Source organism: Kitasatospora sp. NBC_01250, from assembly GCF_036226465.1.
Classification (GTDB): domain Bacteria; phylum Actinomycetota; class Actinomycetes; order Streptomycetales; family Streptomycetaceae; genus Kitasatospora.
This window is the reverse complement of the sequence record NZ_CP108476.1, coordinates 4173265-4286346: the sequence shown is the minus strand read 5'-3', so window position 1 is coordinate 4286346 and position 113082 is coordinate 4173265. Positions and strand designations below refer to the sequence as shown.

Here is a 113082-nt window from a genome sequence, read left to right as displayed (position 1 = left end):
ACCTCAACCAGGCGAAGCTGCGGTCCCTCGCTATTACGCTACCGCCGCTGTCCACCCAGGAGCGGATCGTCGAGGTCATTGTTGCGGTGGACGACCAGATCACCGCACTCGACGCCGAGGCCGAGGCGCTGCATGTGGTGCTGCGACGACTTCGCACCGGTCTGGTCAACGACCAGGGTGCTCCGGCAGTCCGTGCTGACGAGGCGTTCGAGATTACGATGGGGCGACAGCGGGCGCCGAAGTACGCCACGGGGCCGTACATGACACCGTACTTGCGTTCCGCCAACGTGGGGTATGGGACGCTCGACCTGACCGACGTGTTGGAGATGAACTTCGACCCGAAGGAACGCGAGGTGTTTGGCCTAGTGCCCGGCGATGTACTCGTGTCCGAAGGCAGCGCAAGCCAGTCCGCAGTTGGTATGCCGGCGATGTGGCGTGGAGAGCTACCAGAACCGATCTGCTTCCAAAAGACGCTCATGCGGTATCGAGCCGTCGAAGGTGTCAGCGTCCCGGCATTCGTGAACCACTGGTGCCTGTGGGCCTACGAGTCGGGCACGTTCCTCGACATTTCGGGCGGCACCAACATCAAACACATCACCGCCATGCGTGCAGTTCAGATGCCGGTGCGCCTTCCAGACGTCGCAGACCAAGAGCGGATCGCTGCAGAGCTCGACGCGATGAGCGAGGTCGTCTCCGGGACCCGGGCCGAGGCGCACCGTCTCCGTTCTGTGAGAGCAGGGCTACTGGCGGGGCTGTTGGACCGCACCATCGAGATTGAGTTCGCCGAGTTGGAGGTCTGAGCCGTGGCGAAGGGCATTCGAGAGCGCGAGTTCCAGAACCTGATGATCCAGTGGTCCCTCCCGATGGGCTGGGGCTTCACAGCGGGCAGGTCGCTGCCGCGTGAGACGACGCAGACGGTGGTCGCAGGCCAGCTGCGGGACGCCATCGTCCGGCTCAACCCCGGGGTTATCGATGGGTTCGACGTGGACGCGGTGGTCGAGGAGATCGTCGCCACGGTCAACGCTGTCGAAGGCGGGCTGGTGCGGGCCAACGAGCAGGTGTTACGCCTGCTGCGGGGGCGTAAGGAGTTCCGGGACGCCAACGGTGTGTGGCACGCCCTGAAGGTCATCGACTTCGAGCACCCGAGGGCCAACACGCTGGTCGTGTCTGACGAGGTGACCATCACGGTCCCCGGCAAGACCTCCCGCCGGTTTGACCTCGTGTACTGGGTCAACGGGCTGCCCCTGGTAGTGGTCGAGGTGAAGTCACCGACCGCGAAGTGCGGCTGGGTCGACGCCGCCCACGAGATTAACGACGTGTACGCCGCCGAGTACCCGTGGTTCTTCACCCCCAACGTCTTCGTCGTAGCCTCCGACGGGCTGAAGATGCGGTTCGGTGCTGCCGGCGCGCCCACGAACCTCTGGCAGCCGTTCCGGTCCACCGACGACGACGAGAACCTGTCCGGACAGGTCGACGTGAAACGCTCCGTCGAGCTGCTGCTCAACCCGGCCACGATCCTGGATATGCTCGCCAACTTCGTCCTCTTCGACACTGCCGGAGGCGGGGCGGACATCAAGTACCTGCCCCGGTACCCGCAGATGGAGGCCGCACACCTGATCCATGAGCGGGTCCTGGAGGGCGGGTCGAAGGGCCTGATCTGGCACCACCAGGGGTCTGGAAAGACGCTGCTGATGGTGTTCGCCGCATCGCTGCTACTGGCCGACACCCGCACTGAGTCACCCACGATCATCCTGCTCTCGGACCGGACACAGCTGGTTCGGCAGACCTCCGGCGTGTTCACATCCGCTATGGGGAGCGCCTACTTCCACAAGCCCGCCACCAGCCAGGCGTTGCGTTCCCTGCTGGCGGACGACGTGCGCGGTGTCATCTCCACCACTGTCCACAAGTTCGCTGATGCTGGCGCGAATCTGTCGACCCGCGGCAACATCATCGTGCTGGTCGACGAGGCACACCGCACCCAGTCCGACAAGGACAAGTCTCTGGCCGGGCAGATGCGCGCAGCGCTGCCGAACGCGAAGTTCTTCGGCATGACCGGCACGCCCATCAGGAACCTCGCCACCGACACCTTCGCCCTCTTCGGAGAGGAGAGCGACCAGGACAGGGTGCTGCACCGGTACTCGGTGTCCCGGTCCCTGGCGGACGAGGCGACCGTCCCAGTCATGCTGGAGCCCCACCCTGTCCTCTTTGAGATGGACGACCAGGCGTTGCAAGCCGAATTCGACGAGTTCGCCGACGAGTTCGAGCTCGACGACCCCGACCGTGAAACGCTCTCTCGCAAGTTCGGGCGCCTCACCTCAGTCTTCGCCAACCCCGACCGCGTCCACACGGTCTGCCAGCACATCGTGGACCACTACCTGACAAGTGCCTACCGCAACGGCCTCAAAGCCCAGGTCGTCGCCTACAACCGCGAGCTGGCCGTGGCCTACACGGAGAAGATCAACGAGCTGCTGGCCGGCTTCGAGACGTCGCAGGTGCTCGCCGAAGTGGGGAAGCACAACCGGATCACCGCCGAGGTGAACATCTCCGTCTCGGACGCCAAGGGCGAACTCGCTGCGATGCGGCCGTTCCAGCTCTCCGAGGCTGATGAGGAGGAGCAGAAGCGGCGGTTCCTCACCCCGGACGACCCACTTTGCTTCTTGGTGGTGACCGCGAAGCTGATGACGGGCTTCGACGCTCCCAATGAGGGCGTCCTCTACCTCGACAAGCCGTTGAAGGCTCACAACCTGTTCCAGACGATCACCCGCCCGAACCGAACCTGGGTGTCCCCGACCGGGTTTGTGAAGACCTCCGGCGTGATCGTGGACTACATCGGTCTCGCCGAAGAGGTCCAGCGGGCCGTCGTCGACCCCACCACGAAGGGGGCCGGCAGGGGTGGCGGGTTCGTCACAGACCTGTCGGAGCTGGTCGCTGAGTTCCGCAAGACGTACGACCGAATCGAAGACCGTCTCATTAACGTGGAAGGCCTGGACCTAACGGTCCACGGATACGAGGCCGTGCGGGCCATAAACGTCTTCCTCGACTCCAACCCTGACGAGGCCGAGGCATTCACCAAGAACTACCGGCTCCTGGCCCGCCTGTACCCGCTCATCAGCACGGACACTCGGATCACCAAGTATCGGCACGGCTTCGCGCTCTTCGGGTCCGCCTACACGACCCTGTTCAAGAAGTCCTCCGACGAGGAGAGGAAGGAACGTCTGGGCGAGTTGGGGCCGATGGTCCTTGAGATCATCAACGCCCACGTCCACTCCTTCTCCGTGGCCGCCTCCCAGGAGGAAGCCCTCGTCCTGGACGCCCAGGGCATCGCCATCCTCAAGGAACTGCTTGCCCTTGTTCACCCCAAGCCCGACAAGGGCGACGACGAGGGCAAGAGGCCGCCGTCCGCGGCGGAGATCCTGGACCACATCAAGGCTGCCCTCGACAAGGGCGTCGAACCGGGCTCCGCGAAGTACACCGCCCTCGCTGAGCGGATAAGGCAGCTACGAGACCGGATGATCCAGGGCGCCCAGGACGCCCTGGACTTCCTTGCCGAAGCACTTCGGATCGCCCGCGCCGTCGTGGACGCCGAGAAGCACCCCGACACCGCCGTCGTCGTGCTGGACGACGACCACGTTGGCGTCCTTTCGCGGATCATTCACGACCACGCACCGACCGGCCTCACGGTAACCGAGAGGAACCTGGCCGAGGAGATCGACCAGGTGGTCACCCGCACTCTCACCCGGGCGTGGGACAACGCGGACGCTCGCAACCGAGGCGCCCGACGCGCCACCGCGATGGTCTTCCGCCGCTACATGCTGAAGCCGGTGGGGGAGCCGTATGACTCCACCGTTGCCTATATCGAAGCCCACTACCTCGTCGACTGACGAACGGCGGAGGCCCGGACGCTCAGCGGCCCGGGTCTCCGCCGTTCCAGCTACCACTTTGGCTCTCCCCTGGACGGGCTGCCGCTTGCTGGCCGGCTGATCCAGCGCCTTGGTGCCGCTGTCAACTTGGGCCGGGTTTGTCGGTGGCGGGTGGTATGCCTGTTCTACGACCCGTTTGGGCCGCCCGGGTGGTGAAGGGTGGATGAGTATGGCAGGCGAGCGGTACGTCGATCACGGGGTCCTTAAGGCCTTCGCGCAGAGCAAGGTGAACGTGCCGAAGGAGGAGGCGAAGGAGCGCCGCCGGCAGGTCAACCACCTCCGGGAGCGCTTGGAGGGCTACATCAAGGACCATCCGGACTTCGACCTGGTGAAGCTCCGGGCGTCCGGCAGCACGGCCAAGCACACGGCGATCCGCCGCCGGAAGAGCGAGGGGTCCGACGCCGACGTCGCCGCCTACCTGCGCGTCGCCAACACCGACATCGACGTCTCGACCATGCTGACGTGGCTGCGGGATCGCTGCATCGAGGTCTACGGCAAGACGAAGAACGAGGACGACTTCAAGCCGTCGGACCACGCGGTCGGCATCACAATGCACAGCAGCGGACTGAAGATCGACGTGGTGCCGGTGCTGTACACCGGCGAGCCGGACGATCGGGGCTACCTGGTCACCAGCGACGGCCGCAAGGTGCTCACCTCGGTCACGCTGCACCTGCGCTTCATCGAGAAGCGCAAGGAGCAGGCCGGTGACGGTTACCGGGAGCTGATCCGGCTGCTGAAGGCGTGGATCCGCGAGAGCAAGGGGGCCGACACGCAGCTGCGCTGCAAGTCGTTCCTGATCGAACTCCTGGTCGCGCACCTGTGGGACAACGGCTGGAACGGCAAGCCGCTCGAGGTCGACGACTACCCGGCGGCGATCGAGCAGGTGCTCTCCTACATCGTCCGCACCGGCCTGCGGACGTCGATCGTCTTCACCGACTACTACGAGGCCGACGAGGTGGAGGCGACGACGGAGCCTATCCAGGTCTGGGACCCAGTTAACCCCGAGAACAACGTCGCACGTGGCTACAGCGAGCTCGACCGCCAGCGCCTGGTGAACCACGCTAAGACCACCCTCGACACCGTCACGATGGCCGCCTACGCCTCCTCGAACGACGAGGCGCTCGACGCATGGCGCGAGCTGTTCGGCCCCGCCTTCCCGGGAGCGTGACCATGACCGGCTCATACACCAGAACCGCGTCCGGCACGTTCACGATCACCGATGCCCGCTATGTCGGAGGGCGAGTCGGTGCCGACCTGCGCCAGCTGTACAACCTCTACGGCAAGCCCGGCCTCGACAGCATCGAGGACTACGCCGAGGAGGTCGCGATCCTCCTAAACCGCGGACTCCTCGACACTGTCGACTACGGCTTCCGCGACACGGCCAACAACACCTGGAAGATGCGCCTCCGATACAAGGCCACGGTGGGCGGCCAGCTCATCGACTCCCGACCGGGCAGTTTTCCGGACCCGGTCGACCTCACCGGCTACGCCTTCTACAGCTTCCTGACCTACAGCCCTGTCTTCTCACTCCTGACCAGCAGTGAGAAGACAGGGCTCAACCTGCCGTTCTCCCGGACGACCGGCACCGCCCCGAGCGCCCTCGCGGGCACCACCACCGCCGGGCACGGCTACGCCCGCAACGGAACCGGCGTCGCCCGCGACATCTACGTCGCCCGCTAGCTCAGCGCCACCAGCAGGAGGAACAAGAACGTGACCAGCCAGGACGACCTGTTCCACCCCGTCGTCGAACTGCCCGAGCCCACCCGCCGTGCCCGCTACGACCGCCTGGTTGGCCTGGATGACATGAAGCTGCGCCTGCGCAAGGAGGCCGCGCTCCTGGCCGACCCGCGTCGGCTGAGGTCCTGGGCCGCCGAGCACCACGGCGGCGACGTCGCCGCGCTGACCCTGTTCGCGGACCGGGCGCCGCTGTTCGTCTTCGCCGGCGATGTCGGCTCCGGCAAGTCCGCGCTCGCCGAGTCCTTCGGCTGCGACCTCGCCGACTGGCTCGACCTGCCGGTCTACCTCTACCGGCTCAAGCTCGCCACCCGCGGCAGCGGCCTGGTCGGCGAGATGACCTCGCTCATCGGCGACGCCTTCAGCCACATGCGCACGGCGGGCAAGCGCGTCTCGGGCCCCGAGGGGGCGCGCGCCGTGCAGATCCTCGTCGTCGACGAGGCCGACGCCTTGGTGCAATCCCGCGAGGCCCAACAGATGCACCACGAGGACCGGGCCGGCGTCGACGCGTTCCTGGCCGGCATCGACGGCCTTGCCGGCGCCGGTCTCCCGGTTGTTGTCGTGCTGTGCACCAACCGGGTCGGCGCCATCGACCCCGCCGTCATGCGCCGGGCTGCGGCCACCTTCACCTTCACTCGCCCCGGCGGGGAGCAGAGGCACGCAGTGCTCGCCCAGGCGCTCGACGGGCTCGACATTCGGCCGGAGACCATCCGCAAGGTCGCCGACCTCACCGGCCCCACCAAGGACCGGCCCGGCTACACCTTCTCCGACCTCACCCAGCGCCTGGTCCCGACCGCCATCTTCCGCGCCTTCCCTGACCGGCCCGTCACCGACGAGGACCTCCTCGCCCTCGCTGAGGAACTGGAGCCCACACCCGTCTTCACCGAGGAGCGCTGATGGCCCACCTCCCTGCCCCCGGCCCCACCAGCGTCCGCACCACCGGCGACTACTACCAGTGGCTCGTCGCCTGGGAGGCCTGCCTCACCCTCCTGCGCGAGAACGCCACCCGCTCGCGCAACCCCGTCCGCACGGTCGGCGTCGAACTCGATAACGTGGGCAACCTTGACGACGTCGTCCTGCTGCGCGACGTGCCCCCGAACACCTACAAGCAGGTCAAGTACACGGTCGACAGCACCACGCCGGTCAACGGGGAGTACCTGACCAAGCCCAGCACCAGCGACGGCCCGTCGATCCTCAAGAAGATTGCCAGGACGTGGAAGAAGCTGACCGCCGACGGAGCCAGCGCCGACCTGCGCCTGGTCACCAACCGGGCCGCCGACCCAGCCGACATCCTGGTAGCTGGCCGCGACGCTCGTACCGGCCTCGTGATGCCCAAGGCCGGCACAGACGGATCCAGGTCGAACCGCGGCAAGGCCCGAGCCTGGTGGGCGCAGGAAGCCGGCCTGACCGAAGCCGAGCTCCTCGACCTGCTGTCGGTGCTGCGCTTCGATCTGTCTCTGGACATGGCCTGGTACCAGGAGCACCTGCAGCTGCTGATGGCCCTTGCCGGTCTGCGCAGCGACCAGCGGGCACTGGAGGAAGGGGCCGGCTGGGTCGCCAAGATGGTCCGTGAAGGCCGGCGTGAGCTCACGCTGGCGATGGTCGAGAGCGCCGTCGCCGAGCTGGACCTGAAGGCGGGCCTCGCCCGGGCGGTCCTGTCGATCGCCACCCTCAAGCCGGACCCGATGGCTCCGGACGCCGACCACGCCATCGACTGGGTTGACCGCTTCGATGGCGACTCCGACTACACCAAGCGCCACCCCCTGGCGCCCCACACCTGGACCCAGCTGCAGGGCGACATCGAGGCCGCGCCCGGCCGGCTGCCCGCCGGAACCGTGGCCGTGTCCGTCACGGGCAGCATCCGGCTCGCGCCGGCGTTCCTGGTGGGCACCACCTTCCGCATGGTCACCGGCACCGACCTCGCCGCCGTGCAGCGCGGCCAGCTGTGGTCCACCAACGACCCGTTCGGTGCCGCCCTGGTTCCCGGAGCCGCAGAGCACGAGATCGGCCAGGGCAACGAGCTCGCCGTCGCCGTCGCCATCGCCATGGACCCCACCGCCGACGTCCTGCGCTACCTGCACGAGCAGAACCTGCCCGTGGCCAAGCTCATCGTCCTCACCCCGCCGAGCAGCACGGCGAAGGACGGCTCCGTCCCCGACAGTGCCGCCGCCAATGCCCTGGCCGTCGGCATCCGCGATCACCTCCGCAGCACCACCCGCCAGTTCCGGCGCATGCACCTCTTCCTCGCCTGCCCGATGGGGCTGGCCGTCCTCCTCGGCAACCGGTGGAACCGGCTGTGCGAGACCGTGATCTACGAGGACATCAAGATCGACGATGGCTACCAACCCGCCTTCATCATCCAGGCCTGACGGCGTCGCGGGGGCCGTAGGAGGTGGCCGTCCAGTCGGTCCGCCGGGCGCTTGCACCATGTACTAGACACTTCACCTCACTGGTAGGGAGCACCATGCTCGACTTTCACGAGTTGGCACAGGACGGCGAAGAACTGGAGCAACTGGTCCGCGAAGTCGCCCTAGCCCTCGGGTACCGGGCTAAGTGGTCCGGCCGGGGAGCAGATGGCGGGCGCGACCTCCTTCTGGAAGAGTCAGGCGACGCGCTCCTGGGGGCGAAGACGCGGAACTGGGTCGTCTCCTGTAAGCACATGGCCCACGCCAAGGACGGTGTCGGACGTTCGGTGAACGGCGAAGATGTCGGGAGCGTCGGTGGCATCGTGGACGCCGTCGCCCAGCATGACGCTGACGGCTTTCTCCTCGTCTGTTCCACCCAGCCCTCAAGCTCCCTGGTCTCCCGATTGGAGTCAATCGAGCGGAACAAAGGCGTGCCCACGCATGTCTGGGACGGCGTAGAACTGGAACGCATGCTCACCACTCCCCGTGGGTGGGCGGTGGCCCAAAGGTTCTTCCCTGTAAGTGCCGAGGCCAGCGGGTGGAAGATCTTCGCTACCAACGAGCCGAACCGGTTCATCGGCATCACCCAGGGCTTCTACATCCGCATCGCCAACCGGCATGGGAGAGCACTCGGGTTCCAGCTCGGCAGCATCACCGACCGCCTGGACAGGGTCGCCTCGATCGAGCTGCCGGTCGGGCACGAGATTCGCCCCCGCGGCGTCTTCTACGACGATAAGCACGGCGGATTTGTCTGGTACTTCGACTACTTGTACGGAGCCCGCGGCTGGCAGCGCGAGGAGATCGAACCGCCGATCGATGAGAACAGGCTGCTCCGGCACCTTGGCACTGGCGGGGTGACCTATGACGACGGTCAGTTTGACGACTTCGAGATCACTTTCAGGGAGGTCAACCGTGGCAGTGACGCCTATGACGCTGACCACTACAGGTACTACGAGGGCGTTCCCAACTACGTCTAGGAGAGACCGAGCTGTCGGCGGTCGGGTCTGCGTCGGTGCAGCACGACGGCCCAAGTTGGCCGCCGTGCTGGAGTCGAGCATGACCCGCGCTGCGTGAGCGCTGCGTGAGCGGACGGGGTAGCACGTGGCGGTTCGGGCGGGATCGTGGATCACGGTGCAACGTTCTGACCTGCTGGTTCGTCACCAAGTGACCGATGCTGGCAGCAGCCAGCGTGATCACTCTCGGGCTCGTAATGCGTAGGTCATGGGTTCGAATCCCATAGGCGGCTCAGTGCAGGAAGGGCCTGGTCAGGAATCTGACCAGGCCCTTTGTCATCCACGGCACGAGGACTTCCGCGGTCGTGGAGGGGGTCAGGTCCAGCTCGTTCGCGCCGCTCGTGGTGACCGGCGGGCCGGCGAAGAAATGCTGAGCGGTGCGTTGATGGAGTCACGTAGATTCGCCGGATGGCGCTTGATGCTTTGAACCTGGTCCCGGGCATGCTGACCACGCGCGACGCGGTCCGGGCTGCTTACGGTGGTCGGACGCAGCGCGGGATCTCTTCTTCGGGGACCACGCCGAACGTCTTCCTGTACTCGGATCACGGGTCCGCCGCGGAGCACGGCTATGACTTCGATGGCTGGGCCGAGGACGATGAGGTGTACCACTACACGGGCGAGGGGCCCAGTGGCGACCAGGAGTTGGTTGATGGGAACAAGGCGATCCTGGAGCATGCGAACCCGAAGAAGCCCCGTGCGTTGCACGTGTTCGTCGGCGAGGGCCGCAAGGGCTCCTCGGGGCCGGTGATCCAGCGCTACATCGGTGAGTTCACCCTCGACTTGGACGAGCCCTACCTGGAACGCTGGAACGTCGGTCAGGACGGGCGGGATCGCAAGGTCTTCGTCTTCCGCCTGCGTCCGGTCGCCGACGCCCGCTTCCATCGGGTCGTGAAGGACCGCACCCCCAAGGCGACGGAGAACACGCGGATCAAGCTGCCCGCGAAGGCCACGTCGGCGCGGCTGATCGCACCGGAGCAGAACAAGACGCCGGAGACCTCGTACGAGGCCCAGGGGGGAACGCGGAAGGTGACTCGCTGGGAGTCCGGCCTGTCCGATGCCTTCTTGGCACACCTCGAAGGACTCGGGCACGACGTCGGGCGCTACCAGCTCACGGTCAAGGGCTCGCGCGCCCCGCTGTACACGGACCTGTACGACGCGACCGATGACGTCCTGTACGAGGCCAAGAGCAAGCATGACCGCCCCTACGTGCGCATGGCGGTGGGTCAGATACTGGACTACCAGCGTCATATCGGAAGCGATTCGGTGCGGCTGGGCATCGTGCTGCCCGCGGAGCCGGAGGAGGACGTGCGCGCCTATACCGAGGGCCTGGGGATCCACCTGGTGATCCAGAACGGCGACAAGTTCGAGGGGTACCCGCTGTCGTAGGTGCGAGGCCCGCCCCGGCCCCGGGCGTTGATCGGCGGCACCTCGGATCCCTCGATCGCGTTGGGCAGGGGCTACTCGCCCTCGACGTTGAGGTGGGGGAGGAGGCGGTCGAGCCAGTGGGGGAGCCACCAGGCGTGGCGGCCGAGGAGGGTGAGGACGGCGGGGACGAGGAGGAGGCGGACGACGGTGGCGTCGACCAGGACGCTGACGGCCAGGCCCAGGCCGAGCATCTTGACGACGATGTTGTCGCTGAGGATGAAGGCGGCGAAGACGCTGACCATGATCAGGGCGGCGCAGCTGATGACGCGGGCGGTGATCTCCAGGCCGTGGGCGACGCTGCCGCGGCTGTCGCCGGTGTGGATCCAGGACTCGTGGACGCGGGAGAGCAGGAAGACCTCGTAGTCCATGCTCAGGCCGAAGACGATGGCGAACATCATCATCGGGACGTAGCTCTCGATCGGGACCTTGCCGGCCACGCCGAGGGCGGGGCCGCCCCAGCCCCACTGGAAGACGGCGACCACCACGCCGTAGGAGGCCGCGATCGAGAGCAGGTTGAGGACGGCGGCCTTGACGGCGACCAGGAGGCCGCGGAAGACCGCGAGGATGATCAGGAAGGCCAGGCCGACCACCACCGCGATGATCAACGGGAGGCGGGCGGAGACGAGTTCGAGGAAGTCGAGCTGGGCGGCGGTGGTGCCGGTCAGGTAGCTCTTCGCGGTGGTGCCGGCGGTGCCCTGGGGGAGGGCGTCGTGGAGCAGGTGGTTGAAGAGGTGGGTGGTGACGGCGTCCTGGGGGGCGCCGGTGGAGATGGCGGTGGCGATCAGCACGTCGCCGTCGGGGGTGGGCTGCAGGGGGGAGATGCTCGCCGCGCCGGGGACGCCGGTGAGGGCGTGCTGGAGGTCGCCGGCCAGGGTGGCGCGGTCGCCGGCGGGGACGGCGCTCTGGTCGACCACGATGGTCAGCGGGCCGTTGGCGCCGGGGCCGAAGCCCTGGGTGATCAGGTCGAAGGCGCGCCGGTCGGTGAAGCTGGTCGGGTCGGCGCCGTCGTCGATGTGGCCGAGCCGGATGGAGAAGAGCGGGATGGCCAGCACGGCGATCACCACCACCCCGCCGGCCAGGAACCACCAGGGGCGCCGCTCGACGCGCCGGGCGTAGTTGTGCCAGGCGCCGTGCGCCTGCTCGCCGGTCCCGTCGCCGGCGCTGCTGCCCTCGGCGACGGGGGTGCGCACCCGCCAGCGGTCGATCCGGCGGCCGAGCAGGCCGAGCAGGGCGGGGACGAGGGTGATCGCGCCGAGCACGGCGGTGGCCACGGTGACCATCGCGGCGACGCCGAGCTTGCCGATGAAGCTGACCCGGGAGACGGAGAGTCCGGCCAGCGCGATCGCCACGGTGCAGCCCGAGACGATCACCGCGCGTCCGCTGGTGGACACCGACTTGCCGGCGGCCTCCACCGGGTCCACGCCGTCCATCAGCAGCTGGCGGTGACGGGTGATCAGGAAGAGTGCGTAGTCGATGCCGACGCCGAGCCCGATCATGGTCGCCAGGGTGGGCGAGACGGTGGCGAAGGTGAAGGCGATCGCGAGCAGGCTCAGACAGCTCAGGCCGACGATCACCGCGATCAGCGCGGTGACCAGCGGCAGCCCGGCGGCGACCACGCTGCCGAAGCCGATCAGCAGCACCACCACGGCCACCGCGAAGCCGATCGCCTCGCTGGTCAGGTCCTTGGTGTGCGGGCGGGCCAGCTCGCCGAGCGGGCCGCCGTACTCGACCTGCACGCCGGCCGCCCGCAGCGGCGCGACCGCGTCGTCCACGCCGTGCAGGTAGTCGGTGCCGAAGGTGGTGGGGTTGCTGTCGAAGCGGACGGTCAGGTAGCCGATGGTGCCGTTGGAGGAGAGCGCGCCGGTGGGCGGGGCGCCGGGGGCGGGCAGCGGGTTCTGCACCGCGAGCACGTGCGGCAGGTGCTGCAGCGAGGTGACGCTCTGGCCGATCTGGCCCGAGACGCCGGTCAGCGGGCCGGTGGCGTCGTGCAGCACGATCTGCGCGTTGGTCCCGCCGGCGCTCGGGGCGTGTGCGGCGAGCACCTGCTGGCCGGTGTGCGACTGGACGCCGGGCAGTGAGAAGTCGTCGGAGTAGGTGCCGCCGACGGAGTTCTGCAGTCCGTGCAGGGCGCCGAGCAGGACGAGCCAGCCGATCAGCACCAGCACCCAGTGCCGGGCGCACCAGCGGCCGAGGCCGTGCAGGCCGCCGGCCCCGGCCGTCGTGGTCCGCGCACTGCTGCGGTTCTCGTCCGGCGTGGCCATGGGCGTGCTCCTGGGCAGTGGCGGGTGTCAGAAAGATGGTTTTCTGACGGTATGCCTCACTGCTCGACGGCCATCCGTGCGACATACGCCCGACCGGGTCATCGGACGGGGGCCCGGACAGGTCGGCCCGACAGCGTGGGGAGGTGCTCCAGGGCGAGCCCGTCCGGGCTCTCGGTGAGCAGGTGCCGCACTCCGGCCCGGCGCAGCAGGCGGTGCTGGCGCGCGGCCGGGTGCCGGGGGTCGAGCGGCAGGTAGCCGCACCCGTGCTTGCGCACTCCGAGGATGCCCACCACCGAGAGCCAGCCGTGTCCCAGCCGGAGGCCGACCAGGGTGCCGCGCGGCACCCGGCTGCGCCCGATTTCGACGGCCAGCCGGTCGCGGGCCGTGGCCAACTCCCGGTAGGTGAGCATGAATTCGCCGTCGTGCAGGGCCACCGCGTCCGGGGTGCGGCGGGCCCGGCGGTCGAAGTCGGCGGCGGGCCAGGGCAGGCGCTGGCGCATCAGGGGACCACCAGGGCGGTGGCCGGTGCGTGGGCGGCGGTGGCGGGGCTGGTGATGCTCTGCGGCAAGGGACTCCTCCTGGGGACCTGCCCGGCGGCGGGCTGCGCGAGGTCGCGCCCGTGCCGGGTGAGGCGGCGCGGGCGCGGGCATGCGGACGGAACGGCCGGTGGGCCAGACGGACCGGGGACGGCGGTGCGAGGGGCCCGGCCCGCTGCCGCCCGGGGCGCTGTCGCCCAAGGCCTGAGCCGGGTCCGGCGAGGGTGCCGGACCGGCATTCGCGACGGGGGATCAGAGACAAGGAGGCACCTCCCGTGATCACCGCACTCGATCACCTCCAGCTGACCGCTCCGCCGGGCAGCGAGCCGGCGCTGCGCGCCTTCTACGCGGGCGCGCTCGGCATGACCGAGATCCCCAAGCCGCCCGAGCTCGCCGGGCGGGGCGGTTGCTGGTTCACCGTCGACGGCGGCCGGATCCGCCTCTATCTCGGCGTTGAAGGCCACTTCCGCCCGACCACCAAGGCCCACCCCGGACTGCGGGTGGCCGATCTCGACGCCTGCGCCGAGCGGCTGGCCGCGCACGGCGCCCCGGTGGTCTGGGACAGCAGCCTGCCGCCGGACCGTCGGATCTACTGCCAGGACCCGGTGGGCAATCTGCTCGAGTTCGTGGGGCCCGGGGGGCCTGCGGGGGAGCCTGTGGTCCCAGGGGTCCGGGGCGTGGGTACAAAGGTCAAGGTTTAGTAAATACGGCAAGCGTAAGGTCTGACTGGGTCTAAGCTGGTCGAGGTTTAGAAAGGCACCTCGTTCGGTGAGGCGTCTTCACGGACACAGGCCACTGATCCCAACCGTCGAGAGACGCTCCGGATCAGGACAGATCTTCCCGACCTAAGGGTTGATCCCAAGTGGCTTCCGGCTCCGCAGCGAGCTGGATCACGCCGTGAAGTGCCAAAGCTCTGACGAGTTGGGGTGAGCCGGTCGTTCTCAGGATCGGCGAGCTCCTTGCCGTGTCGTTTTGCGTCGCGATCAGCGCGCACCGGCCGGAAGGAGGCGAGAGACATGGATTGCAGTAGTCCGGGCCACAGTTGCCCCTACCCCCGCTTGTCCTCGTACTTCTTCGGCTCGCGGTAACCACCTTCGCTACGCGCTCTTCGCGTTGACGTTCGACGTCTCCTGGCCCTGCCATGCCCGGAACCTGTTCGTAGCGAGGACGGCTGCCGCGTGCCCCGAACTCCCCCATGAATGCGGGGGGCTGAGGGAGGTTCATCATGACCATCACCACCCACGACACCAAGGTCCCGACGCCGCGCACGGCGGTCCTGGACGAGGCGCACCTGGGCGACATCAAGGGCGCGCTGGGCACGATCAAGCTGGACGACACGGCGCCGCGCACGGGCCTGTCGGCGAAGCTGAAGACCCTGCTGGCGATCGTCGGCCCCGGCCTGATCGTCATGGTCGGCGACAATGACGCCGGCGCGTTCTCCACCTACGGCAACGCGGGGCAGAACTACGGCACGAGCCTGCTGTGGACGCTGCTGCTGCTGGTTCCGGTGCTGTACGTGAACCAGGAGATGGTGCTGCGGCTGGGCGCGGTCACCGGCGTCGGCCACGCGCGGCTGATCCTGGAGCGGTTCGGCAAGTTCTGGGGCGCGTTCAGCGTGATCGACCTGTTCCTGCTGAACGCGTTGACGCTGGTCACCGAGTTCATCGGAATCACCCTGGCGGCAGGCTACTTGGGGCTGCCGAAGGAGGGGTCGGTGGTGCTGGCGGCGGCGATCATCATCGCCTCGGCGTTCACCGGCTCGTTCCAGCGCTTCGAGCGGATCGCGGTCGCGCTGTGCGCGGGTTCGCTGCTGCTGATCCCGATCTACTTCCTGGTGCACCCGAAGACCTCGCAGATGGCGCACGACTTCGTGGTGCCCAACATGCCGGGCGGCACAGGGCAGTTGGCGACGGTGATGCTGCTGATCATCTCGATCGTGGGCACGACGGTGGCGCCGTGGCAGCTGTTCTTCCAGCAGTCGTACGTGATCGACAAGCGGATCACGCCGCGGTTCATGAAGTACGAGAAGGTCGACCTGTGGATCGGCATCGTGATCGTGGTCGTGGGCGCGGCGGCGATGATGGGGTTCACCGCGGCGGCGTTCGCCGGCACCGACGGGTTCGGCAACTTCAGCGACGCGGGTGCGGTGGCCAAGGGGCTGGCGGACCACGGCGGCAAGCTGGTGGGCGTGCTCTTCGCGATCGCGCTGCTGGACGCCTCGATCATCGGCGCGTTCGCGGTCTCGCTGTCCACGGCGTACGCGATCGGTGACGTGTTCGGGATGAAGCACTCGCTGCACCGCGGGGTGGGCGGCGCGAAGGGCTTCTACGCCATCTACGCGGGCATCGTGGTGGCTGCCGCGGCGATCGTGCTGGTGGCCGACGACCACACGCTGGGTCTGCTGACCCAGGGCGTGCAGGTGCTCGCCGGGGTGCTGCTGCCCTCCGCCTCCGTCTTCCTGCTGCTGCTGTGCAACGACAAGCAGGTGCTGGGGCCGTGGGCGAACGGGCCGAAGACCAACGCGTTCACCTCCGCGGTGGTCGGTGTGCTGGTGACGCTGTCGATCATCCTGACCGCCTCGGTGCTGTTCCCCTCGATCTCCTCGCAGGCGATCCTGGACATCATGGCCGGCTGCGGTGTGGTCGGCGTGCTGGTCGCGGGCCTCTCCTTCACCCGGCGCCGCACCGCCACCAAGGAGGACCCCATCGACCGCACGGGGCGCGACGACTGGCGGATGCCGCCGCTGGAGACGCTGACCCGTCCGGTGATGTCCACCGGCCGCAAGATCGGCATGGGCGCGCTGCGCGGCTACCTCTTCATCGCGATGATCCTGGTGGTCATCAAGCTCGTCCAGACCGCCCTCGGCCACTGACGCCGAGCCCCCTTGGGGGCGGGAGGGGCGGCGGTACGGCTGCTCCTCCCGGCGCCGGGCGCCCCGGCACGTTTTCTCCGGGCAGCCCGGCAGGTCTTCTCCGGGCGCAGACACGCCCGACACACCTGACACATCAGACACACCAGACGCCCGCATCGAGTGCGAGCCGTCGGCTTCGCCATGCCCGCGTGCGCGTGACGTGCGCGCACGCCGTCCACGGAGGTGACCTCCCGTGTCCGTCTTCACGTTCAACACCGCCTCGCTTCCGGTGCCGCTGCCGCGGCCGACCGTGCTGCCGCGGCCGACCGTCCACGGCGGGACCGTCCGGGTCCGCGCCTTCCTGGCCCAGCTGCTCTGCCGCCTGGCCGACAGCCCGCTCGACAGCCCCGTGCTGCGCACCGTTCAGCCGGCCGCACCGCGCGCCACCACGCACCGCCAGCAGGTGCGGCTGAGCGCCGAGTGGCACACCGTCGTCGACGCCGCGGGTGGCCGCCGTCTCGAAGCGGCCTGGCACACCGAGAACTGAGCGCACACCGAGAACCGAGCGCACACCGAGAGCCGAGCGGCCGAACCCGCCAAGCCCGCCACGCCCGAGAGGGAGGGAACCTCATGCCTCTGCGCCACCCCCGACTCCAGCTGGTCTTCTCCGACAACCCGCCCGCCCCGGCCGCGCCCGCGGCCGGCCCCGTCGCCGTGCTGGAGGTACCCACCCGCCGCCTGACGGCCGTGGGCGTGGTGGTCGACATCGACCAGCGCACCGCGACCGTCGACGGACGCGAACTCGACCTCACGTTCCTGGAGTTCGAGCTGCTCGCGCACCTGATGGCGCAGCCGAGGCGGGTGATGTCCCGCAGCCAGCTGATGGAGGCCGTCTGGGGCCGCCCCAACCTGGGCGACACCCGCACGGTGAGCACGCACGTGGCCCGGATCCGCCGCAAGCTCGGCCCGGCCCACCGCGCCACCATCAGCACCGTCCGGCAGATCGGCTACAAGTTCGACCCGGCACTCGGGCCGCGCTGAGCCCGCTGCTTCTCCGTCCCGCTGTTCCCGAGGAGGTGCTGCCATGCACGCCCTGTCCACCTTCGACTTCCTGGTCCGGTTGGCCACCGGAGTCTTCTGCGGCGCCTTGATCGGGATGGAGCGCCAGTGGCGGGCCCGGATGGCGGGCCTGCGCACCAATGCGCTGGTCGCCACCGGGGCCACCCTGTTCGTGCTGTACAGCGAGGCGATGGGGGACGCCGGATCCCCCACCCGGGTGGCCTCCTACGTGGTCTCCGGGATCGGCTTCCTCGGCGGCGGGGTGATCCTGCGCGACGGCGCCAGCGTGCGGGGCCTCAACACGGCCGCCACCCTGTGGTGCTCGGCGGCCACCGGGGTGCTCGCCGCCTCCGGCAAGCTCGCCTTCGCGGTGCTGGGCGCGCTGACCGTACTCGCCGTCCACTTCGTGGGCCGGCCCGCCGGTCGGCTGCTCGACCAGGCCCCGGCGGCCGGCACCGACCCGGACGCGGTGGTGGAGGCCAATGTGCACCTGCGCTGCGACCGGGGCGCGGAGAGCCACATCCGGGCCCTGCTGCTGCAGTCGCTGACCGGCTCGGGTCTGACCCCGACCGGTCTGCGGGCCCGTCGTGAGACGCCGGAGACCAGCAGCCTGCGGGCCTCGCTCTCGGTCAGCGGTGATGTGGCCTGCGCCCTGGAGCAGGTGATCGCGCGGCTCTCGCTGGAGCCGGGGGTGCGGGATCTGCACTGGCACTTGGACGAGGAGGAGGACGTGCACCAGGCGATGGCCTGAGCCGGTCCCCTTCGGGGTGGAGGAGGGGGGAGGGTGATGATGTGTGGTTTTCCGCGTCCGCGGACCTGCGAGGGTGCAGCGGTGCTGGTGGAGGCGGCGGCGCGGGTACCGGGGTGAGGGGTCAGCACCTCGCGGGCGGTCTGTGTTCGTGGATGAGGGCGCGGACTTCCTCTGCCCGGCGATGGACGTCCGCGGCCGGGCGGGGCGGCTCGGTGTGGTGGGGGAGGTGCGTGGGGCGGCGGGGCGGGGGTGGCTCGGGGAGCGGTGGGAGGCGGTCGAGCAGGCGCTTGCGGGCGAAGGCACCCGGGCACTGGACGGAGGCGGGCAGGCCGTTGGTCAGCGCGAACCGGAACTGTTCGGGGGTGACGTCACGGGCGAACCACTCGGTGGCGAGGGATTCGAGGGCGGCGCACTCGTTGGCGGAGAGCATTATGCGCTTGTCCGCCGCGCCGAGGGAGGCGAGGGCGCGGTAGGCGATGGAGCGTGCAGGGGGCGCGGGTGCGGGGTCCGCGCTACCGCCGCCGGTGGTGGTGCGGCGGTCGGCGAGGAAGCGTTGCCACCAGGAGCGCGGGCGGGCGGTGCGGGAGAAGTAGGTGCGGGAGACCCAGCGGGTGAGGCCCTCGCCGGCGCGTTCGCGGATGCGCAGGAGGTGGCCGAGGTCGGCGAGTTTGCGCAGGGCGGAGCGGACGGCCTGTTGGCCGTAGCGGGGTTGCTCGCGGGCGAGGGTCTTGGTGTCGATCGCCGCGCCGTCGGGCAGACGGTCGATGTAGGCGGCGAGGTAGGCCTCACGTTCGGGCAGGTGGGAGAAGTCGTGCTGGGTGCTCGGACTTTGGGACGGCGCGGAACGCTTGCCGTAGCCGGGCGCGGCGGTAGGGTGGCAGGTAGCCACTGGATCGACCTCGCTTCGATCAATGTCGGTCAGACCCCCGTTCGGTGTTGGCGCACCGGCGGGGGTTGTTTCTTTGCGCGAACCGTACACCGCATGTGCGGGGCGTGGTCAACTCATGACGATAAGTCATATTCATTGGTACGCGGGGACATTGGTGGGTGGGTGGGAAGTAGCCACCCACCGTTCCTCAGAAGAGAGCGCTCGGGGCCCGAGGCCCGAAGCTCGGGTGTCAGCGCAGCGGTTGGGCGGTCGCGAACGTGAGGAATCCAGCCCAGGCGGCGGGGGTGAAGGCGAGCTGCGGTCCGGCCTTGTCCTTGGCGTCACGGACGTGGATGGCTCGATGCAAGCGCCTCAGAGTTGCCGTAGTTGGTCTTGAGTCAGCCTGGTTCAGCGGTCACAGTGCCTCTGATGCTTTCTGGATGAACCGGGCGGACTCCTCAATCCCCAGGGCCTGCATGCGGATCGTGCCATGGCGCTGCTCCAGTGCGCTGATTGTTTCCGGGGCCGTGTACAGGGCCCCGGTTTCCTGGCCCTCCACATAGGCATAGCGCTGACGCTCAGCAGTCTCAAGGAGGACGAAGGGCCCGTTGAGCATGGCGTGCATGCCGCGTCCGGTAGGCAGGATCTGAATCGACACGTTTCTCAGCCGGCCGACGGTCAGCAGATGCTGGAGCTGACTCTTCATCGTCACTCGGCCGCCCACCAAGGTGTGGAGCGCGGCCTCGTAGACGACGAAGCCGAAGAGCGCGGGAGGATTGCGGGTGAGCTTCTTCTGGCGTTCCAAACGGGCCTGTACCCGCTCCTCGACGGTGTCGTCGCCGACTGGCGGGGTGTGCGCCTCGAACAGGGCTCGTGCATACTCCCCGGTTTGCAGCAAGCCGGGAATCAGCAGGGTCTCGAACCAGTTGGCAACGATTGCCTCGTCTTCCGCGGCCATGAAACTCTTCACGCTTCTCGGGGGTCGCTCTGGCCGCAGGTATCCCGCTGCGGCGATCAGCAGTCCACGTGCATCACAGAGCCGCTCGGCGGCCTCAAGTGCCTTCAGGGTCGGCCGCCTCCGGCCCTGTTCCATCGACTTGATCGTCTCGTAGTCGTACTCGGCTTCCTCGGCCAGCTGCTCGCGCTTGATCCCCGCGCGCTCGCGCCACAGCTTGAGCTGGTTGCCGCAGTACTGCCAGGCCAGCGGGGGCTCAGGTGTTCCGGTCATCCGTGCGCCCCCAACGTTCATTCGCGGGTACAGGGCGGGTACTCAGCCAGTTGGACCCGCTGTGTCACTTCCGAGGCTACGACCGTGCCCGGCACCGTAGGAGTCCAATCCCCGGATTGCACCCATTCGAGTGCCAGTTCGCCCCGTCGCGTTTCGCAAGGACTCCGATGCCCCTGCCTCCCCTCGCCGCCGAGCACCACTTCCGCCGCACCGCCCGCAGCGTCTCGCTCTCCCGCAACCTCTTCCGGCAGCAGGCGACTTCGTGGTCCCTCTGCACCGAGACCGCCGACACCGCTGCCCTGCTCCTCTCCGAGCTCATGACCAACGCCTGCCGCCACGCCCGCTTCCCCCGTGACCGTTACATCGCCGCCCGCTGGCTCCTCGACCCCGTCGCTGACCTGCTCCGTGTCGAGGTCTCCGACGCGGACGACCACCTGCCCGCTCCTCGTCGCGCGCACCCTGACGAGGAGTCAGGGCGTGGCCTCGAACTCGTCGCCACCCTCTCTGCCGCCTGGGGTGCCGACCCGCGGCCGTGTGGCATCGGCAAGACGGTCTGGTTCGAGCTGAAGCTGTCAGCCCCCGTGGACGGTGAGGGTGTAGCCCTCGGGGCCCTCGAAGGAGAACATCGGGCCGAACGGGCTGTCCACGATCGGCGTGAGGATGGTGACCCCGGCGGCGGTGAGCTTGGCGTGGAGCTCGTGGGCGTCGGAGGTCTGGAACCAGAGCGCCACGCCGAGGCCGGGCCGGGCGGTGTCGGCGAGGTCGACGCCGGGCAGGAGCTCGCGGACGGCGAAGGGGATCGGCTTGGTGTCGAACACGACGCCGTGCGGCGGTGAGACCGCTGCCCGGCGCAGGCCGAGGTGCTGCTCGCAGAAGGCGGCCGCGGCGTTCAGGTCGCGCACCTGAAGGGCGATGAAGTCGGGGCCGTTGACGGTGACGGACATGATTTCTCCTTCGAACCTTGATCCTCTGTCCCTGATGTCAGGACTTTGACATAACCGAGGCTAGGCTCGCCGGGCCTGTATGTCAAAATGCTGACATGCAGCAGAAGCAGAAGGACGTCACCCAGCACGTGGGATACCTGCTCAAGCGCGCCCAGTCCGCGCTGCGCGGGGCCATGGACAAGGTGCTGCGCGAGCACGGGCTGACCGTGCCGCAGTACTCGACCCTCGAACTGCTGGCCCTGCACCCCGGCATGTCCAACGCCGACCTCGCCCGCGCGACCTTCGTCACCCGGCAGTCCGGGAACGTCGTGCTGCGGGGCCTGCAGGACGCGGGCCTGATCACCCGCCCCGACGCCGCCGACCACGGCCGCGCCCTCCCTGCCCACCTCACCGAGGAGGGCCACGCCCGCCTGACCACGGTGCAGGCCGCCGTCTACGCCGTCGAAGAGCGCATGACCGCGGCGATCGAGCCCCGGCGCGTCACCGCGCTCCTCGCCGACCTCGAACGCATCGCGGCGGCCCTGGAGGAGTGACCAGTCAGCGCTCTCGCCGCCGGCGGCGCTGTGATCAGCGTGGGGACTTCCGCTGCTCGCGCCGCTGGGCGAGCGAGGCCAGTGCGGCAGGTTGGGCGGCGCCCGCGGCGGCGGAGCCGAGGAGCAGTGCGTTCAGGTCATGGGGCTGCGCGGGCTCGTCGGTCGGGGACGCCGCGGCGACCCGGTCGGGGCGGAAGCCGCGGCCGGCCCGGCGGGTGCGGCACCAGGCGATCAGGTACCACCGGCCGTCGGCGGTGAGCAGTCCGGCCGGTTCCACCTCGCGGTCGCTCGCGCGTCCGGCCGCGTCGAGGTAGGACAGCCGCAGCACCGTGCCGAACTCGGCCTTGGCGTGTTCCACCAGCCAGCGCGCGGCGGCTTCGCAGTCGTCGGGGCCGGCCGGGAACGGGTGTTCCGGCGCGAGGCGGTACTCCACGCTGACCACGGCCTGGCGGGCCGTCTCGGCGAGGCAGTCCTGGTCCGTGATCGTCATGGTGTCGATCCTCGCGGTCGTCCGCGACAACGTACCGTCACCCTCTCCTGGTGAGGCGCGTCCCACTTCGCGGGCCGCTACCAGCGGTCCGAGGCGTCCAGGAGCACGGACACCGTGCCCTTGTCGTCGACGACCTCCGCGCAGACCTGGTGCCGGTCGAGCCCCCGGTCCTCGTCGCGGCAGGCACCCAGGCTGCCGTGGTCGAGGGTGAACTGCCAGCCGTGCGCTCGCGTCAGATGGTCGCGGAGTTCCCGCGCCACCTCGTCGGACGACTGCCCGGCCGTGCCACGCACCTCGATCCTCCGTTCGCAGGAGGTCTCGGAGCCGCCGCCGCAGCCCTCGTCGCGGTCGCTCACCACCGCGAGCCCGGCGGGCAGCGGCAGGACCTCCCGGTCGGAGGGGGTGATGGCCGGCACGCCGTTGATGCCGACCAGCCAGGCGGCCACCAAGGCGGCGACGGGGCCGAGCACGCAGTAGAAGAGGGACAGGCCCATGCCCGCGGCGCCGCGCCCCTGCAGCGAACTCAGCTTCGGCACACCGGGCCTGCGGCTCTCGATGAGGATGCCCATGGGCAGGACGGCCGCGGTCACGAAGGTGATGACCACGATCAGGGTGACCCTCGCGTCGGGGAGGAGCCACCGCTGCGCGAGGGCGATCTCGGTGGCCGCGAGGAGCGCGAGCAGGATCCCGACGATCCAGCCCGTGCTGACCGTCCGAACCGCGAACAGCCAGCACACCAGCGGGAAGAGGAACGCGACAGTGGTGATCACGGCGGACACTCTGCCCCAGACCGGGCTCTGCGGGCCAGGGTTTTCGGGCGGCGCTACCCCTCCTTCGGCGTCCAGTTCGCGACCAGGGCCAGCAGGCCGGGGAAGCGCGCCTCCAGGTCGTCGATCCGCACCTGGCTGCGGCGTTCGAGGCCGTACTGGCGCTGGCGGGTGACGCCGGCCTCGCGCAGGGAGCGGAAGTGGTGGGTCAGCGAGGACTTGGGACGGTCCAGGCCGAACCAGCTGCACGAGTGGTCGAAGGCGTCGGAGTCGAGCAGCAGCGCGCGCACGATGTGCAGGCGCAGCGGGTCGCTCAGTGCGCCCAGCACCGCCTCCAGGCGCAGCTCGGCGACCCCCGGCTCGGGCAGCGGCTCGGGCAGGTCGGCGGGCTCGGGGTGGCGGTGGACGGCGGGTGCCGCGGGGGTGGTGGGCGCCGCGGGGGTGCCGGGGGAAGAGCTGGGTGCCATGGGGACCTCCTTCGCGCTGCTTTTCAGTACGACTTCAATCGTACTGCATGCTAAGTTCGAGATATCTCGTACTGGACGGACGGCCCTAGGGGGATGCCATGGCGCAGGTCATCGAGAGAACAGCAGCGTTGAACAGCAAGGGAGTTGATGTCGGGGCACCGCCACGTCGATGGATCTGGCTGGCCGCCTGGCCGGTCACCGCCGTCTTCGTGCTGTCCAATGCCGCCACCCCGCTCTATGCCCTGTGGCAGCACGACATCGGCTTCGGCAAAGGCACGCTGACCGTCGTCTTCGCCTGCTACATCGCCGGCCTGATCGGCTCGCTGCTGGTCTGCGGGGTGCTCTCGGACCGGATCGGCCGTCGCCGGGTGCTGGTCCCGGCGATCCTGCTGGCGCTGCTGGCCTGCGGCATCTTCGCCACCGCCGCCTCGGTGCCCGCGCTGCTGGCGGCCCGGCTGCTCACCGGGATCGCGGTCGGGGCGGCCGTCTCGGCGGGCATGGCGGCGGTGGCCGACGTCGCGGGCGCCGAGCGGCGGCGGCTGGCCGCGCTGCTCGCCTCCTGCGCGATGGTGCTGGGCGCGGGCACCGGGCCGCTGCTCGCGGGTGTGCTGTCGCAGGAGCTGCCGGGGCCGACCAGCGTGGTCTTCGGCGTGGTCGCCGTGCTGCTCCTGGTCGCACTGGCGGTGGTGTGGCGGATGCCGCTGCCGCCGCGGGGGGCGAGCGCCGCAGGACCACTGCTCCGCGTGCCCCGGGTGCCGCGCGGCAACGGGCGCCAACTCGCCCTGGGGATCGCGGTCTTCGCGCCCGGCATCACCGCGACCTCGTTCGTCCTGTCGCTCGGCCCCTCGCTGCTCACGGCGCTGCTCGGCGGCGGCAGCCGGATCCTCGCCGGGGTGGTCGCGTTCGCGATGTTCCTCACCGCGACCGCCGTGCAGTTCGCCGTGCAGCGGCTGAGCCGGCGCGCGATCCTGCTGGCGGGCGCCGCTTCGACCGTGCTGGCCGTGGCCGCCCTGGTCGGCGCGGTCCGCGGCCACGCCGTGGCGCTGCTGGTGGCAGCGGCGCTGCTGGCGGGTGCCGGGCAGGGGCTGGGCCAGCTCGGCGGGCTGTCGCTGCTGAACGCCAGTGTGCCGGCCGGCTCGCTCGCGGAGGCCAACGCCGCGCTCAACGTGGGGGGTTACCTGCTGGCGGGCACGCTCCCGGTGGCTGCCGGGTTCCTGAGCGACGCGATCGGGCTGACCGGCGGGGCCACGGTCTTCGGCGCCGCGCTGGCGCTGCTCGCGACGCTCGGTGGGGTGCTCGTTGCCGTCAAGAGGGACTGGGTGCGGGCGAGTTGAGGCAAGGCCCCGGGCGGTGGACGCCGCCCGGGGCGGTCGCCCGCGGCTCAGCCCGTCAGGTTGGCCAGGCAGCTGGCCTCGCTCACGTTGTCGGGGTCGAGCGCGTGCAGGACCTCGTGCCGCACGACCGGGTCGGCGACCATCAGTACGTGGTCCGGCACGTTGGCCGGGCAGAGGTCCTGCACCAGCACGTTGTGCACGTTCGGGCCGGTCAGGAACTGCGAGGTGTAGGGCGTGACCACCTCGTCGTACTTGGTGGCGATCACCCAGTAGTCCACGCCGGGCACGGTGTCGCCGCCCGCGTTGAGCTTGCCGAGCATGGCCGAGCCGACCTCCTGGTCCGCGCAGGCCGGGCAGGCGGAGGAGACGATCTGCTGGGCGCCGGGGAAGGACTGGGCGAGCGTGGTCAGGCCGTCCAGCGTGGTCCCGTGGTTGCTCGGGGCGAGGCCGACCAGGGTGTGCACCTTGGCCGCCCCGCCGTCGAACTTCAGGTAGTAGCGCGGCATCATGCCGCCCTGGCTGTGGCCCACGATGTCGACCTGACCCGCACCGGTGGCGGCCAGCACGCCGTCCACGAAGGTGGCGAGCTGCTGGGCGGAGTCGGCCACCGGCGCGATCGCCCGCAGCACGGGGACGCCGGGCTGGGCGCCGTAGGTCAGGGCGTAGACGCAGTAGCCCTGGGCGGCCAGCGCCGGGGCGATGGTCAGCCAGTTGACCGAGCCGTTGGCGAAGGTGCCGTGGACCAGCACGACCGGCCTGGGGTGGGCCGAACTCGGCTGGCAGGACCAGTCGTTGGCGCCGGGTACGCCGGGTGCGGCGAGTGCCTGGGCGGCGGCGACCGGATCGGTGGTGCCGGCGGCGGACCGGGCCTGGGCCGGTGCGGCGCCGACCAGCGCGGCGCCGAGCAGTGCGGTGCCGGCTGCGAGCGCGGCGAGCCGGCGGGGGCGGCGGCCCCGGGGCGGGGCGGTTCTGGGCAGGGGGGAGCCGGGCAGGGTGGTTCCGGGCATGGCTGTCCTCCGGGTGGGGGTTGGAGGTGCGCGACGGCGCGTGGGGGTGCGCCGAGGAACTGGCCAGTAAGTTACTGCTGGGTTAACGCCCTGGCCAGACACCGCGCGGGAATTGACACCCGGAGGGACGAGTCGTGCCGAAGCGGACTAACCGGCGGTCACCGGGGCCGTTGCCGCCGCGGCGCGGCGGTCGGCGCGGGCCGCCCAGCGGCCGTCCGCCCGGCTGATCCGGATCGGGTGCTCGAAGCACGCGCTGACCAGCTCGGTGGTGACGATGTCCGCGACCTCGCCGCGCCCCACGCACTCGCCCTCGCGCAGCAGCAGCGCGTGCGTGGTGCTGCTCGGCAGCTCCTCCAGGTGGTGGGTCACCAGCACGCTGGCCAGCTGGGGGTGCTGCTCGCGCAGCTCGTCGAGGCTGCTGAGCAACTGCTCGCGGGCGGTCAGGTCCAGGCCGGTGGCGGGCTCGTCCAGCAGCAGCAGGCGCGGCTGCGGCATCAGCGCGCGGGCGATCAGGGTCCGGCCGCGCTCGCCCTGGGAGAGCGTGGTCCAGGCGGCCTCGGCCCGCCGGGTCATGCCGAGGGTGGCGATCAGCTCGTCGGCGTGGGCGAGCTGGTCGGCGGTGGGCCTGCGGTGCAGGTCGGGCTCGATGCTGTTGGTCAGGCCGGTGAGCACCACCTCGCGCACGCTCAGCGGCGAGCGCAGCGGGTGGCGGGGGTTCACGTGGCCCAGGTGCGCGCGCAGCTCGCGCACGTCCACCCGGCCGAGCCGGCGGCCGAGCACCCGCACCACGCCGCGGGTCGGATGGGCGACGGCGCCGAGCAGGCCGAGCAGGGTGCTCTTGCCCGCGCCGTTGGCGCCGAGCACGGCCCAGTGCTGGCCGGGCTCGATGGTCAGCGAGATGCCGCGCAGCAGGTGGCGGCCCTCGCGCACGAAGTCGACGTCCTCGACGTGCAGCAGCGGGCCGTGCGGTGCGGGGTCGGCGGCGTTCACGGGTGCGCTCCTCGAAGGGTGGCAGGGGTGAGGGGATCCTGGGCGCGGAGCAGGTGGACGACCGCCTCCAGGTTGTGCAGGGTCGCGGCGACGGCGGCCTCGGCGTCGCGGGCCCGCAGCGCGGTGAGCAGCGCCGCGTGCGCGCACGAGGTGTCCGGCAGCCCCGCTACGCTCTCGACCAGTTCAACCAGCGCGGTGCGCAGCACCGGCAGCACGGCGGTGAACAGGTCCAGCAGGACGGCGTTCCCGGCCAGTTCGACCACCGCCAGGTGGAACGCCAGGTCGGCCTCGACGAAGGCGGGCGCGCTGAGTGCGCGCCGGGCCTGCCGGTCGACCAGCCGCTCGCCGAGCGCCCGCAGCTCGGCGGGCGTGGCGCGCTCGGCGGCCAGCCGGGCGGCCTCCACCTCCAGGGCGCGGCGGACCTCGTACACCTCCAGCAGGCGGGCCCGGCGCAGCAGCTCGCGCACCTCGCCGGGGGGTGCGGGCGGCCGGGCGGCGGGGTCGGTGACGAAGGTGCCGACGCCGTGGCGCACGTCGAGCAGGCCGTCGCGGACCAGCAGCCGCACCGCCTCGCGGACGGAGGAGCGGCCCACGCCCAGCAGCCGGGCCAGCGCGGCCTCGTTGGGCAGCTGCTCACCGACCCGCCACCGGCCGCCGTCGAGCAGCTCGCGCAGCCGCGCCTCCACCCGGGGCACCAGCGGGCCGCGCCGGGGGCCTGAGGTGCTCGGCTGCACGGCGTTCCTCCTCCACCCGGACGGCCCGGCAACCAGGTGGGCTCGAACGCGCGTCCGCAAGGGAGTGGGTGCCCGCGCCGGGGTGAGCACGCTAGCAGTCGTCCTCAGTCCTCTGAGGACTGTTCCACCCAGTGGACTCCCGGCGCACGGGCAGGCAGGGTGGTGCCCCGACTGGGGTGGCGGCGCGATGATGCCGCATCATGGCGCGGGTGCCGGGCATGCGGTGTCCGGCCGACGGAGCGTGAGGAGCAGGACCAGGTGATCGGACGAGCGCTGAACGGCCGCTACGAACTGGTCGGCACCCTCGGGGTCGGCGGCATGGCAACGGTCTGGCACGGCGTCGACCGGGTGCTCGGCCGCGAGGTGGCGGTCAAGGTGCTCAACAACGGCCTGGCCGAGGACCCCAGGTTCGCCGAGCGGTTCAGCCGGGAGGCGCAGCACGCGGCGATGCTGGTGCACCCGCGGATCGCGATGGTCTTCGACTCGGGCATGGACCAGGGCTCCGCCTACATCGTGATGGAGCTGATCCGCGGCCGTTCGCTCGGCTCGGTGCTGGCCGAGGGCGGTCCGCTGCCGGTCGAGCGGGCGGTGGGAATCGCGGCGGCGGTCTGCGAGGCGCTGGAGGTGGCGCACGCGGCGGGCCTGGTCCACCGGGACATCAAGCCCGGCAACGTGATGATCACCGACGACGGCGGGGTCAAGGTCGTCGACTTCGGCATCGCGCGCGCCTCGGCCTCCGGCCAGCAGCTGACCCAGACCGCCTCGGTGCTCGGCACCGCCGCCTACCTCTCGCCCGAGCAGGCCACCGCCGCCGAGGTGGACGGGCGCGCCGACCTCTACGCGCTTGGCTGCGTGATCACCGAAATGCTCACCGGGGAGCCGCCGTTCAGCGCCGACACCCCGGTCGGGATCGCCTTCAAGCAGGTCTCCGAACAGGCCCCGCCGGTCAGCCTGCGCCGGCCCGAGGTGCCGCCGGCGCTCGACCACGTGGTGGCGCGGCTGCTGGCCAAGCGCCCGGCGGACCGGCCGGCCAACGCCGCTGCCGCCCGCGCCGAGCTGCTCGCGGCGGTGCCGGTGGCGGGGGCGGTGGACCGCACCTCGGAGCTGCTGGCGACGCCGATGCCCGGCCCGGACGGCGACCGCACGACGATGCTGCCGCCCATCGCGGTCGCGCCGCCGCAGCAGCCGTACCGGGCGCCGGTGGCGGCGCCGACCTCGGTGATGGCGCCGGTGCCCGAGTACGGCGAGTACGGCGACCACTCGGGGCACGGGACCCCCAGCGGGTACGGCGGGCAGTACCAGGACGGTCACCCGGAGCCCGCCGCCCCCGCGCGCCGCTCGCGCCGCACCCTCGCGCTGGTGCTCGGCGCGGTCGGTCTGGCCGGTGTGGGCCTGGTGGGCGCGCTGGCCTTCTCCGGCTCCGGCGGCAACTCCGGTGCCGCCGCGCCCGGCAGCAGCCGCCAGCAGCCCGCCCAGCCGGTCGGTGCCGCCACGGGCCCGGCCGCGCCCACCGGCGGCACCGCGGCCGCCCCCGCCGCTCCGACGCCCGTCGCGCCGCCGACCGGCAGCGGGCCCGCCGCGCCGAGCACCGTGCCCCCCACCGGGCCCGCCAAGCCCGCCGGCACCCCGGCCGCCCAGATCGCCGCGCTGCGCGGCGAGGTGAGCGGCTCGGCGATACCGAAGGACCGCCAGGCCGCCCTGGTGCACACCCTGGACGCGGCCGGCGCGGCGCTCGCCGCCGGGCAGCCGCAGGACTCGGTGCAGGCGCTGAAGGCGGCCCAGCGCCAGGTGCGCGACCTGTCCAAGAAGCACGCGGTGGACGGGGCGACGGCCGCCTCCTGGCAGCGCGAGCTCGGGGTGACCATCAACGCGCTGAACGCCCAGGCCAGTCAGAACGCGGCCAACGGTGACGACGGCGACAACACCGACAACGGCGGCAACTGACGGACCGTCAGAGCTCAGATCTCAGGTCTCGGTCTCGGCGGGCGCCTCCACGAACACCCGCCGGGAGGCGTCCTCCTGGGCGAGCCGGCGCATGCTGGCCAGCAGCGTGTCCCCGAGGACGGTGCCCAGCACCGCTCCCTCCAGCCGCCCGCCCGGATCGGCACGGCGCCCGAGCAGCGCCAGTTCGGCGGCGGCCAGCCGCTCGGCCGCTGCCGCGTACTCGTCCAGGATGCCGAGCAGGTCCTCCTGCCCCAGTTCGCGCAGCGCCTGGAAGACCTGGGCGAGCGCCACGCAGGCCGCGCCGCCGGGGTGCACCAGCCAGCCGCGCTCGGCCACCCAGGCTGCCGCGGCCTCGGCCGCCGCCCGTCCGGCCGCACTGTCCTCGGTGCGGCGCTCCCCGGGGCGGGGCCGCGGGGCGACGGCGTGCTGGGCGAGGTCCAGGGTGGCGGGCAGCGAGAGCCCGGGGGCGTCCAGCGCGGTGAGCAGCCGGCGGGCGGTGGCGATCGAGAGGCCGCCCACCTCCAGCAGTGCGCGCAGCAGCCGCAGCCGCCGCACGTGCGCCTCGTCGTACTGCGCCTGGTTGGGGCAGGTCAGCTCGCCGGCCGGGAGCAGCCCCTCCCGCAGGTAGTACTTGATCGTGGGAACCGGCACCCCGGTTCGACGGCTCAGTTCCCCGACGCGCACAGGCCGGTCTCCTCTCCCGCCCGGGGGCAGCGGTGATGCACCAAGCCTAGGTGGCGGGCCGGTGCCACTGCCAGACCCGTGAGTGTCCGCGCACTGTGGCAGCATGCCGCCCAGCAGGCTCCGGCAGCAGCGCCGCGGGCCGCCGGGGCGGAACGGGGCACACGGGTGGCGACGGTCGAGCAGGTCCGGGCGGCGGCGCTGGCGCTGCCGCGCACGAGCGAGCACCTGATCCGGGACCGGGTGAAGTTCCGGGTCGGCCGGATCGTCTACCTGGCGCTGTCCAGGGACGAGACGGTGCTCGGTTTCGCCTTCCCCCGGGAGGAGCGGGAGCTGCTGCTCGCCACCGAACCCGGGGTCTACCTGCCGCCGGAGCCGGCCGACGAGCGCTTCAACTGGCTGCAACTGCGGCTGGCGGCGGTCCCGGAGGCGGAGCTGCGCGAGATCGTGCTGGACGCCTGGCGGATGGTGGTGCCCAAGCGGGTGGCCGCCGAGCACGAGGCCGCGCACCCCGCTGCCCTGCCGCCGGGCCCGGCCCTGGCCGAACTCCGCTTCGCCGCAGGAGTGTTCGCCGGTCTCGGGGCGGTCGACGCGGGCTGGGAGCGGTGGGCCGCGGTGGTGGCCGCGGCGCCCGACCTCGCCCGCCCCGAGCACCGCGCGGCCCTGCACCGCTGGCTCAACTCCTGGGGCTGCCGCATCCGTTACCCGCGCGAGGGCGAGCCCGACCTGTTCTCCGCCGCGCTCAAGGGCTGGTGGGCCGCGCACGGCGCCGAGCTGCCCGATGCCTCGCTCGCCGTGCTGACGGAGGGTCAGCTCGACGCACTGGCCGCGGCCTATGCCGAGCTGGCGGCGCTGCGCGTCTCACCGAGCCGTACTCTCGGGCCGACCGCCGCCGCCAAGGCGCTCTACGCGCTGCGCCCGGCGGCCGTGATGCCCTGGGATGCGGCGATCGCCCAGCGGCTGCACGGCTCCCGGGACGGCGCGGCGTTCCGCCGCCACCTGGCCTGCGGGCGCCGCTGGGCCCGCGCGGTGATCGCCGAATCCGGCCTGGACGAGGGCGAGTTGCCGCGCGAGCTGGGCCGGCCCGCGGTGTCGCTGGCCAAGGTGCTGGATGACTACCTGTATGTCACGATCACCGCCGGGATCACCGCCGCGCCGTAGGCGGCCGGGCGCTACTGCCGGCTGCCGCAGCCGGGGCAGAAGGCCGCGCCCGCGGGCACGGCCGCCTGGCAGGAGCGGCAGCCCGCCGGATCGGCCAGCTTGTGGCCGCAGCCGGCGCAGAACGCCCCGCCGTGCGTCTCGGCGTTGCACTGCGGGCAGACCAGCTGCCGCTCGGTGCCCACGTCGTAGGCGTTCCCGGCCTCCTGCCCGGCCTGGTAGGCGCGCTGGGTCACCTGGTCGTTGAGCCCGCGGCGGCGGGCCGCCTCGGCCTCGGCGGCGGTGTCCGGCGCGCAGACCTGGCACAGGCCCTGGGCCGGGTTCCAGCACGTGTCGCAGACGTGCTGGGTGCACCGGGCGCAGCGGTGGAAGTGGCCCTGTGCGGCGCCGATCGCCCGCTCGAAGGCGGCGTCCTTGGCCCGGCCCCAGCCGGCGCCCGCCAGGCCGTCGACGGCGTTGGTGATGGTGCCGCCGTTGCCGTTGAGCACGCTCCAGGCCGCGCTGACCCCCTTGTTGACCCAGCCGGCCGCCCGCCCGGTGGTGAACGCCTCGAACGGCGATCTCCAGGCGTCGTAGCAGCGCTGGCAGTTGAACTCGAACTGGAAGCCCGCGCCGGTGCCGTACTGCTCGCACAGGTCGCGGTGGTTGTTGCTGAAGTAGATCTCGGTGGTCACTGCTGGTCCCCCCGGGGCGTCCGGTCGTCGTGGCGCTGCCAGCCGTACGACGTCACCGGGCGCCGACTGGTTCTGATTGTGTCCAACTGGTGTTCGATGCGCGAAGACTGCCATGCCGGACCAGGTGCGGCCAAGCCCCGACAGCCGCTGTTCACCCGGCGGACCCCCGCGGCTCAACCCTGGGGTGGAGGCGGCGGTTCCACCCGCCGGTCAACCCTGGAGCCGACGCCCGGACCGGGGCCCCGGCGGGAGGCTTGCACCATGGACACCACGACCTACCTCCTCAACGGCCTGCTGCTGGTGACGATCGTGCGCCAGGTGCGGGGCACCGAGCTGAACCTTGCCAACCTGCTGATCCCGCTGGGGACGGTGGCCGCTGCCGCGCTCGCCTTCCTGCACTCGGTCCCGACCGGTGGCGGCGACCTGACGCTGATCCTGGGCCTGGCCGGGCTCGGCGCGGCGCTCGGCGCGCTCGGCGGCTCGCTGGTGCGCCTGTCGGCCCTGCGGCCCCGGGCCGGTGCGCGGCAGGACGCGAAGGTCCGGCTGCTCGCCCGCACGCCGCTGGCCGTGCTGCCCGTCCTGGTCCTGGGCAGCCTGGCGCGGCTGGCCTTCGCCTTCGCGGCGAACCACGGGCTGGGCCAGGCCATCGCCGACTTCAGCCGCGACCAGCGGATCACCGGCCAGGACGCCTGGGTCGCCGCCCTGGTCCTGATGGCGCTGGCCGAGGTGGTCACCCGTCTCACCGTGACCCGCCTGCGCGGCCACCTGCTCGGCCGCACCCTGGCGGCCCCGGCCGCTGCTTCGGCCACTGTCCCGGTCCCGGCCGCGGCCGCCGCCCGCCCCGCCCGCGCCCGGGCCGCCGCCCCCTTCGAGCCGGCATGACCTGGCCGGCGACTGGCCCGCGCACCGGCCTGCTCCCTATGCTGCGGGCCATGGCGAGCACAGCGTGGGGCGGCGACGAGGACGAACGGTCCACCGTGACCCTGGCGCAGCCCGGCAGCGACCCGGCGGTCAGCGCGCGGATCGCGCTCGCACAGGTCCGGATCGACCAGCGGCGCAAGCGGCAGGTGTCCCGGTTGCGCCCGCTCAGCTGGCTGCTGCTGGTCGCCGTCGGCGTCTCCGCCTGGACCAGCTCGGTCACCCCGGGGCTGACCGGCCGTCACCTGGCCGTCAGCCTGGCCCTGCTCACCTTCGCCGTGCCGACGGCGCTGGCCGGGGCCGGTCGGTGGCCGGGCCGGGACGAGCGGGGGCCGCGGGTCGTGCTGATCCTGCTGATCTCGCTGGCCGCGCTCACCCTCACCGCCCTGGTGCCCTCCGGCATCCTGAACGTGCTGCCGGTCTCCGGCGCCGTGATGCTCGGCTTCATCCGGCTGGACCTGCGCCCGGCGCTGCTGATCAGCGGCACGACCACGGTGCTGCTCGTGCTGCTGCTGGCCCTGACCGTCGACGACCCGGTGGAGACGATCACCTCCTCGGTGCTGCTCTGCGTGGTGCTGGCCGTCACCGCCCGGCTGATGCAGCAGAGCCGGGAGGGCCAGGACCGCACCGAACTGCTCTTCGCCGAGCTGGAGGACGCCTGGGAGGCGGAGACCAGGGCGGCGGCCGGCGCCGAGCGGGTCAGGATCGCCCGCGAGCTGCACGACGTGCTGGCCCAGTCGCTCTCCGCGCTGGCGATCCAGCTGGAGGGGGCCCGCAAGCTGGCCGAGCGCGACCAGGTCGCCCCGCTGCTCCAGCAGGTGATCAACCGCTCGGTGGAGCTGACCCGGGACGGTCTGGACGAGGCCCGGCAGGCGGTGGGCGCGCTGCGCGCCGAGCACCTGCCGGGCCTCGCCGAGGTCGCCCCGCTGGTCGAGCGCAGCGCCCGCGACCTGGACCTCGTCCTCGCGTTCAGCGTGCTGGGCAGCGCCCGCCCGGGTGAGCCGCAGGCCGAGTTCGCGCTCTACCGCGGTGTCCAGGAGGCGCTGACCAACGTGGCCCGCTACGCACGCGGCTCGCGCACCTCGGTGGTGCTCGACTACCGCCGGGGCGGCCGGGTGACCGTCAGCGTCACCAACACCGCGGGCACCGCGACCGCCCCGGCCACCGCGGTCACCGGGGGCGGCGGCAACGGGCTGCGCGGGATGCGCGAGCGGGTCGAGCGGGTCGGCGGCACCGCCGAGGCCGGTCCGGTCGGGGACGGCTGGCGGGTCGAGATGGAGGTCCCGGGATGAGCACCCGCCGTGCCCCCGCCCCGTGCCCGCACCCTCTGCCCAGCCCCGTCCAGCCGACCCCAGCACCGAGGAGCCCGAGATGATCCGCCTGGTGATCGCCGACGACCAGCGCGTCACCCGCGAGGGGCTGGCGCTGCTGATCGCTCTGAACGAGGGCATGGAGGTGGTCGCGCTGGCCGGCAACGGCGAGGAGGCGGTCGCGGCCGTCCTGGAGCACCGGCCCGACGTCGTCCTGATGGACCTCTCGATGCCGGTGCTGGACGGCATCGCCGCCACCGCCGCGCTGGCCGAGCAGGTGCCCGGCACGCCCGTCCTGGTGCTCACCACCTACGCCGACGACGCCTCGATCTTCCCGGCGCTGCGGGCCGGCGCCAAGGGCTACCTGACCAAGGACGCCGGCTCGGACCGGATCGAGGAGGGCATCCGGGCCGTGCATGCCGGGCAGACCTTCATGGATCCGGTGGTCCAGCAGCGCCTGGTCGCCGCCGCCATCGGTGGCACCCCGCCGCAGCCCGCCGCTGACGCCGCCTCAGCGGCTGCCCGGCCCGCGGCCCCCGCCGCCGCGACCGGCACGTCCGCGGCGACCGGCACGACCGCGCCGGCCCAGGACGACGGGCTGACGGAGCGCGAGCGCGAGGTGCTGGTGCTGATCGCGGCCGGCCTGTCCAACCAGGAGATCGCCGAGCGCCTCTACCTCGGCCAGGCGACGGTCAAGACCCACATCAACCGGATCTTCGCCAAGACCGGCGCGCGGGACCGGGCGCAAGCCGTCCGCTACGCCTACCGCGCCGGGCTGGTCCCCGCCGACGGCGCTTAGGCCGTGTCTCACAATTCGCGTCGGATCAGCGCGCGGCGTTGGGCGCCCGGCTGGGCGTGCCGGCGAAGCGTCCTCGTACTGGGTCGTACTTGGATGATTCGCCGGTGCGTCCAGGCGGGATGCCCGGCGTCGCGCGCCTGGCGGGAATTGTGAGACACGGCCTAGGGCCTGTCCCGGACCGCCCGCCGTCAGCCCGCCCGCCGGAGCGCACCGAAGCGCCCGGGAGCACGACGAAGCCCCTGACCCGCCGTCGTCGGACGGCCTGTCAGGGGCTTCGGAAGTCGCGCTGCACAGCTCAGGCGGTGGTGTTCGTCTTGCTGGTCTCGTCAGCCTTGGTGACGTTGACCGGCGCCACCGCGGGGCGCGGCTGCTCGGTGGAGTTCGCCGTGGTGTTGGTGTCACCGCCGGGCGTGTCGTCCTCGCGCATCGCCTTGGTCTCGGCCTTCAGGATGCGCATCGACTTGCCCAGGCCGCGAGCCATCTCCGGCAGCTTCTTCGAGCCGAACAGCAGGATGAGGACAGCCAGCACCACGAGGAGGTGCCAGGGCTCCAGACCGTTGCGGAACATCCCTGACCACCGGTCCCTTCGGTTTTCTCGCTGTGACAGAGCCGGGCGGGGCCGCCCGGCCCTGCCAGTATGCCTGGCCCGGCGGCGGAACGTATACACCGCTCGGGAAACGGTGGTCAAAGAGGCGGTGACGCCGGCACGTTCGACGGATGTCTCCGCTGTGTGGTCTGGACCACACGGCGCAGGCGGTCAGGCCGGCCCGCCCGCGTCCGCGCCCACGCCGCTCAGCTGGGGGGATGCCGGGGTGGAGACCGGAGCGCCGGCCCCTGCCGCGCCCGCCTTCGGGAGGTGCCGCATCAGCCGGGACGCCAGCAGGCTGCCGCCCAGCAGGCACCCCAGCCCGATCCAGGCCGCCAGGTGCAGGCCGTCGGTGAAGGCCGACTGGCAGGCCGTCAGCAGTTCGTGCGCCGAGTGGGCCGGCAGGTCGGCCGCCACCGTGACGGCGCCGCCCAGCGAGTCGTGGGCCGCCCGGGCCGCCGCGTCGGGCAGCCCGGCCGGCAGCCGGTCCGTCAGCTGGGACTTGTAGACCGCCGCGCCGGCCGCGCCGAGCAGCGCGATGCCCAGCGAGCTGCCCAGCTCGCTCGCGGTCTCCGAGGTGGCGGAGGCGGCGCCGGCCCGGTCGGCGGGGGCGGCCGAGACGATCAGGTCGGCGGTGAGGGTCATGGTGCCAACCGTCCCGGCGGCCAGGAAGCCGGCGGCGGTCAGGATCAGCGCCAGCGGCGAGTGCGGGCCGACCCGGGTCATCAGGGCGAAGCCGGCCGCGCCGACCAGGAAGCCGCCGGCCATCTGGTGGCCGGGCCGGACCTTGCCCGCCAGTGCGCCGGAGATCCCGACCGCCGCGCCGACCCCGGTGCTCGGCAGCAGCGACCACAGCGCGGCGGTCAGCGGGCTCATGCCCTTGACCAGTTGCAGGTACTGCGAGGTGAAGAGGGTGAAGCCCATCATGGCGAACATCGCGAGGGTGTTGATCGAGATGGAGCCGGCGTAGCTGCGGATCCGGAACAGACCGAGGTCGATCAGCGGGTTCGCACAGGTCAGCTGGCGCCGGGCGAAGAGCGCGCCGGCGACCAGGCCGGCGGCCAGGGCCGCGGCGGGCAGCGGGTGCCAGCCGTCGACGGCCAGCGTCTTGATCCCGTAGACCAGCGGCAGCACGGTGGCCAGGGACAGCCCGGCGCCCAGCAGGTCGAAGCTCCCGCGCCGCGGCGCCCGGTACTCGGGCAGCAGCAGCGGCCCCAGGAGCAGCAGCAGGCCCATCGCCGGGATCGCGACCAGGAACGCCGAGCCCCACCAGAAGTGGTTGAGCAGCAGTCCGCCGGCCACCGGTCCGAGCGTCGCGCCGCCGGTCAGCGCCCCGGTCCAGGCGCCCATGGCGGCCTGGCGCTGCTTGGGGTCCGGGAACATCGTGCGGATCAGCGCGAGCGTGCTGGGCATCAGCGTGGCGCCGGCGACGCCGAGCACCGCCCGGGCCGCGATCAGCTCGGCCGCACTGCCGGACCAGGCCGCCAGCAGCGAGGCCGCGGCGAAGCCGGCGGCGCCCAGCAGCAGCAGCCGGCGCCGGCCGATCCGGTCGCCCAGCGCGCCCATCGGGATGAGCAGCCCGGCCAGCAGGAACGAGTACATGTCCATGATCCACAGCTGCTGGGTGCCGCTGGGCCGCAGATCGGTGCTGATGAACGGGACGGCGAAGAAGAGCACGCCCATGTCCATCGAGAGGACCAGGGTCGGAAGCAGGAGGACGGCGAGGCCCGCCCAGGCGCGGCGGCCGGCGAGGCCGTTGGTTGCGGTCATGGAGAGAACGGTACGAGCGTGTCAGACGTTTGTCTAGTACAGATGTGCAAGACGAATGTTCGAGACGTATGACCAAGACAGATGTCTGAGAGCGCAGTACCATGCGGACCATGGGAAACCGCGAAGAACTGCTGGCCGGCGCCAAGCGCTGCCTGGCCGAGAAGGGCTACGGCCGTACCACCGCACGGGACATCGCGACGGCCTCCGGGGTGAGCCTGGCCGCGATCGGCTACCACTTCGGCTCCAAGGACGCGCTGCTCAACATCGCGCTGATCGAGGCCATGGGTGACTGGGGCGAGACGCTGGGCGCGGCGCTGGCCGGGACGGCCGGGCTGGAGCTGACGCCCGAGGAGCGCTTCGTGGCCAGCTGGGACCAGGTGCTCGGCACCTTCGCGGAGAGCCGCGGCCTGTGGAAGGCGCAGTTCGAGGTGCTCGCCCAGGTCGACCACGTGCCGGAGATCGCCAAGGCGATGGCCGACGCCCAGGGGGACGCCCGGCTCGGGCTCTCCGCGCTCTTCCAGGGCAAGGCCGAGGTGCCGGACACCGAGGAGGAGCACTCCCGCGGCGCGTTCCTGCAGATGATCCTGGCGGGCGTCGCGGCGCAGTGGCTGATCGCGCCGGACCGGGTGCCGACCGGGCGGGACCTGTACCGCGGGCTCCAGCTCCTGGCCGGCGGCATGCTCACGCCGCCCGCGCCCGCCGCCTGACGCTCGGTCGGACCCGTTCGGCGTGCGGGGCGCACCGGGCGCCCCGAGGGTGGGCCGTATGGCGACCTTTCAGAAGTTCAACAGTGCGTTCCCGGTCAACCGGCGGCTGCTCGGCGCCGGCCTGATGCTCGGCGGCGTCGGCGCGGCGGCCGGGCTGCTGGGGACGGTGCTGGTCGGCGTGGCGCTGGCCACCGCCGGGCGCAGCTGGGTCCAGCAGTTCGAGACCTCGCCCGGCGAGCGGGCGGCCCGGGCCCTGCAGCAGGCCAGGGCGGCCTCGCAGGCAGGCCTGGACGCCTGGCGCACGGCCTCGGTGCCGGACGGGGCGCAGCTGAACTGACCGGCCGCGGCCGGGCGCCGAGCGGAGCGGAGCGGGGCGGAGCGGGGCGGGCGGCCCTGCTCCGCGCTCAGGGCCGGTCCGGCGAGCCGCCCAGCGCCGCCCGCAGCTCGCCCTTGACGAGCTTGCCGGTCGCGTTGCGCGGCAGCGGCTCGTCCCGCAGGACCAGGTGCGCCGGTACCTTGAACGCCGCCAGCCGGGCCCCGACGTGCCGCCGCAGCTCCTCGGCGTCCGCCTGCGCGCCCGGTCGCAGCCGCACCACCGCGGCCACCTCCTCGCCCAGTACCGGGTGCGGCAGGCCGAGCACCGCCGCCTCCGCGACCGCCGGGTGGTCCAGCAGCACGCCCTCGACCTCGCCGCAGTACACGTTCTCGCCGCCGCGGATCACCATGTCCTTGAGCCGGTCGACCACGTAGAGCTCGCCGTCGCGCCGGAACGCCAGGTCGCCGGTGCGGAACCAGTCGCCGCTGAACGCGGCCGAGGTGGCCTCGGGCGCCCGCCAGTAGCCGCGGAACACCGACTGCCCGCGCAGCCACAGCTCGCCCACCTCGCCGTCCGGCAGCCCGGCGCCGTCCGGACCGGCGATCCGCACCTGCACCGCGGGGGCCGGCCGGCCGATGCTGTCGGGGTGCTCCAGGTAGCGGGCGCCGACGTTGGCGATCACGCCGCCGCAGACCTCGGTCAGGCCGTAGCCGTTGCGGGCCTCGACCCGTCCGTCGAACTGCCGGTGGACCCGCCGGACCAGTGCGGGCGGCGCCGGGGCGCCGCCGGTGCTGAGCCCGGTCAGGCTTTCCAGCGCGAGCCCGCGGCGGGCGGCCGCGTCCAGCAGGCCCAGCGCGGTGGTCGGGACCCCGCTGTAGCCGGTGACCCGCTGCCCGGCGATCAGCTCCAGTGCCGCCTCGGCGTCCCACCGGCGCATCAGCACGGCGGTGCCGCCACTGGCCATCAGCGGGAAGAGCGTGCTGAACGCGGCCACGTGGAAGAACGGGTAGGTCAGCAGCACGGTCTGCGCCGGGAGCCGGCCGAGGTCGCGCCCGGCGGCCAGGTGGGCGCCGGCCAGGAAGAACCGCGGGTGCAGGACGGCGCCGCACCAGGCGGACTGGGTGGCGACCACGCCCTTGGGGCGGCCGGTGGTGCCGGAGGTGTACATGATGGTGGCGTCGTCCCCGGCGGAGACCGGCACCTCGGGGGCGGTCACGCCGTCCGGTGGGGGCGGCAGCTGCTCGAACCGCTCGGTCCGGGGCGCGTCCAGGTGCGCCGACCCCGCCGGCACCTCCGCGGTCAGCAGCCAGGGCCGCGGGCCGCTCGCGCCGCGCGCCGCCAGCCAGCCCGCGATCCGCTCGGTCCGCTCCGGGTCGGCCACCACCAGGGCGGGCTCGCAGTCGTCCAGCGCGTAGGCCAGCTCCTCGGCCGACCACCAGGCGTTCAGTGGGACGGCGATCAGGCCGGCGAGCTGGGCGGCCCAGAAGGCGATCTGCCACTCGGGCAGGTTGCGCATGGCGATCGCCACCCGGTCGCCGGGGCGCAGCCCGTAGTGCTCCAGGCAGCGGTGGGCGAGGGCGGCGGCAGCCGCGTAGTGCTCGGCGTAGCTGCGGGTGCGCCCGTCCAGCAGCAGGAAGGGGCGCTCGCCGTGGCTCCGGGTGCTCGCCAGGAAGTCGCGCAGCACGGTCGGCCCGTCCGCGTAGCGCGGCCCGCGCGGGGTGTCGACCGTGGCGAACGGGGCGCCGGGGGCCGAGAGCGTCGCCCGCGCCCGGGCGACGGCGGCCGGCGAGCTGCCGGGCGGGGTGGGCGTGGTCATCGGCGTCCTTCAGGAACGGCGGCGGGCCTGCCCACCCTAAGGTGGACAGGCCCGCCGGGCACAGGCCGTTACAGGCCGAGCGACTTGGCGATGATGGTCTTCATGACCTCGCTGGTGCCGCCGTAGATCCGGAACACCCGGTTGTCGGTGTAGAGCCGCGCGATCGGGTACTCCAGGATGTAGCCGTACCCGCCGTGCAGCTGCAGGCACTTGTCGATCACCTCGGCCGCCGCCTCGGTGCAGAACAGCTTCGCCTCGGCGGCGTCCGCCACCGTCAGCTCGCCGTTCTGGTACTGCTCCAGGGCGGTGTCCACGAAGACCTGCATCGCGGTGACCTGGGTCTTGCAGTCGGCCAGCACGAACTTGGTGTTCTGGAACTCGGCCACCGCCTGGCCGAAGACCTTGCGGTCCTTGACGTACTGCAGCGCGAAGTTGACCGCCGCGGCGGCGGCCGCGTAGCCGCCGACCGCGATCGCCAGGCGCTCCTGCACCAGGTTGTGGGTCAGGTAGGAGAACGCCTTGCCCTCCTCGCCGAGCAGGTCGGCGACCGGCACCTTGACGTCGCTGAAGGCCAGCTCGGCGGTGTCGGAGGTGCGCAGGCCGATCTTGTGCAGCTTGCGGCCCACCGAGTAGCCCTCGGACGTGGTGTCCACGCAGAGGATCGACAGCCCGGCCCGGCGGTTGGCCGGATCGTACGGGCTGGTGCGGGCGACCACGAGCACCAGGTCGGCCAGCGCGCCGCCGGTGATGAAGGTCTTCGCGCCGTTGAGGACGTAGTGGGTGCCGTCCTCGGAGAGCTTGGCGGTGGTGCTGATGCCCGCGAGGTCGGAGCCGGCGCCCGGCTCGGTCATCGCGATCGCGGTCATGATCTCGCCGGAGACGAAGCCGGGCAGCCAGCGCTGCTTCTGCTCCTCGTTGGCGTACTCCAGCAGGTAGGGCAGCACCAGACCGGTGTGCACGCCCGAGGAGCCGAAGCTCACGCCCGCGCGGGCCACCTCCTCGGTGATCACCGCCTGGTACTTGAAGCCGGTCTCGCCCGCGCCGCCGAACTCCTCCGGCACCTCGATGCCGAAGACGCCCAGGTCGCCGAGCTTGTTGTAGAAGGAGCGCGGCGGGTGGCCCTCGGCCTCCCAGCTCTCGTAGACCGGGACGACCTCCTTGGCGATGAAGTCCCGGATGGTGCTCCGGAACGCCTCGTGGTCCTCGTTGTACACAGTGCGGCGCACGACGGCGCTCCCTTCGCACGGGTGGCTCGCGGGACCGGCCTGCGCGGCGGGCCCCGCGATCGATGGGGGCGGCCCCGGCGGCCCCGGTGTGGGGGTCCGGGGCCGGCGGGGCCACAACCCAGCGCTCTCGGGTGCCAGGTTGATCGATCGCTAAGTTAATCGCCAGTAGCTTTCCTGTCCAGAGTCGGCGCGCCCCGGACCGACATGGTTATTCCCGTTGCAGTGGTGGACCTATCCGGGGGTTATGTGAATCATTGCTAGCCGGGCGCGGCCAGCAGCGGCGGCGCCGGTGACGCGAGGTCCAGGGAGGGCGGATGGGACGGGAGGAGACCGGGCCGGCCCGCCGCCCGCGCGGTCGGCGGACGCAGATCCTCGCCGTGGCCGCCGAGCAGTTCCACCGCCGCGGCTACCACCAGGTGGCGATGGCCGAGGTGGCCGCGGCCGTCGGGATCACCGCCCCCGCGCTCTACCGGCACTACCGGGGCAAGCCCGAGCTGCTGCGCCAGTCCGTCTGCGGGGGCCTGGCGGAGCTCGCCGCCGCGACAGCGGAGGTGCCGGCGACGGCGGACGCTTCGGCCGGGCCGGCCGGGCTGGCCGCCGCGCTGGCCCGGGTGGCGCTGGACCAACGCGCCCTGGCCACCCTGTGGCAGCGCGACGCCCGGCTGCTGCCCCCGGCCCAACGGGCCGAGCTGCGCCGCGCGTTGCGCTCCTGCGTCACCGGGGCCGGTCGGCGGCTGAGCGCCGCCCGTCCGGAACTCGGCCAGCAGCAGGCCGAGTTGCTGGTCTGGTCGGCGCTCTCGGCGGCCGGCAGCCTGTCGTACCACACCTTCGCGCCGCCGCGCCGGCGCTTCGAGCGCCTGCTGACCGACCTGCTGCTCGGCCTGCTCGCCGCCTCGCCGGGCCCGCCCCGGCCGGTGCCTGCGGGGCGCCCGCCCGAGGGCGGCCTGGCCGGCCGCCGCGAGGAGCTGCTGGCGGCGGCGGTGCGGCTGTTCGACGAGCGCGGCTTCGACAACGTCAGCACCGACCGGCTCGGCGCGGCGGTCGGCATCGCGGGGCCGAGCCTCTACAAGCACTTCCCGGCCAAGGCCGACCTGCTGGCCGCGGCGCTGGTGCGCTGCCGCGAGCGGCTCGGGCACGAGGTGGTGGCGGTGCTGCTGGCCGCGGGCGATCCGGCCGAGCGGCTGGCCGAGGGGCTCCGTGCGTACACCGCCTTCGCCCGGCGCCACCGGCACTACCTGGGTGCGATGGTGAGCGAGACCGAGCGGCTGGCCGCGCCGGACCGCAAGGCGGCGCTGGACTTCCGCCGGGACTTCCTGCGGATCTGGGTGGAGCTGCTGCGCCAGGTGCACCCCGGCTACGACAAGGCCGAGGCCCGGATCCGGGTGCACGCGATGTTCGCCCTGGTCAACGACGGGGTGCGGAACAGCTCGCCGGTCGGGGGAGCCGAACTGGCGCCACGCCTTGACCAGTTGGCCTGCGTGCTGCTGGGCGTGCCGGTGGCGGGCGGCGACGGGCCGCCGAACGCCCGCGGGGGTGGGTCCGCGTCCGGACCCACCCCCGCCTCAGCGGTGTCGAACTGACGCGAGGTCAGCCGGCGGGCGCGTAGTGCACCGCGTGCAGGAAGTTGAGGTTGCCCTGCTCGCTGCCGACCAGGCCGGAGTTGCCGGCGACCGCGTTGGTGTTGTTCTGGTTGCTGCCGCCGGAGCCGGTGGCGGTCTGCTGGGAGGAGTTGCCGTTGCCGGTCACGCTGCCGACCACGTTGCCGGAGCCCCAGTTGCTCACGACGCTGCTGTTGGAACCGTTGTCGGAGCCGGCGCCGTTGTCGGCCTGCGCGCTGCCGATGCCGAGGATGAGGAAGGCGCCGAGGGCGGTGGCGGCGGTGATGGCACGGGTACGGGACACGATGGTCTCCCTAGGAGTACGGGTAATGCTGCGAGTTGGCGCCTTCGGGGTGGCCGCCCCGGTGCGCCGGTTGACTGACGTCGCCTGATCAGGATCACTCCGTACTCCGGTCGGATGCCAGTGAATCGGGCACGATTCGCTCAATGGGGTCATCTGGGGCGGAAATCGACCGAACCAGGTTTGATCGCCGTGAAAGCTGGCAGGGACGGCGGCACAAGGGCGGCTGTCACGGACCCGTTCGGCCGCCGGGAAACCGGTGGTCCCATGATTGTCAGACTGGCAGACTGGGGCCTCATGTCTGAAGGTCAGGAGAACCTGCGCACCACCGAGGTCGATCTCGGCGGCCTGGTGAGCGTCCTCGCCACCCACCTCTACTCCACGCCCCTGGTCGCGCTGCGCGAGCTGGTGCAGAACGCGCACGACTCGCACACCCGCCGCCGCCTGGAGGACCCGCAGGGCGCGGCCGGCCACCGGCCCCGGATCCGGGTGCGGGCCGACGCCGCCGCCCGGACCCTGGCGATCGAGGACACCGGCGCCGGCCTGACCGAGCCGGAGATCCACGCCTACCTGGCCACCGTCGGCACCGGCTACACCCGGCTGCTGCGCGAGGTCACCGGCAACGAGGAGCTGATCGGCGCCTTCGGCCTCGGCTTCCTCTCCGCCTTCTCGGTGGCCGAGGAGGTCACCGTCACCACCACCTCGCACCGCGAACCGGCCCTCGGCCACCGCTACCGCAGCCGCGGCGGCGAGCAGTACAGCGTCGAGCCGGTCCCCGCCCGGCCGCAGCCGGGCACCGTGGTCGAGCTGACCCTGCGGCCCGAGCACGCGCACCTGGCCGACGAGGACGCGCTGCGCGAGGTGCTGGGCCGCTACTGCGTGCTGCTGAGCGTCCCGGTGCACGTCGGCGACGACGAGCAGCCGGTCAACGGCATCCGGGTGCCCTGGCGCGAACAGGTCCCGCCGATCGCGCCGGGCCGCCTGCACGCGGCCCGGATGGAGTTCGCCGCCGCCTTCGGGCGCCGGTTCGAGCCGCTGACGGTGTTCCCCTTCGAGGCGGCCGGCGGCGGGGCCGAGGCGATCGGCCTGCTCTGGGTGCAGGACGGCGCCACCTACGGCAGCAGCGACAACCGCGACCTGGCCGTCTACCTGCGCGGCATGCTGCTCGCCGACGACGCCCGCGACCTGCTGCCCAGCTGGGCCGGGTTCATCGGCGGCGTGGTCGAGTCCAACCGCCTGACCCCCACCGCCAGCCGCGAGGACCTGCAGCGCGACGAGCACTACCGGGCGCTCCAGCGGGCGCTGGCCGACGCGATCGTCGACGGCCTGTACGAGACGGCCCGGCTGCACCCGGCCGCCTGGCGCCGGATCCTGGCCCGGCACGGGCAGGACCTGCTCGGCGCCGCGCTCTGCGACGAGCGCCTGTTCACCCTGCTCGCCGACGACGTCCCGGTGCCCACCTCGCAGGGCGACCTGACCGCCGGTGCGCTGCGTGCGGCGGGGCAGGGCGCGGTGCACGTCGCGCTCGGATCCGGGGGCGGCTTCGAGGAGATGCTCTACCGGGCGATGCAGGTGCCGATCGCCCGCGGCGACCGGTACGCCGTGCTGCCCTTCCTGCGCCGCTACGCGCAGCTGCGCGACTGCCGGATCGTCGAGCTGGGCAGTGCGGACGGCAACCGCGAGCTGTTCCGCGACCCGGAACAGCCCCTGCCCGCCGAGGAGTTGGGCTGGCTGTCGGCCGCACTGGCGGAGCCCGGCGAGCAGGTGGTGCCGGCCAGGTTCGAACCGCCGGGCCTGCCCCTGGTGCTGGTGCCCGACCGGGAGGCGGAGCTGAAGGCGCGGATCGAGGACGACCAGGCGGACGCCCGGATCCCGTCGGCGGCGCTGCGCCTGGCCCGGGCCTTCACCGCCCGTACCGACGGCACGGTCCGGGCCCGGCTCTACCTGAACACCGCCTCGCCCGCCGTCCAGGACCTGCTGCGGGCCTACCGGGCCGGCCACACCGGCAGCACCACGGCGGCGGCCCTGCTCCGCTCGATCAAGGTGATCATGGCGGCGGCGGGTGCCACCGGCTCGGCCGGCGGCGACCTGGGGGCGGCGCTGGCCGGGGTCGGCACGGCGGTCGCCGCGCTGACCGCGCCCCCGGCGGAGGGACTGTCAGCGGGGCTCGACAGACTCCTCGACGACAGCCGGCCCGACGGCGGCCCGCAGCACGGCGGCCCTCAGAACGGCGGTTCGCGGCAAGAAGGTCCGTGGCACGACGGTTCGCAGCACGAGCAGGGGGAGGGTGCCTGATGACCACCGATGTCTGGGGCTGGGTCCACGACACCCACGAGCAGCTGGTCGAGGGCGGCCAGCACCGGCTGGCCACCGCGCTGGTCGAGATCGCCGGCCACGCGGTCGACGGGCGCAACGAGCAACTGGACGCGATGTACCCGGAGGCGCTCGCCTCGGCCCGCGCCCTCGGCCTGCCCTGGGTGGAGGTCTTCCTGCGGCACTGGCGGCTGCAGAACCTGCTGAACAAGCGCCACCAGGGCGAGCAGGCGATGACCGAGGCGGTCTCGCTGCTGGAGTTCGCGCACCGCGAGGAGACCGCCGACTGCCCGCAGTCGGTCTGCGCCGTGCAGGACTTCACCATCTGCCACGCCAACATCGACGGCCCCGGCTACGTCCCCGAGCGGCTCGCCGTGCTGGAGGAGGCGCTGGCGCGGGTCGAGCCGGCCCGTGCCTGCTTCGACTGCCTCTCCCGCGAGTACGCCGACACCCTGGAGGACGACGGCCGGGCCGAGGCCGCGCTGGCCCACCTGGACCGGGCGCAGACCCGGATCCAGGCGGCGGGCGAGCGTGTCTCGCTCTCCTTCGGCCAGGCCAGGGCCGGCGCGCTGCACCGGCTCGGCCGCTACCAGGAGGCGCTCGACGCGCTGGACGCCGCCGTGCAGGCGCACACCGCCGCCCGCCAGGTGCTGGACGAGGACGACCACCGCAAGCTCGGCGTGATCCGGGCCCGCGCGCTGGCCGCGCTCGGGCGCCATCAGGAGGCGCTGGAGCAGCTGCCGCCGGTGGCCCAGGCCGACGGCTACGCCGACATCCGGCACCGCTGGGCGGACGCGGTCGAGCGCCTGGTGGCCGCCGACCGCTACCCGAACGACGCCCGGCTCGGCGTCCGGCTCGCCCACTGGGTCTCCTACCTGGACGCGGCCGGCTCGCACCGCCCGTGCCTGGACCTGGCGCTGGTCGCCGGGCGGCTCGCGGTCGGCCGCGGGGCGCGCGAGGTCGCGCTGGCGCTGGTGGCCACCGGCGAGCGCAAGCTCGCCCTGCTGCGCCGCACCGACACGGTGGCCGGCCCGCTCGCCGAGCTGCGGCAGGCCGCCGCCGCGCTGCCGGTGCCCGCGCTTCCGGTGGCCCCGGCCGAGCTGCCGGGCTGGCTCGGCGAGCGGGCCGCGGCGCAGCCCGGAGCCGAGCCGGCGCCGGAGGCGGACCTGGACCTGCTGGCCGCCGCCTGGGCCGCGCTGGAGCGCGACCCGGGCGCCGAGGAGCGCGGGGCCGCCACCGACCTGCTGCTCCACCTGGCCGGACTGCTCGCCTCGCTGGGCCACGAGCACTCCTCCGCCGCCCTGCTCTGGGCCCGCCTGGAGCAGGACCCGGGCCATCAGGACCTGATCGGCATGCTCGCCTCGGTGCTGATCGAGGCCCGTGACGACGCGGGCCTGCGCCGCCTCGCCGACCGGCTGGCCCCCGCGCAGCCCGGTGACGCGCACTGGATCCGCGCCCGCTGGGCGGCGGCCGAGAGCCGCTGGGCCGAGGTGCTGGAGAGCTGCGAGGCGCTGCTGGCGCTGGAGCCGGACCGGATCAACCCGCGCCGGCTGGGCGCCGCCGCGGCCACCGAGCTGGGCGAGCACGGCCGCGCCCAGCGGCTCTACCAGGACCTGCTGGCGCACGCGCTGCCCGCGGAGGGCACCGCGCCCGAGCAGCAGTACCGCACCGTCCAGCCCGCCGACCTCTGGCACCTGATCACCGCCGCGACCGCCAACCGCGACTGGGCGGTGGTGCGCGAGGCCGGCGCCCGGCTCGGCATCGAGTTCGACGAGCCCGAGGGCCCGGTGGCGGAGGAGTGGCAGCTGGTCACCGTCCGGGCCCGGCGCGCCAACGGGGCGACCACCGACCTGCCGGCCGTGCGGACCGGTCCGGCCACCGCGCGGATCCTGCCGGTGCTGGGCGAGGACATCCCGCTCAACCACCACGACGTGGTGGTCTTCGCGCCCGCCCTGCTGGAGCCCGCCCCGGCCGAGGACGCGAGCGAGGAGGAACAGGCCCGCTGGCGGCCGACCTTCGAGCTGCTCACGCTGCTCGACCCGGCCGGCTACACCAGCTGGTTCCTGGACGGCGCCTGGCCCGGCCCGCAGGCCTGGAACGAGCTGCGCGAGGCACTGGCCGAGGCCGGGTACGGGCTGTGGGCGTACAGCGGGGAGCAGTACGTGATCACCGATCCGGCCGGCGAGGCGGCCGGGCTGCCCGGCATCTACGCCGCCCTCGGGGTGCCGCCGACCGCCGCCGCCGGCGAGGCCGACGCGCTGCTCACCCGGCTGACCGCGCACTGGGCGCACCCGCTCAGCTGGCTGGACCTGGCCAAGGCGGCCGGCGCGGACCCGGTCCGCCACGAGGAGATCGTCAGCCGCTACGGCCTGTGATCCCGGCGGTGGCCGCACCGGTACCGACCGGCGCGGCCACCCCTTCGGCCTGCTTCTTTGCCAATGCTTTACCATGAGATGACCAACGCATTGGCAGACCGGTTGGCCGTCCCCGTGCCCGGACCGCTGACGTGAGCCCCCGAGACCATCCGGAGCGCCCCACGTGCACAGCCTCGCCCTCGGGCCGTCCTGGCTCGACCCGACCCAGCTCGTCTCGACCTTCGGGCTGCTCGGCATCCTGCTGGTGGTCTTCGCCGAGTCCGGCCTGCTGATCGGATTCTTCCTGCCCGGTGACTCGCTGCTCTTCACCACCGGCCTGCTGGTCGCGCACGGGCAGTACCTGAGCCAGCCGCTCTGGCTGGTCTGCCTGCTGGTGGTCGCCGCGGCGGTGGCCGGCGACCAGGTCGGCTACCTGTTCGGACGGCGGGTCGGGCCCACGCTCTTCAACCGCCCCGAGTCGCGGCTCTTCAGACGGGAGAACGTCACCAAGGCCGGTGCCTTCTTCGAGCGGCACGGGCCCAAGGCGATCGTGCTGGCCAGGTTCGTGCCGATCGTGCGCACCTTCACCCCGATCGTGGCCGGCGTCGGGCGGATGAACTACCGCGTCTTCGCGCTCTACAACCTGGTCGGCGGCCTGCTCTGGGGCGGCGGCGTCACGGTGCTCGGCGCCTGCCTGGGCCGGATCGCCTTCGTGCGCGAGCACATCGAGCTGATCCTGGTCGGCGTCGTGCTGGTCTCGGTGCTGCCGGTCGCGGTCGAGATCCTTCGTGCTCGCAGGATCTCGACCGCGACCGCCGGTGGCGGCCGGCACCGCGCCCGCTGAGCCGCTGACCTGCGACCGCGCGCTGTCGCCCGGCAGCTCACTCGACGTATCGTCTGCTTTTCGGAACCTTCTCGACCTGTCTGGGCGACTTGTACACATGCGTCCTGACCCGGCATCGGGCAAGGTGGAGGCGAAGATCACGGACGGTGGCGGTGCCACCCCGGGGCGGTGAGGAGCGGCAGTGCCTAAGCGGGGCCGACCGGGCGGCAGCAGGAGTGCCCGCGGCGGGAAGAGCGCGAACCGGGGCGGGAACGGCGCCGACCGGACGGGCAACCGGCCCCAGGACCGGCCCGAGGCCGCGCCGAAGCCCGTCCCGCCCGCCCAGGCGCCGCCCACCGAGGGCCTGCTGGCCAACGCCGCCCCGCCCGCCGACCAGGTGCAGCTGATCCCGCTGGCGCCGTTGCCGCAGGAGACCGAGGGGCTGCTCGGGCCCACCGTCGAGACCCCCGCGCCGCTGTCCCCGGCCGAGCCCGCGGCGAAGGCGAAGGAGAAGGAGAAGCAGGACGGGGTGCCGCCCGAGGACACCGTCGAGTCGCAGTACCCGGACGAGTTCGCCGCCTTCGCCGAGCTCGGCGGCGGCTCCGAGGACACCCTCACCCCTGAGGTCTGGCGCGCCGTCGGCTACAACCCGCCCAGCGGCGCCATCCCGACACTGCGTCAGGGCGCCCCCGGAGCCGCGCCCTGGCCGGACCGGATGCGCACGCTGCTGCGCACCCCGATGTCCGAGCGGCCCGCCTTCGAGCGCACCCCGCGCGAGGCCAAGTCCGAGGCAACCGCCCGCAACGTGCCGCGGATCCTGGACCTGACCCTGCGCATCGGCGAGCTGCTGCTCGCCAGCGGCGAGAGCGCGGAGGACGTCGAGGCCGCCATGCTCGGGGTCAGCCACGCCTACCAGCTGGACCGCTGCGAGCCGCAGGTGACCTTCACGCTGATCTCCATCTCCTACCAGCCCTCGCTGGTCGAGGCCCCGGTCACCGCCGCCCGGGTGGTGCGGCGGCGCACCTCCGACTACACCCGGCTCGCCGCCGTGTACCGGCTGGTCGCGGACATCACGGCGGAGAAGATCACGGTCAACGACGCCTACCGGCGCCTGGCCCTGATCCGCCGCAACCGGCACCCCTACCCCACCTGGCTGCTCACGCTCACCGCCGGCCTGCTGGCCGGCGCGGCCACCTTCCTGGTCGGCGGCCGGATCGACGCCAAGGCCTGGCTGGTCTTCCTCAACGCCGTGGTCGCCGCGATCATCGGCGACCGGCTGGCCATCCTGGTGGCCCGCCGCGGTCTGCCGGAGTTCTACCAGTTCGTGCTGGCCGCGATGCCCGCCGCGGTCTGCGGCATCATCCTGTCGCTCAACAGCTCCTCGCTGCGCGGCTCGGTGGTGATCACCGGTGGCCTGTTCGCCCTGCTGCCCGGGCGCGCCCTGGTGGCCGCCGTGCAGGACGGCCTGACCGGCTTCTACATCACCGCCGCGGCCCGGCTGCTGGAAGTCGTCTACCTGGTCGCGGGCATCGTGATCGGCGTGATGCTGGTGCTCTACGCCGGGGTCAGCTACGACGCGCAGCTGCGGCCCGCCGAGTCGCTGAGCGGCATCTACAACCCGCCGATCCAGCTGGTCGCGGCGATGCTGCTCACCCTCTTCTTCGCGATGCTGCTGCAGACCAGCCGGCGCACCCTGGCCCTGGTCACCTTCAACAGCGGCATCGGCTGGACCGTCTACGGAGTGCTCGCCTACAACGCGCAGATCTCGCCGATCGTCGCCACCGGCATAGCCGCCGGCCTGGTCGGCCTCTTCGGCCAGCTGATGGCCCGCTTCCGGTACGCCTCCGCACTGCCCTATGTCACCGCGGCGCTCGGCCCGCTGATGCCCGGATCCGCGCTCTACCTCGGCATGCTCTCCTTCGCCCAGGGCCACCCGTCCGCGGGGCTGGTCTCGATCAGCCGGGCCGCCGCCATCGCGATGGCGCTGGCGATCGGGGTGAACCTGGGAGGCGAGGTGGCCCGGCTCTTCATGAAGGTGCCGGGCGTCGGGACGCTCGCGGGCGGCGAGGTCCGGCTGGTGCCCTACCTGACCGGACCACGGCGGGCGGCCAAACGTACCCGTGGCTTCTGACCGCGCGTTAGCAGCACGTCGTACCGAAGCACCGCCGTACCGAAGCAAGCACCGAGGAAGCACCGAGGACGTACCGCCCATGCAGATCGCCGGCCTGGTGGAGGGATACCGCGCTCACATCGTCGCCGCCCACAAGCAGCCGCTCCTCCTGCTCCTGGTCGGCTTCATCAGCTCCTTCCTGCTGATCCGGGTCAGCGTCCGGATGATCCGGGCCAAGGTCCGCTGGTGGCCGGGGAACATCACGCCCGGCGGGCTGCACATCCACCACATGGTCTTCGGCGTCGGCTGCCTGCTGGTGGCCGGCATCGGGGTGTTCGCCACCAACGGCGGGCACCCGTGGATCGACTGGTTCGGGCTGCTCTTCGGGATCGGCTGCGGTCTGGTGCTGGACGAGTTCGCGCTGATCCTGCACCTGGAGGACGTCTACTGGAGCGAGCAGGGCCGCAAGTCGGTGGACGCGGTGATCCTCGGCATCCTGCTGACCGCGCTGCTGCTGACCGGCTCCGTGCCGCTCAGTGTGGTGCCCGGACAGAGCGGCTCGGACGGCTCCGGGCGGTGGGGACTGGTCGCGGTGATCTCGGTCAACGCCCTGATGTCGGTCGTCGCGCTGTTCAAGGGCAAGCTGTGGACCGGGCTGCTCGGCATCATGGTGCCCGGCCTGTCCTGGATCGGCGCGATCCGGCTGGCCCGCCCCGCCAGCCCGTGGGCGCGCTGGCGCTACGCCGAGCGGCCACGGCGCCAGGCCCGCGCCTGGCGCCGCGAGCGCCTGCTGCACGCCCGCGCGGAGCGGGCCAAGACCTGGTTCTTCGACCTGATCGCCGGTGCCCCGGACAAGGTCCCCGCCCACCACACCGCCACCCACCGGATGGCGGAGGCGATGGCGGCCCGGGCCGCCGCGCACCTGGAGGCCAGCCGCGCCGCCCGGCCCGCCGAGCCCCCCGAGCGCGGCGCCGACCAGCGCCGGCGCACCGTGCAGGCGGGCCGCGCCCGCTCCTACCTCGGCCGGGGACCGCGCCGCCGCACGCCCTGACCCGGGCGTCGGCTGAGCCGACGTCAGGTGACGACCTGTCAGGCGTGATCACCCACTCGGCCGCACGGAGCTGGCGGGGAACGTCGAGCGGATTTGAGAATATGACGTCTGGTGACTGAATTGTCACCTGATGGGATGTTTCGCCGATCGTCGAAGGGTGAGGGCTCCTTGCTGGCACGCAGACTTCTGACCGCCCTGCTGCTGACCCTGACCGCCCTCGCCGGCCCGCTCCCGTCGCCGGAACCCACAGCCGTGGCGGCCGCGGCCCCCGCCCGGGTGCCGCTCGGTGCCGTGGCCGACGATGCACCGGCACCCGACGGCGTGCCCTATCCGTCCACCGGGTCGATCGCGGACGCCAGGGCCGAGGCCGACCGCCGGGCCGCCGACACCGCGGCGATCGAGGACCGGCTGGCCGGGGCCAAGACCGAGCTGGAGCAGGCCGCCCGGGAGGCCGAGGAGGCCGTGGAGGCCTACGACGGCGCCCAGGTCAAGCTCGCCAGGGCCCGCACCGAAGCGGGTGCGGCCACCACGCGGGCGGCGGTCGCCGAAGCGGCCAGGGTCGATGCCGCCGAGAGCGCGGCGAGCCTGGCCGCCGCCAGCTACCGGCTCGGTGCCAGCCCCGAACTCACCGCGGTCAACGCCCTGCTGGGCGCCGAGGGGCCGCGCGCGGCCGGCGAGCAGGCCGTCATGGTGGGCGCCGCGGGCCGCAGCACCCGGCAGATCCTGGACGCCGCCACCAGCACCGCCAAGGCCGCGGGCGAGGCCGCGCGCACCGCGCAGCACGCCACCGACGAGGCGCAACAGGCCGCCGAGGCCGTCCAGGCGGCCAAGGGCCGGGCGCAGGCGCGGCTGACGGACCAGCAGCAGCTCGTCACCCGGCTCGACCAGCAGCGCGAGCAGCTGCTCGGCGAGCTGGCCGCCGCCCGGGACACCACGGTGGAGCTCGAACGCCAGCGCCAGGACGCGCTGGACGCGATCGCCGCCCAGCAGGCCGAGGCGGCGGCCAAGGCCGCTGCCCAGGCCGCAGCCACCGCGCAGGCCGAGGCCGCGGCCGAGGCCCAGCAGTCCGCACCGCGGCCCGACCCCGCCCCGGCGGCCCCCGCCCCCGGGCCGGGCGACGCACCGGCCACCGATTCCGGCAGCGCTGCCGCGCCGGGTGGTGCTCCGGGTGGTGCTCCGGGCGGCGCCTCCAACGGTGGCTCCTGGAGCGCGTCCGGCGCGCAGGCCGCCCTCGACTTCGCCCGGAGCAAGATCGGCCTGCCCTACATCTGGGGCGGCGAGGGCCCGGCGGGCTACGACTGCTCGGGTCTGACCATGCTCGCCTGGCAGCAGGGCGGCAAGCGGCTGACCCACTTCGCCGCCGACCAGTACGCCGAGTCGACGCCGGTCAGCTACGCCCAACTGCGCCCCGGCGACCTGGTCTTCTGGACCCACACCGGCCGCGCCGCCGACATCTACCACGTCGCCATCTACCTCGGCGACGACCAGATGATCGAGGCCCCCCGCACCGGCGTCCCGATCAAGCAGGCCAGCCTCTGGATCATGGGCCGCCCCGACTTCTACGCCCGCCCCTGAGACCCGCCCCTGAGACCCGCCCCTGAGACCCGGCCCGCGCGGTCGGCGCCTCAGCAGGCGCGGGCGGGGTGCGGGCGCTGGGGGAGGGGGTCGGCGCGGCGGGCCACGTCGAGGAGGGTGTGCAGCGCCTGTTCGGCCAGGCCCAGGCGGGGGTGCCACTGGGCGATGATGCTGACCGGGCGGATCGGATCGGCCAGGCGCAGGGCGACCAGCTCGCCGGCCGCCAGCTCGCGGGCGACCGACAGCTCGGGCAGCAGGGTGACCCCGCGGCCGTGTCCGGCCAGGCGCAGCAGTGCGGCGAGGGAGCCGGTGATCAGCGTCTGCCGGATGCCGGCGAGCAGGTCGCGGCCCAGGCGGTCCACCAGCATCTGCGAGGTGCAGCTCGGCTCGACGACCATGAACTCCTGGCCGAGCAGCTGACCGGGCGTCACCGACTCCTGCCGGGCCAGCGGATGGAAGGGGGAGGCGACCAGCAGCGTGCGGTCGTGGCCGACCACCGCGTGCGGCCCCAGCGCCCGCAGGCCGTTGTCGTACTGGAAGACCAGGTCCACCTCGCGCGCGGCGAAGGCCTGGTCCAGGTGGCTGCGGCGGCCGACGGTCAGCTCGACCCGGGCGACCACGCCCGGGCCGCCCGCACCGTACTCGTAGGCCGCCAGCACGTCCGGCATCCAGGCGTGGGCCAGCGACTCCTGGGCGCCGATCCGCAGCCTGGGCCGGTCGCCGAGTGCGGCGCGGCGCATCCGCTCGGCCAGCTCCAGCGCCTCGCGCGCGTGCGGCAGCACTCGCCGGCCGGCCTCGGTGAGGGTGGCGCCGGTCCCCGCGCGCACCAGGACGGTCACGCCGAGGTCCGCCTCCAGGCGTTTGAGCTGGGCGCTGACGCTCGACTGGGCGTACCCCAACTCCTTGGCGGCGGCGGAGATGCCGCCGTGGTCGGCGACGGCGACGAAGGCGCGCAGGTAGCGAGTGTCCACGGCGCCAGCATGGCATGGTCCATCGGATTGTCCGATGGGGTTATCGACATTGCGGCGTCGCCGGGCCGTGGGTCGCGGGGGGAGCCTGCTGCCATGACCACCGAGATCGCCGCCAGCCCCACCGTCCGTTCACCCGAGGCAGATCCGTCGGCCCGCTCGCGCCTGGCCTTCGCCGGCATCGCGATCGGCAACCTGCTCGTCCTGCTCGACACCTCGGTCCTCAACGTCGCCGTACCCGACCTGCAGCGCTCGCTGCACCCGTCCGCCGCCGCGCTGCCCTGGGCCGTCGACGCCTACACCGTCGTCTTCGCCGGACTGCTGCTCACCGCCGGGGTGTTCGCCGACCGCTGGGGCGCCCGCCGGGTCTACGTCGGCGCGCTCGGCGCCTTCGCCGCGCTGTCCGCGCTGTGCGCCGCCGCGCCCGGCGTCGGCCTGCTGATCGCCGGGCGGGCGCTGCTCGGTGCGGCCGGCGCGGGGCTGGTACCGGCCTCGCTCGCGCTGCTCATCGCGCTCAACCCGGACCCCGTGCGCCGCACCCGCGCCATCGGTGCCTGGGCCGCGGTGGGCGGCCTGGGCGCGGCCGTCGGGCCGGTACTGGGCGGCGGCCTGGTCGAACTCGGCGGCTGGCGGCTGGTGTTCCTGATCAACCCGCCGATCGCGCTGGCCGCCGTGGCGCTGGCCCGCCGGCTGCCGGCCGCCCCCGTCCGGTCCGCCCGGGCGCTGGACCGTCCCGGGCTGCTGCTGTCCACCGGCTCGCTCGGTGCGCTCACCTTCGGCCTGGTGGAGGCCGGTATCCAGGGCTGGGGTTCGCCGCAGGCCTGGATACCGATCGGGCTCGCGCTGCTCGGCCTCGTCGCGCTGGCGGTGGTGGAACGCCGGGTCGCCGCCCCGCTGCTGCCGTCCGCGCTGCTCGCACTCCCGCGGGTGCGGGCCGCGCTGCTGGCCGCCGCGGTCTCCTGCTTCGGCTACTTCGGCGGGATGTACCTGATCGACGTCTGGCTCCAGCACGGGCAGGGGCGCTCCCCGCTCGGGGCGGGGCTGGCGTCGCTGCCGTTGACCTTCCCGGTCTGCGTGATGCCGTTCTTCACCGGCCGTCTGGTCGCCAGGTACGGTGCCCGCCCGGTGCTGCTGGCCGGGATGTCCGCCACCGCACTGGCCGGTGTGCTGCTGGCCCGCTGCGGTGGGCACCCGCCCTTCCCGCTGTTCGTCGCGGCCGAACTCGCGCTCGCCGTGGCGGGGACCCTCGCGATCCCCGGTGCCGCCGCCGAGATGGCCGTCGCCGCGCCGCCGGAGTTCGCGGCCACCGGCCAGGGAGCGCTCAACGGGATCCGGCAGTCGGGTTCGGCGCTCGGCGTCGCGGTGCTGGGCACCCTGGGCACGCTGCCGGGCGCCGGGTACGTGCTGATCGTCCTCGGGGGACTGGCGGTGCTGCTGATCGCGGGCAGCACCGCACGGGGGCGGCGGTGAGGCGGCGGAAAAACCGGGTGCCCCGAGCGCAGCCGCCGTCCTAACGTGGGCGGATGAGGACCAGCACCGCCGACGGCACCGCCGCGCCCGTGGACGAGATCGAGATCCGGACCATCACCGAGGACGACCTGGAGGCCTGGGGCTCCGCGGTGACCGTCGGGTTCCTGCGGCCCGGGCTGCCGGGGGTGCCCGAGTACCGCCGGCTGCGGCACTTCGCCGGGCGCACCCAGGGCGCCTACGACGGGGACCGCTGCGTTGCCACCTTCCGCAGCATGCCGTACGAACTGACGCTGCCCGGTGGCCGGTTGCTGCCGGTCTCGGCGATCACCGGGGTGACCGTCACCCAGACCCACCGCCGCCGCGGACTGCTCAGCCGGATGATGGACAACGAGCTGGCGTCCGCCCGCGAGCGCGGGGAGGCGGTGGCGATCCTGATCGCCGCCGAGTACAACATCTACGGCCGGTTCGGCTTCGGTCCGGCCACCCGCACGCACGGCTGGCGGGTGGACCTGCGGCGGGCCGGTGGCCTGCGCGCCGACCTGCCCACCGCGGACGAGTTCGGCGACGTACCGGCTGCCGGTCGGATCGACCTGGTCAGCATGGACGAACTGGGCAGGCTCGGGCGGGAGTTGCACGACCGGTGGCGTCTCGGCCAGCCCGGCGCGATCAACCGTGACCAGGCCCACTGGGGCCTGCTCACGGGCTCGACGACGATACCCGGCCAGGACTGGAAGGAGCCCTTCGCGGTGGTGCACCGGGACGCCGGCGGCGCCGTCACCGGGCTCGCGGTCTACCGGGTGGAGGACAAGTGGGTCGCCAACAACCCCGAATGCACCCTGGTGGTGGAGGACTTCCTCGCGCTCGACCGGCCGACCGCGGTGAGCCTGTGGCGCTACCTCTGCTCGGTGGACTGGGTCGGCACGCTGGTGGTGAACAACATCGCCCCCGACGACCCGCTGCCGTTCTACTTCAAGGACCCGCGCGCGGTGCGGCAGCACGAGGACAGCAGCGACTTCATGTGGCTGCGGGTGCTGGACGTGCCGGCGGCCTTCGCGCCCCGCCGACTGGCCGGGGCGGGGCGGGTGGTCCTGGAGGTCAGCGACCCGGCCGGGTACGCCGCGGGCCGCTGGGCGCTCGTCTCGGACGCCGACGGCACGGGCCGGGCCGAACCGACCGGTGACCGGGCGGACCTCGCCCTCGACGCCAGGGCGCTCGGCTCGCTCTACCTCGGCGCCGAGAGCGCCGCCCGCCTCGCGGCGGCGGGGCTGGTCGAGGAAGTGCACCCGGGAGCCGCGTTCGCCCTGGACCGGCTGCTCGGCACGCCGCTCAGGGCCTGGAATCCGGACAGCTTCTGACCGGGCTGCGGCGCGACGGTCCGAGCGGGACCGCCGGTCGGCGGACCCGCGCAGCCCGGCGAGGATCTCGGGGGTGGTCGCGGGTCAAGGGTGCGTCTCAGTCCCTGCGCCTGCGCTTGCGGGCCGGTGCGGCAGGTGACCGGGTGCTGGCCGTCCTGCCTATGGTCGGCAGCACGAAGTCCTCGACCATGCCGACCGCGTCACGGACCAGCGGGCGGAAGACCCGGTAGCGGGAGAGGCTGACGATCTTGGCGACGAAGGGGGCGCAGCGCTGCACGAAGGCCCGGGTGCGCTCGGTGTCCTCGGTCCGGTCGAAGACCCAGTAGAGGACCACGACCATCAGGTGCAGCCAGAGCAGGTCGGGCAGCAGCTCGTCCAGCTCGGGGTCGATCTTCGGGCCGAGGTCCGAGCCGTCCAGCACCTCGCGGAAGATCTGCACCGCCGTCTCCCGCGCGGGGTGGGAATCGTTCGAGAACGGGCTCAGCGCGCTTTCCGGGTCGGCCGCCGTGCGGAAGAACTGCGCGGCGAACTCGTGGTACGGCGCCGCGCAGTCCACCCAGGCCTCGATGGCGACCCGCAGGCGCTCGGCGAAGTCCGTCGTCCCGGCCATCCGGGCCCGGGCCTCGACCGCGTGCTCGCGCGTCATCCGGTCGTAGAAGCCCTGGATGAGGAACTCTTTGCCCTCGTAGTAGTAGTACGCGTTGCCGACCGAGACGCCCGCCTCGGCGGCGATGGCGCGCATGGTGGTCTTGTCGTAGCCGCGCTCCTGGAAGAGCCGCATCGCGGTCTCCAGGATGAGCGCGCGGGTCTGCTCGCTCTTCGCGGTCTTCGGGCGGCCCTTGGCGTCGGCCGGCCCGGGCTCGGCGCCGGCCGGTGGGGCCGGCTCGCCGGCCGGGGCGGCTGCCGTGTCGGCCGGCGGGTCGGCTGGGGTCCTTGCGTCGTCCACGATGCCTGAGCCTAGCCGTGGAGGGTGCAGCCGCTCTCGGGGCAGGGCGGCGGCCAGCTCGGATCCAGGGCGCCGGCGGGACCGGGCGTCCCCTGTGCGCCCGGTTCCGCCGTGGCGTCCCGCTGGTCCGAAGGACCGTCCGGCGGCAGCCCCGACCCGTCGTCCGGCGGCAGCAGGCCCGCTCCGGTCGCCGAGCGGTACCGGCTGGCGACGAAGGCCGCCGTGCGCGCCAGCGGCAGGCCGGCCGGGGTGCTCAGGCGCAGCGAGAGTTCCCGGTGGCGGGTCAGTGCCCAGAGGCAGGCGACGAAGGCTTCCGCCCCGCGCCAGACCTCGCCGGTGTCCGCGACCACGGTGAGTTCGCCGAGCGATGCATGGTGGTCCAGGCCCGGGAAGTACCGCCGGGCCGCGTAGGAGGCCACCGGCAGGAAGCGCAGCGGCACCAGCTGGGGCTGCCTGCGCAGCCAGGCGGTCAGGTGGCGGCAGAGCCCGCAGTGCGGATCGTGCAGCACGGTGAGCAGGCCGACCGGGGGCGGGTCCGACGGGCTCGCGGGGAGCGGAGGTGGCGTCGCCATGGCGTCAGGGCTTGACCGGTGCGGTCCAGCCCTGCGGCGCGACCGGCGGGCGCTGCAGGCGCTCCAGCTTGCCGCGGCGGCGGATCCGGTTGAGGACCAGGACGTTGCCCAGATGCATCACGCCGAGGATCAGCAGCACCAGGCCGAGCTTGAGCGAGAGTGCGTCGAAGACCCCCTGGGTGCCGTTGACGGCGTCGCTGTTCTTCATCCACAGCATGACGAAGCCGAGGTTGAGCAGGTAGAAGCCGACCACCAGCAGCTGGTTCACCGCGTCGGCGAGCTTCTCGTCCCCCGCGAAGACGTCGGCCAGGAAGACCTTGCCGTTGCGGCTGAGGGTGCGGGCCACCCAGATGGTCACGCCGGTGGCGATCGGCAGGTAACCGGCGTAGCTGGCGACTGTGTAGTCCATGCAGGACCACGTCCTCTCGAATTTCGAACGTGTTCAAAACCGTCTGAGGGAGACAGTAGACCTACTTTTGAACGCGTTCAAGTTGCTCGGCCCGGGCTCTGGGAGGCGGCGTGGCAAGATCGACGGATGACCGACAGCAGCGCGACTTCGAGGTCCGGCCCACCCGACGCGCCGGACCCGGCGGACCTCTCGATCCGCCTGGGCGGCCCCGCCGACGCGGCGGCCGTGGCCCGGCTGCACGCCGAGAGCTGGCGCACGGCGTACGCGGGGATCGTGCCGGCGGCGGCGCTGGCGGACGGGCTGGCCGAGCAGCGCGGCGAACTCTGGGAGCTGCGGCTCACGGTCGACTACGGGGAGCCGGCCGCCACGCCCGCGCTGCTGCTGGCCGAGCGGGCCGGCGGCGACCTGGTCGGTTTCGGCTACCTGGTCCCGGAGCCGGACGGGCCGGTGCTGCTGGACAACCTGCATGTGCGCCCGGGGCTGACCGGAGCCGGGATCGGCGCCGTGCTGCTGGATGCCGCCCGCGCGTGGACGGCCCGGACGCATCCCGGTGCGCCGCTCCGCCTGGAGGTGCTGCGCGACAACCACCGCGCGGTCGCCTTCTACGAGCGCTGCGGCGGCGAGCGCACCAGGGAGGGCTGGACCGACTTCCCGGGCGCCGGCGAGCTGCCCGAGTACGAGTACACCTGGGCGCGGCCGTAGGCCGTGGGCGCGCTCCGTCGGGCCAGGGCTCGTCCGGGCGCCGGGGCCGGGTCAGTCGTGGTCGTAGACGGTGACCGCGATGCCGCGATCCACCAGCCGGGCCGTCAGCAGCGGCTCGACCCGCTCCCAGCGTCCGCCCGCCAGCCCGCAGCCGATCCGCGGCAGGTGCACCGAGGCGCCCAGCGCCAGCGCGGGTGCGGCCAGCCGGTCGAGTGCGGTGTCGATCGCCTCGTAGCGCACCGGCGCCCCGGCGCTGCGGCTGGTCCGGGTGCCGTGCTGGCCGACCAGGTTGGCCACCCAGACGTCGCGCTCGACCTGGACCAGTTGCACGGCGCCGAGGCCGAAGTCGTTCCGGGCCCGCTCGCGGTGCCAGCGCCGGTAGGCGGCCTCGGGTTCGGGCCAGCGGCGGGAGAGCGCCAGGACGAAGCCCTTGCCCCAGCCGCCCCGGTCGTTGCAGAGATGCGCGATGATCTTGGGCCCCTTGGCCTGCGGGCTGGTCGCGTCCCCGCGCAGGTATCTGATCTCGCTCCCCATGGCGGCACCCTACGAGGCGTTGCCGACAGCGGCCACGGAGATTCGCAGCCGGCGGGTGCCGAGCAGGGCGGTCAGCAGGGCCAGCACCGCGGCTGCGGCGGGCAGGCCGAAGCCGCGGGCGCCCGGGGCGTGCTGGACGAGCAGGCCGCCGAGGGCCGAGCCCGCCGAGATGCCGGTCACGATGCCGGAGACCACCAGTGCCATGCCCTCGTTCAGCGCGGCGGCGGGCAGCATCCGCTGGAGGAGCGTCATGCCGCTGACCATGGTGGGCGCGGTGCCGGTGCCGGTGGTGAAGAGCACGAGGGCCAGCACCCCGGGGCCGGTGCCGCAGGCGGCCGCGGTGAGCGGCAGCAGGAGCAGGGCGCTCATCGCGGCGAGGCTGAGCAGCAGGCGGCGCACCGGGTCGGCGGACTCGGGACGCAGCCCGAACACCAGGCCCGACACGCCGGAGCCGGCGGCCAGCAGGCCGAGCAGCAGGCCGGTCGCCCAGCGCTGGCCGTGCGCCCCGGTCCAGGCCACCGTGGTGATCTCCAGCGAGCCGAAGACCAGGCCGGTGCCGAAGAAGGCGACCACCAGGGCGGGTACGCCGGGTGCCCGCAGCGGCGCTGAGGTGCCGCGGTCCGGCGCCGGTGCGACCGGGGGTTCGGTGCGGCGCTGGGCGGCGAAGAGCAGCCCGCCGGCGGTGGCGAGCCCGCTGATCGCCAGCAGTCCGGCCTCCGGGAAGAGGGTGGTGCAGAGCAGGACGCCGAGCACCGGGCCGGCCAGGTAGCACAGCTCGTCCAGTGCCTGCTCCAGCGCGTTGGCGCGGTGCAGCAGGGCCGGCTCCGCGCCGTACAGGTGGGCCCAGCGGGCCCGGCTCATGCCGCCGAGGTTGGGCGCCACCGAGGCGGTGGTGGCGGCGGCGAAGAGCGTCCAGTCGGGGGCGCCGCCGTGCAGCAGGAACGGCAGGGCGGTGCGCGGGACGGCGGAGCAGAGCGCGGCGGGTATCGAGACCCGGCGCTGCCCGTAGCGGTCGACCAGGCGGCCGAGCAGCGGGAGGCCGACCGCCACGCCGACCAGCCCCGCGGCCGAGACGGCGCCGGCCAGGGCGTAGGAGTGGCGTCGCTGGACGATCGCGGTGAGCAGGCTGACGCCCAGCATCGAGAAGGAGAGGCGGCCGATCAGGCCGTAGCAGGTGAAGGCGAGGGCGCCGGGCCGGGCGAACAGCTGGCGGTAGGAGGCGAGCACGGGACTCCAGGGCAGGGCCGGTCGGCCGGTGGACGGCCGCGACCGGCGGGGGAGGGGGATTGCCCCCAGCCTGTCCGGTGGGTCCGGTGCCGGTCCAACACCTGTTCCGCCGCATTGACGCACTGGCGTTGTCAATCGGGAGCGAACGGTTGCTACGCTGCCCGCCGTGCCCGTCGACCTGCATCCGCGCCTGCTGCGCGGCTTCGTCGCCACCGCCGAGACCCTGCACTTCGGGCAGGCGGCGGCGCACCTGCACGTGGCCCAGCAGGCGCTGAGCCGGGACGTCCGGACGCTGGAACGCCTGCTCGGGCGCCCGCTGTTCACCCGCACCACGCGCAGCGTCGCGCTCACCCCGGCGGGCGAGCGGCTGCTGCCGCAGGCGCGCCGGCTGCTCGCGCTGCAGGAGGAGATGCTGGCCCCGCCGCCGGACGGGGCGGTGCTGGTGGACCTCAACAGCGCGGTGTCGGGCGAGGACCTGACGCCGGACCGGATCCTGGCCGCCGCCCGCACCGCCGCGCCGGGGGTCGAGTTGCTGGCCCGCTATCACGGTGGACTGGCCGCCGGAGCACGGGAGTTGCTGGCCGGTCGGCTGGACGTGTCGTTCGGCTGGTTCGGCGGACTGCCGGCCGCGCTGCGCGAGCGCCTCGGCCAACGGCCGGTCCGGCTGGAGCCGTTGGCGCTGCTGCTGCCGCGGGGGCATCCGCTGGTGGACCGCGCCGCGATCCGGCTGGCCGACCTGGCCGGGCACCCGGTGGACATCTGCGCGGGCAATCCGGCCACCACCGAGTGGACGGAGTTCGGCGAACAGCTGCTGGCCGCCCACGGGTTGACGGCCGCGGCGCCGTCGCCCGGGCCGGTCGGCGCGACGGAGACGGCCCGCTACCTGGCCCAGCGCGGGAATCCGATGCTGACCACCATGGGCGGGCCCGAACTGTCCGGCGTGGTCACCCGGGCGCTGGTGGATCCGGTGCCGCTGACCCTGGTCAGCCTGGTCCACCGGGCCGGTCCACCCTCGTCCGGGGTCCGACTGCTGGCCGACTGCGCGGCCGAACTCGGCGCCGGCGAGGGCTGGTTGGTGCGACCGCCGGCGAGCTGGCTGACGGCATGGGACGAGCGACTGCTGGCGGCCCGCCCCTGAACGGCGCCCGGTGGGTGCCGCCGAAGGGGCGGGGCCGGTCCGCAGTGTGATGCTGTGTCACTTGTCGGCGGTCAACTTGCCGGCGGCGCCCCAGCTGTCGGTGGGCACCTCGTGGATCCAGACCTGCACGGTCTCGGCGGGGATCTGGTACGCGTCCACGAAGGCGTCGGTGATCCGGGCGACCAGCTCGCGCTTCAGCTCGACGGTCCGGGGGCCCTGCTGCACGGTGACGACGGGCATGTCCTGCTCCTTGGCTCGCGGCCCGCTCCGGCCTGTCCGGTGCGCGGTTCCGATGGGAACAGTTCACCGCGCGGGACCGGTGGCGACCCAGACCCGAATCGCTCTCGCAGCGATCACGAATCCTGATCAATTGCTGGTGGCGGCCGTTGCGGCGGGGCGGCCGGGGGGGCGGCCAGCAGGCGAGCCAGGCGGGGCGAGCGGTCGAACAGCTCGACCTTCAACTCCCCTGTCCTCCCCGGGCCCTGAACCCCTTACCCCGATCCCCGGCCATCCTGCCGCACGGGGCGGCGCCGGGGATCTGACCGGTGGAGCGGTCGAACAGCGGGCGGTGCCGGTCAGGCGCGGACGGCGGAGATGTCGAAGCTGAGCTTGACCTTCTCGCCGATCAGCACGCCGCCGGTCTCCAGCGCGGCGTTGTAGGTCAGGCCGAACTCGGTGCGGTCGACGGTGGCCGAGCCCTCGAAGCCCAGGCGCTGGATGCCGTAGGGGTCGGTGGCGGTGCCGGTGAACTCCAGGTTCAGCACGACCGGGCGGGTGATGCCCTTGATGGTCAGGTCGCCGGTCATCCGGTAGGTTTCCGCGTCGAGCTGCTCGGCGGCGGTGCTGCGGAAGGTGATCTCGGGGTGGGTCTCCACCGCGAAGAAGTCGCCGGTGCGCAGATGCCCGTCGCGCTGCTCGTTGCCAGTGCTGATGCTGGCGACCTTGATGACCAGTTCGGCGCTGGAGGCGGCCGGGTCGGCGCCGTCCAGGCGGAGGGTGCCCTGGTAGTCGGCGAACTCCCCGCGGACGTTGGTGACCATGGCGTGCCTGACCTGGAACCCGACCCGGCTGTGGGTGGTGTCGATGGTGTAGTCGCCGGTCAGGTGGCTGAGGTCGGGGCCGGCGGTCGCGGTCGCGAGGGCGGTGGTCTCGACGGTGTCGCTCTTGCGGTTGAACAGGCCCATGGCTCCTCCTCGGGTCCGAAGCCATTTGTTTAGGCTTCAACTTGTTGGCTCCACCATAGCGCAGCGTCGTTCAAGGTTCAACCATGTCGCCCGATTGGCTCAACGGAGCTGACCGGGGCGCTCGACTCCGCGGAGGAGAACGGGTGTCGGAGGTCCTGGTTAGGCTGCGAGGGACGTGATCAGTGGTGGTGGAGGAGGTGTCCCGGAGCGGTGTTCGCGGTGCACGGGCTGTGGCGCGGCCCCGGCGGTGGCCGGCTGGCGCTCTGGGCCGAGGACGCCCGTGCGCTGGGCGAGGCACGCGGACCGGTGCCGTACGGCACCGGCGGGGCCGGTGCGGGGGTCGGGCCTGCCGCGGCGCGGCCGCATCCGTACGCCTGCTCGGCCGAACTGCTGGGGCTGTTGCTGGCCGGCATCGGCCCCGGGCTGGCGTGGCTGGCCGGGCAGGCGGCCGAGCGCTGGGCCACCGTGACGCTCCCCTCGCTGAGCGGTGCGCCGGCCAGCTCGCCGGAACTGCTCGGTGGCCGGGCCCCGAGCGGGGTGTCGCTGCACGCCTGGCGGGTGCCCGCGCTGGTCTTCGAACCCGTGGAGGCGGCTCAGCTGCTGGGCGAGCTCTTCGACCCGCAGTGGGCGCTGACCACCGCCGAGCTCGACGGCGTCGGGCGGGTGGACGTCGGGTACGGCGCTTCGCTGCGCTGGCTGACGGGGGTGCACGACCTGGCCTGGCGACTGGCCGGGCAGGGGCGGGTGCTGCCCGCGCTGATCCGCGAGCCGGGCGGGAGAGGGCCGGGGGCAGGCAGGTCGCCCGTCGGCGCCGGGGTGGCATACGCGGGCTGGCAGCCGGAACTGAGCGCGGCCGACCGGCGCGAGGCGCGGGCCCTGGCGGAGGGGTGTCCGCCGGTCGTCCGGGGGGAGCGGCCGGCCGCGGTGCTGCTCGCGGAGGTCCTGGAGACGCTGACCGACCGCGAGGTCCGCGCCACCCTGGCGGACCACGCCGGGGTGCTGCGGCTGCCCCGCGGCGTGGCCGCCGCCGACCTGGACGGACGGGTGGCCGAGCGCTGGTTCGCCGCGCTGGGGGCGGGGGACGGGCGCTTCGAGGTGGCGCCGGCCGATCCGGCGGGTCCGCCCGTCGCGGAGGGGCCGCTGGAGGGGCCGGTCGACGAGCCGGTGGATCGGCGGGTGGACGAGCCGGTGGACGCGGGCGGCTCGGCCGAAGCGGCCGGCCAGGTGTCGGCCGCGCTCGACCGGCTGGGCGAGCGGCTGGCCGCCTGGCACGCCTCCGGCGGGCCGCAGGCGCCCGCCGTGCGGCTCTGCCTGCGGCTGGTCGAGCCGCTGGGGCCCGACCCCGCCGACCCGGAGGGCGGCACCTCCGATGCCCACTGGCGGCTGGAGTTCCTGCTCCAGGCGGTCGCCGAGCCCTCGCTGCTGGTGCCCGCCGCCGAGCTGTGGGCCGGCGGCGCGGCCCTCGCCGCCTTCGGCCGTGTCGTGGAGGACCCGCAGGGCGCGTACCTGGCCGAGCTGGACCGGGCCGTCCGCCTGCGCGCCGAGCTGCGGCCCGCGCTGCGCTCGGTGCGGCCGAGCGGTCTGACGCTGGACCGGGACGGCGCGCTCGACTTCCTGCGCCGGACCGCCCCGGTGCTCGCCGAGGCCGGTTTCGGGGTGCTGCTGCCCACCTGGTGGCAGCGCCGGCCACGGCTGGCGATGGCGCTCTCCGTGCGTTCGGCGGCGGTGGAGCCCTCCGGGCGGGCAGCGGCCGGCCCGCCCCCGCCCGACGGCCACGCCTGGCTGAACCGCGACGCCGTGGTCGCCTTCCGCTGGCAGGCCGCGCTGGACGGCCGGCCGCTCACCGCCCAGGAGCTGGCCGATCTCGCGGCGGCCAAGCGCGGCCTGGTCCGGGTGCGGGGGCAGTGGATTGAGGTGGACGCCGGGCAGATCGCCGCCGCCGTGGCCTTCCTGGCCCGGGAGGGCACCGGTGAGAGCAGCCCGGGTCGGCTGCTCAAGCTGGCGCTGGACCCGGGCGCGCTTGTCGCGGGGCTGCCGATCGGCGCCATCACCGCCACCGGGGTCCTGGGCACCCTGCTCGGCGACCGGCCGGCCTCCCTCGGCGACCGGGCGGGTGTCACCGGCGATCGGGAGGGTGCCACCGGGCCCCGGCCGACGGCCGGTTTCGGCACCACGCTGCGCCCGTACCAGGAGCGCGGAGTGGCCTGGCTGGCTTCGCTGAGCCGGCTCGGACTGGGCGCGGTGCTCGCCGACGACATGGGGCTGGGCAAGACCGTGCAGACCCTGGCCCTGCTCGCCGCCGAGCAGGAGGCAGGGGCAGGCGGCCCCACCCTGCTGGTCTGCCCGACCTCGCTGGTGGCCAACTGGCGGCGCGAGGCGGCCCGGTTCGCGCCGATGCTGCGGGTGCACGTCCAGCACGGGGCCGCCCGGCCCGGTGGGGAGCGGCTGCGCGAGGCCGTGACCGGCGCCGACCTGGTGATCACCACCTACGGCGTGGTCCAGCGTGAGGCCCCCGACCTGCGGGCCGTCCACTGGCGCCGGGTGATCGCCGACGAGGCGCAGAACATCAAGAACAGCGCCACCGCCCAGTCCAGGGCGCTGCGTTCGGTGCCCGCCGAGCACCGGATCGCGCTGACCGGAACGCCCGTGGAGAACCGGCTCAGCGAGCTGCACGCGATCCTGGACTTCGCCAACCCCGGTCTGCTCGGCTCGGCGGCGGCCTTCAAGGAGCGCTACACGATCCCGGTCGAGCAGCACGCCAACCCCGAGCGGACGGCCGAACTGGTGCGCCGGACCAGCCCGTTCATCCTGCGCCGGCGCAAGGACGACCCGGCCGTGGCCGTCGCGCTGCCTGCCAAGGAGGAGATGACCGTCTGGTGCGGCCTGACCGCCGAACAGACCGGGCTCTACCAGGCGGTGGTGGCCGACCTGCTGCACCGGCTGCGCGGGAAGAAGGGCGTGGAGCGCAAGGGGGCGGTGCTCGGCGCGATCGGCAGGCTCAAGCAGGTCTGCAACCACCCGGCCCAACTGCTGCACGACGGTTCGGCGGTGGCCGGCCGCTCGGGCAAGCTGGCACGGTTGGAGGAGGTGCTGGCCGAGGCCCTCGCCGAGGGGGACCGCGCGCTGGTCTTCACCCAGTACGCCGAGTTCGGCTCGTTGCTCCACCGCCACCTGGCCGAACGGCTCGGCACCGAGGTGCTCTACCTGCACGGCCGGCTGCCCGCCGGGCGGCGCGACGAACTGGTGCGGCGCTTCCAGGAGTCCACCGGAAAGGACGCGCCCGGTGTCTTCCTGCTCTCGCTCAAGGCCGGCGGCACCGGGCTCAACCTCACCGCGGCGAACCAGGTGATCCACCTGGACCGCTGGTGGAACCCGGCGGTGGAGCAGCAGGCCACCGACCGGGCGCACCGGATCGGTCAGCACCGCACCGTGCAGGTCCGCCGGTTCGTCTGCGCCGGGACGGTGGAGGAGCGGATCGCGGGCCTGATCGAGTCCAAGCGCGCGCTGGCGCAGACCGTGGTGGGCGGGGGCGAACGCTGGCTCACCGAGCTGTCCGACGGTGAGCTGCGCGAGCTGCTGACCCTGTCCCAGGAGGCGATCACCGAATGACCGAGCCGACGGCGAACGGACCGGAGGGCCTGGAGGGGTACTGGCAGGGCGACTTCACGCTGCGGCGGGAGGGAGCGAGCGCCGCACCGGCCGGGCCGCTGCCGATCGAGCGGCTGACGGCGCCGGAGATCACCGTCCGGGGCCGGAACCTCGCGGTGCTGCTCGCCCCGGTCTACCGGGCGCTGACCTCCTGACCACCGCGCTCCCCGCTGCTTGACCCTCGACCTGGTCGAGCCCCCAGAGTCCTCGTCATGGAGAGCGTGATGCGCAGTATCGGCCAGCTGGCCCGGGAGAGCGGGCTGACCGTCAGCGCGCTGCGGTTCTACGACAGCGCGGGGGTCTTCGGCCCGGCGCGGGTCGACCCGCAGACCGGCTACCGCTGGTACGCGCCGGACCAGCTCGCCGATGCCCGGCTGCTGTGCCGACTGCGCCGGGTCGGGCTGCCGCTGGCCGAACTCCGGCTGGTGCTTGCCGCACCGGCCGGCTCCGACACCGCCCGCCAGGTGCTCGACCGGCACCTGCGGCGGCTGGAGGACGGCCTGGCCGACGCGCGTCGCGAACTCTCCTCGGCCCGCAGACTGATCGACGAGAGGGAGCAACCGATGAACACGACGACCGACACCAGCACCGCCCGGGACGCCGCACGGATCACCGTGGCGGGCGCGGAACTGGCCGCGGCGCTGGCCGCCGTCCGCTTCGCGGTGAGCGCCGACCCCGAACTGCCCATGCTGGGCGGTGTGCTGTTCGACCTGGACGGCGCGGCGCTGCGGCTGGTGGCCACCGACCGCTACCGGATGGCGGTCGGTACGGCTGCGGTGCGCTCGGCGGAGGGCACCGGGTTCAGCGCCCTGCTGCCGACCGGGCCGGCCGATGAGATCGGCCGGCTGGTGGCCTCGGCCGTGGCGGCGGACCAGGACGCCGAGGTGACCATCGGCGTGACGGGTGGCTCGGTGACGGTGGCGGCCGGTGGGGGCCGGGTGACGGGCGAGTGCCTGGACCTGGACTTCCCCGACTACCGCCGGCTGGTCCGGCTGGAGCCCGGCCACCGGGTGGAGCTGGGCACCGCGGACCTGCGCCGCGCGGTCCTGGCGGGCACCATCCGCCCGTCCAGCTCGTCCAGCTCGTCCAGCTCGTCCAGCCCGTCCAGCCGGTCCGGTCAGGAGCCGGGGGCCGGCGCCGAGGGCCCGGTCATCGTGCTCGCGGTGGATCAGGACGGCGGGCTGCGGGTGGTCGAGAGCGGTGCGGGCAGCCCGGACGAGCTGGTCGCGGAGGCGGCCGCTCGGGCGGAGGCACTGCGGGTGGCCGTGAACCGGGAGTTCCTGCTGGAGGCGATCGACGCGACCCAGGGCCAGCTGGTGCTCGAACTCGGTGGCGTGATCAGCCCCTTGGCCATCCGGTCGGCCGACGGCAACTTCTCGCTGCTGATGCCGGTGCGCCTCTCGTAGGGTCAACGGCGTTTCAGTTGAGCGCTGTTCGCAGGCCGAGGCCGACCAGGACCGCCGCAGTGGCGCGGTGCAGGGCGGCCTTGGCCCGCGGGGAGCGCAGGGCGCCGGCCTTGTCGACCACCACGGTCCAGGCCAGCAGCCAGGCGGCCACCAGCAGCGCCTGGGCCGTCGCCAGCTCGAACACCTGGGGGAGGACGGGCCGGTGGGGTGCGAGGAACTGCGGGACCAGGGTCAGGAAGATCGACGCCGCCTTCGGGTTGAGCACGTTGCCGAGCAGCGCCTGGCGGTAGGTCGACGACAGCGCGCGGGCCTGCGGCCGGGGTCGGGGCCCGGGGCGGCCCTGGGACTGGCCCTGGGACCGGGCCCGGCCGTCGGCGGTGGCCGGGGCGCCCGCCCGGCCGCCGTCGCGCCAGGTCCAGAGGCCGAGCAGCACCAGGTAGACCGCGCCGCCCAGCCGGACGGCGGTGAAGGCCTGGCTGGAGCGCAGCAGCAGCGCCGACAGCCCGAACGCGGCCAGCGAGGCGTGCAGGTAGAGCCCGGTCACCGTGCCGAGCACCACCGCCGGACCGTGGCGCCGGTCACCCGTGCCGACCCGCTGAGTGAGCAGGGTCAGGCTGGCCCCCGGCGTTGCCACCAGCGGGAACACCGCGGCGAGGAAGCCCAGGACGCCGTGCGGGCCCATCAGCGGCGGCCGTTCACGAGGTGACCACCCGGAAGTGGGTGGTCAACCGCCGCTGGTCGTCGAGCACATGGAAGGCGATGCCGGGCGGCTGCTCGCGGTCGGCGGCCTCCGTGCCCTCCCAGGGCAGCCGCAGCGTCCAGGTGACCGCCGGGCCGACCAGCAGCGGCCGGCCGGCGAAGGTGGTGGCGGCGGCGGTGTGGGCGTGCCCGGTCAGCACCGCGACCACCTCGGGGTGGCGCTCCAGCAGGGCCGCCAACTCCCGCTCGCCCTGCAGGGTGTAGGCGTCGGGAAGCGGGTGGTGCAGTTTCACCGGCGGGTGGTGGAAGGCGAGCAGGGCGGGGGTGCCGGCCGGCAGGCCGTCCAGCGTCTCGGCCAGCCAGTGCATGGTCCAGCCGTCGAGCAGGCCCTCGTCCTCGCCCGGGATGCTGGAGTCGCACATCAGGATCGCGGCTCCGCCGATCAGGTGCAGGCGGTTGACCGGACCCGCCGCGGCGGGCTCGCCCAGCAGCGCGCTGCGCAGCGCCGGCCGGGCGTCATGGTTGCCCGGGCAGGTCAGCACCGGGAACGGTGCGGCGAGGATCCGGGCGGCCTCCTGGTACTCGGCCACCGCTCCGTGGTCGGCGATGTCGCCGGTGACCAGCAGCGCGTCCACCGGTGTGGGCAGCGACCGCAGGTGATGCATGACGCGTTCGGCACGTTCGCGCGCTCGCTCCGTGCCGTCCAGATGGAGATCGCTGATCTGTGCGAGCAGGACCATGACGTGGCACCCCCGACGGGTCGGCCGATGGCTCTGCCACGGCCTTCTAACGGTAAATGAGTTTCTAACCGTTGGAGACGGTAGGGTACGACCAGCGTGATGATCAAGTGAGGCGAGGGAATCCGTGAAGGAAGGCCAGCTGGCGCTGGAACTGGCGGCCACCATCCGCCATGACGGAGACGGCGGGGTTGCCGACGACCTGTCCACGCCGGACGGGATGGCGGCGTGGCTGCGCGCCCGTCCGCTCCTGCTCGACGCGGCCGGGCTGCCCTCGGCTGCCGGGGCTGCCGGGGCTGCCGCGGCTCTGGGGGAGGCCGGGGTCGGGGCCGAGGTCGGGGAGCAGGTGCTGGCCGTCCGGGCCGCGCTCCGGGCGCTGCTGGCCCGGGCGGTCAGCCCTGCCCCGCCCAGCCGTGCCGACGCGCACCGCCTGCTCCCCGCGGATCAGGCGGTGGCCCGGCTCAACGCCGCGGCGGCCGGGCAGCCGGTGGTCCCGCAGCTTGACTGGCCGGCGGTCGGCGCTCCGGCCGTACGGCTGCTCGCCGCGGGCACGGCCGCTCCGCCGGCCAGCGGTTCGCGGTCCGCCGCGGAGGTGGCGGTGGCGGAGGTGGCGGCGGGTGCGCGCCTCGCCGCGGTCCTCGCACGGGCCGCCATCGGCTTCCTTGCCGGGCCCGACCTGGTCCGCCTGCGGGCCTGCACGGCGCCCCGGTGCGTGCGGTACTTCCTCAAGGAGCACGGCCGCCAGGAGTTCTGCAAGCCCTCCTGCGGCAACCGTGCCCGCGCCGCCCGCCACTACCAGCGCCACCACGGAGCCCCCGCCGACTGACGCCCCGTCGCCGTCCTGCCGCGGTCGGGCACTTCACCGGGCCGGCCCGCGGGACGTCCGTGGCCGATGGTCGGACGCTCCCTGGAGCAGGGCCAGGTGGGGCTCGACACCGACCCCGTCGCAGCTGGCGTCCCACAGGTGCCCGGCGGCGGTGGGGTCGGTCATGTGGGCGCGGGCGGCCTCCAGTTGCGGCGTGCCGCGCAGGCCGAAGGCCCTGGGGCCCCACAGCTGTCCGCCCTGGACGTGCGGGTCCAGGACGGCCCGGACGATCGGCCAGGCCCCGCGGTCCTTGCCCTGGAGCAGCAGGCCGGCGGGCAGGCCGCGCAACCGCGTGCCGAGGGTTGGCACATGCACGCCCGCACGGGACGGGGTCAGCGAATCCAGGGCGCCACCGGGGTGGGCCACCACGCTGAGCACGGTGCTGCCACGGACGCGCAGGCGGCGGTCGAGTTCGAAGGCGAAGGACATCTGCGCCAGCTTCGACCGGCCGTAGGCCCGCCCCGGGCGGTAGTCCCGGGCCGACTGGAGGTCGTCCGGGTCCAGCCGCTCGGATCGCGCCGCGAAGCTCCCCACCGTCACGATCCGGGCGGCCGGTGCCGCTGCCAGCAGGGGTGCCAGCTCTCGGGTCAGCGCGACGTGCCCCAGATGGTTGACTCCGAACATGAGCTCGTGACCGTCCTTCGTCGTGCGCCGCGGCGGCTCGTCGAGCGCGATACCGGCGTTGTGGACCACCGCGTCGAGCCGGTCGAGCCCGAGCCCGTCCGCGGCGGTCCGCACGGAGGCCAGGTCGGCGAGGTCCAGCGGGAGGTGGCGCAGCTGGGCGCCGGGGACGCGTGCGCGGATCGAGGCCATGGCGGCGCGGGCCCTCTGCTGGTCCCGAGAGCCGAGGACCACGAGGGCCCCGGTCCCGGCGAGCTGTTCCGCGACGAAGTAGCCGATCCCGGCGTTGCCCCCGGTGACCAGGAAGGACTTGCCGGCGGCGGACGGCAGCCGGTGGACGTCCCACGGCGGGGTCAGGGGTGCGGAAGACATGGGCAAGAGGCTCCTTCGGCTCGGGGCGGTGCGCAGAGGGCAACGCCAACCAGGTCAAGGACACCGCGTGCGACCCACAGATCGCTGATGGATCGCCGTCACCGCCGACAGAATCCCGGCACCCCGCCCGCCCGTTCTCAGTGAAGGTGAACCACAACCGGGGCAGCTCGGCTGCGGCCGTTGCCTCGGCGAGCGCGCCGGTTCACAGGGCGATCACGATTTTGCCGTGGACATGCCTCTGGGCCTGCGTCGTCACGGCTTCGCGAATCCGCTCGACCGGGAAGGTCGCCGCGATCGGAACCGTGATCTCGCCAGAACGGATCGCGTCGGCGATCCGTTCCAGGGTGCCCGGGCCCGCGTCGAGGGCGCCCGCCTTGCGCACGCCGGGCGGCGGGGCGGGGCCGTCGGCCACGACGGAGATCCGCTCGGGTGCCACGCCGAGCTTGAGCGCGGTCTCGGCCGCCTCCCTTCCGAACAGGTCGGTTGCGGCGGTGATCCCCTCGGGTGCCAGGGCCCGCACCCGGTCCGCCAGGCCGGGGCCGTACGCCACGGGTTCGGCGCCGAGCCCGCGCAGGAATCCGAACGTGCGCTCGGAGGCGGTGCCGAGCACCCGGGCACCCGCAAGCTTCGCCAGCTGCACGGCGAAGATGCCCACGCCACCCGCCGCCCCACCGATCAGGACGGTGTCCCCGGCGCGGAGCCCGATCGCGGCGAGCGCGGAGGAGGCCGTCAGACCGGACACCGGAAGCGTGCCCGCCACCTCGTCGCCGACGCCCTCCGGGGTGGGCCACAGGTGTGCCGTGGGTGTCTTGACCAGCACGAAGTCAGCGACGGACCGGCCGATCGCAGCCCCGTACACCCGGTCGCCGGTCGCGAATCCGGTGGCTTCGGCGCCCACCTCGTCCACCACTCCAGCGAAGTCGCTGCCGAACCCGGCCGGCAAGGTGATGCCGAACCGCGCCGCCATGTCGGGCTGTGTGGTGATTTGCCAATCCATCGGATTCAGCCCGGCGGCCGTGACCCGGACGCGAACCTCGTCCGGAGCGGCGTGCGGCTCGGGTATCTCCTGCACTTCGAGCACTTCGGGACCGCCGAAACGCCGGTAACGGACAGCTTTGCTCATCGGTGACCTCTCCTGGCCAGTGATGGGACTTTGTCTCATGACCGTACACCAGTGATGGGACGAAGTCCCGTACACTGCTCCCATGGCTCGCTGGCAACCCGACGCACCAGGGCGACTCGCCGCCGCCGCCCTCGACCTCTTCGAGGAGCGCGGCTACGAGAACACGACCGTGATCGAGATCGCGGAGCGCGCGGGGCTCACCAAGAGCACGTTCTTCCGGTACTTCCCGGACAAGCGCGAGGTGCTCTTCGACGGGGGCACGGTGACCGGTCTGCTCGTCGAAGGGATCGCCGCGGCGCCGCCGACGGCCGGGCCGCTCGACGCGGTGGCGGACGCTCTCGATGCGCTCGGCCGGACGTTCTTCGCCGCCGACCGCCGCGAGTTCAGCGGCCGGCGCCAGGCCGTGCTGAACGCCACTACGGAACTGCGTGAACGCGAAGCCCTGAAGAGGATCGACCTCACCGCCTCGATGATCGAGGCCCTCGGTCGCCGCGGAGTCCCGAGCCTGACCGCGCGCGTGGCCGCGCAACTGGGCGCGCTCGCCTGGGAGATCGCCTACGACCAGTGGATCGACACCGACAACAGCGAGGGCTTCGGTCCGCTGGCACGGCAAGCGCTCGCCGAAGTGCGCGCGGCCGGAGCCGTGCGCTGCTGAAAGTCGACCACATCACCTCGAGCGGCCCCCGGCGGAGCGTCACCGGTGCGTCGGGCTGCGTTAGCTGTGCTGCTTGCATTTGCAAGCAGCGGTAGGCAGCATGAAGGCATGGCTTCACTGAACGTGGGCTCGCTGGGTGAGTACATCCGCGAGCAGCGGCGCGGTGCGCAGTACTCGCTGCGCCAGTTGGCGGAGGCTGCGGGTGTGTCCAACCCGTACCTCAGCCAGATTGAGCGAGGGCTGCGCAAACCGAGTGCGGAGATCCTGCAGCAGATCGCCAAGGCCCTGCGGATCTCGGCCGAGACGCTGTATGTGCAGGCGGGGATCCTGGAGGAGCGGCCGGCGGGCGGGGCGGACCTGCGGGCGGCGATCTTCGCGGACACGGCGATCAGCGAGCAGCAGAAGCACGCGCTGCTGGCGGTGTACGAGGCCTTCGTGCGGGACAACCGCGAGCAGGCCCCGGACCAGGGCTGACCTCAGCCCGCGGTCGGGAAACGACGTGCAGAGAGACGACGTGCGACGAGAGGAAGAGCGGATGCCCGGCACCGACGAGATCAGGAACGAGATCAGGAAGACGCTGAGCGATCCGACGCCGCTCTATGCGCTCGCGGGCGCCAGTGATCTGGCCTACGAGAAGCTGCGCGAGGTACCCGGGCGGGTCGAGGCGCTGGCCGGCGACCGGCGGGCGGCGCAGGAGGCGGCGGCCACGCGGCTGCAGGAGGCGCAGACCCTGCTGCAGGAGGCACAGGCCAAGGTGGTCGGGACGGTGACCACGCTGCCCACCGACTTCCGGGCGCTGCAGGACCGGGCGCAGACCTTCGCGTTCGAGCAGGTGGGCCGGGCCGCCGGCTTCGTCGTCAAGGCGAAGGAGGTCTACGACGAGCTCGCGGAGCGCGGCAAGGAGGTCGTGGAGAAGGGCTTCCCCGGCCGCTCGGAGACCGGGGCACCGGACGCGGCCGAGAGCGCATCGGTGACCGTGGAGGTCGGCGATGCGGTGCCGGCGGACACCGAGACCATCGAGGTGGTCGAGGTGGTGGAGCTCGTCGACGACCCGGCCGAGCCTGCCGCGCAGACCGAGCAGACCGAGCAGACCGAGCCGAAGAAGCCGGCGAAGAAGGCTGCCCGCCCGCGGAAGGCGCCGGGCGCCGGGAAGTAACGGCCGGCCGGGACATCCGCTGGTCCGGTGCGGCACGCTTCGGGCGCCTGGCTCGTTCACCGTTTGCCAGGCGCCACCGCGTGCCAGGATGGATGAGGACGGCCGTGGAAATCCACGGCGCGGTGGCGACGAGGTTGGTGTGAGGAGATCCGAGTGAGCATCACGTACTTCGACGCCCTGAATCCGTTCTGGTGGCTGTCCGCTGGAATCACGCTCTTCCAGGTGTTCGTCTTCGTCGACGCCGCCGTCCGGCGGGAGGACGCCTACCGCGCCGCGGACAAGAAGACCAAGGGGTTCTGGCTGGTGCTCCTCGGCGTGGCGCTCGGGATCGACCTGGCCTTCGGGGCCAACTTCATCGGAAGCTTCCTGACCCTGGCCGGGCTGGTGGCCGCGATCGTCTACATGGTCGACGTCCGTCCGGCGATCAAGGCGATCACCGGTGGCCGGGGCGGCAAGGGCGGCAGCAGCCGCAACACGGGGCCGTACGGCCCCTGGTAACGGCCCCTGGTAACGGCCCCTGATATGGCTCCCGGCAACCGGCCCCTCCGGTAGCGGCCGGCCCCCGGGAGCAGGAAGCGTTGCCTGCTCAGCCCATCAGTGGCTGCTGCTGGGTGCGTTCCAGCAGCAGGATGGCGACATCGTCGGTCAGGGCCCCGCCGTTGAGGTCCTCGACCTCGGCCAGTGCGCTGTCGACCAGTCGGCCACGCGTCAGGCCGCTGGCCTGGTGGTCGCCGATCAGGCCGATCAGACCGTCCTGGCCCAGGCGGCGCGATCCGGCGCCGACCCGGCCCTCGATCAGACCGTCGGTGTAGAGCAGCAGGCTCCAGCCGGGCTGCAGCTCCAGGTGGTGCGGCGGCCAGCTGGCGTCGGGGTCGTCGCAGGACAGCAGGCCGAGCGCCGGACCCGCCTGGTCGGAGGAGAGCACCACGGGCCGTCCGGCGGGGGAGAGCAGCAGCGGGGAGGGGTGGCCCGCGAGGTAGAGCTGGGCGTGCTCCACCTCGGGCCGGTCGGAGGGCAGCGGCTGCTGACCGACGCCCGGAGCCGGTCGGTCGCCGGCCCTGCGGGGACCGGTGGTGGCCCTGCGGTGGCCCCGCGGCGCGTCGTCGGCCGGCGTGCCAGGGGTGATCACCAGCATGCAGAGGGTCGCGAAGATCTCGTCGCTGCGGCGTTCGTGCTCCAGCACGTGCTGGAGGGTGGTGAGGAGGGTCTGGCCGCTCAGTCCGGCGAAGACCAGGGTCCGCCACGCTATCCGCAGCGCGACACCGAGGGCGGCCTCGTCCGGTCCGTGCCCGCAGACGTCCCCGATGACGACGTGAATGGTGCCGTCGTCGGTGCGGACCGCGTCGTAGAAGTCGCCGCCGAGCAGGGCCCGGCGGCGACCGGGCCGGTAGCGGCGGGTGAAGGAGAGGTCGGCCCCCTCCAGCAGCGGGGTGGGCAGCAGGTGGCGCTGCAGGCGGGCGTTCTCCTGCCCGCGCAGTTCGGCCTCGACCAGGCGGCGCTGGGACTCGTCGGCCCGCTTGCGCTCCACCGCGTAGCGCAGCGCGCGGGCCAGCAGCGGGCCGTCGGTGTCGTCCTTGGTGAGGAAGTCCTGGGCGCCCGCGGCCACGGCTGCGGCGCCCAGCCGGGTGTCGGCGGCATCGGTGAGCACCACGATGGCGGCCTTCGGAGCCAGGCGCAGCAACTCGTGGAGCCCGTCCAGCGGGTCGGCGCCGTCGGCGCCCGGCATGGCGGCGGCGCCGGGGAGGGGGCTGTCGGCGGTGGTGCTGGAGGGCGTCGCCAGGTCGAGCAGGACACAGCTGAAGTCGATCGGCAGGGTGCGGGCGCGGCGCCCGGGGACGGCGGGCTGCGGGGTGAGCTGGGCGGCGGCCAGCTCCAGGCTGCGGGCCCAGGTGAGCTCGACCGGGGTGCCGCTGGCGGCGATCAGCTCCTGGATCAGCCGGGCGTCGGTGGTGTCGTTCTCGATCACCAGCAGTTTGAGGGGGGCGGCGGCCCGGTCGGCGGGGGCGGGGCGCCAGGTGGCGCGGGGGCCGGGGAGCGGGAAGGCGGTGGTCGCGCCCGCCTCGCCGCCGTCCGGGCTCCCGGGAAGCCGGGGCGTCAGGCTTGGCTCGCCGAGCCCGGTCAGTCCACCCATCGTGCCGAAGCCGTCGAGGGTGTCGAGGTCGTGCAGGGCGTTCAGGCCGTTCAGGTCGTCCATCCGATTCAGCCTCTCGTCGGCTGCGAGGGCCGCCGGATCAGGGCAGGGGGCAGCGACCCGCTGGCGGACGCCAGCACCTGCCGGGGCACCGGACCGGCCTTCGACGCCGAGTCCCTGCCCGTCTCCCGTAGCGGGCACGGATGGTTCCTCCCTCTCCCTGACGGGGTAACGGCTGCGGTCCGCGCGCAGTGCCCGCGTGGCACCGCGAGTCAGGGAGTTTCTCGTGACCATAACGTGATCTCCCGAGATTTCCTTGGCTGATGGGGGCTGGTGTGGCTATTGCCACGCTGGTGGCGGGCGTGATCGCTAGCGTGAGCGGTTCGGTGGCCGGGCAATCGCGCGGCCGATCTTGAGGAGTTGACGGTGACGCAGATCACGTTGATCCAGGGTGATATCACGAAGCAGCGAGTGGACGTCGTGATCAACGCGGCCAACTCGTCGCTGCTGGGCGGCGGTGGCGTCGACGGCGCGATCCACCGTGCGGGCGGGCCCGAGATCCTGGCCGAGTGCCGGGCGTTGCGGGCTTCGCACTACGGCAGGGGGCTGGCCGTCGGCCGGGCGGTGGCGACCACGGCCGGGCTGCTGCCGGCCGGCCATGTGGTGCACACCGTCGGGCCGGTCTACGGCGCGGAGCGGTACGAGCAGCTGGCGGGGCTGCTGGCCTCCTGCTATCGGGAGTCGCTCAGGATGGCGGTGCTGGAGCTGAGCGCCAGGAGCGTGGCGTTTCCCGCGGTGTCCACCGGGGTCTACGGGTGGCCGATGGAGGACGCGGCCCGGATCGCGCTGTCGACGGTGGCCGAGGTGCTGGCGGAGGATCCGGTCAGGGCGGTGGCGGGGCTGGAGGTGCGGTTCGTGCTGTTCGGCGCGGAGGCGTACGAGATCTTCGCGCGGGTGCGGGAGGAGCTGGGGCTCGGCTCGACCGGGGGCGAGCGGCAGGCAGGCCGATAGAACGGCCGGTAAGGCGGGTGGCATGGAGAGCTGCTGTCTGGTCGAGTCAAGGAGCGGTGGCACCGACGTCATCAGGTGCGCTCCCATAGTGGACTGACGACACGTCAACCTGCCAGAGGAATTCGATAACTCGTTCGAGTGAATCGAATCAGGGTGCCAGTGCCGACCAGGGCAGCGTGGCCTCGCCCTGCCGCCAGCGCCCGCGCGTGTCGACCAGCGGCCAGCTGCCACCCAGCGCCGTGCAGGCGGCCACCCAGCGCTGCCTGGCGCCGAACGCCCCGTAGGGCGCGGCGGCGGCCCAGGCGCGGTCGAAGTCGGTGAGGAAGGCGTGCACCGGGCGCCCCGGCACGTTGTGGTGGATGAGCGCCTTGGGCAGCCGCTCGGCCAGGTCCGAGGGCCGCTCCAGGGTGGCCAGCCGGGCGGCGAAGGTCACCGTGCGGGGTCCCTCGGGGCCCAGCGCCACCCAGACGTGCCGGCGGCCGATCTCGTCGCAGGTGCCCTCGACGAGCAGCCCGTCCGGGGCGAGTCGGCCGCAGAGCCGCTCCCAGACCGCCTCCACCGCCTCCTCCTCGTACTGGCGCAGCACGTTGGCGGCGCGGATCAGCTGGGCCGAGGCGCCATCCAGCGGCACTTCGAAGCCGCCGCGGCGGAAGGTCAGCGCGGGGGGTTCGGCGTAGGGCAGCGCGGCGGCCACCCGGGCCGGCTCGATCTCGATGCCCACCGTTCGCAGGTCGGGGCGCACGGCCCGGAGGCGGTGGGAGAGCTCGACGGCCGTCCACGGCGCCGCGCCGTAGCCGAGGTCGACGGCCACCGGCGGCTGGTCGGCGGCGCGCAGCCGGGGAGCCAGCGTGTGCACGATCCAGCGGTCCATCCGCCGCAGGCGGTTGGTGTTGGTGGTGCCACGGGTCACGGAACCGACCGGACGGCTGCCGGCGGGCGTGGCGCGACCGGCGGGAGAAGTCGATGGCTTCGACGTCCGGTGCGCGGCGGGGCGGCCCACGGAGCTGGGCGCGCCCGGATCGGAGGAGGAAGCCATGCCCGAAGCCTATGCCGAGCCGTCCGGACCACCGTTGCGGGCCCGGACGGGGCGCGGTGAGGCGGCGAGAGGCAGCGCGGGGTCGTGCGGAGGCCGTGCGGAGGCCGTGGGGAGGGAGCAGAGCCGGCCAGAAGAAAGGAGGACGGACACTTGGGAATGACTCGCACCCCCGCGGGGGTTGTGTCCCTGTTGAAACCACACGAGTAGTCGCCAGCGCAGACCAGAGAGGCCGCAGCCAGGTGATCAAGCCCCCCGTGTCGACGGTATGGCGCGACCGGCAGACCCCGCCGGTCCGCGGGCGCCTGCACGCCTTCGCCGCCGGCCGCGCCCGTCGCCCCCGCCGGATCGCGATGCTCAGTGTGCATACCTCACCGCTCCACCAGCCGGGCACCGGCGACGCGGGCGGGATGAACGTCTACATCGTCGAGCTGGCCAAGCGCCTGGCCGCGCTCGGGATCGAGATCGAGGTCTTCACCCGGGCCACCTCCTCCGAGCTGCCGCCGACCGTGGAGCTGGCGCCCGGTGTGCTGGTCCGCCACGTCACCGCCGGCCCCTACGAGGGCCTGATCAAGGAGGACCTGCCCGCCCAGCTGTGCGCCTTCACCCACGGCGTGCTGCGCACCGAGGCCGGGCACCGCCCCGGCCACTACGACCTGGTGCACTCGCACTACTGGCTCTCCGGCCAGGTGGGCTGGCTGGCGGCGCAGCGCTGGGGCGTGCCGCTGGTGCACACCATGCACACCATGGCCAAGGTCAAGAACGCCGCGCTGGCCGAGGGCGACACGCCCGAGCCCGCGGCCCGGGTGATCGGCGAGACGCAGGTGGTCGAGGCGGCCGACCGGCTGATCGCCAACACCGCGGACGAGGCGGCCGAGCTCAGCACCCACTACAGCGCGCGCGTCGACCAGCTCGCGGTGGTGCACCCGGGCGTCAACCTGGAGGTCTTCCGGCCGGGCGACCGGCTGGCGGCGCGGGCCCGGCTGGGCCTGCCGCCGGACGCCGCGGTGCTGCTCTTCGCCGGGCGGATACAGCCGCTGAAGGCGCCGGACGTGCTGCTCAAGGCGGTCTCGGCGCTGCTGGCGCGCCGGCCCGAGCTGCGCGAGCGGCTGGTCGTCCCGGTGGTCGGCGGTCCGTCCGGGACGGGGCTGGCCAAGCCGCAGAGCCTGCAGAAGCTGGCCGCGCAGCTGGGGATCGGTGACGTGGTGCGGTTCCATCCGCCGGTCGGCCAGAGCGAACTGGCGCACTGGTACCGCGCGGCGACGGTGCTGGCGATGCCCTCGTACAGCGAGTCGTTCGGGCTGGTGGCCCTGGAGGCACAGGCCTGCGGCACCCCGGTGGTGGCCGCGGCGGTCGGCGGGCTGCCGGTCGCGGTGCGTGACGGCGAGACGGGCACGCTGGTGCGCGGCCACGACCCGGAGCAGTGGGCCCGGGCGCTGGAGCCCTACGCGACGGACCGGGAGCTGGGCGCCCGGCAGGGCGCCGCGGCGGCCCGGCACGCGGCGGGCTGCGGCTGGGAGGCGTCGGCCGCCGCCACGGCGGAGGTGTACGCGGGGGCGCTGGCCCGGCCCGCCGGCCGGCTCGCGGGGGCACGCCGCCTGCTCGCCTGAGCAGGTGCGGCCCGAGGCGGGCGCGGCCCGGGAGCAGCGGCGAGCCGGTACCAGCCGGTAACGTCACCGCCATGGCAATCCGTACCAAGGACGAGGCCCTCGGCCTGCTCGCCGCCGCGCTCGACGAGGCCGGTGTCAGCTGGGAGCCGGCCGCCGCCGACCCGTACACCCTGGTCGCGACGCTCCCCGGCACCCGCAAGCTCAGCACCACCTGCGCGCTGCGGATCGGTGACCACAGCCTGTCGGTGAACGCCTTCGTGATCCGCCGCCCGGACGAGAACCACGAGGCGGTGTTCCGCTGGCTGCTGGAGCGCAACACCCGGCTGTACGGCGTCGCCTACGCGCTCGACGCGCTCGGCGACGTGTATCTGACCGGCCGGCTGCCGCTGGAGGCCCTCACCGGACCGACGGTGGACCGGCTGCTGGGCGCGGTGCTGGAGAACGCCGACGAGCCGTTCAACACCCTGCTGGAGCTGGGCTTCGCCGCCGCGATCCGGCGGGAGTGGGAGTGGCGGACCAAGCGCGGCGAGTCCACCCGCAACCTGGAGGCGTTCAAGCACCTGGCCCAGCCGGTCCGGTCGGTGCAGCCGGCTCAGGACACGGAGTAGCGAGCCGGGGCCGGTCGGAGCGAGTGGTGCGAGCGCGATCTGCACATCACTCAGGGGCTCAGGGCCCGGCCACCCCTTTATTTCGCTCCACTAAGCTGTGCGGCATGGCTGACACGACCTACCGACTGATCCTGCTCCGTCACGGCGAGAGCCAGTGGAACCAGAAGAACCTGTTCACCGGCTGGGTCGATGTCGACCTCAACGAGAAGGGTGAGAAGGAGGCGGCGCGCGGCGGTGAGCTGCTGGCCGCCGAGGGCCTGCTCCCCGACGTGCTGCACACCTCGCTGCTGCGCCGCGCGATCCGCACCTCGCAGATCGCGCTGGACAAGGCCGACCGGCACTGGATCCCGGTCAGCCGCAGCTGGCGCCTGAACGAGCGCCACTACGGCGCGCTGCAGGGCAAGGACAAGGCGCAGACCCTGGCGGAGTTCGGCGAGGAGCAGTTCCAGCTCTGGCGCCGCTCGTACGACACGCCGCCGCCGGTGCTCGCCGACGACGCCGAGTACTCGCAGGCCGGCGACGCCCGCTACGCCGACATCCCGAGCGAGCTGCGCCCGCGCACCGAGTGCCTCAAGGACGTCGTCGACCGCATGCTGCCGTACTGGTACGACGCGATCGTGCCGGACCTGGCCGCGGGCAAGACCGTGCTGGTCACCGCGCACGGCAACAGCCTGCGCGCGCTGGTCAAGCACCTGGACGGGATCTCCGACGAGGCGATCGCCGGTCTGAACATCCCCACCGGCATCCCGCTGGTCTACGAGCTCGACGCGGACTTCAAGCCGGTCACCGCCGGTGGCCGCTACCTGGACGCGGAGGCCGCCGCCGCCGCGATCGAGGCGGTCAAGAACCAGGGCAAGAAGTAACGAGGACGGACGAGCGGGCCCTGCCCCGGTGCAGCGTGCACCGGGGCAGGGCCCGTCCGCGTTCGGTCGTGGGTCCGGCGCCGGGGAGCGGTCAGTGGCCGCCGCAGCAGCCGCCGGTGGCGCCGCCGCACTGGCAGGGCGCGCCGGACTGGCAGCCGCAACCGCAGCCGGGTCCGCAGCCGCAGGCACCGAGCAGGACCGGCAGGCCGGCCGGGCGGGGGGACGGCTCGGCGGTGCCCGGGGTCACCGTGGGCCGGGCGGGAGTGGTGGTCATGGTGCGGTGCCCTCCTCGATCGAGGCAGGCGAAGACTGACGGCCCGCCTGTCCATCGAGTGAAGCCCCTGCCTTGACGGAGCGTCAACGGGCGCGCGGTTGCGGGGGCGACCGCTTCGAGTGCGCCCCTGCAACCACGGCCGGGTTTACCGAACCGCCGGGGGACTACCGCTCCTCGGGGACGAACTCGCCCGCGTGCTCGCCGGTCACCAGGAAGACCACGCGCTTGGCCACCGAGACCGCGTGGTCGGCGAAGCGCTCGTAGTAGCGGCCGATCAGGGTGACGTCGACGGCGGTCTCGATGCCGTGCTGCCAGCGGTCGTCGATCAGGTGCTCGAACAGCTGGCGGTGCAGCTCGTCGATCGCGTCGTCGTCCCGCTCCAGCTGCAGCGCGGCGTCCACGTCCTTGGTGGCGATGACCTGGCCGGCCTTGGCCACCAGGCGCTGCGCGAGCTGCCCCATCTCCAGCACGATCGGGTGCAGGTCGGAGGGCACGGCCGTGTCGGGGTAGCGCCGCCGGGCCACCTTGGCCACGTGCCGGGCCAGGTCGCCGCAGCGCTCCAGGTCGGCGCTCATCCGCAGCGAGGTGACCACGATCCGCAGGTCGGTGGCGACCGGCTGCTGGCGGGCCAGCAGGTTGATCGCGGTGTTCTCCAGCTCGTGGTGGAGGTCGTTGACCTTCTCGTCGGCCGCGATCACGCTCTCCGCCAGGGCGAGGTCGGCGTCGAGCAGGGCGGTGGTGGCGCGGCCCATGGCCGAGCCGACCAGCCTGGCCATCTCGACCAGGCCGTCGCCGATCGAGTCGAGCTCCTCGTGATAGGCGTCACGCATGCGCTTGTCTTCTTCCTCTTCGGCTGTGTCGGTGGCGGTGCCGACCGGACGCCGAACCCGACGTCCGCTGCTGGTGACCGCGCATCGTACGCGCGCCACCGACCCACACGGGCTGCTTGTCGCAGCCTGATCCGTTCGGGCGACGACCCACGGCCGCCGCAGTGAACCAGGAGCTACCTGAAGGTGAATTCTCGGCAACGCACGGCCGATGCCTTGATCTGACGCTTACGGAGCGGCCGGTCGGTGCGCTTAGGCTGGGCCGCATGGACGTGAATGTGGCCGCCGCCGCTGCCTGCGCCATCGCCGGCCTCGGCGTCGGTCTCACGGCCGCCATCGCCTTCCGCTGGAGCGAGCGCGAACAGGGCAGGGGCAGCGGGAGTGGCAACGGCAGAAGAAGCAGCAGCGCATCGCTGGTGAACTCCCCCGCGCCGGAGTCGGCCCTGCCGCCCGGCGTGGACACGGTGCTCTCGGTGCTGCGCTCGTGCGCGATCGTGCTGGGCGACGGCGACGAGGTGGTCAAGGCCAGCTCCGCCGCCTACTCGATGGGCCTCGTGCGCGGTGGCGCGGTGGCCGTCGAGCAGATGCTCGCCCTCGCCCGCGCGACCCGCCGGGACGGGGAGATCCGCCAGGTCGAGCTGGACGTCCCGCGCCCGGGGGTGGCGCGCTCCGGCGAGCCGCTCTCGGTCTCGGTGCGGGTGGCCCCGCTCGGGTCCCGGCTGGTGCTGGTGCTGGTCGAGGACCTCACCGAGCGCCGGCGGATCGAGGCGGTCCGGCGCGACTTCGTGGCCAACGTCAGCCATGAGCTCAAGACTCCGGTGGGGGCGCTCTCGCTGCTCTCCGAAGCGGTCGCCGACGCGGCCGACGACCCGGAGGCGGTGCAGCGCTTCGCCGGCCGGATGCAGATCGAGGCGACCAGGCTGGCCAGCCTGGTCCAGGAGATCATCGACCTCTCCCGGGTCCAGGACGACCGGCTGCTGATGGACCCCGAGCCGGTCCCGGTGGACGAGCTGATCGCCGAGGCGATGGACCGCTGCCGCCAGCAGGCCGCGGCCAAGCAGATCCACATCGCGGCCGGTGGCATCGCCGGCCTCTACCTCTACGGCGACCGCGGCCAGCTGGCCGCCGCGCTCGGCAACCTGGTCGAGAACGCCGTCAACTACAGTCCGCCGCGCACCCGGGTGGCGATCGCCACCCGCCGGATAGCCAGCGCCGCCGCGATCGGGGAAGCGGACGGCGAGCTGATCGAGATCTCGGTGACCGACCAGGGCATCGGCATCTCGGAGAAGGACCGCGAGCGGATCTTCGAACGTTTCTACCGGGTGGACCCGGCCCGCTCCCGGGCGACCGGCGGCACCGGCCTCGGCCTGTCGATCGTCAAGCACGTGGCCGCCTCGCACGGCGGCACCGTCTCGGTCTGGAGCGTCGAAGGCCAGGGCTCCACCTTCACCGTCCGGCTCCCCGCCGGGCAGAACCCGAACGCCGTCGCTTCGAGCGGAGCGGCAGCGGTCGAACCCCACAACCCAACCCCCCTTCCTGCCCCGGAGGCCCGATCGTGACCCGAGTACTGGTGGTCGAGGACGAGGAGTCGTTCAGCGACGCCCTCTCGTACATGCTTCGCAAGGAGGGCTTCGAGGTGGCCGTGGCCGCCACCGGCCCGGACGCGCTGGAGCAGTTCGAACGCAACGGCGCCGACCTGGTGCTGCTCGACCTGATGCTGCCCGGACTGCCCGGCACCGAGGTCTGCCGCCAGCTGCGGGTGCGCTCCAACGTGCCGGTGATCATGGTGACCGCCAAGGACAGCGAGATCGACAAGGTCGTCGGCCTGGAGATAGGTGCCGACGACTACGTGACCAAGCCCTACTCGACCCGCGAGCTGGTCGCGCGGATCCGCGCGGTGCTGCGCCGGCGCGGCGAGGACGGCGGCCCGGGCACCGACGGCGGCGGCCCCGGTGCACTGGAGGCGGGACCGGTCCGGATGGACGTGGACCGGCACGTGGTGACGGTGGACGGCGGCAAGGTCGACCTGCCGCTCAAGGAGTTCGACCTGCTGGAGATGCTGCTGCGCAACGCGGGCCGGGTGCTCACCCGGATGCAGCTGATCGACCGGGTCTGGGGCGCCGACTACGTGGGGGACACCAAGACGCTGGACGTCCACGTGAAGCGGCTGCGGGCGAAGATCGAGCCGGACCCGGGTGCGCCGCGCTACCTGGTGACGGTCCGCGGCCTCGGCTACAAGTTCGAGCCGTAAGCCGCAGGGTCGCCGGCCGCCGGCCCACCGCACCGGCCGAGGGCAGCACGAGGACTGAGGTCCGCCATACAGACTGAGGGCCGCACCCACGGGGGTGCGGCCCTCAGTCATGAACGACCTGGCGCCGAGCGACTCTCGCGCGCCCGGCGTGCGCGCCCGGTACGCCGGGCGCGCTGACGGTGCGCAGGCTCGGCCGGGCGGGACGGGTCAGTGCGCGGACGGGCTCGTGCTGCCCGAGGTGGTGCCCGCCGGGCTGCCGCTCGGGGAACCGCTCGGCGTGCCGGACGGGGAGCCGCTCGGAGCCCCCGAGGCGCTGGCGCTGCTGGAGCCGGCGGCCGAGGCGCCCGCGGACGGGGCGGCCGAGCCGGACGGCGGGACGGAGGAGCCCGCGGAGGCGCTGGCGGACGGCGAGGCCGGGCCGAACGACGCGTAGTAGCCGGCGGCCGGCGTCACCATGGCGGTGGTGTCCACCTTGCCCGCGCTGGAGAAGGAGAAGGAGGCCGGGGTGAAACCGCCGACGTTCAGCGCGACCGAGGAGAACACCGCGGACGGCTGCCCGCTGCCGCCCACCAGGACCGCACCGCCCGCGGGGATCACGATGCCGCCGGGCAGCGGCGCGCCCGAGGCGTCGTCGAAGGTCGCGGTGGCGCCGTTGAGGGTGACGGTCTGCAGCGTCTGCGGGTTGGCGCCGGTGTTGCTGATGTTGACGGTCAGGTTCGCGGGGCCCGGCTGACCGCTGGTCTGCACGGGGTCCACCACGGCGACGATGGCGTTGAGCTTGAGGTCGGCGCCCAGCGAAGTGGCCGGCGAGTCCGGCTTGATCTGCGTGGTCTCGGCGCTGCTCCCGGCAGAGCAGGCGGACAGCGAGACGGCTGCGAGGGCGAGGACGATGGCGGCAGTGCCACCGCGTCGAAGGCTGCGGCTCACGGCGGCGCATCTCCTTGGGTCACGTGTCAGGTTGTCAGCGCCCAGAGTACCGACCGTACTTATCCGGCCCTCACGGGGTGGCCCCGTGTCGCGCGTCGGCCGCTCGGCGCAGGGCTGACGGGGTGATCCGGGCGTGGCGGCGGCGGGGCGTGCCGGAGCCCCCCGGTGCGACGGTCCGGGGAGCGCCCCGCCGGGACGCCGAGGGAGACCGTGGCAGGTGATGTGACGGTGCTGTGTGCGGTTCCGGAAGGACGTCAAGATCAGATCACGATCGGGAAACGGTGAATATCCGGTGTTGACTTCAAGATCGAATGCCGGTTTCCGGGTCGGCGCCCGAGGTTTCGATCGCCGCGGGAAGGGCCTCCGACCTGCGAGAAGCCGTCGCGGCAGGGTGGCCGCAGCATGCCGCAGGGGTCCTTGTCAAGCCCCGAGACCGGCCCTGACCTGCGAAAACGCCCTTCGGGCGGACGGAAAAGCGTGTTATTCTGGAAAGCCACGGAAGGGGTCCTGTCACATGACGTTCAAGGTTGGCGACACGGTGGTCTACCCCCATCACGGGGCTGCACTGATCGAGGCCATCGAAATTCGCCAGATCAAAGGTGTGGACAAGACCTACCTGGTGCTGAAGGTTCAGCAGGGTGACCTCACGCTGCGAGTCCCCGCGGAGAACGCGGAGTTCGTCGGCGTGCGCGACGTGGTCGGCCAGGAGGGTCTGGACCGGGTCTTCGAGGTGCTGCGGGCACCGTACACCGAGGAGCCCACCAACTGGTCTCGCCGGTACAAGGCGAACCTGGAGAAGCTCGCGTCCGGTGACGTCATCAAGGTCGCCGAGGTCGTCCGCGACCTGTGGCGGCGGGAGCGTGAGCGCGGCCTGTCGGCCGGTGAGAAGCGGATGCTCGCCAAGGCGCGGCAGATCCTCGTCAGCGAACTGGCGCTGGCGGAGAACACCAACGAGGACAAGGCGGAGACGCTGCTCGACGAGGTGCTGGCCTCGTAGGAGCGGCTCCTGTGCCGTTTCAACAGCGCCCGGTTGCCGTGCAGGCACTCGGGCGCTGTGGCATGCCCGGGCACGGTGAACCCGGGCATGGTGAACGGCGCCGTCAACACCCGGGCGTGACGATTGCGCTGCTGTGCTCGTAGCGTGTGTGCTCGTAGCGTGGGGGCTCTGCACACCGGTACCCGAGAGGCGGCGCCGGGTGGAAGGGGTCCGGTGCACCGTCTGACGGGTACGCCTGGGCCATACCCACTTCGCCGAAGGAGTGAAACCTGAACACCACAGGAGTAGTGGCAGCGGCCGTGGTTCCGGCCGCCGGGCGGGGCGAGCGGCTCGGCCCAGGGGCGCCGAAGGCGCTGCGCGAACTCGGGGGCGCGCCGCTGCTGGTGCACGCCGTCCGTGCGCTCGCACGCAGTCGGGCCGTCGGTCTGGTGGTGGTCGCCGCGCCGCCGCAGGGTGTCGCCGAGGTGGTGGGGCTGCTGGACAGCCACGGCCTGGACGGCAAGGACATCCGGGTGGTCGCCGGTGGCGCGACCCGGCAGGAGTCGGTGCGGCTGGGCCTGGCGGTGATCCCGGAGCAGACCGAGATCGTGCTGGTGCACGACGCCGCCCGCCCGCTGGTCCCGGTCGAGGTGGTGGACGCGGTGGTGGCCGCCGTGCGCGGCGGGGCCGAGGCCGTGGTGCCGGCCGTGCCGCTGGCCGACACGGTCAAGCGGGTGCGGCCGGTGCCCGCCGGTGAGCCCGAGCCGGTGCTCGACACGCCCGACCGCGCCTCGCTGCGGGCCGTGCAGACCCCGCAGGGCTTCCGCCGCCGGGTGCTCGCCGAGGTGCACGCCAAGGCGCTGGCCGAGGAGGCCGAGGGCGGCTCGCCGGTGGTGACCGACGACGCCGGACTGGTCGAGCACTACGGCGGCCAGGTGGTCGTGGTGCCGGGCCACGAGGAGGCGTTCAAGGTCACCCGTCCGCTGGACCTCGTACTCGCCGAGGCCGTACTCGCTCGCAGGAGGGCCTCCGATGGCTTCTGACGTCTCGTCACCGACGACGCCCGGGGCCCCCGCTCCCGGCATGATCATCCCCCGGGTGGGGATCGGCACCGATGTGCACGCCTTCGCGGACGGCGTGCCGCTCTGGGTGGGCGGTCTGCACTGGGAGGGCTACGAGCAGGGCCTGGCCGGGCACTCGGACGGCGACGTGATCGCCCATGCCGCCTGCAACGCGATCTTCTCGGCCGCCGGGATCGGCGACCTGGGCACGCACTTCGGCACCGACCGCCCCGAGTACGCGGGTGCGGCCGGGGTGAAGCTGTTGGGCGAGGCGGCCCGGATCGTGCGCGCGGCCGGCTTCGAGATCGGCAACATCGCGGTGCAGGTGATCGGGGTCCGGCCACGGATCGGCAGCCGGCGCCAGGAGGCGGAGGAGGTGCTCTCGGCCGCGGCCGGCGCACCGGTGTCGGTCTCGGCGGCGACCACGGACGGGCTGGGCATGACCGGCCGCGGCGAGGGGCTGGTGGGACTGGCCACGGCGCTGGTCTACCCGGTGGCGCCGCGGGGTTGAGTCCGGCGGCGGGGAGGTGAACGGGACAGCGGGGAGAGAAAAGGGAGCCGGATCGTCCGGTTTGCCATGAACTCGTGACGGGTGGGATCCACAAACGTCGCGGGGCACTCCCTGATTCCCACTACGCTGGACGTCGTGAGCCTTCGCCTGTACGACACCAGCACCCGCCAGGTACGCGACTTCGTCCCGCTTGTACCGGGCTGTGTCTCGATCTACCTGTGCGGCGCAACCGTGCAGGGGGCCCCGCACATCGGGCACATCCGGTCCAACCTCAACTTCGACGTGATGCGCCGCTGGTTCGCCTACCGCGGCTTCGAGGTGACGTTCGTGCGCAACGTCACCGACATCGACGACAAGGTGATCCGCAAGGAGCACGAGCTCGGCGTGCCGTGGTGGCAGATCGCCTACGCCAACGAGCGTGCCTTCGACGACGGTTACACGGCGCTCGGCTGCCTGCCGCCGACCGTGGAGCCGCGGGCCACCGGCCACATCCCCGAGATGATCGACATGATGCAGACGTTGATCGCCAAGGGCCACGCCTACGCGGCCGACGGCAACGTCTACTTCGACGTCAAGTCCTTCCCCCAGTACCTGGAGCTCTCCAACCAGAAGCTGGAGAACCTCAAGCAGCCCGAGGGCGAGGGGGAGACCGGCAAGCGCGACCCGCGGGACTTCGCGATGTGGAAGTCCGCCAAGCCGGGCGAGCCGAGCTGGACCACCCCGTGGGGCCAGGGCCGGCCCGGCTGGCACCTGGAGTGCTCGGCCATGGTGCACAAGTACCTGGGCAAGGCCTTCGACATCCACGGCGGCGGGCTGGACCTGATCTTCCCGCACCACGAGAACGAGATCGCCCAGTCCAAGGCGTTCGGCGACGACTTCGCGAACTTCTGGGTGCACAACGCCTGGGTCACCATGAGCGGCGAGAAGATGAGCAAGTCGCTCGGCAACTCGGTGCTGATCTCCGAGATGGTGAAGCGCTGGCGCCCGATCGTGCTGCGCTACTACCTGGCCGGCCCGCACTACCGCTCGATGATCGAGTACAGCGAGGAGTCGATCCGCGAGGCCGAGGCGGGCTTCGGCCGGATCGAGGGCTTCATCCAGCGGGTCGTCGAGCGCTGCGGTCCGGTCGAGCCGGCCGCCGAGGTGCCGCCGGCCTTCGCCGAGGCGATGGACGACGACTTCGGCGTCCCGCAGGCGCTGGCCGTGGTGCACACGGCCGTCCGGCAGGGCAACAGCGCGCTGACGGCGGACGACAAGGAGAACGCGGTAGCGCGTCTGGCCGAGGTCCGTGCGATGCTCGGAGTGCTGGGGCTCGACCCGCTCGATCCGCAGTGGACCGGCGCGGAGCGCGGCGAGGACCTCCACGGCGTCGTCGACTCGCTGGTCCGGCTGGTCCTGGACCAGCGGCAGGCGGCTCGGGAGCGCAAGGACTTCGCCACCGCGGACGCCATCCGCGACCAGCTGGGCCTGGCCGGCCTGGCGATCGAGGACACCCCGTCCGGCCCGCGCTGGACGATCAGCAACCAGTAGCCCCGCGCTCGCCGCGCCGGGCGCCGGTAGGCCGTACCCGTGGGAGTCACGGGCGCGGCCTACCGGCATGACGCAGACGAATGAGAACAGGAAGTATCGCCATGGCCGGCAACAGCCAGCGCAGGAACCGCCGCAACCCCGGGTCGAAGAAGGGCGCGAGTGTCGGGACCGGCGGCCACAGCCGGAAGGCACTGCAGGGCAAGGGCCCGACCCCGCCCGGTGAGGCCCGCAAGGGGCACCCCAAGCAGCGTGCCGCCAACGCGGCGGTCAAGCGCGAGCGCGACGCCAAGGCGCGGGCCGGCATGCGCCGGTCCGGCGGTGGTGGCCGGGGCGGGCGCGGTGGCGCCGGCGCGGCCGAGCTGGTGGTCGGCCGCAACTCGGTGGTCGAGGCGCTGGTCGGCGGCGTGCCCGCGACCGCGCTGTACGTGATGCAGTTCATCGACACCGACGACCGGGTGCGCGAGGCGTTCCAGGCGGCCAACGATCGCGGCGTCCCGCTGATGGAGGCACCGCGCCCGCAGCTGGACCAGATGACCGGCGGCCTCAACCACCAGGGCCTGGTGCTCCAGGTCCCGCCGTACGAGTACGCGCACCCCGAGGACCTGCTGGAGGCCGCCGCGAACCTCAGCGAGGACGCGCTGATCGTGGCGCTGGACGGGGTCACCGACTCGCGCAACCTGGGCGCCGTGGTCCGCTCGGCCGCCGCGTTCGGCGCGCACGGCGTGGTCATCCCCGAGCGGCGGGCGGCCGGGATGACGGCCGGCGCCTGGAAGACCTCCTCCGGTGCCGCGGCCCGGCTGCCCGTGGCGCGGGCGACCAACCTGACCCGGGCGCTGGAGACCTACCAGAAGGCCGGGCTGATGGTGGTGGGCCTGGCCGCGGACGGCGAGGCGGAGATCGGCGACCTGGAGGCGCTGACCGGGCCGGTGGTGATCGTGGCCGGCAGCGAGGGCAAGGGCCTGTCGCGCCTGGTCGCGGAGACCTGCGACCTGCGGGTGCGGATCCCGATGCCGGGGCAGACCGAGTCGCTGAACGCCGGTGTGGCGGCGGGCGTGGTGCTGTACGAGGCCTCGCGGCTGCGGGCTCGGCGCTGAGCCGGCTGACGCCTTTTGAACGGGCTGTGACGCAAACGTTCACTATCCCGCGCGGGAGTGACCGGATCCGTCAGCCACGCCGAGGAGTTGCACCCGGGAGAGTGTCCTAACCGGGTGTCACCCGGTTAGAGGGGTGTGGACACCAGAACACCTCGGCGCCCCAGGCTGGGCCAAGCGGCAGGGATAGAGGCTGAGCCCAGCCTCAGCACCGTCAAGGTGCCGAGCGATCCGGCTCGACTCAGCAGCACCCAGGTCAGCTTCCGGCTCAGACTGGCCGATCCGGTCGCGCCCATGATCGACGCGCCGCCGGCATCCGCGGTCCCGGTCGCGGACGCCTTCGGGCGCCCCTACGCGGCGCTCAGCTACGGTGGCCGGCCCGGGCTGGTCCGGGCCGGGAGCGCGGACGGCGGCGCGATGGCCGGCCGCGTGGGCGCGCCGCGCCGCAAGGGCCGGGTCACCGCGGTGACCTGGAGCGGCCAGGCGGCCCCCGGCGACCTTGCGGCCACTCAGCTGCTGGACGCGGTGCGGCGGGGCACCGCGCCGGCACCGGTGGGCGGCTCCGTGGCCGCCGCCGGGGGCGCGCCGATGGCCGGCGGCGCCGTGGGGCTGGTCGACTCCGAGCAGACCCAGCCGCTGGAGACCATGCCCGGCTGGGACGACACGCCCGCCGGGGGTGCGTACCGCTTCGACAGCTCCGGCTCGTACGCCGGGGCACAGGCCTATGCCGGGGCCGACGCGTACGCCGGCGGCGGGTCGTACGGCGGGACCGAGACGTACGGCGGCTCCCGTCCGTACGGGCGCGGAGCAGTGCCGCGGCAGCCGCACGGCTGGTCGGGCGAGCCCGACGGCGCCGAGCGGAGCGGCCCCGGGCCGCTCGACGGCGGATCACCCGACGGCGGATCACGCGACGGAGCCCCGCGCATCGCCCGGCAGGGCGCCGGGCAGCGGGCGGGGAGTGCGCGGTCGCAGTCGCCGCTGGAGCGGGCCAGGCCGGGCTGGCAGCCCGCCGGCGCGCTGCCAGAGCACTCGGCCGGCACCGCCGCCGCGGAGGAGAACCGGCACGTCTGGCAGCCGGGGCGGCGGGTCGACCTGGGCCTGGTGCTGCTGCCGCTGCGGGTGCTGCTCGGCTCGCTCTCCGTCTACGCCGGGTTCAGCAAGCTCTGCGACCCGGTCTACTTCGACGGCGGTGCACGCGGTTCGATGATGCGCTGGCTCGGCTCGCTGCACCCATGGAAGGTGGCCCAGCCGCTGCTGGACTTCGCCATGGCGCACCCCGTCGGGGCGGGTCTCGGTGTCGCCTTCACCGAGGTCGTGGTCGGCGTGCTCTCGCTGCTCGGCCTCTGGCAGCGCCTGGCGGCCGGCACCGCGATGGTGCTCTCGGCGGCGCTGCTCTTCACCGTCAGCTGGCGGGCCGTGCCGGTCTACGACACGCCCGACCTGATCTTCCTGGCGGCCTGGAGCCCGCTGCTGATCGCGGGCGCCCCGTTCGCCTCGCTGGACGGCCGGCTGACCCTGGAGGCCTGGCGCCGCTACGGTCCGCAGCAGCCCAGGGCGGTGCGTCGGCGGGTGCTGCGGCGCGGCAGCGTGGTGGCCGTGGTGGTGATCGGGCTGACCCTGCTGCTCGGCTCGCTGCTGGGCGCCGCGGTGCGCACCGGTGGCACCCTGCAGCCCGGCCCGGCCCAGCCGTCGACCGACTACGGCACGCCGGTGTGGCCGGCCGCGACCGGCGGCTCGGCAGGACCGCACGCGCCCGGTGCCCCGGCCCCCGGCGCGCCCTCGGCCACCAAGCCGTCGGCCGCAGCGTCCGCCTCGCCCTCGGGCTCGCTGCCGCCGTCCGCGCCGCCCTCGCCGTCGCCGACGGCCAAGAGCGGCAAGGCGGCCCACCCGTCCCCGTCCGGCCGGGGCGGGGCGAGCGAGGCCCCGGCTGCGGGCAGCCAGCCCGGGCAGGGCGGTTCGACCGCCGGATCGCCGGCCGGTGCCGCGACGCCGGCCGGGTCGGCGGGCTCGGCCGGATCGGCGCCCGGGGCGGGCGGCTCGACCGGTTCGAGCAGCAGCACCCGGGCGCCGAAGCCCGCGCCGAGCGGCGACGGGCTGATCGGCGGGGTGCTGGGCAGCGGGGCACCCTCGCTGCGACTGCCGACCAGCCTGGGGATGCCGGCGGGCGACGCTGCCGGTGGCTCGCCGACCGCGGCGCGGCCGGTGGTCTGAGGCACGGCCCGGCTGGTCTGATCCAACGTCAGTTGCCCTCCCCCGGACGGTCCGGGGGAGGGCAATCGGCGTTCCGGTGCTCGCTGTGCGGCGTGCTACTCGCCCAGGTGCTGCTGCAGCTGGGCGAGTTCCTTCGCGGCCTCGGTGAGGTCCTTGGCGGTGTCGATCGCCCGCCAGTACACGCCGTGCGGCAGCTGGTAGCCCGCCAGCCGCTTGGCGCGGGCGAGTTGGGGGAAGGTCGTGCGCTCGTGGTCGCCCACGTCCGGCAGCAGCTCGGCGAAGCCGGGGGCGAAGACGTAGAGCCCGGCGTTGATCAGGAACGGGGAGGGCGGCGCCTCGATGAAGTCCAGGACGTTGCCGAACCGGTCGGTCTCCACCGCACCCCAGGGGATCCGCGGACGGGCCAGCGCGAGGGTCGCCAGGGCGTCCCGTTCGTGGTGGAAGGCGGCCATCTCGCGCAGGCTGAACCTGGTCCAGATGTCCCCGTTGGTGGCGTACCAGGGCTCGTCCGGGCGCGGTAGCGCTTTCGCGGCGAACTTCAACCCGCCGCCGCGGCCCAGCGGTTCGACCTCGACGACGGTGCTGGCGCGCAGCGGCAGGTCGGCCTGGTCCAGCCAGGCCTGCAGCACCTCGGCCAGATGGCCGCAGGAGATCACCACATCCGTCACGCCTTCGGCTGCCAGCCAGGCGAGTTGGTGTCCCACGATCGGGGTACCGGTGCCGGGGATCTCGACCAGCGGCTTGGGGCGGTCGTCGGTGTAGGGGCGCAGGCGTGACCCCTGGCCGCCGGCCAGGATCACCGCCTGCGTCACGGCGGGGGTGGTGGGAGCAGCGGAGGGGGCGGGGGCGTCGTAGCCGGTCATGGGCAGCAGGATAGGACCGGCGGGGCCGCTGCGGGTGCTACTCGGCTCCGGCCGATCGCCGAGGTGACGGCGGATCAGGGCCGGAGCCAGGGGCCGGTCCCGGTCAGCCCGTGATGCCGGCGGCGAAGGAGCCGTCGCAGACCGGGCGCGCGAAGGACCGGGCGCGCTGCACGTCGCCCTGGTACAGCTTCAGCGTCGCCTGCCCCAACTCCTTGGCGAGCGTGGAGCAGTACGGCGTGAGCGAGGGCTGCTCGCGCATGGTGCGCTCCAGCAGGTCCAGCGCCGAGCCGGCCCCCTGGGAGCGGAGTTCCTCCAGCAGGTCGGCGCGGAGCGCGTCCTGCGGGGCCAGGCCGGGGTGCGCGGCGGCCGGGCCGGTGCCGTTGGGGCCGGTCGTGCCGGTCGCCGGGCTGCGCCCGATGCCGGTGCCGGCAGCACTGGTCGCGGCGACCACCTGCTGGTCGTCCCGGATGGGCGGGGCCCAGGCGACCCGGGTCACGGCGAGGGTGCCGGTGGTCACCAGGACCACGGGCAGGGTGAGGGCGAGGGTCTGGCCGATGCGGCGAACGAGCTGCTTCACGGGAGTGAGGGTAGCGCCGTGTGAGACGGTGCGGACACACCGTCACACGGACGAGTGATACACCGTCAGGGCCCCGCCGGACGCGTGTCCGACGGGGCCCTGAGTGGTCGTTCGGGTGTGCTGGCCGGTCCTGCTGACCGATCGTACTGACCGGTCGTACTGACTGGTGTGCTGACCGGTCCTGCCGATCAGGCGCTGAGGCGGGCGCCCGTGCTGGTCGAGAAGACGTGGGTCTCGCCGCCGGTCGGGACCACGTGCACGGTCTCGCCCTTCGCCGGGATCTGCCGGCCGTGCACCCGGACCACGATGTCGGCGTCCTCGCCGCCGAGCTTGGTGGTGCCGTAGACGAAGCCGTCCGCGCCGAGCTCCTCGACCACGTTGACCGTGACGGCCACGCCCTCGATGCCGCCGCCGGAGACGATCTCGAAGTGCTCGGGGCGGATGCCCACGGTCACCGTCTTGTCGCTGCCGGCACCGGCCAGATGCTCGCGGTCGATGTTGATCACCGAGCCGCCGAACTTCACGCCGCCGTCCACCAGCGGGACCTCGACCAGGTTCATCGCGGGCGAGCCGATGAAGCCGGCGACGAAGACGTTGGCGGGCTTGTCGTACATCCGGCGCGGGGTGTCGACCTGCTGCAGCAGACCGTCCTTGAGCACCGCGACGCGGTCGCCCATGGTCATGGCCTCGGTCTGGTCGTGCGTCACGTAGACCGTGGTGATGCCCAGGCGGCGCTGCAGGCCGGCGATCTGGGTGCGGGTCGAGACGCGGAGCTTGGCGTCCAGGTTGGAGAGCGGCTCGTCCATCAGGAAGACCTGGGGCTCGCGGACGATCGCGCGGCCCATCGCGACACGCTGGCGCTGACCACCGGAGAGCGCCTTCGGCTTGCGGTCCAGGTACTCGGTGAGGTCGAGGATCTTGGCGGCCTCCTCGACCTTCTTGCGGATCTCCGCCTTGTTGACGCCGGCGATCTTGAGCGCGAAGCCCATGTTGTCGGCGACGGTCATGTGCGGGTAGAGCGCGTAGTTCTGGAACACCATGGCGATGTCCCGGTCCTTCGGCGGCAGGTGGGTCACGTCGCGGTCGCCGATCCGGATGGCGCCGCCGTTCACGTCCTCCAGGCCCGCGAGCATCCGCAGGCTGGTCGACTTGCCGCAGCCGGAGGGGCCGACCAGAACGAGGAACTCGCCGTCCTCGATGTGCAGGTCCAGCGCGTCGACGGCGGGCTTGGTGCCGCCCGGGTAGAGGCGGGTCGCCTTGTCGTACGTGACAGAAGCCATGGCTGTGCTCTCCTTCACCGGCAGGAACGTGCCGGACGATCCGAGTAAAGGCTGGATTGTTCGAACCGGCGCCGCTGGTGGTCCAGACCACAGGAGAACCGGTTCGGGCCGAGGCTACCTGTCCGTTCGTCCGATTGTCAGCCCCTCCTCATACCAGTCCGATCACACTGCCCACCCCCACCCCCACTTCCCGTCCCCTTCTCAGCACCCGCCCACCCCCACACCGGCCACCCCTGCCGGTAGACTGCCACCCGGTTGCCACCACGGGCTCACCGTGGCCGGCCGCCATGCCTCCTTAGCTCAGCTGGCCAGAGCACCGCTCTTGTAAAGCGGGGGTCGTCGGTTCGAACCCGACAGGGGGCTCAGAGATGGAGCTTGTCCACGGACGCGCCAAGGGCCAGTTCAGCGGGGTGATCCCGGGGAACTGGCCCTTCGTCGTTGTTCGAGCGGCGCGGGTGGCTACTCCGGCTGTGCCACTGGCGTGCCAGAAGCCGCCGGTGGTCGTCCTTGTCGTGCTTGCCTCCGTGCTGAGCACCTTGCGGGTGTCGTGCCGTGCAGCGGTCAGTCCTGCGCAGCAGCCCGGCGGCGCTGGGAGTAGAGGACCGCACCGGCACCGAGCACCACCAGGGTGCCGCCGGCCCCGACCAGCGGGACGGCGTCGCTGCCGCCGCCGGTGAAGGCGAGGTCGTGGGCGGCGGGGGCCGTGGTGTCACTGGTGAGCGTGGTGGCAACCGGGACGCCGGCAACGGCGGCCGGGGCGACCATGGCGGCGGGCGCCGCGACACCTGCAGGCTTGGCGGCAGACGCGCCCTGGTTGGTGGTCGAGCCGCCCTGGTTGGTGGTCGACGCGCCCTGGTTGGTGGTCGAGCCGCCCTGGTTGGTGGTCGACGCGCCCTGGCCGGTGGTCGAGCCTCCCCCGCCAGCGGTGGTGCTCGGGGCGATCGGGAAGGTGACGGAGCCGAGGTTGGTGCTGTTGGCCGCGTCGTTGGTGAGGGTGTAGGTGAGGGCGGTGTCGTCGGCGGGGGTGTAGGTGGTGGCGCCGACGGAGACGGACCAGGTGTAGGTCTGGTGGGCCGGGACGGTGAACGGGATGTCGTTCATCCGGTGGTCCGGCAGGACGTAGCCGCCGGCGCCGGCGGAGCTCCAGGTCGCCGTGCCCCAGGTGGGCGGGGCGTCGATTGCCCGGGCGCTGAAGCTGAGCGACGTCATGTTGAGTGCCGGGCCGGTGTTGGTCACGGCGAGGTAGGGGTGGAAGGGCTGCGGCTGGTCGGAGTCGTTGGTGACCGTCAGGGTCATCTCTTCGGTGTCGCCGCCGCGGGTGAGGGGGGTGATCTTCGAGGGTGCCGAGAGCTTGGCGGTCAGCGGCTTGGCGGCGGGCGGAGCCGGCGGGGCGATCGGGAAGGTGACGGAGCCGAGGTTGGTGCTGTTGGCCGCGTCGTTGGTGAGGGTGTAGGTGAGGGCGGTGTCGTCGGCGGGGGTGTAGGTGGTGGCGCCGACGGAGACGGACCAGGTGTAGGTCTGGTGGGCCGGGACGGTGAACGGGATGTCGTTCATCCGGTGGTCCGGCAGGACGTAGCCGCCGGCGCCGGCGGAGCTCCAGGTCGCCGTGCCCCAGGTGGGCGGGGCGTCGATTGCCCGGGCGCTGAAGCTGAGCGACGTCATGTTGAGTGCCGGGCCGGTGTTGGTCACGGCGAGGTAGGGGTGGAAGGGCTGCGGCTGGTCGGAGTCGTTGGTGACCGTCAGGGTCATCTCTTCGGTGTCGCCGCCGCGGGTGAGGGGGGTGATCTTCGAGGGTGCCGAGAGCTTGGCGGTCAGCGGCTTGGCGGCGGGCGGAGCCGGCGGGGTCGCGGCCGAAGGGCTGGCGAACGCGGTAGCCGGAGCGAGTACGGCGGCGCCGGTGGCGACGGAGAGGGCGATGGCTGAGAGCAGACGGGAGCGGCGTGCGAGCGAGCGCGCGGACATGGTGGTTCCCCCCCAGGGAATGATCAATGCGTATGAGCGTCAGAAGTCGGTCCGCTGCTCGTTCGTGAGTCTCAGCGGCTGCGATGTGAAGATCTTGTCAGATCATCCGTCTGCCCACCATCGTGGTTCCGTCACCACCGTGTAACGGACCAGGAGGCCCTCCTGCGGCGCTCCGCGGCCCGTCAGCAGTCCGTCTCGTACGGCCCGGTCCGCTGGCCCGCCCCATGGCCTGTGCCCCGGTCCGTCCACTGCGGCAGGGGCACCGGTTGACGCCCCGGTGGAAGCCGTGCGCTGCCTGGAAGTTCGCCGCAATCCAGCCAAGACGACTGCACTAGTGTGGAGATCCCGCGTCAGCAACCTTCACGCGAAGCTCCGGGCTCGCACCGTCCATTCAGGCAGGTGCGCGCCCCGGAACCTGGCCGATCAAGCAGGGAGCCACGGAGAGCACCGGCCCTTCACGGGTAGATCAAGGCGCACTCGCTCAGTGTGAGCAGGCCCAGCTCGGGTCAGGTGATCGCGCACTCCGGGCTTCGAGCTCCACAGCGCACGACGAGGGCCAGGTCACCGGGGTTGTCCCGGGGCCTGGCCCTTGGTCATTGTTCGGGGCGCTCGGCTGGTCAGTGCGGCTGGTGCCACGGTCGTGCCGACGGATGCGCCTCAGAGCGTGACGAAGCTCAGGCCCTTGGCCTTGAGCGCGGGCAGCACGGTCTTCAGCGCGTCCACCGTCTGCGAGCGGTTGCCGCCGCCGTCGTGGCAGAGCAGGATGTCGCCGGGCTTGGCGGCCATCAGCTTCTCGGTGATCTTCGGGACGCCGGGGCGCTTCCAGTCGTCCGGGTCGACGTCCCAGTCGATCGGGAGCATCCCGTACTTGGCGGCGGCGGCGAAGATCGCCGGGGACCAGTCGCCGCCGGGTGAGCGGAACAGGGTCGGAGCGGGGGCGCCGGCGTCCACGATGACCGACTGCGCGTCGGTGATCTGCTTCTCGATCTCCGCGGGGGTGCGCTTCGAGAGCGGCTGCGGGTGGGTCATCGTGTGGTTGGCCACCGTGTGCCCGTCGGCGGCGAGCTGGCGGATCAGGTCCTTGTGGGCGTGCCCAGGGATCCCCACCACGTTGAAGGTGGCCCGGATGTCGTACTTGCGCAGCAGCGCCAGCACCTGCGGGGTGTAGACCGGGTCGGGGCCGTCGTCGATGGTCAGCGCGATCGCGTCGGCGGGTGCGTTCGGCAGGATGTCGTGCACCTTGAAGACCGGCTTGGTGCGCACCGCCACCGGTGAGGCCGCCGCGGGGCTGGGCAGGGCGGAGATGGCGTTCGGGTCGACCGTGGCGTTGGGGGAGAAGGAGTCTGACGGGCTCTCGCCCGGGGTGGCGCCGGTGTGGGCGTGTGCGGAGTCCGAGCAGCCGGCCAGCGCGGCGGAGGCCAGCGAGGCCGCGCCCAGGGTGCCCCAGGTGAGCAGGCGGCGGCGGGAGGGGAAGAAGGGGGAGGCCGAGCGGGACGGGTCGGCCGGCTGAGAGGGCCTGGGTATCGGCATCAGTGGGACCTCAGGACTGGGGTGGCGGGACGGATACGTATCGATCGACGCGGTGCGGGCCCGAACAGTTCCACGGGGAGCGGAGGTTGAGCTTGACCGGCCGGTCGCCCGGAACGAGACTGAGTCGGCGATCCGGGGGGTCCGAAGGTCGTGCGAGGGGGAACGCGCGCGTGAGCAGGATGGATGTCGAGCAGGAGCGCTTGCGAGATTATCTGACAGGTTCGCGTCCTGATCACTCGCTCTTCGCTCCGGAGTTCCTGGCGGAGGTGACCGGCGAGGAACTCGCGGAGCTCCGCCGCGAGCTCCGGCCGCTGCTGGGCAGGGTGTGGACGATCGAACCGGACGATGCGGCAGGGGCGGACGAGGCGTCGCCGGGCCGCTACCGGGTGCGCTGCCCGCGGGCGGTGGTCGAGGCGCGGGTGGCGGTGGACGGGCGCGGCCTGATCACCGAACTGCTGCTGGAGCCGGTCCCGGCCGAACGGCCGCGGTCGGTCGGCGAGCGGCTGCGCGACCTGCGGGGGCCGGCGATCGCGCTGGGCTTCCTGCTGGTCCTGCTGGCGATGGCGGTCGACTCGGTGCTGGCCGGGAGCCGGGCCGGGACGCTGGCCGCGCTGGCGGGCGTGCCCGCCTTGGCGGTGGTCTGCTGGTTCGGCGTGCCCTGGAGCTGGGCCAGCCAGTACGCCCGGCTGCCGGTGGTCGCCGCCGCGCTGGTCCTGGCGGCCGTCGGCCTGGCGCGGCTGCCGGCCCTGCCGACCGGTCGGGGCGGCTACCTGCGGCTCGCCTTCGCGGGGTCGGCCTGGCTGGCCGCCGCCGCGATCCTGCGCGGCCTGCGGGAGGTCCCCGGCGAGCGCGCGCCGCTGCTGATCGCCAACCCGCTGCCGGGCAGCCGGGTGCTGATCGGCCAGGGCGGCGGGGGCGGCGTCAACCACCATGCCGGGCACCCGGTCCAGCGGTACGCGCTGGACCTGCTCTGCCTGAACCGCTTCGGCGCCAGGGCCCGGGGTCCGGCCCCGCGCCGGCTCGCGGCCTACCAGGCGTACGGCGCCACGGTGGCCGCGCCCTGCGCGGGGACGGTGCTCGCCGTCCTCGACGGGCAGGCCGACCAGCCGGTGCAGGCCAGCCCGTTCGAGCCGGCGCCGCAGGTGCGGCAGCACGCCTACGGCAACCACCTGCTGCTGCGGGTCGAGGCCGGCGGGGCGGTGGTGCTGGCGCTGGCGCACCTGCGGGCGGGCAGCCTGCGGGTCGCTGTGGGCGAGCGGGTCGAGGTCGGGCAGCCGCTGGCCGAGGTGGGCAATTCGGGCAACACCACCGAGCCCCACCTGCATCTGCACGCCGCGGCACGGGTCGGCGGCGAGCTGGTGCCGGTGCCGGTGCGGCTCGTGGGCCGGCCCGGGCGCACGCCGTGGCGGGGGCGACGGCTGGACCGCTGACCCGGCCGCCGGGGGCCGGGAGCGCTGCCCGTGTTGCCCGGGGGCGCTGCCGGTGTCGCCCGGGAGTGCGTCCGAGGTCGCCCGAGTGCGTCCGGTGCGGCCCGGCGGCGACGCCGCTATTTCGCTTGCTCCGTGTGCACCCGTCCAGCAGGATGTCCCGGCGGACTTCGAGTGCCGCGGGCTCGGGGTGAGGACCGGGTGGGGCGCTTCTCCGCCCGCCGGTTCCTCTGGCCGACCGAGGCCGCATCCGGCCGTCCGCCGCCGTTGACGATCGACCGCTGCTGACCGGCGGTCGGCGATCACACGCACCGACCAGCCGTCCGCCCGCCCGCCGGTCCGACACGGACTCGGGGTGCGCGGACGGCTTGCCCGCGCGTGCCCAGCGGCGCCCGGCAGGCACGACGGACGGAGGAGCGGTGGCGGCGGCGACGGGTGACGGGGGTTGGGGGCTCGGACGGGCGATGCGCTACGTCCCGGCCGGGGGCGCCGGCCCGGGGGCCGACGCGGCGGGGGAGCAGCCGGACTGCCGGTCACCGCAGCGCTTCCTGCGCTGGCTGGCGGGCCGGCTGCGGGTCTCGGTGGCCTGGGGCGTGCTGCTGGGGGTGGTCGGCCTGCTCGCGGAGGCGTTGGTGCCGGCCGCGATCGGGCGCGCGATCGACAGCGGGATGGTCGGGCGCGACGAGCACGCGCTGCTGCGGTGGGGCGGGGCCGTCCTGCTGCTCGGCCTGGTGGTGAACACCGCGGCGATCCTGCGCGACCGGTGCAGCCTGATGGGCCAGCTCGGCGCGACCTACCTGACCGCCGAACTGATCACGCGTCAGTCCGGCAGGCTCGGCGCCACCCTGCCGAAGCGGGTCTCGGCCGGCGAGGTGGTCAGCGTCGGCAGCGGCGACATCGCGGCGCTGGGGCGGCTGATGGAGGTGGCCGCGCGCGCCTCGGGGGCCGCGGTCTCCGCGGTGGCGGTGGCGGTGATCATGCTGAGCACGGCTCCCGAGCTGGGCGCGGTGGTGCTGGTGGGGGTGCCGCTGATGGCCTGGGCGGTGGCCCGGCTGATCCGTCCGCTGCACCGCCGCCAGGAACAGCTGCGCGCCGGGCAGGGCGAGTTGACCGAGCTCGCGGTGGACATCGCGGGCGGGCTGCGGGTGCTGCGCGGGATCGGCGGGGAGCGGATCTTCGCCGACCGCTACCGGGCGACCTCGCAGCGGGTGCGCGGCTCCGGGGTCCGGCTGGCCCGGGTGGAGGCACTGCTGGACGGCGCGAAGGTGCTGCTGCCGGGGACGCTGGTGGCCGTCGTGGTCTGGCTCGGCGCCCGCGAGGTGCTGGACGGCCGTTTGAGCATCGGGCAGTTGGTCGCCTTCTACGGCTACGCGGTCTTCCTGGCACCGCAGTTGCGTCGGCTGACCGAGGCCGCGGACAAGCTGACCCGGGGCCGGGTGGCGGCGGCCCGGGTGATCCGGCTGCTCACGCTGGAGCCGGAACTGGCCGACGCGGGGCGGGCGGTGATGCCGGCCTGCGGCGTGCTGCACGACCCCGGGACGGGGCTGCGGGTCCAGCCGGGCCGGTGGACCGCCGTGGTCTGCGCCGACCCCGACGAGGCCGCCGGACTCGCCGACCGGCTGGGCCGCTACACCGACTCGGCGGCCGGGTACGGCGGTGTGCCGCTGACCGAGCTGCCGCTGGCCGAGGTGCGCGAGCGGATCCTGGTGGCGCCCGGCGACGCCCGCCTGTTCAGCGGGCCGCTGCGTCGTGAACTCGACCCGGCGGACCGGGCCGTGGCCGAGGAGCGGCTGCTGCTGGACGCCCTGGCGGCGGCGTCGGCCCGCGACATCGTGGCGGCGCTGCCCGGTGGGCTGGACGGCCGGATCGCCGAGTCCGGGCGGGAGTTCTCCGGCGGCCAGCAGCAACGCCTGCGCCTGGCCCGGGCCCTGCTGGTCGACCCCGAGGTGCTGGTGCTGATCGAGCCCACCAGTGCGGTCGACGCGCACACCGAGGCCCGGATCACCCAGCAGCTGGGCGCCGCCCGGGCCGGGCGCACCACGGTGACCTTCACCACCAGCCCGATCCTGCTCTCCCAAGCGGACCAGGTGGTGCTGGTCGCGGGCGGCAAGGTGGTCGCCGAGGGAACGCACCGCGAGCTGCTCGCCGACCCGGAGTACCGCAGCGTCGTCACCCGAGGAGGGGACCCGGCATGACCGCTGTCACCGACACCGACACCGGCACCGACCACGACGCTGCCATGCTGCCCGTCGCCTCCGCCCGGGACGTCCGCTCGTACGCACGCCGGTTGACGCTGCACCACCCCGCCGAGTTGGCCGGTGCACTGGCCCTGCACGCGCTCGCGGCCGCCTGCGGGCTGCTCGCCCCGCGGCTGCTCGGCGAACTGGTCGAGCAGTCCGGGCGCGGCGTCGACCACGCCGCCCGCACCGGGCTGCTGATCTGCCTCTCGGTCGCCCTGCAGGCCGGGCTGCTCCAGGTCGCGGTCTTCGCCTCCGCGCGGCTGGGCGAGAAGGTGCTGGCCGAGCTGCGCGAGGAGTTCGTCGAGCGGGTGCTTGCGCTGCCGCCGGCCATCGTGGAACGGGCCGGCGCCGGCGACCTGGTCAGCCGCACCACCCGGGACGTGGACGCGCTCTCCCGGGCCGTGCGCCAGGCCGTCCCGGACACCCTGGTCTCGGCCGGAACCATCGTGCTCACGCTCGGCGCGGTGCTGCTGCTCGGGCCGCTGCTGGCGTTGCCGTGCCTGGTGGCCGTGCCGGTGCTGTGGGGTGCGACGCGCTGGTACCTGTCCCGGGCGCGGGCCGGCTACCTGGCCGCGAACGCGTCCTACGCCCAGCTCGCCGAGGGCCTGACCGAGACCGTCGAGGGCGCGCGGACGGTGGAGGCGCTGCGGATCGCCCACCGCAGGCAGGAGCGGGCCGGACGGGACATCGCCCGCTCGTACGCGGCCGAGCGGCACACGCTCTGGCTGCGCACCGTCTTCCTGCCCATCTCCGACACCGCCTACGTGCTGCCGGTGGTGGCCACGCTGGTCATCGGCGGGCTCTACTACCTGCACCACATGGCCTCGCTGGCGGCGGTCACCGCGGCCGTCCTCTACGTGCAGCAGACCATCGGACCGGTCGACACGGTGATCGCGCAACTCGACACCCTCCAGGTGGGCGGCGCCTCGCTGGCCCGCCTGCTGGGGGTGGCGCAGGCCGCGGCCCCCGCCCGGCAGAAGGATCCGACGCAGCGGCGGCGGGGCCCCGGGCTGCTGTGGGCGGTGGGCGTCGGCCACGAGTACCGGGCCGGGCAGCCGGTGCTGCGCGGGGTCGACCTGGAGGTGCGCCCCGGGGAGCGGCTGGCGATCGTCGGCAGCTCGGGCGCCGGGAAGTCCACCCTGGGCCGGCTGCTGGCGGGCATCCACCCGCCGCACCGCGGCGCGGTGCTGGTCGACGGCGCGGTGCTGGCCGAGCTGCCGCTGGACGAACGGCGTCGGCAGGTCGCCCTGGTGACCCAGGAGCACCACGTCTTCCACGGCTCGCTGCGCGAGAACCTCGCGCTGGGCCGGGCGGCGGCCGACGAGCGGCAGATGGTCGCGGCGCTGCGCGCGGTGGAGGCCTGGGAGTGGGCAGGCGGACTGGGTCTGGACACCCCGGTGGGCGCCGGCGGAGTCGAGCTCTCGCCCGCCCGGTCCCAGCAACTCGCGCTGGCGCGCCTGGTGTTGGCCGATCCAAGGGTGCTGATCCTGGACGAGGCCACCTCGCTGGTCGACCCGCGCGCCGCCCGTCGCCTGGAGCGCTCGCTGGCGGCGGTGCTGGCCGGCCGCACGGTGATCGCGATCGCCCACCGGCTGCACACCGCGCGCGACGCCGACCGGGTGGCGGTGATGGAGGCCGGGCAGATCGTCGAACTCGGCTCGCACGAGGAGCTGTTGGCTCTGGGCGGCGTCTACGCCGGGCTCTGGGCGGTGGGTGCGGCGGCCGAGGAGGAGGGGAACTCGCCTGATTCGAACGGTGATTGACCGAAAAATTCGAGGGCGACCCAGTGGCCGCCGTCCCGCTGTGCTCCCTGTCGCGACACGTCACCGGGCGCCGAGGGGGCGGCCTTGAACGACATCCGGGTCCACCCGGACACCCTGCGGACGGCGGCCGCCGCGGTGCAGGACACCACCGCCGGGACCGGTCCGGCGCGGGGGCACTGGCTCGACGCGAGCTTCACGGCCGCAGGCGGTATGACCGGCTGGGAGCCCGGCGGTGCGCTGGGCGACTGCACCCATGGCTGGCAGACCCAACGGGCGGGGCCGGTGATGGTCGACCTCCCCGCTCTGCGAACGGCGGACCCCGGGTCCGCCGCTGCATGGGGTGAAGACCGCTCCGGCCGGGCGTGACGAGCCGCACAGCGGGGGTGGGCGCGCCCCGCTCGACCCGCGGCGAGCCGCGTGGTCTGCTGGGCGGCAGTTCACCGCGCCCGTCGAGACCCCACCCCGAGGAGCTTCTCGCGATGCCCAGCCTCACGTATGACCGGGACGGCTTCACGCTGGACGGCCGTCCGCTGCGGATCCTCTCCGGTGCACTGCACTACTTCCGGGTGCTGCCCGAGCAGTGGGACTCCCGGCTCGCCCTGCTGCGCGCGATGGGCCTCAACACCGTTGAGACGTACGTCGCCTGGAACCTGCACGAACCGCGGCCCGGCAGCTACGACTTCACCGGCCGGCTCGACCTGGTGGCGTTCGTCCGGGCGGCCGAGCGGCAGGACCTCAAGGTGCTGCTCCGGCCCGGGCCGTACATCTGTGCCGAGTGGGAGTTCGGGGGCCTGCCCGCCTGGCTGCTCAAGGACCCTGCGATGCGGTTGCGTTGTGCGCACCCCGGCTATCTGGCCGCCGTCGACCGCTGGTTCGACGCGCTGCTGCCGGTGGTCCGCCCGCTGCTCGCCGAGGCGGGCGGACCGGTGATCGCGCTCCAGGTGGAGAACGAGTACGGCAGTTACGGCAATGACGCGGACTACCTGCGCCACCTCGCCGAGGGCCTGCGCCGGCGCGGGGCCGAATCGCTGCTCTTCACCTCCGACGGCCCCAGCCACCCGATGCTGCAGGGCGGCACGCTGCCCGGGGTGCTGCCCACCGTCAACTTCGGTGACCGGGTCGCGGAGAGCTTCGAGGTGCTGCGCGGACACCTGCCCGAGGGGCCGGCGGTCTGCATGGAGTACTGGAACGGCTGGTTCGACAACTGGGGCTCGCCGCACCACACCAGGGACGCGGCCGACGCGGCCAGGGTGCTGGACGAGCTGCTGGCGGCCGGCGCCTCGGTCAACCTCTACATGGCGCACGGCGGCACCAACTTCGGTTACCTGAACGGCGCCAACCTGGAGGACGGGCGGCTGCGCCCCACTGTGACCAGCTACGACTACGACGCGGCGATCAGCGAGGACGGGCGGGTGACGGCCAAGTTCTGGGCGTTCCGCGAAGTGCTCGGCCGCTACACCGAGGTGCCGAAACCGCCCGCCGAGGAGCCGGCCCAGACGCTGCCGCCCCGGACACTGCCCCTCGGCCCCCCGCTGCCGCTGCTCGACCTCGCGGAGCAGTTGGCCGCCCCGGTCCACTCGGCCGCCACCCTAGCGATGGAGGAACTCGACCAGTCCTACGGCTTCGTGCTCTACCGCACCCGGATCAGCGGTCCGCGCGAGACGGCCGAGCTGGTGGTGGACGGGCTCGGCGACCGGGCGCAGGTCTTCCTGGACGGCCGGCCGGTGGGCGTGCTGGACCGCACGGCCGAAGGGGAGCAGGCGCTCCGGCTGGCGGTCCCGGCCGGCGGAGCCCGGCTCGACCTGCTGGTGGAGAACCTGGGACGGGTCAACTACGGGCCGCAGCTCGCCGATCGCAAGGGCATCACCGGCGGGGTCAGGCTCGGCGGGCAACTGTTGCTGGGGTGGCGGATGTACGGGCTGCCGCTGGACGATCCGAGCGGCCTGCCGTTCCCGCAGGAGGCCGATCCGACAGTAAATCTGACGGAGTGTCCGGTGCTGCGCCGCGCCGTGCTCGACGTCGACCGCCCGGCCGACGCCTTCGTGCTGACCGAGGGCCACGGCAAGGGCCTCGTCTGGGTCAACGGCTTCCTGCTGGGCCGGTACTGGGACATCGGGCCGCAACAGACCCTCTACCTGCCGGGGCCGCTGCTGCGCCCGGGCCGCAACGAGGTGGTGCTGCTGGAGCTGCACGGCCCGGCCGGCGACGGGCTGCCACTGGTCGCCGAGCCGGTCCTCGACCGGACACCGGGCACGGCTCAGACCTGACGGGTCGGCAGGATCATTGCCTGGCGCAGGTTGACCCCGCGCCGGCGGCTGGCGGTCCAGCCGATCAGGTCCGCGATGTCCTCGGAGGTCAGCGGCGGGATGCTCTCGAACATCCCGTCCAGGACGGCGGAGATGCCGGCGTTGTCGATGTGGCTGCCCAGCTCGGTCCGGGTCAGGCCGGGCTCGATGTTGGTCACCCGCACGTCCAGCGGGCCGAACTCGGCGCGCAGCACGGTCGAGAGGTGGGTCAGCGCGGCCTTGGTGGCGGAGTAGACGGCGAAGTCGCGGTAGACGCTGTGGGCGCCGATCGAGGAGACGTTGACCAGGTCGGCGGTGCCGCCCTCGGCCGCGACCGCCACCAGGTCGTCGCGGAAGGCGTTGATCACCCGCAGCGCGCCGGTCAGGTTGGTGTCGATCATCCGGGTCCACTCGTCGGTCCGTCCCTCGGCGACCGGGTTGGGCAGCATCACGCCGGCCGAGTTGACCACCAGGTCGGCCCGGCCGAAGGCGGCGCGGACCTGGGCGGCGGCGGCGTCCACGGCGGCCTGGTCGGTGATGTCGACCGGCACCACCAGGGCCTGGCCGCCGCCCAGGGTGATCTTCTCGGCCAACTCGGTCAGCCGGTCGGCGCGGCGGGCCAGCAACGCGACCCGGGCCCCGCCGGCGGCCAGCAGGCGGGCGGTGGCCTCGCCCATGCCGGAGGCGGCGCCGGTGATCACGGCGGTGCGGCCGGCGAGCTCGGGGTAGCTGGTGATGGTCATCTCGGTCTCCCTCTGAGGATCTGCGGCGGCCTGAGGCCTGCGGCAGCGCGGCGTCCGTGCCGGTGGAACCGATGCTGCTCGGGTCCCGGGCGACCTGGCAGGGTGATGCTGTTCCTGGGTCTGCCAGTACCAGGAAGGCTGTCGGCGCCGGGACTTAGGCTTGATCGTATGGAGAACACACTGGGGGAGTTCCTGCGGTCGCGCCGGGCGCGGATCCAGCCGGAGGATGTGGGGCTGCGCTCCTACGGGCACCGCCGGGTGCCCGGCCTGCGCCGGGAGGAGGTGGCCCAGCTGGCCGGGGTCAGCGTGGACTACTACATCCGCCTGGAGCAGGGCCGCGGTCAGAGCGTCTCGGACGCGGTGCTGGACTCGGTGGCCCGGGTGCTGGAACTGGACGCGGTGGAGCACGAGCACCTGCGGGTGCTGGCCAGGCCGCCGCGCTCCGGCGACCGGCGCGCGGTGCCGGTCCGGGGCAGCCAGCAGGTGCGGCCCGGGCTGCTTCGGCTGCTCGACATGATGGCGGACGTGCCGGCCTTCGTCCTCGGGCGGCGACTGGACGTGCTGGCCTGGAACCCGCTGGCCGACGCGGTGGCCGGCTTCTCGGCCCTCACCCGGCGCAACATGGCCTGGCAGGTCTTCCTCGACCCGTCGGCGCGGGGGTGCTACCCGCAGTGGGAGGCGGTGGCGGCCGAGACGGTCTCCTACCTGCGGCTGGACGCGGGGCGTCATCCCGACGACGCCAAGCTCTCCGCGCTGGTGGGCGAGCTCTCGGTGCGCAGCCCCGAGTTCGGCCGGCTCTGGGCGGACCACCAGGTGAAGGAGAAGACCTGGGGCACCAAGCTGGTGCGGCACCCGCTGGTGGGTGACCTGGAGCTGGGTTACGAGACGCTGGCGCTGCCGGGGGACCCGGACCAGACGCTGGTCGGTTACACGGCGCAGGCGGGCAGTGCGACGGCGCAGCGGCTCGCGCTGCTGGCCAGTTGGTCGGCGACCGGAGCGGGGCCGGCGACCGGAGCGGGGTCTGAGGGCGGAGCGGTGCCGGCGGGCGGAGCCGGCCGGGGGGCCGGTGCCGCGGTCGGCGAGGCCGTGGCCGGGGAGCGGTCATGAGTGGCGGCGCGATCGAGTGGGTCACCGTGCCCAGCCCGCTGCCCACCGGGCCGCTGAGCGTCGGGGTCACCCAACGGGGGGTGGCGAGTGTGCAGTTCACGCCGGAGTCGGTGCCCGGTGGTGCGCCGCGCTGCGCCGACCGGCGCCGGGTGGCGGCGGTCACCGAGCGGTTCGCCGCGTACTTCACGGGCGTTTCACGGGAGTTGGCGCTGCCGGTGGACTGGCGGTTGGCGAGCGGTCCGCACCAGGTGGTGCTCGAGACGCTGTACCGGACGGTGGCCTACGGCGAGACCATCACGTACGGCCGACTGGCCCAGCGCAGCGGGGTGTTCGAGGACGTCGCGCAGAGCCCGGGGCTGGCGGCGCGCACGGTGGGCCAGATGATGGGCGCCAATCCGCTGGCGGTGCTGGTGCCCTGCCACCGGGTGGTGGCCGCGGACGGGCTGGGCGGCTTCGGCAACGGGCGGGTGGGGCTGGACGTCAAGCGCTGGCTGTTGACCCTGGAGGGCTGGCTGGCACCCACCCTGGACTGGGACGGCCCCGGCTGACGGACCCTTTCTGACCACTGCCGGACCAATCGAGGAACGATTCTGCGCGGAATTCTCCCGAACAGTAAATCGAGCAGACTGGCTAATCGTACTTATTGATCCGCTCATGCAATCACTCGTCCGAGTGATTGCGTTGTGATCGTCGTGGCCCCACTCTGGAATGCATACGTCCGCATCATCTTCCATGGGGGAGGGTCCTGTTATGACGACTGAGACCGATCTCAATATTCCGGCACCCGGCAGCTCGACTGAGAACCAGCAGCAGAGTCTCGGTACGGCCGCGGCCAGGAACCTCGCGACCACCACCAAGTCCGCACCGCAGATGCAGGGCATCAGCTCGCGCTGGCTGTTGCGCACACTGCCCTGGGTGCAGGTCTCCGGTGGCACGTACCGGGTCAACCGGCGCCTCAGCTATGCCGTGGGCCGTGGCCGGGTGAGCTTTGTGAAGACCGGTGCCGAGGTGCGGATCGTCCCGCCCTCGCTGCGCGAGCTGCCGGTGCTGCGCGACTTCGAGGACGACGCGGTGCTGGAGCAGTTGGCCGGCCGCTTCGTCCAGCGGGAGTTCCAGGCCGGTGAGGTGATCTTCGAGGCCGGGCAGCCGATCAACGAGGTCTATCTGATCGCGCACGGCAAGGTCAACAAGATCAGCACGGGCAAGTACGGCGACCACGCCGTGGTGGGCGTGCTGGCCGACGGCGACCGGATCGGCGACGAGGCGCTGACCGAGGCCGAGGGCCACTGGCCCTTCAGCGTCCGGGCCGCCACCGCCGGTACGCTGCTCGCCCTCGCCTGGCCCGCCTTCCAGGAGCTGGCGGACCGCTCGGAGGCGCTGCGCGCCCAGGTCCTCCAGTACCTCTCCGATGCCCAGCAGCCGCAGACCCGGCACGGTGAGGCCGAGATCGCCCTCGCGGCCGGCCACGAGGGCGAGCACGAGCTGCCGGGCACCTTCGTGGACTACGAGGTCGCTCCGCGCGAGTACGAGCTCAGCGTCGCCCAGACGGTGCTCCAGGTGCACAGCCGGGTCGCGGATCTCTACAACGAGCCGATGAACCAGATCGAGCAGCAGTTGAAGCTCACCGTGGAGGCGCTGCGCGAGCGCCAGGAGTACGAGCTGATCAACAACCCCGAGTTCGGCCTGCTGCAGAACACCGAGTACGACCAGCGGATCCAGACCCACTCCGGCCCGCCCACCCCCGACGACATGGACGAGCTGCTCAGCCGCCGCCGCGGCACCAAGGTCTTCCTGGCCCACCCGCGGACCATCGCCGCCTTCGGCCGCGAGTGCAGCAGCCGCGGCCTCTACCCCGGCACGATCGAGTACCAGGGGCAGCAGGTGCCCTCCTGGCGTGGGGTGCCGGTGCTCTCCTGCAACAAGATCCCGATCGTGGACGGCCACACCAGCTCGATTCTGGCGATGCGTATCGGCGAGGACAACCAGGGCGTGATCGGTCTGCACCAGACCGGAATTCCCGATGAGTACAAGCCCGGCCTCTCGGTCCGATTCATGGGGATCAATGAGAAGGCGATCATCTCCTACCTGGTGAGTGCGTACTACTCGGCTGCCATTCTGGTGCCCGACGCGATCGGTGTGCTGGAAAACGTCGAAATTGCCCGCCCGCGCGGCTGAGACTGTCCATTCCTGGTCGCCCCGGGGCATTCCCCGGGGCGACCCGACAACTGGGGGGCCGGCCAGATCATGGGCGCCGAAACACTGAGTCGAGAGAACAACCACAACGAATCGGCCGACCAGCCCCGGGGCGTCGGTGCCATACCGTCCGCCCGGGCCGGATCGATCGAGCAGATCGCCCCGTTCGGTGAGGACCAGGCGCTGGAGATCCTGGCCCGGGCCCGCACGGTGGTCGACCCGGCCCTGCGGGCCGCCGTCGAGAGCATGCCCGAGTCGATGCGCCGGGTCGTCGCCTATCACTTCGGCTGGCGCGAGGTCGACGGTACGCCCGCCGAGGCGGATGCGGGCAAGGCCATCCGGCCCGCACTGGTGCTGGCCGCCGCCCAGGCCTGTGCGGCGAACTCCCGCGCGGCGGACTCCTTCTCCCTGAACTCCCCAGCCGTGCGGTCCGCCGTCCGGGCCGCCGCGGCGGTCGAGCTGGTGCACAACTTCACGCTGCTGCACGACGATGTGATCGACCGCGATGTGACCAGGCGCCATCGTCCCACTGCCTGGCGGGCGTTCGGCGCGACCGAGGCGATCCTGGCCGGCGACGCGCTGCACTCGCTCGCGCTGCGCACCCTCGCCGAGGACACCCATGCCGCGACCGGTCCGGCGCTGCGCCGGCTGGCCCACTGCGTGGTCGAACTCTGTGACGGCCAGCAGGCGGACTGCGCCTTCGAGCAGCGCAGCACCGTCTCGTTGGACGAGTGCCTCGCCATGGCCGAGGCCAAGACCGGTGCACTGCTCGGCACCGCCTGCGCGATCGGCGCGCTCTACGGGGGAGCGGACGAGGCCGGGGCAGCGGCGATGGACGCCTTCGGCCGGGAGATCGGCCTGGCCTTCCAGCTGATCGACGACCTGATCGGGATCTGGGGCGATCCCGCGGTGACCGGCAAGCCGGTCGGCGCGGACCTTCTCGTCCGCAAGAAGTCGCTGCCCGTGGTGGCGGCGCTCGGCTCGGGCACGCCCGCCGGGGCCGAACTCGCCGAGATCTACGCGCTGGACCGTCCGCTCACCGCGGCCGAGGTCCAGCGCGCCA

General features: G+C 73.0%; 103 protein-coding genes, 1 tRNA gene, 2 pseudogenes and 1 riboswitch (2 of these 107 cut by a window edge). Of the genes and pseudogenes, 64 read left to right on the top strand and 42 right to left on the bottom strand.

Annotation, left to right across the window (positions count from 1 at the left end; all coding sequences use genetic code 11):
* From OG500_RS17715 to OG500_RS17680, 8 genes are all read left to right on the top strand, one after another.
* Positions 1 to 800, top strand: partial view of a restriction endonuclease subunit S gene (locus OG500_RS17715; protein WP_329581362.1) — the 3' portion only. Its footprint begins 481 nt before the window's first position; only the last 800 of its 1281 coding nucleotides appear in the window; the start codon falls outside the window, past its left edge; it ends in the stop codon at positions 798 to 800.
* Between the two features lie 3 nt (positions 801 to 803).
* Positions 804 to 3881: a type I restriction endonuclease subunit R gene (locus tag OG500_RS17710; protein ID WP_329581359.1), complete on the top strand. Its 3078-nt coding sequence runs from the start codon at positions 804 to 806 to the stop codon at positions 3879 to 3881.
* 202 nt (positions 3882 to 4083) lie between these two features.
* Positions 4084 to 5088: a CBASS oligonucleotide cyclase gene (locus OG500_RS17705; protein WP_329581356.1), complete on the top strand. Its 1005-nt coding sequence runs from the start codon at positions 4084 to 4086 to the stop codon at positions 5086 to 5088.
* A 2-nt stretch (positions 5089 to 5090) separates the two neighbouring features.
* Positions 5091 to 5600, top strand: coding sequence for an HORMA-1 domain-containing protein (locus tag OG500_RS17700; RefSeq protein ID WP_329581353.1), 510 nt, complete (start codon positions 5091 to 5093; stop codon positions 5598 to 5600).
* A gap of 30 nt (positions 5601 to 5630) precedes the next feature.
* Positions 5631 to 6551, top strand: coding sequence for an AAA family ATPase (locus OG500_RS17695; protein ID WP_329581350.1), 921 nt, complete (start codon positions 5631 to 5633; stop codon positions 6549 to 6551).
* On the top strand, positions 6551 to 8023 hold the full coding sequence (locus OG500_RS17690) for an SAVED domain-containing protein (RefSeq protein ID WP_329581347.1): 1473 nt from the start codon (positions 6551 to 6553) through the stop codon (positions 8021 to 8023). The genes OG500_RS17695 and OG500_RS17690 overlap by 1 nt, the downstream gene beginning before the upstream one ends.
* 95 nt (positions 8024 to 8118) lie before the next feature.
* On the top strand, positions 8119 to 9036 hold the full coding sequence (locus tag OG500_RS17685) for a restriction endonuclease (RefSeq protein WP_329581344.1): 918 nt from the start codon (positions 8119 to 8121) through the stop codon (positions 9034 to 9036).
* Between the two features lie 444 nt (positions 9037 to 9480).
* Entirely contained in the window at positions 9481 to 10458 is a 978-nt protein-coding gene (locus OG500_RS17680) for a hypothetical protein (protein ID WP_329581341.1), read from the top strand.
* Between the two features lie 71 nt (positions 10459 to 10529).
* On the opposite strand, the gene OG500_RS17675 is transcribed toward OG500_RS17680, so the two are convergent.
* Both OG500_RS17675 and OG500_RS17670 read right to left on the bottom strand, forming a co-directional pair.
* Entirely contained in the window at positions 10530 to 12758 is a 2229-nt protein-coding gene (locus tag OG500_RS17675; protein WP_329581337.1) for an MMPL family transporter, read from the bottom strand.
* Between the two features lie 98 nt (positions 12759 to 12856).
* Complete coding sequence (locus OG500_RS17670; RefSeq protein WP_329581335.1) at positions 12857 to 13258, bottom strand: AMP-binding protein; 402 nt, start codon at positions 13256 to 13258, stop codon at positions 12857 to 12859.
* Between the two features lie 311 nt (positions 13259 to 13569).
* Between OG500_RS17670 and OG500_RS17665 the strand changes: the two genes are divergently transcribed.
* The 5 genes from OG500_RS17665 to OG500_RS17645 all read left to right on the top strand — a co-directional run bounded on the left by OG500_RS17665 (position 13570) and on the right by OG500_RS17645 (position 17955).
* Positions 13570 to 13995, top strand: a complete 426-nt coding sequence (locus tag OG500_RS17665; RefSeq protein ID WP_329581332.1) for a VOC family protein — start codon at positions 13570 to 13572, stop codon at positions 13993 to 13995.
* Between the two features lie 52 nt (positions 13996 to 14047).
* A riboswitch (M-box (ykoK) riboswitch) is annotated at positions 14048 to 14227 on the top strand.
* A gap of 292 nt (positions 14228 to 14519) precedes the next feature.
* The gene (locus OG500_RS17660; protein ID WP_329581328.1) at positions 14520 to 16166 is read left to right on the top strand and encodes an NRAMP family divalent metal transporter; all 1647 of its coding nucleotides are present in this window, start codon (positions 14520 to 14522) and stop codon (positions 16164 to 16166) included.
* A 232-nt stretch (positions 16167 to 16398) separates the two neighbouring features.
* Positions 16399 to 16692 (top strand): hypothetical protein, encoded by a 294-nt coding sequence (locus OG500_RS17655; RefSeq protein ID WP_329581325.1) that lies wholly within the window; start codon positions 16399 to 16401, stop codon positions 16690 to 16692.
* Between the two features lie 83 nt (positions 16693 to 16775).
* Positions 16776 to 17186, top strand: a complete 411-nt coding sequence (locus tag OG500_RS17650) for a winged helix-turn-helix domain-containing protein (RefSeq protein ID WP_329581322.1) — start codon at positions 16776 to 16778, stop codon at positions 17184 to 17186.
* Between the two features lie 43 nt (positions 17187 to 17229).
* Positions 17230 to 17955 carry an MgtC/SapB family protein gene (locus tag OG500_RS17645; protein WP_327067653.1) on the top strand — a complete coding sequence of 242 codons (726 nt, stop codon included), beginning with the start codon at positions 17230 to 17232 and terminating at the stop codon, positions 17953 to 17955.
* Between the two features lie 121 nt (positions 17956 to 18076).
* On the opposite strand, the gene OG500_RS17640 is transcribed toward OG500_RS17645, so the two are convergent.
* From OG500_RS17640 to OG500_RS17630, 3 genes are all read right to left on the bottom strand, one after another.
* Positions 18077 to 18844 carry a hypothetical protein gene (locus OG500_RS17640; protein WP_329581318.1) on the bottom strand — a complete coding sequence of 256 codons (768 nt, stop codon included), beginning with the start codon at positions 18842 to 18844 and terminating at the stop codon, positions 18077 to 18079.
* Between the two features lie 229 nt (positions 18845 to 19073).
* Entirely contained in the window at positions 19074 to 19190 is a 117-nt protein-coding gene (locus OG500_RS17635; protein WP_329581315.1) for a DUF397 domain-containing protein, read from the bottom strand.
* 48 nt (positions 19191 to 19238) lie between these two features.
* Positions 19239 to 20051 (bottom strand): helix-turn-helix domain-containing protein, encoded by an 813-nt coding sequence (locus tag OG500_RS17630; RefSeq protein ID WP_329581312.1) that lies wholly within the window; start codon positions 20049 to 20051, stop codon positions 19239 to 19241.
* 167 nt (positions 20052 to 20218) lie between these two features.
* Here OG500_RS17630 and OG500_RS17625 point away from each other — a divergent pair.
* A pseudogene (locus tag OG500_RS17625) lies at positions 20219 to 20560 on the top strand (ATP-binding protein); the annotation flags it as partial.
* 63 nt (positions 20561 to 20623) lie between these two features.
* Here the strand turns inward: OG500_RS17625 and OG500_RS17620 are convergent.
* Positions 20624 to 20995, bottom strand: coding sequence for a VOC family protein (locus OG500_RS17620; RefSeq protein WP_327067649.1), 372 nt, complete (start codon positions 20993 to 20995; stop codon positions 20624 to 20626).
* A gap of 95 nt (positions 20996 to 21090) precedes the next feature.
* Here OG500_RS17620 and OG500_RS17615 point away from each other — a divergent pair, with 95 nt between their 5' ends.
* Entirely contained in the window at positions 21091 to 21528 is a 438-nt protein-coding gene (locus tag OG500_RS17615; RefSeq protein WP_329581308.1) for a MarR family winged helix-turn-helix transcriptional regulator, read from the top strand.
* Between the two features lie 34 nt (positions 21529 to 21562).
* Here OG500_RS17615 and OG500_RS17610 read toward each other — a convergent pair.
* The 3 genes and pseudogenes from OG500_RS17610 to OG500_RS17600 form a co-directional block, all read right to left on the bottom strand.
* Positions 21563 to 21994: pseudogene (locus OG500_RS17610) on the bottom strand (helix-turn-helix transcriptional regulator); the annotation flags it as partial.
* 101 nt (positions 21995 to 22095) lie between these two features.
* Positions 22096 to 22788 (bottom strand): hypothetical protein, encoded by a 693-nt coding sequence (locus tag OG500_RS17605; protein WP_329581305.1) that lies wholly within the window; start codon positions 22786 to 22788, stop codon positions 22096 to 22098.
* Positions 22789 to 22841: 53 nt separating this feature from the next.
* Positions 22842 to 23252: an ArsR/SmtB family transcription factor gene (locus OG500_RS17600; RefSeq protein WP_327067645.1), complete on the bottom strand. Its 411-nt coding sequence runs from the start codon at positions 23250 to 23252 to the stop codon at positions 22842 to 22844.
* 98 nt (positions 23253 to 23350) lie between these two features.
* Between OG500_RS17600 and OG500_RS17595 the strand changes: the two genes are divergently transcribed.
* On the top strand, positions 23351 to 24586 hold the full coding sequence (locus tag OG500_RS17595) for an MFS transporter (RefSeq protein ID WP_329581302.1): 1236 nt from the start codon (positions 23351 to 23353) through the stop codon (positions 24584 to 24586).
* A gap of 47 nt (positions 24587 to 24633) precedes the next feature.
* On the opposite strand, the gene OG500_RS17590 is transcribed toward OG500_RS17595, so the two are convergent.
* The 3 genes from OG500_RS17590 to OG500_RS17580 all read right to left on the bottom strand — a co-directional run bounded on the left by OG500_RS17590 (position 24634) and on the right by OG500_RS17580 (position 27317).
* Positions 24634 to 25593, bottom strand: a complete 960-nt coding sequence (locus OG500_RS17590; RefSeq protein WP_327067643.1) for an esterase/lipase family protein — start codon at positions 25591 to 25593, stop codon at positions 24634 to 24636.
* 147 nt (positions 25594 to 25740) lie between these two features.
* On the bottom strand, positions 25741 to 26583 hold the full coding sequence (locus tag OG500_RS17585) for an ABC transporter ATP-binding protein (protein WP_327067642.1): 843 nt from the start codon (positions 26581 to 26583) through the stop codon (positions 25741 to 25743).
* Positions 26580 to 27317, bottom strand: a complete 738-nt coding sequence (locus OG500_RS17580) for a FadR/GntR family transcriptional regulator (RefSeq protein WP_329581298.1) — start codon at positions 27315 to 27317, stop codon at positions 26580 to 26582. Before OG500_RS17580 ends, OG500_RS17585 begins: the two co-directional genes overlap by 4 nt.
* Before the next feature lie 258 nt (positions 27318 to 27575).
* Between OG500_RS17580 and OG500_RS17575 the strand changes: the two genes are divergently transcribed.
* Positions 27576 to 29261, top strand: coding sequence for a protein kinase domain-containing protein (locus OG500_RS17575; protein WP_329581296.1), 1686 nt, complete (start codon positions 27576 to 27578; stop codon positions 29259 to 29261).
* Positions 29262 to 29282: 21 nt separating this feature from the next.
* Here OG500_RS17575 and OG500_RS17570 read toward each other — a convergent pair whose 3' ends face one another.
* Positions 29283 to 29945, bottom strand: coding sequence for a MerR family transcriptional regulator (locus OG500_RS17570; protein ID WP_327067639.1), 663 nt, complete (start codon positions 29943 to 29945; stop codon positions 29283 to 29285).
* Between the two features lie 78 nt (positions 29946 to 30023).
* Here OG500_RS17570 and OG500_RS17565 point away from each other — a divergent pair, with 78 nt between their 5' ends.
* Positions 30024 to 31103: an MmcQ/YjbR family DNA-binding protein gene (locus OG500_RS17565; RefSeq protein WP_329581292.1), complete on the top strand. Its 1080-nt coding sequence runs from the start codon at positions 30024 to 30026 to the stop codon at positions 31101 to 31103.
* An 11-nt stretch (positions 31104 to 31114) separates the two neighbouring features.
* Here OG500_RS17565 and OG500_RS17560 read toward each other — a convergent pair whose 3' ends face one another.
* On the bottom strand, positions 31115 to 31774 hold the full coding sequence (locus OG500_RS17560) for a double zinc ribbon domain-containing protein (protein ID WP_329581290.1): 660 nt from the start codon (positions 31772 to 31774) through the stop codon (positions 31115 to 31117).
* Between the two features lie 261 nt (positions 31775 to 32035).
* Here OG500_RS17560 and OG500_RS17555 point away from each other — a divergent pair, with 261 nt between their 5' ends.
* From OG500_RS17555 to OG500_RS17545, 3 genes are all read left to right on the top strand, one after another.
* A complete protein-coding gene (locus OG500_RS17555; RefSeq protein ID WP_329581287.1) occupies positions 32036 to 32656 on the top strand; it encodes a hypothetical protein in 621 nt (206 codons plus the stop codon).
* Between the two features lie 50 nt (positions 32657 to 32706).
* Positions 32707 to 33984, top strand: a complete 1278-nt coding sequence (locus OG500_RS17550; RefSeq protein ID WP_329581284.1) for a sensor histidine kinase — start codon at positions 32707 to 32709, stop codon at positions 33982 to 33984.
* A gap of 79 nt (positions 33985 to 34063) precedes the next feature.
* Positions 34064 to 34801 carry a response regulator transcription factor gene (locus OG500_RS17545; RefSeq protein WP_329581281.1) on the top strand — a complete coding sequence of 246 codons (738 nt, stop codon included), beginning with the start codon at positions 34064 to 34066 and terminating at the stop codon, positions 34799 to 34801.
* 295 nt (positions 34802 to 35096) lie between these two features.
* On the opposite strand, the gene tatA is transcribed toward OG500_RS17545, so the two are convergent.
* Entirely contained in the window at positions 35097 to 35369 is a 273-nt protein-coding gene (gene tatA / locus OG500_RS17540) for a Sec-independent protein translocase subunit TatA (RefSeq protein ID WP_327067633.1), read from the bottom strand.
* A 189-nt stretch (positions 35370 to 35558) separates the two neighbouring features.
* Positions 35559 to 37157 carry an MFS transporter gene (locus OG500_RS17535; RefSeq protein WP_329581278.1) on the bottom strand — a complete coding sequence of 533 codons (1599 nt, stop codon included), beginning with the start codon at positions 37155 to 37157 and terminating at the stop codon, positions 35559 to 35561.
* A gap of 110 nt (positions 37158 to 37267) precedes the next feature.
* Here OG500_RS17535 and OG500_RS17530 point away from each other — a divergent pair, with 110 nt between their 5' ends.
* Together OG500_RS17530 and OG500_RS17525 are read left to right on the top strand one after the other, a co-directional pair.
* Positions 37268 to 37864, top strand: coding sequence for a TetR/AcrR family transcriptional regulator (locus tag OG500_RS17530; RefSeq protein WP_327067631.1), 597 nt, complete (start codon positions 37268 to 37270; stop codon positions 37862 to 37864).
* 58 nt (positions 37865 to 37922) lie between these two features.
* On the top strand, positions 37923 to 38201 hold the full coding sequence (locus OG500_RS17525) for a hypothetical protein (RefSeq protein ID WP_327067630.1): 279 nt from the start codon (positions 37923 to 37925) through the stop codon (positions 38199 to 38201).
* Between the two features lie 67 nt (positions 38202 to 38268).
* Here the strand turns inward: OG500_RS17525 and OG500_RS17520 are convergent, their stop codons facing one another.
* Both OG500_RS17520 and OG500_RS17515 read right to left on the bottom strand, forming a co-directional pair.
* The gene (locus OG500_RS17520) at positions 38269 to 39996 is read right to left on the bottom strand and encodes a class I adenylate-forming enzyme family protein (protein ID WP_329581274.1); all 1728 of its coding nucleotides are present in this window, start codon (positions 39994 to 39996) and stop codon (positions 38269 to 38271) included.
* A gap of 68 nt (positions 39997 to 40064) precedes the next feature.
* Entirely contained in the window at positions 40065 to 41222 is a 1158-nt protein-coding gene (locus tag OG500_RS17515) for an acyl-CoA dehydrogenase family protein (RefSeq protein ID WP_327067628.1), read from the bottom strand.
* Between the two features lie 314 nt (positions 41223 to 41536).
* Between OG500_RS17515 and OG500_RS17510 the strand changes: the two genes are divergently transcribed.
* Positions 41537 to 42802: a TetR/AcrR family transcriptional regulator gene (locus OG500_RS17510; RefSeq protein ID WP_327067627.1), complete on the top strand. Its 1266-nt coding sequence runs from the start codon at positions 41537 to 41539 to the stop codon at positions 42800 to 42802.
* 7 nt (positions 42803 to 42809) lie between these two features.
* Here OG500_RS17510 and OG500_RS17505 read toward each other — a convergent pair whose 3' ends face one another.
* Entirely contained in the window at positions 42810 to 43124 is a 315-nt protein-coding gene (locus OG500_RS17505) for a hypothetical protein (RefSeq protein ID WP_327067626.1), read from the bottom strand.
* Positions 43125 to 43418: 294 nt separating this feature from the next.
* Between OG500_RS17505 and OG500_RS17500 the strand changes: the two genes are divergently transcribed.
* The 6 genes from OG500_RS17500 to OG500_RS17475 all read left to right on the top strand — a co-directional run bounded on the left by OG500_RS17500 (position 43419) and on the right by OG500_RS17475 (position 53347).
* Complete coding sequence (locus tag OG500_RS17500; RefSeq protein ID WP_329581269.1) at positions 43419 to 45416, top strand: ATP-binding protein; 1998 nt, start codon at positions 43419 to 43421, stop codon at positions 45414 to 45416.
* Complete coding sequence (locus OG500_RS17495; RefSeq protein ID WP_327067624.1) at positions 45416 to 47809, top strand: hypothetical protein; 2394 nt, start codon at positions 45416 to 45418, stop codon at positions 47807 to 47809. Before OG500_RS17500 ends, OG500_RS17495 begins: the two co-directional genes overlap by 1 nt.
* A 163-nt stretch (positions 47810 to 47972) precedes the next feature.
* The gene (locus OG500_RS17490) at positions 47973 to 48632 is read left to right on the top strand and encodes a DedA family protein (protein WP_327067623.1); all 660 of its coding nucleotides are present in this window, start codon (positions 47973 to 47975) and stop codon (positions 48630 to 48632) included.
* Between the two features lie 181 nt (positions 48633 to 48813).
* On the top strand, positions 48814 to 50742 hold the full coding sequence (locus OG500_RS17485) for a threonine/serine ThrE exporter family protein (protein ID WP_327067622.1): 1929 nt from the start codon (positions 48814 to 48816) through the stop codon (positions 50740 to 50742).
* 79 nt (positions 50743 to 50821) lie between these two features.
* Positions 50822 to 51772, top strand: coding sequence for a hypothetical protein (locus OG500_RS17480; protein WP_327067621.1), 951 nt, complete (start codon positions 50822 to 50824; stop codon positions 51770 to 51772).
* A gap of 168 nt (positions 51773 to 51940) precedes the next feature.
* The gene (locus tag OG500_RS17475) at positions 51941 to 53347 is read left to right on the top strand and encodes a C40 family peptidase (RefSeq protein WP_329581264.1); all 1407 of its coding nucleotides are present in this window, start codon (positions 51941 to 51943) and stop codon (positions 53345 to 53347) included.
* A 50-nt stretch (positions 53348 to 53397) separates the two neighbouring features.
* Here OG500_RS17475 and OG500_RS17470 read toward each other — a convergent pair whose 3' ends face one another.
* Positions 53398 to 54318 (bottom strand): LysR family transcriptional regulator, encoded by a 921-nt coding sequence (locus tag OG500_RS17470; RefSeq protein WP_329581261.1) that lies wholly within the window; start codon positions 54316 to 54318, stop codon positions 53398 to 53400.
* Positions 54319 to 54411: 93 nt separating this feature from the next.
* Here OG500_RS17470 and OG500_RS17465 point away from each other — a divergent pair, with 93 nt between their 5' ends.
* Positions 54412 to 55785 carry an MFS transporter gene (locus OG500_RS17465; protein ID WP_329581258.1) on the top strand — a complete coding sequence of 458 codons (1374 nt, stop codon included), beginning with the start codon at positions 54412 to 54414 and terminating at the stop codon, positions 55783 to 55785.
* 53 nt (positions 55786 to 55838) lie between these two features.
* Entirely contained in the window at positions 55839 to 57140 is a 1302-nt protein-coding gene (locus OG500_RS17460; protein WP_329581255.1) for a GNAT family N-acetyltransferase, read from the top strand.
* A 97-nt stretch (positions 57141 to 57237) separates the two neighbouring features.
* On the opposite strand, the gene OG500_RS17455 is transcribed toward OG500_RS17460, so the two are convergent.
* From OG500_RS17455 to OG500_RS17445, 3 genes are read right to left on the bottom strand one after another with little or no spacing between them, the layout of a single operon-like run.
* Positions 57238 to 58086 carry a TetR/AcrR family transcriptional regulator gene (locus OG500_RS17455; protein ID WP_327067616.1) on the bottom strand — a complete coding sequence of 283 codons (849 nt, stop codon included), beginning with the start codon at positions 58084 to 58086 and terminating at the stop codon, positions 57238 to 57240.
* 11 nt (positions 58087 to 58097) lie between these two features.
* Entirely contained in the window at positions 58098 to 58658 is a 561-nt protein-coding gene (locus OG500_RS17450) for a thiol-disulfide oxidoreductase DCC family protein (protein ID WP_327067615.1), read from the bottom strand.
* A 4-nt stretch (positions 58659 to 58662) separates the two neighbouring features.
* Positions 58663 to 59067, bottom strand: coding sequence for a hypothetical protein (locus tag OG500_RS17445; protein WP_327067614.1), 405 nt, complete (start codon positions 59065 to 59067; stop codon positions 58663 to 58665).
* Between the two features lie 126 nt (positions 59068 to 59193).
* Between OG500_RS17445 and OG500_RS17440 the strand changes: the two genes are divergently transcribed.
* The gene (locus OG500_RS17440) at positions 59194 to 59769 is read left to right on the top strand and encodes a GNAT family N-acetyltransferase (protein ID WP_329581251.1); all 576 of its coding nucleotides are present in this window, start codon (positions 59194 to 59196) and stop codon (positions 59767 to 59769) included.
* A 51-nt stretch (positions 59770 to 59820) separates the two neighbouring features.
* On the opposite strand, the gene OG500_RS17435 is transcribed toward OG500_RS17440, so the two are convergent.
* Positions 59821 to 60303 carry a macro domain-containing protein gene (locus tag OG500_RS17435; protein WP_327067612.1) on the bottom strand — a complete coding sequence of 161 codons (483 nt, stop codon included), beginning with the start codon at positions 60301 to 60303 and terminating at the stop codon, positions 59821 to 59823.
* A 9-nt stretch (positions 60304 to 60312) separates the two neighbouring features.
* Complete coding sequence (locus OG500_RS17430; RefSeq protein ID WP_329581247.1) at positions 60313 to 61530, bottom strand: MFS transporter; 1218 nt, start codon at positions 61528 to 61530, stop codon at positions 60313 to 60315.
* A gap of 166 nt (positions 61531 to 61696) precedes the next feature.
* Here OG500_RS17430 and OG500_RS17425 point away from each other — a divergent pair, with 166 nt between their 5' ends.
* Positions 61697 to 62668, top strand: a complete 972-nt coding sequence (locus tag OG500_RS17425; protein ID WP_329581244.1) for a LysR family transcriptional regulator — start codon at positions 61697 to 61699, stop codon at positions 62666 to 62668.
* A 57-nt stretch (positions 62669 to 62725) separates the two neighbouring features.
* Here the strand turns inward: OG500_RS17425 and dmpI are convergent, their stop codons facing one another.
* Together dmpI and OG500_RS17415 are read right to left on the bottom strand one after the other, a co-directional pair.
* The gene (gene dmpI, locus OG500_RS17420; protein WP_327067609.1) at positions 62726 to 62908 is read right to left on the bottom strand and encodes a 4-oxalocrotonate tautomerase DmpI; all 183 of its coding nucleotides are present in this window, start codon (positions 62906 to 62908) and stop codon (positions 62726 to 62728) included.
* Positions 62909 to 63243: 335 nt separating this feature from the next.
* Positions 63244 to 63852, bottom strand: a complete 609-nt coding sequence (locus OG500_RS17415; protein ID WP_329581239.1) for a YceI family protein — start codon at positions 63850 to 63852, stop codon at positions 63244 to 63246.
* Positions 63853 to 64062: 210 nt separating this feature from the next.
* Between OG500_RS17415 and OG500_RS17410 the strand changes: the two genes are divergently transcribed.
* The 3 genes from OG500_RS17410 to OG500_RS17400 all read left to right on the top strand — a co-directional run bounded on the left by OG500_RS17410 (position 64063) and on the right by OG500_RS17400 (position 68906).
* Entirely contained in the window at positions 64063 to 67461 is a 3399-nt protein-coding gene (locus tag OG500_RS17410; protein WP_329581236.1) for a DEAD/DEAH box helicase, read from the top strand.
* On the top strand, positions 67458 to 67655 hold the full coding sequence (locus tag OG500_RS17405; protein ID WP_327067606.1) for a hypothetical protein: 198 nt from the start codon (positions 67458 to 67460) through the stop codon (positions 67653 to 67655). The genes OG500_RS17410 and OG500_RS17405 overlap by 4 nt, the downstream gene beginning before the upstream one ends.
* Before the next feature lie 69 nt (positions 67656 to 67724).
* The gene (locus tag OG500_RS17400) at positions 67725 to 68906 is read left to right on the top strand and encodes a DNA polymerase III subunit beta family protein (RefSeq protein WP_329581233.1); all 1182 of its coding nucleotides are present in this window, start codon (positions 67725 to 67727) and stop codon (positions 68904 to 68906) included.
* A gap of 13 nt (positions 68907 to 68919) precedes the next feature.
* Here the strand turns inward: OG500_RS17400 and OG500_RS17395 are convergent, their stop codons facing one another.
* Both OG500_RS17395 and OG500_RS17390 read right to left on the bottom strand, forming a co-directional pair.
* Complete coding sequence (locus tag OG500_RS17395; RefSeq protein WP_329581230.1) at positions 68920 to 69588, bottom strand: LysE family translocator; 669 nt, start codon at positions 69586 to 69588, stop codon at positions 68920 to 68922.
* Positions 69589 to 69601: 13 nt separating this feature from the next.
* Positions 69602 to 70345, bottom strand: a complete 744-nt coding sequence (locus OG500_RS17390; RefSeq protein WP_329581228.1) for a metallophosphoesterase — start codon at positions 70343 to 70345, stop codon at positions 69602 to 69604.
* Positions 70346 to 70469: 124 nt separating this feature from the next.
* Here OG500_RS17390 and OG500_RS17385 point away from each other — a divergent pair, with 124 nt between their 5' ends.
* Positions 70470 to 71168 (top strand): CGNR zinc finger domain-containing protein, encoded by a 699-nt coding sequence (locus tag OG500_RS17385; protein WP_329581224.1) that lies wholly within the window; start codon positions 70470 to 70472, stop codon positions 71166 to 71168.
* Positions 71169 to 71201: 33 nt separating this feature from the next.
* On the opposite strand, the gene OG500_RS17380 is transcribed toward OG500_RS17385, so the two are convergent.
* Positions 71202 to 72200: an SDR family NAD(P)-dependent oxidoreductase gene (locus OG500_RS17380; RefSeq protein ID WP_329581222.1), complete on the bottom strand. Its 999-nt coding sequence runs from the start codon at positions 72198 to 72200 to the stop codon at positions 71202 to 71204.
* Between the two features lie 202 nt (positions 72201 to 72402).
* Positions 72403 to 73323, bottom strand: a complete 921-nt coding sequence (locus OG500_RS17375; RefSeq protein WP_329581219.1) for an NADP-dependent oxidoreductase — start codon at positions 73321 to 73323, stop codon at positions 72403 to 72405.
* An 82-nt stretch (positions 73324 to 73405) separates the two neighbouring features.
* Here OG500_RS17375 and OG500_RS17370 point away from each other — a divergent pair, with 82 nt between their 5' ends.
* From OG500_RS17370 to OG500_RS17355, 4 genes are all read left to right on the top strand, one after another.
* Complete coding sequence (locus OG500_RS17370) at positions 73406 to 73978, top strand: TetR family transcriptional regulator (protein ID WP_327067599.1); 573 nt, start codon at positions 73406 to 73408, stop codon at positions 73976 to 73978.
* 108 nt (positions 73979 to 74086) lie between these two features.
* On the top strand, positions 74087 to 74452 hold the full coding sequence (locus OG500_RS17365; RefSeq protein ID WP_327067598.1) for a helix-turn-helix domain-containing protein: 366 nt from the start codon (positions 74087 to 74089) through the stop codon (positions 74450 to 74452).
* Between the two features lie 61 nt (positions 74453 to 74513).
* The gene (locus OG500_RS17360) at positions 74514 to 75134 is read left to right on the top strand and encodes a hypothetical protein (protein WP_329581215.1); all 621 of its coding nucleotides are present in this window, start codon (positions 74514 to 74516) and stop codon (positions 75132 to 75134) included.
* A gap of 153 nt (positions 75135 to 75287) precedes the next feature.
* Positions 75288 to 75632: a DUF2516 family protein gene (locus tag OG500_RS17355; protein ID WP_442789176.1), complete on the top strand. Its 345-nt coding sequence runs from the start codon at positions 75288 to 75290 to the stop codon at positions 75630 to 75632.
* Positions 75633 to 75720: 88 nt separating this feature from the next.
* Here OG500_RS17355 and OG500_RS17350 read toward each other — a convergent pair whose 3' ends face one another.
* Positions 75721 to 77328 (bottom strand): PP2C family protein-serine/threonine phosphatase, encoded by a 1608-nt coding sequence (locus OG500_RS17350; RefSeq protein ID WP_327067596.1) that lies wholly within the window; start codon positions 77326 to 77328, stop codon positions 75721 to 75723.
* A 363-nt stretch (positions 77329 to 77691) separates the two neighbouring features.
* On the opposite strand from OG500_RS17350, the gene OG500_RS17345 reads away from it, so the two are divergent.
* Entirely contained in the window at positions 77692 to 78276 is a 585-nt protein-coding gene (locus OG500_RS17345; protein ID WP_329581212.1) for an O-acetyl-ADP-ribose deacetylase, read from the top strand.
* A 148-nt stretch (positions 78277 to 78424) separates the two neighbouring features.
* On the opposite strand, the gene OG500_RS17340 is transcribed toward OG500_RS17345, so the two are convergent.
* Complete coding sequence (locus OG500_RS17340) at positions 78425 to 79186, bottom strand: class I SAM-dependent methyltransferase (RefSeq protein WP_329581209.1); 762 nt, start codon at positions 79184 to 79186, stop codon at positions 78425 to 78427.
* Positions 79187 to 79554: 368 nt separating this feature from the next.
* On the opposite strand from OG500_RS17340, the gene mshA reads away from it, so the two are divergent.
* From mshA to OG500_RS17325, 3 genes are all read left to right on the top strand, one after another.
* Entirely contained in the window at positions 79555 to 80919 is a 1365-nt protein-coding gene (gene mshA / locus OG500_RS17335; RefSeq protein ID WP_442789344.1) for a D-inositol-3-phosphate glycosyltransferase, read from the top strand.
* Positions 80920 to 80990: 71 nt separating this feature from the next.
* Positions 80991 to 81527 carry a YbjN domain-containing protein gene (locus OG500_RS17330; RefSeq protein WP_329581206.1) on the top strand — a complete coding sequence of 179 codons (537 nt, stop codon included), beginning with the start codon at positions 80991 to 80993 and terminating at the stop codon, positions 81525 to 81527.
* A 104-nt stretch (positions 81528 to 81631) separates the two neighbouring features.
* Entirely contained in the window at positions 81632 to 82390 is a 759-nt protein-coding gene (locus tag OG500_RS17325; protein WP_327067591.1) for a phosphoglyceromutase, read from the top strand.
* A 91-nt stretch (positions 82391 to 82481) separates the two neighbouring features.
* Here the strand turns inward: OG500_RS17325 and OG500_RS17320 are convergent, their stop codons facing one another.
* Complete coding sequence (locus tag OG500_RS17320; RefSeq protein ID WP_327067590.1) at positions 82482 to 82664, bottom strand: hypothetical protein; 183 nt, start codon at positions 82662 to 82664, stop codon at positions 82482 to 82484.
* 164 nt (positions 82665 to 82828) lie between these two features.
* Complete coding sequence (phoU, locus tag OG500_RS17315) at positions 82829 to 83494, bottom strand: phosphate signaling complex protein PhoU (RefSeq protein WP_327067589.1); 666 nt, start codon at positions 83492 to 83494, stop codon at positions 82829 to 82831.
* Positions 83495 to 83757: 263 nt separating this feature from the next.
* Between phoU and OG500_RS17310 the strand changes: the two genes are divergently transcribed.
* Positions 83758 to 85050 carry a sensor histidine kinase gene (locus tag OG500_RS17310; RefSeq protein WP_327067588.1) on the top strand — a complete coding sequence of 431 codons (1293 nt, stop codon included), beginning with the start codon at positions 83758 to 83760 and terminating at the stop codon, positions 85048 to 85050.
* The gene (locus tag OG500_RS17305; RefSeq protein ID WP_327067587.1) at positions 85047 to 85742 is read left to right on the top strand and encodes a response regulator transcription factor; all 696 of its coding nucleotides are present in this window, start codon (positions 85047 to 85049) and stop codon (positions 85740 to 85742) included. The genes OG500_RS17310 and OG500_RS17305 overlap by 4 nt, the downstream gene beginning before the upstream one ends.
* Before the next feature lie 207 nt (positions 85743 to 85949).
* On the opposite strand, the gene OG500_RS17300 is transcribed toward OG500_RS17305, so the two are convergent.
* The gene (locus OG500_RS17300) at positions 85950 to 86669 is read right to left on the bottom strand and encodes a DUF461 domain-containing protein (RefSeq protein ID WP_329581201.1); all 720 of its coding nucleotides are present in this window, start codon (positions 86667 to 86669) and stop codon (positions 85950 to 85952) included.
* Positions 86670 to 87183: 514 nt separating this feature from the next.
* Between OG500_RS17300 and OG500_RS17295 the strand changes: the two genes are divergently transcribed.
* The 6 genes from OG500_RS17295 (at position 87184) to OG500_RS17270 (ending at position 94049) form a co-directional block, all read left to right on the top strand.
* Complete coding sequence (locus tag OG500_RS17295) at positions 87184 to 87666, top strand: CarD family transcriptional regulator (protein WP_030244332.1); 483 nt, start codon at positions 87184 to 87186, stop codon at positions 87664 to 87666.
* A gap of 269 nt (positions 87667 to 87935) precedes the next feature.
* Positions 87936 to 88688, top strand: a complete 753-nt coding sequence (gene ispD, locus OG500_RS17290; RefSeq protein WP_442907140.1) for a 2-C-methyl-D-erythritol 4-phosphate cytidylyltransferase — start codon at positions 87936 to 87938, stop codon at positions 88686 to 88688.
* Positions 88678 to 89217 carry a 2-C-methyl-D-erythritol 2,4-cyclodiphosphate synthase gene (gene ispF, locus OG500_RS17285; protein WP_329581197.1) on the top strand — a complete coding sequence of 180 codons (540 nt, stop codon included), beginning with the start codon at positions 88678 to 88680 and terminating at the stop codon, positions 89215 to 89217. The genes ispD and ispF overlap by 11 nt, the downstream gene beginning before the upstream one ends.
* 135 nt (positions 89218 to 89352) lie before the next feature.
* Positions 89353 to 90747: a cysteine--tRNA ligase gene (gene cysS, locus OG500_RS17280; protein WP_329581194.1), complete on the top strand. Its 1395-nt coding sequence runs from the start codon at positions 89353 to 89355 to the stop codon at positions 90745 to 90747.
* A gap of 101 nt (positions 90748 to 90848) precedes the next feature.
* Positions 90849 to 91841: a 23S rRNA (guanosine(2251)-2'-O)-methyltransferase RlmB gene (gene rlmB, locus OG500_RS17275; RefSeq protein WP_327067582.1), complete on the top strand. Its 993-nt coding sequence runs from the start codon at positions 90849 to 90851 to the stop codon at positions 91839 to 91841.
* A gap of 291 nt (positions 91842 to 92132) precedes the next feature.
* Complete coding sequence (locus OG500_RS17270) at positions 92133 to 94049, top strand: DoxX family protein (RefSeq protein ID WP_329581190.1); 1917 nt, start codon at positions 92133 to 92135, stop codon at positions 94047 to 94049.
* A gap of 95 nt (positions 94050 to 94144) precedes the next feature.
* Here OG500_RS17270 and OG500_RS17265 read toward each other — a convergent pair whose 3' ends face one another.
* From OG500_RS17265 to OG500_RS17255, 3 genes are all read right to left on the bottom strand, one after another.
* Positions 94145 to 94912, bottom strand: a complete 768-nt coding sequence (locus OG500_RS17265) for a nucleotidyltransferase family protein (protein ID WP_329581187.1) — start codon at positions 94910 to 94912, stop codon at positions 94145 to 94147.
* Between the two features lie 103 nt (positions 94913 to 95015).
* Positions 95016 to 95489 (bottom strand): hypothetical protein, encoded by a 474-nt coding sequence (locus OG500_RS17260; RefSeq protein ID WP_329581184.1) that lies wholly within the window; start codon positions 95487 to 95489, stop codon positions 95016 to 95018.
* A 188-nt stretch (positions 95490 to 95677) separates the two neighbouring features.
* A complete protein-coding gene (locus tag OG500_RS17255) occupies positions 95678 to 96769 on the bottom strand; it encodes an ABC transporter ATP-binding protein (protein ID WP_327067578.1) in 1092 nt (363 codons plus the stop codon).
* Positions 96770 to 97058: 289 nt separating this feature from the next.
* Between OG500_RS17255 and OG500_RS17250 the strand changes: the two genes are divergently transcribed.
* Positions 97059 to 97132, top strand: a tRNA-Thr gene (locus OG500_RS17250).
* A 198-nt stretch (positions 97133 to 97330) separates the two neighbouring features.
* On the opposite strand, the gene OG500_RS17245 is transcribed toward OG500_RS17250, so the two are convergent.
* On the bottom strand, positions 97331 to 98731 hold the full coding sequence (locus OG500_RS17245; RefSeq protein WP_329581180.1) for a hypothetical protein: 1401 nt from the start codon (positions 98729 to 98731) through the stop codon (positions 97331 to 97333).
* A gap of 657 nt (positions 98732 to 99388) precedes the next feature.
* Positions 99389 to 100261, bottom strand: a complete 873-nt coding sequence (locus OG500_RS17240; protein ID WP_327067568.1) for a polysaccharide deacetylase family protein — start codon at positions 100259 to 100261, stop codon at positions 99389 to 99391.
* Between the two features lie 179 nt (positions 100262 to 100440).
* Here OG500_RS17240 and OG500_RS17235 point away from each other — a divergent pair, with 179 nt between their 5' ends.
* The 5 genes from OG500_RS17235 (at position 100441) to OG500_RS17215 (ending at position 107958) form a co-directional block, all read left to right on the top strand.
* Positions 100441 to 101691, top strand: a complete 1251-nt coding sequence (locus OG500_RS17235) for a M23 family metallopeptidase (RefSeq protein WP_329587612.1) — start codon at positions 100441 to 100443, stop codon at positions 101689 to 101691.
* A gap of 461 nt (positions 101692 to 102152) precedes the next feature.
* Complete coding sequence (locus OG500_RS17230; RefSeq protein WP_329581177.1) at positions 102153 to 103883, top strand: ABC transporter ATP-binding protein; 1731 nt, start codon at positions 102153 to 102155, stop codon at positions 103881 to 103883.
* Complete coding sequence (locus OG500_RS17225) at positions 103880 to 105691, top strand: ABC transporter ATP-binding protein (protein ID WP_329581175.1); 1812 nt, start codon at positions 103880 to 103882, stop codon at positions 105689 to 105691. Before OG500_RS17230 ends, OG500_RS17225 begins: the two co-directional genes overlap by 4 nt.
* Positions 105692 to 105775: 84 nt before the next feature.
* Positions 105776 to 106057 (top strand): hypothetical protein, encoded by a 282-nt coding sequence (locus OG500_RS17220; RefSeq protein ID WP_327067565.1) that lies wholly within the window; start codon positions 105776 to 105778, stop codon positions 106055 to 106057.
* 113 nt (positions 106058 to 106170) lie between these two features.
* The gene (locus tag OG500_RS17215) at positions 106171 to 107958 is read left to right on the top strand and encodes a glycoside hydrolase family 35 protein (RefSeq protein ID WP_329581171.1); all 1788 of its coding nucleotides are present in this window, start codon (positions 106171 to 106173) and stop codon (positions 107956 to 107958) included.
* On the opposite strand, the gene OG500_RS17210 is transcribed toward OG500_RS17215, so the two are convergent.
* On the bottom strand, positions 107949 to 108719 hold the full coding sequence (locus OG500_RS17210) for an SDR family oxidoreductase (RefSeq protein ID WP_327067563.1): 771 nt from the start codon (positions 108717 to 108719) through the stop codon (positions 107949 to 107951). The genes OG500_RS17215 and OG500_RS17210 overlap by 10 nt on opposite strands.
* A 168-nt stretch (positions 108720 to 108887) precedes the next feature.
* On the opposite strand from OG500_RS17210, the gene OG500_RS17205 reads away from it, so the two are divergent.
* From OG500_RS17205 to OG500_RS17190, 4 genes are all read left to right on the top strand, one after another.
* Entirely contained in the window at positions 108888 to 109826 is a 939-nt protein-coding gene (locus OG500_RS17205; protein ID WP_329581168.1) for a helix-turn-helix transcriptional regulator, read from the top strand.
* Entirely contained in the window at positions 109823 to 110374 is a 552-nt protein-coding gene (locus OG500_RS17200) for a methylated-DNA--[protein]-cysteine S-methyltransferase (protein ID WP_327067561.1), read from the top strand. Before OG500_RS17205 ends, OG500_RS17200 begins: the two co-directional genes overlap by 4 nt.
* 202 nt (positions 110375 to 110576) lie before the next feature.
* Complete coding sequence (locus OG500_RS17195; RefSeq protein WP_329581164.1) at positions 110577 to 112001, top strand: family 2B encapsulin nanocompartment shell protein; 1425 nt, start codon at positions 110577 to 110579, stop codon at positions 111999 to 112001.
* A 69-nt stretch (positions 112002 to 112070) separates the two neighbouring features.
* Positions 112071 to 113082: the 5' portion of a family 2 encapsulin nanocompartment cargo protein polyprenyl transferase gene (locus OG500_RS17190; RefSeq protein WP_327067559.1), read on the top strand. The gene runs 161 nt beyond the window's last position; only the first 1012 of its 1173 coding nucleotides appear in the window; it begins with the start codon at positions 112071 to 112073; its stop codon lies off the right edge, out of view.

Bases quoted from the DNA above. Each gene is read 5' to 3' on its own strand.
- OG500_RS17705 (WP_329581356.1), top strand. From the start codon at position 4,084: ATGAGTATGGCAGGCGAGCGGTACGTCGATCACGGGGTCCTTAAGGCC.
- OG500_RS17700 (WP_329581353.1), top strand. From the start codon at position 5,091: ATGACCGGCTCATACACCAGAACCGCGTCCGGCACGTTCACGATCACC.
- OG500_RS17690 (WP_329581347.1), top strand. From the start codon at position 6,551: ATGGCCCACCTCCCTGCCCCCGGCCCCACCAGCGTCCGCACCACCGGC.
- OG500_RS17685 (WP_329581344.1), top strand. From the start codon at position 8,119: ATGCTCGACTTTCACGAGTTGGCACAGGACGGCGAAGAACTGGAGCAA.
- OG500_RS17680 (WP_329581341.1), top strand. From the start codon at position 9,481: ATGGCGCTTGATGCTTTGAACCTGGTCCCGGGCATGCTGACCACGCGC.
- OG500_RS17675 (WP_329581337.1), bottom strand. From the start codon at position 12,758: ATGGCCACGCCGGACGAGAACCGCAGCAGTGCGCGGACCACGACGGCC.
- OG500_RS17670 (WP_329581335.1), bottom strand. From the start codon at position 13,258: ATGCGCCAGCGCCTGCCCTGGCCCGCCGCCGACTTCGACCGCCGGGCC.
- OG500_RS17660 (WP_329581328.1), top strand. From the start codon at position 14,520: ATGACCATCACCACCCACGACACCAAGGTCCCGACGCCGCGCACGGCG.
- OG500_RS17650 (WP_329581322.1), top strand. From the start codon at position 16,776: ATGCCTCTGCGCCACCCCCGACTCCAGCTGGTCTTCTCCGACAACCCG.
- OG500_RS17645 (WP_327067653.1), top strand. From the start codon at position 17,230: ATGCACGCCCTGTCCACCTTCGACTTCCTGGTCCGGTTGGCCACCGGA.
- OG500_RS17630 (WP_329581312.1), bottom strand. From the start codon at position 20,051: ATGACCGGAACACCTGAGCCCCCGCTGGCCTGGCAGTACTGCGGCAAC.
- OG500_RS17620 (WP_327067649.1), bottom strand. From the start codon at position 20,995: ATGTCCGTCACCGTCAACGGCCCCGACTTCATCGCCCTTCAGGTGCGC.
- OG500_RS17615 (WP_329581308.1), top strand. From the start codon at position 21,091: ATGCAGCAGAAGCAGAAGGACGTCACCCAGCACGTGGGATACCTGCTC.
- OG500_RS17600 (WP_327067645.1), bottom strand. From the start codon at position 23,252: ATGGCACCCAGCTCTTCCCCCGGCACCCCCGCGGCGCCCACCACCCCC.
- OG500_RS17595 (WP_329581302.1), top strand. From the start codon at position 23,351: ATGGCGCAGGTCATCGAGAGAACAGCAGCGTTGAACAGCAAGGGAGTT.
- OG500_RS17590 (WP_327067643.1), bottom strand. From the start codon at position 25,593: ATGCCCGGAACCACCCTGCCCGGCTCCCCCCTGCCCAGAACCGCCCCG.
- OG500_RS17555 (WP_329581287.1), top strand. From the start codon at position 32,036: ATGGACACCACGACCTACCTCCTCAACGGCCTGCTGCTGGTGACGATC.
- OG500_RS17550 (WP_329581284.1), top strand. From the start codon at position 32,707: ATGGCGAGCACAGCGTGGGGCGGCGACGAGGACGAACGGTCCACCGTG.
- OG500_RS17545 (WP_329581281.1), top strand. From the start codon at position 34,064: ATGATCCGCCTGGTGATCGCCGACGACCAGCGCGTCACCCGCGAGGGG.
- tatA (WP_327067633.1), bottom strand. From the start codon at position 35,369: ATGTTCCGCAACGGTCTGGAGCCCTGGCACCTCCTCGTGGTGCTGGCT.
- OG500_RS17535 (WP_329581278.1), bottom strand. From the start codon at position 37,157: ATGACCGCAACCAACGGCCTCGCCGGCCGCCGCGCCTGGGCGGGCCTC.
- OG500_RS17530 (WP_327067631.1), top strand. From the start codon at position 37,268: ATGGGAAACCGCGAAGAACTGCTGGCCGGCGCCAAGCGCTGCCTGGCC.
- OG500_RS17525 (WP_327067630.1), top strand. From the start codon at position 37,923: ATGGCGACCTTTCAGAAGTTCAACAGTGCGTTCCCGGTCAACCGGCGG.
- OG500_RS17520 (WP_329581274.1), bottom strand. From the start codon at position 39,996: ATGACCACGCCCACCCCGCCCGGCAGCTCGCCGGCCGCCGTCGCCCGG.
- OG500_RS17510 (WP_327067627.1), top strand. From the start codon at position 41,537: ATGGGACGGGAGGAGACCGGGCCGGCCCGCCGCCCGCGCGGTCGGCGG.
- OG500_RS17500 (WP_329581269.1), top strand. From the start codon at position 43,419: ATGTCTGAAGGTCAGGAGAACCTGCGCACCACCGAGGTCGATCTCGGC.
- OG500_RS17495 (WP_327067624.1), top strand. From the start codon at position 45,416: ATGACCACCGATGTCTGGGGCTGGGTCCACGACACCCACGAGCAGCTG.
- OG500_RS17480 (WP_327067621.1), top strand. From the start codon at position 50,822: ATGCAGATCGCCGGCCTGGTGGAGGGATACCGCGCTCACATCGTCGCC.
- OG500_RS17465 (WP_329581258.1), top strand. From the start codon at position 54,412: ATGACCACCGAGATCGCCGCCAGCCCCACCGTCCGTTCACCCGAGGCA.
- OG500_RS17460 (WP_329581255.1), top strand. From the start codon at position 55,839: ATGAGGACCAGCACCGCCGACGGCACCGCCGCGCCCGTGGACGAGATC.
- OG500_RS17450 (WP_327067615.1), bottom strand. From the start codon at position 58,658: ATGGCGACGCCACCTCCGCTCCCCGCGAGCCCGTCGGACCCGCCCCCG.
- OG500_RS17445 (WP_327067614.1), bottom strand. From the start codon at position 59,067: ATGGACTACACAGTCGCCAGCTACGCCGGTTACCTGCCGATCGCCACC.
- OG500_RS17440 (WP_329581251.1), top strand. From the start codon at position 59,194: ATGACCGACAGCAGCGCGACTTCGAGGTCCGGCCCACCCGACGCGCCG.
- OG500_RS17435 (WP_327067612.1), bottom strand. From the start codon at position 60,303: ATGGGGAGCGAGATCAGATACCTGCGCGGGGACGCGACCAGCCCGCAG.
- dmpI (WP_327067609.1), bottom strand. From the start codon at position 62,908: ATGCCCGTCGTCACCGTGCAGCAGGGCCCCCGGACCGTCGAGCTGAAG.
- OG500_RS17415 (WP_329581239.1), bottom strand. From the start codon at position 63,852: ATGGGCCTGTTCAACCGCAAGAGCGACACCGTCGAGACCACCGCCCTC.
- OG500_RS17405 (WP_327067606.1), top strand. From the start codon at position 67,458: ATGACCGAGCCGACGGCGAACGGACCGGAGGGCCTGGAGGGGTACTGG.
- OG500_RS17400 (WP_329581233.1), top strand. From the start codon at position 67,725: ATGCGCAGTATCGGCCAGCTGGCCCGGGAGAGCGGGCTGACCGTCAGC.
- OG500_RS17395 (WP_329581230.1), bottom strand. From the start codon at position 69,588: ATGGGCCCGCACGGCGTCCTGGGCTTCCTCGCCGCGGTGTTCCCGCTG.
- OG500_RS17390 (WP_329581228.1), bottom strand. From the start codon at position 70,345: ATGGTCCTGCTCGCACAGATCAGCGATCTCCATCTGGACGGCACGGAG.
- OG500_RS17380 (WP_329581222.1), bottom strand. From the start codon at position 72,200: ATGTCTTCCGCACCCCTGACCCCGCCGTGGGACGTCCACCGGCTGCCG.
- OG500_RS17375 (WP_329581219.1), bottom strand. From the start codon at position 73,323: ATGAGCAAAGCTGTCCGTTACCGGCGTTTCGGCGGTCCCGAAGTGCTC.
- OG500_RS17370 (WP_327067599.1), top strand. From the start codon at position 73,406: ATGGCTCGCTGGCAACCCGACGCACCAGGGCGACTCGCCGCCGCCGCC.
- OG500_RS17365 (WP_327067598.1), top strand. From the start codon at position 74,087: ATGGCTTCACTGAACGTGGGCTCGCTGGGTGAGTACATCCGCGAGCAG.
- OG500_RS17360 (WP_329581215.1), top strand. From the start codon at position 74,514: ATGCCCGGCACCGACGAGATCAGGAACGAGATCAGGAAGACGCTGAGC.
- OG500_RS17350 (WP_327067596.1), bottom strand. From the start codon at position 77,328: ATGGACGACCTGAACGGCCTGAACGCCCTGCACGACCTCGACACCCTC.
- OG500_RS17330 (WP_329581206.1), top strand. From the start codon at position 80,991: ATGGCAATCCGTACCAAGGACGAGGCCCTCGGCCTGCTCGCCGCCGCG.
- OG500_RS17325 (WP_327067591.1), top strand. From the start codon at position 81,632: ATGGCTGACACGACCTACCGACTGATCCTGCTCCGTCACGGCGAGAGC.
- OG500_RS17320 (WP_327067590.1), bottom strand. From the start codon at position 82,664: ATGACCACCACTCCCGCCCGGCCCACGGTGACCCCGGGCACCGCCGAG.
- phoU (WP_327067589.1), bottom strand. From the start codon at position 83,494: ATGCGTGACGCCTATCACGAGGAGCTCGACTCGATCGGCGACGGCCTG.
- OG500_RS17310 (WP_327067588.1), top strand. From the start codon at position 83,758: ATGGACGTGAATGTGGCCGCCGCCGCTGCCTGCGCCATCGCCGGCCTC.
- OG500_RS17295 (WP_030244332.1), top strand. From the start codon at position 87,184: ATGACGTTCAAGGTTGGCGACACGGTGGTCTACCCCCATCACGGGGCT.
- ispF (WP_329581197.1), top strand. From the start codon at position 88,678: ATGGCTTCTGACGTCTCGTCACCGACGACGCCCGGGGCCCCCGCTCCC.
- rlmB (WP_327067582.1), top strand. From the start codon at position 90,849: ATGGCCGGCAACAGCCAGCGCAGGAACCGCCGCAACCCCGGGTCGAAG.
- OG500_RS17270 (WP_329581190.1), top strand. From the start codon at position 92,133: ATGATCGACGCGCCGCCGGCATCCGCGGTCCCGGTCGCGGACGCCTTC.
- OG500_RS17265 (WP_329581187.1), bottom strand. From the start codon at position 94,912: ATGACCGGCTACGACGCCCCCGCCCCCTCCGCTGCTCCCACCACCCCC.
- OG500_RS17255 (WP_327067578.1), bottom strand. From the start codon at position 96,769: ATGGCTTCTGTCACGTACGACAAGGCGACCCGCCTCTACCCGGGCGGC.
- OG500_RS17245 (WP_329581180.1), bottom strand. From the start codon at position 98,731: ATGTCCGCGCGCTCGCTCGCACGCCGCTCCCGTCTGCTCTCAGCCATC.
- OG500_RS17240 (WP_327067568.1), bottom strand. From the start codon at position 100,261: ATGCCGATACCCAGGCCCTCTCAGCCGGCCGACCCGTCCCGCTCGGCC.
- OG500_RS17235 (WP_329587612.1), top strand. From the start codon at position 100,441: ATGGATGTCGAGCAGGAGCGCTTGCGAGATTATCTGACAGGTTCGCGT.
- OG500_RS17230 (WP_329581177.1), top strand. From the start codon at position 102,153: ATGCGCTACGTCCCGGCCGGGGGCGCCGGCCCGGGGGCCGACGCGGCG.
- OG500_RS17225 (WP_329581175.1), top strand. From the start codon at position 103,880: ATGACCGCTGTCACCGACACCGACACCGGCACCGACCACGACGCTGCC.
- OG500_RS17215 (WP_329581171.1), top strand. From the start codon at position 106,171: ATGCCCAGCCTCACGTATGACCGGGACGGCTTCACGCTGGACGGCCGT.
- OG500_RS17210 (WP_327067563.1), bottom strand. From the start codon at position 108,719: ATGACCATCACCAGCTACCCCGAGCTCGCCGGCCGCACCGCCGTGATC.
- OG500_RS17205 (WP_329581168.1), top strand. From the start codon at position 108,888: ATGGAGAACACACTGGGGGAGTTCCTGCGGTCGCGCCGGGCGCGGATC.
- OG500_RS17200 (WP_327067561.1), top strand. From the start codon at position 109,823: ATGAGTGGCGGCGCGATCGAGTGGGTCACCGTGCCCAGCCCGCTGCCC.
- OG500_RS17195 (WP_329581164.1), top strand. From the start codon at position 110,577: ATGACGACTGAGACCGATCTCAATATTCCGGCACCCGGCAGCTCGACT.